Here is a 115,343-nt window from a genome sequence, read left to right on the forward strand (position 1 = left end):
CCCCATGTGGTCGATAATGAACGGCAGGCGGATCTTCTGTAGCACCGCGTCGTAGGTCAGGATATCCTGCGCGTCCAGATGCAACACGACATGCCAGCCAAAAGATTCAACCCGATCCAAAATAGAGAAGAAACGCGGTAATTCCGGCGCCCCGCCCAGATGCTGAACGAAATTAAAACGGATCCCGCGCACGCCGCCCTGATCCAAACGTTCCAGCTCTTCATCGCTTTCAGATCCGTCGATCATCGCCACGCCAAGATAACGCCCCTGGCTGCGGGCAATGGCGTCCAGCATGGCGCGGTTATCGGTGCCATGACAGCTGGCCTGCACAATCACGGCGCGGGTGATGCCCAGCCAGTTATGCAGTTCCATCAGCTTTTCAAACGGCGCATCTTCCGGCGTATATTTTCGGTTGGCGCCGTAGGGAAAGGTATGGCCCGGTCCGAATACATGGCAGTGCGCATCACAGGCGCCGATGGGGAGCGCCGCTTTAGGTTTGACCGGATGCGGATCGGGAGCTTTACAGGTTTTCATAAGATGTTCCTCGCGCTGATTATTGTTGTTAGTTATGCCAGTTCGTTCGCTACCTGCGGGAAGATGCGCTGATAGCCTTCCGCATATTTAATTTTCAGGTTGGAATTGCGTGATGCCTGTACGCCGCGCTGTAGAGCAACGCGGGTGTAGTATTCCCACAGATGCTCCTGTGCAGACATGCTTTCAAACGCCTGACGCTTGATTTCCCAGACATCGCTGATATCAAGCAGTACCTGGGGTTTCCACTCGCACTGTTCCGGCTGATGCGGCTCAAATAAAAATACCGGCGTATCCGGCTGGTGACCGTGCGCCTGCGCGATAATTCTGGCTTCCTGCGCAATATGCGTGGCGAGCGGATGGTCGAAGTTATAAGGATCTTTTAATGAGTGCGAGAGGACAAATTCCGGCCGTATTTCACGGTATAACGCCGCCAGCTCAAACAGCACGGCATCGTTGACCCGCATGGGGTAATCGCCCACATCCAGAAAGCGAATATTCCCCGCCCCCAGGATCTCCGCCGCCTGTCGCGCCTCCTGTTCGCGGGCCTGTTTCACGGTCGCCATATCCATGCCGGGCTGACGCCACAGTTTGGCGGATTCACCCCGTTCGCCAAAAGAGAGGCAAACAATATGAATGTCCCAGCCACGTTTCGCATAGAGCGCTATCGCGCCGCCCGAGCGCCAGACAAAATCGGCTGAATGCGCACTGATTACCAATGCCGTTTTACGTTGTTGGTTCATATCTTCTCCTGAAATCAGATAAATGGCCGTCTTACGCCATCTCGCTATGAATAAAAGACCTCGCCTTGCATCAGCAGACGCGCGGTTCGCATCAGCGCCGCCTGCACGACGTCCCCCTGTTCATTCAGCGTTAAATAAACGCTCAGTTCACCGGTTGGATGTTCAATCACCATCTGTTTTTCGCTACCGGCGACGGTTTGAGCCAACTCACTGGCCGCCGTTCCCGGCAACGCGGCGGCAGTGGCCACCGTAACCGCCCCCAGCACGCCAATCGCAGCGTGACAGGTATGGGGGATGAAAGTACGGGTACAGAGCGTGCCGCCCGATTTCGGGGGAGCAACCAGGCAAATTTTAGGCACCGTTTTACCGGCCACATTTTCAATGTTCATTAATGGCCCGGCGGCCAGGCGCAGCGCTTCAATTCGCGCCGCCAGCGCTTTATCGCCGTTCAGCTGTTCTTTGGTTTCATATCCGGAAATCCCCATATCTTGGGCGGCGACCATCAGCACAGGCATGCCGTTATCGATACAGGTCACGCGGACACCGGCAATAAGATCGCTGCGATTTCCTGTCGGAAACAGTGAGCCGCAAACCGATCCCGCCGTGTCGAGGAAATTCAGTAATACGGGAGCGGCCGTACCGGGAACCCCATCAATACGGGCCTCGCCGCTATAGCAGGGCTTACCGCCGGGGGTTTTCAACGTCACTTCGGCAATCATGCCGGTATTCAGCGTACGGATCCGCAGACGTGTCCGATCGGCGTCGGCGTGAATCAGTCCCGACTCCAGCGCGGCCGGTCCCGCCGCCGCCAGCATATTGCCGCAGTTCGGGGTGGTATCGACACGCGCTTCGTTAATCAGAACCTGTCCAAAAAGAAAATCGATATCGGCGTTGTCATCATGGGAAAGCGAAATAATCCCGATTTTACTGGTCAGCGAATCCGCGCCGCCGATGCCGTCAATCTGTCGGGGATCGGGCGATCCCATGACGGATAAAAGAATACGATCGCGTTCGGCGATATCGTCCGGTAAATCCTCTTTACGAAAAAATGGTCCTTTTGACGTCCCGCCACGCATAAACCAGCAGGGTATTTTTTTCATACCAACCTCTTCGTTTATTCAGCCTGGATAATAATGTCATTCCGTTCGCGTTTATTGATTAATCGCTAAACTAGCAAAGCCATAAATAATAAGAAGAGGATGTCGGTACTAGCTGATTTGCATGTTTTGCATAACGGGATTTAATTGTGATGAATATCACAACAGCGAGGAGTAGAGTATTAATTAAGGTTGTACCCCATGGAAATTATACCGCTTTGTAATATTTCGATGGTCTTTTTAGCCAGCGGCGTCAGCGTTCGCTGTGATGACGTTGCCAGGACAACCCGGTTCATTAATGCCGGCTCAATGGGAAGCGCCTTTAATCCATCCACCTGCCCCACCCCATTCAGGGCGTTCGCCGGTAAAATGGCATAGCCGAACCCTTTCTTCACCAGCAACAGCAGAGAGGGAATCGCATCAATTTCAATCACCACATTAGGAACAATGCCATGCCGGGTACATTCGATTTCGACCAGATGCCGAATCATGTGTCTGCCCCCCGGCATAATCAGCGGGTAATTAATAATTTCATGCAAAGCAATGGAATTAACGGTATTGTCAGAAAAATCGGAGGGCACGATCAGACATAACTTCTCTGTCCATAAAAGCTGATAATTAAGGTATGCGCTGGGTGCAGGGTTATATAATAATGCAATATCCAGCTCACCCAATATTAATCTTTTCTGTATCCAATAAGTCAGATTCTCCGCAATGGATAGTGAGCTATCCGGATATTCGGCAAAAAAAGCGGTGACCAGATCGACGGTCAGTAATTTCCCCAGCGTGGGCGTCATACCCACATTGACTTTACCTTTGTGAATACCGTCGATATTTTTCAGCGCCTGTTCCGCCACCTCAACCTGCCGCAAAATACCTTTACCATGATCCAGCAGACGGCGACCCGCCGCGGTCAACGTCACCCCGCGACCATTACGCTGCAATAACGTCTGCTGTAGTTCCACTTCCAGCTGCCGTACCTGCCGGCTAACCAGCGATTGCGACTGATCCAGAATCAGCGCGGCCTGAGTAAAACTGCCTGATTCAGCGACCCGGATAAAACAATGAAGCTTTTTCAGATCCATACGACATCCCCCCAACGCGACATTTTCCCTTAACGGGCTCGCCGATACTGCTTTTCCTCCCACATTCTGTGAATGTCTTCACCAACCCGCTTCACAATACCCGATAAATACTTTCCGGGATGAAAGGGGCAAAAAAAATGGCCGAAGTCAGATTTTACCTGCGGCCATTCAGAGAAAAACCCGGCCTGATGCCGCGAACGGCGCCAGACGCTGTCATCACGCTTACAGCGGTTGTGTTTGCGCTTCCACCACCGCCAGCGCCACCATATTGACGATACGGCGTACCGACGCGATCGGCGTCAGAATGTGTACCGGTTTGGCAACCCCCATCAGCACCGGCCCAACCGTTACCCCCTCGGAAGAAGAGACTCGCAGCAGGTTATAGCTGATACGCGCCGACTCCATGTTGGGCATGATCAGAATATTGGCCGAGCCTTTCAGCGGACTGTCAGGCATTTGCTCACGTCGGATCGCTTCAACCAGCGCGGAATCACCGTGCATTTCACCATCGATTTGCAGTTCCGGCGCCAGTTTATTGACCAGCGCCAGCGTGGCCCGCATTTTCTGCGCCGTCGGCGAATCAGACGTACCAAAACTGGAGTGGGACAGCAACGCCACTTTAGGCTCGATACCGAAACGACGCACGGTTTCCGCCGCCATCAGGGTGATTTCCGCCAGTTGTTCCGGCGTTGGATCTGCGTTGACATAGGTATCGGCGATAAAGGTATTGCCGCTCGGCAACATCAATGCATTCATGGCGCCGGCAACATGGACGCCTTCGCGATAGCCGAAGACTTTTTCCACCACGTCGAAATGCTCTTCATACGTCCCAATGGTGCCGCAAATCAATGCATCGGCTTCACCCCGCAACACCATGATAGAACCGATCAACGTCGGATTACCGATCACCGCACGCTGCGCCTGTTCCTGCGACACCCCGCGGCGTTTCACGATCTCGAAATACTCGCTCCAGTATTCCTTGAAGCGCGGATCGGATTCATTGTTGACCACCTCGAAGTCTTTACCGACGGTCAGTTGCAAGCCCAGTTTTTGTAAACGCATCTCGATGACGCTCGGACGGCCAATCAGAATCGGGAACGCCAGCCCCAGCGTGACCAGTTCCTGCGTCGCATGCAGCACGCGCGCATCCTCACCTTCGGCGAACACGACGCGTTTCGGCTGCTGACGCGCCTGAGAAAATATCGGCTTCATGAACAGATTGGTTTTGTAGACAAACTGCGTCAGTTTTTCGATATAGACATCGAAATTCTCAATCGGACGCGTCGCGACGCCAGATTCCATCGCCGCTTTCGCAACCGCCGGAGCAATCTTGATGATCAGGCGCGGATCGAACGGTTTCGGAATCAGATATTCCGGGCCAAACGACAGTTCCTGATCGCCATAGGCGGACGCCACCACTTCGCTTTGCTCCGCCAGCGCCAGATTGGCGATCGCGTGAACGCAGGCCAGTTTCATCTCCTCGTTAATGGTGGTCGCGCCGACATCCAATGCGCCACGGAAGATAAACGGAAAGCACAGCACGTTGTTCACCTGGTTCGGATAGTCGGAACGGCCGGTACAAATAATCGCGTCCGGGCGAACTTCTTTGACCAGCGGCGGCAGGATTTCCGGTTCCGGGTTCGCCAGCGCCAGAATCAACGGCCGCGGCGCCATGGTTTTCACCATATCCTGCGTCAATACGCCGGGACCGGAGCAGCCGAGGAAGATATCCGCATCGGGGATCACGTCCGCCAGCTTGCGCGCACCGTTATCGTCAATGGCATAAGCGGCTTTGGTTTCCGCCATATTTTCTTCACGGCCTTTGTAAATCACACCGCGAGAATCACAAACCACGATGTTGTGTGGCTTCATACCCAGCGCCACCAGCAGGTTCAGACAGGCGATCGACGCCGCTCCCGCCCCCGAGACCACCAGACGAACATCGGCGATATTCTTCTCAACCACCCGCAGTCCGTTAAGCACCGCCGCGGTACAGATGATGGCGGTGCCGTGTTGATCGTCATGGAATACCGGGATCTTCATGCGCTCGCGCAATTTTTTCTCAATGTAGAAACATTCCGGCGCTTTAATATCTTCCAGGTTAATACCGCCAAAGGTTGGCTCAAGTGCAGCAATGACATCGATCAGTTTGTCTGGATCCAGCTCATCCACCTCAATATCGAATACGTCAATACCGGAGAATTTTTTAAACAGGACGCCTTTGCCTTCCATCACCGGCTTGCCAGCCAGTGCGCCGATATTGCCGAGGCCGAGAACAGCGGTCCCATTAGAAATCACCGCGACCAGATTGCCTCGCGCGGTGTATTTGTAAGCAGCCAGCGGATCTTCAGCAATTTCCAGACATGGAGCCGCCACACCGGGAGAATAAGCCAGCGCCAGATCGCGCTGGGTCGCTAACGGTTTGGTGGGCGAAACCTGAATTTTCCCGGGAACCGGATACTGGTGAAAATCAAGCGCGCTTTGCTTTAGTTGTTCATCCATTTTTTAATCCTTTATCGGTTTTTGTTGTGACATGCATATAGGGTCAGGAATACCCAGTATAGTGTTTGCAAATTGTTAAACTATGAAGGACGGCAAAAACCGGAAGTGAATACCGATTAATATAGTTATTTTATTTGATGGTTTTTTGTTCGACAGATGTATCATTATTAAGACGCTATCGTTACGCGCATAACGATGCGCGCAGGCGGATCGCGCCGATCGTCAGCGTTGCTGGGTCAACATTATTACGCACTGATGCACAACCTGACTTTTGTTGAGACAGCAAAAATCAGGTCGGATAAAACATCACGCTGCGGGAAAGGGCTACTGCGTCATATTCAGAATGGTGCGGATATTACCCGCGCTGGTGGCGATAATATCAATCGCACCGGTGCGCAACGCGCCGAGGATTGCCAGCGCCTTGGTATTTTCGGCAGCAATGGCGATCACACAAGGAATTTTGTGCAGTTCTTCAATACTGACGCCGATCACCCGATCGTTCATGACCGTATCAACGTGCTGTCCCTGCGCATTAAAGAAATCATACCCGGCGATATCGCCAATGACGCCCTGATTGAGGCTCGCATCGATAATCTCATGCGGAGTGAACCAACCCAGCTTCACCATATAGCTGTTTTCATTCATATCACCAATGCCCACCAGCGCGATATCCGCTTTGCGCGCCCGATCCAGCGTTTCCTTGATGGTGCCATTCTGCATAAACGCGTCTTTCAGCGCCCGATTCTCGACATAGGCGGGAGCATAAAGCGTTTCGCTGCTGCCGCCGAACTTCTTCGCCAGACGGCGGCTAATATGGTCGGCGTTAATCGCATCGCCGGGGCGATGCGTCCCTCCGATGCCGCAGATAAAGCGGCAGTTACGCTCAACCACATTACTGACGTGATCGGCTACCGCCGCGACGTTGCGCCCCTGTCCGACAGCCACTACCGTGTCATCCTTGAGGGTCAGCGCCAGATGGCCGGAAACCAGCGCAGCAACCTGTCGCCGCTGTTCTTCTTCATCCTGATAATCCAGGGCGATCAAGGCGCGTTTTATCGGAAACCGCTCCAGCATTTGCTGTTCAAGGCGGGTACTGAATACCGGATGATAACGCACGGTAATTTCAACAATCCCTTCCTCCTTTGCCCGTTTAAGCAAACGACCAACCTTGATGCGTGAAAGACCAAACTTCTTTGCGATCTCTTCCTGAGTAATTTCGTCCTGATAATAAGCGACGGCAATTTCAGTCAGAAGTTCGTTTTCCTGAAATCCTGGTTGCTTTTCCATCTGGTAAAATTTTCCTTAAATAAGGTTATGCGGTCATAAAGCCATTTATACAGACGCTGTACCTACAGATAAAAACCGGTGGTGATAAGAGATTGTTACATGCCGGAGAACCCGGCTCAATCCCGGCACCGTGATACTGAGATAACGTAGTAAATGGTACAAATTATAATGCAACAGAGCCAGACCAACAGGCTGATTCTGACGATATGGAAAGCGATCACAAACCGGCCTGCAACAGCTTTCTGGTTGCTTACCGCCCTTTACAATCACAGTAATCAGAGAAAGCGCATGTTATTTTGACCGCGAGTGGTGCAGTGTGTTGCCCTGCGTTACTGGTTTTTATTTCGCTTGCTTCCCCTTTTCCTCTTCTATTCAAGGAGCTCAGCCATGAACCAATTAGAAGCCCTTAAACAGTTCACCGTCGTCGTCGCCGACAGCGGCGATATCGACTCCATTCGCCAGTTTGCGCCGCAGGACGCCACCACCAATCCGTCCCTGATCCTGAAAGCCGCCAGCCTGCCCCAGTATCAGCCGCTCTTCGATGACGCCCTCGCCTACGCCCGCCAACAAGGCGGCGGCAAAGAAACCCAACTCATCAATGCCGGCGACAGACTGGCGGTGAATATCGGGGCCGAAGTGCTGAAAAGCATTCCGGGCCGCATTTCCACCGAAGTGGACGCCCGACTCTCGTTCGATCGTGGAATGTGCGTGGCAAAAGCCCGTAAGCTCATCGGACTGTATCAGGAAAAAGATATTCCCCGCTCACGCATTCTGATCAAACTGGCCGCTACCTGGGAAGGTATTCGCGCCGCCAAAGAGCTGGAGCAAGAAGGCATCAACTGTAACCTGACGCTGCTGTTCTCCTTTGCCCAGGCCCGCGCCTGCGCTGAAGCGGGCGTATATCTGATTTCACCGTTTGTCGGCCGCATTTATGACTGGTATCAGGCCAAACAACCGGCCAGTGATTATCAGGTCGAGAACGATCCCGGCGTCCAGTCGGTGCGCAACATTTATGATTACTATAAGCGCTACCGCTACTCAACGGTGATAATGGGAGCCAGTTTCCGCAAAGTGGAACAGATTCTGGCGCTGGCAGGCTGCGATCGTCTGACCATTTCTCCGGCCCTGCTGGAACAGTTGAAAAACAGCAGCGCTCCCGTAGAACGCCAGCTGACACCTTCAACAGAAGCGTTTCATCAACCGTCGCCGTTATCCGAAGCGGAATTCCGCTGGGAACATCATCAGGACCCGATGGCCGTTGATAAACTGGCTGAAGGCATTCGTTTGTTCGCCGCTGACCAGCAGAAGCTGGAAGCGATGCTGGCGGCTAAACTGTAACCTCCAGAGTAAAGCATGTCCGCTCGTAAAGAACTTGCCAATGCCATCCGCGCGCTGAGCATGGATGGCATGCATTTATCGTCTTTCTGCTTCCTGAAATTTATGGAAGATACAGCATATTGAAAAATTTCGTTTTTTCACCCATCCCGCTTTTAACGACTATGCTTATACCCAATAGATTTTCAGGATGACATAGCAGATCCCCCCTCCGAGATTATGCGTTTTCGTCATGCCGGACCTGCTGCGTTATCACTGCATCGCCCCGAAAGGCCATTCTTCTTTTTTCTTTTGCACTGTGAGCTATCGACACCGGGAGAGCGGTTCACGGCACGCCATGACCGTAGCCGTCTTCCATGCTTTGCAACATTATCATTCACCAACACATCATCGAGGTAGATAGTATGAGCCACTTCATTTTCTCTTCACCAAGAAAATACGTTCAGGGCCGCGGCGTACTTGATGAACTGGGCGAACAACTCAAGCCGTTAGGAACCAAAGCGTTTCTCATGGCAGACAGCACCGTTTGGGACATCATCGGCCAACGCGTGGAAACCGCCTTAAAGCAGGCGGGCATCAGCCACCACTACGAGCGTTTTAACGGCGAAGCCTCCGGCAATGAGATCACCCGCCTTGCGGCGCTGGCTCGTCACGCCGGCACCGATATCATCGTCGGACTGGGCGGCGGCAAAACCCTGGATACCGCAAAAGCCATCGCGGACGAGTTGAAATGCAATGTAGCGATTGTACCCACCGTCGCGTCAACAGATGCGCCATGCAGCGCCCTGTCGGTGATTTATACCGATGACGGCGTCTTTGAATCTTATCGTTTTTACGACAAAAACCCCGATCTGGTTCTGGTCGACACCGCCGTGTGTGCTCAGGCTCCCGCACGCCTGTTCGCATCCGGTATCGCAGACGGCCTGGCAACCTTTATCGAGGCACAGGCCGTACTGCGCTCTCATTCACTCTCCATGCTGGGCGGCAAACCCACACTGGCGGGGATGGCGATTGCCGAAGTTTGTGAGAAAACCCTGCTGGCCTATGGTTATAGCGCCTATAAAGCGGTAGAAAAAGGTGTCGTGACACCGGCGGTGGAATCCGTGGTTGAAGCGAATACGCTGCTTTCCGGATTAGGTTTCGAGAATGGCGGTCTGGCCGGAGCCCATGCGATCCACAACGGTTTTACCGCCATAAAAGGCGATATACATCACCTCACTCACGGGGAAAAAGTCGCATACGGCACGCTCACCCACATGGTACTGGAGAAACGCGCCGATGAAGAGATTGCCCGCTATATCCGTTTCTATCGGGCGATCAAGATGCCAACCTTGCTGAAAGATCTGCATCTGGAAAATGAACCTTTTGAAAATTTGGTCAAGGTTGGCGAACTCGCGTGCAGTCAGGAAGACACGCTGAAAAATCTGGACAGCGCGATAACCGCAGAGGATGTTGCCCACGCCATTATCGCCGTCGATGCTTTCAGTAAAACGATCGATTAACAACATCGTCCGTTAATACGTCATGTCTCCCGGTCAAGCCGGGAGACATTGAACGAGAAGCCGTCCACGTCGGGGTCCGTTACTTCGCAAACCATCCCTGAATCTGCGCATGCTGTAATAGCATAATGGTCTTAGCGTCTTTAATCCGGCCATCGCTGATCATTTCCATTGCCTGCGTAAACGGCAGTTCCAGCACTTCAATATCTTCGTCGTCCACACCGCCACCCGCATTATCCCGCAAAGATTCGTCATACTCCGCCGCGAAGAAGTGCAGCCGTTCGGTGATGCCACCGGGTGACATATAGGCATCGAACAACTTTTCGACCTTGCCGATCGCATAGCCGGTCTCTTCGATCGCTTCATTACGGATACACTCTTCCGGCGAGTGATCGTCCAGCAATCCGGCGCAGGCTTCCAGCAACATGCCGCTTTCATTACCGTTGACATAGGTGGGAATCCGGAACTGGCGCGTCAGCACCACCGTGCCTTTCTCACGGTTATACAGCAGAATAGTCGCGCCATCGCCCCGGTCGTACACCTCACGGATCTGACGAACCACGCCGCCATTCTTTCTTTTTAAATCAAATACATATTTATTAAGAAGAAACCAATGGTCAGACAGTAGCTTCTTTTCAATGATAGTAATCGGCGACGACATAACTGAACCCCATTAAAGAAAGAATCAGTGCCTGATAATAAGACGACGCATGCCGGAATGCACGAGCCTTCACCACCCCAGAGCAGTGCTGATGAGCAGATAAAGATTGAGTGAAACAACGATGAAGACGATCGCTTTACCCGTGTTCTGTACCAGACGGCTATTCACCATATCTCCCATCAACGCCTTGTTGCCGGTAAAGGACAGCAGAGGAACCAGCGCCAGCGCAATACCGAAACTCAGCACCACCTGACTCAGGACCAGTACGCGGGTCGGTTCCATACCGGAGAGAATAACGATAAACGACGGCAGCATCGTGACCGTTCGCCGTACCCACAGCGGAATATGAAAGCGCACGAACCCCTGCATGACCACCTGTCCGGCCAGCGTGCCGACAACGGTTGAAGACAGCCCGGCCACGACCAGACTCAGCCCGAAAATAGTTGCCGCCGCTTGTCCTAACAAAGGTTCCAGCGTCAGATAAGCCCGATCGAGATCGGCGATATCCTGATTACCGCTGAAATGGAACGCCGCCGCCGCTGTCGCCATCATCGCCAGATTCACAAAACCGGCGATAGTCATGGCGATGGCGACATCGACTTTGGTGGCGGAATAACGTTCCGCACGGGTATGTCTGCCCTCATGCTGCGTCAGAGAAGAATGCAGGTATATCACGTGAGGCATGATCGTCGCCCCCAGCACACCGGCAGCCAGTAGCACGGCATCAGAGGTCGGCAGACTGGGAATCACCATCCCTTTTGTCAGGGCTGACAGTTCAGGGCGAGAGAACACCAGCTCGACAATGTAAGCCGCGGCGACAAACAGCAGCAGCCCGCCGATCACCATCTCCAGCGGTTTTTGTCCGCGCTTTTGCAACGTTAAAATCAGGAAAGTCGCAATGGCCGTCAGGGTCGCCCCTTCAAGCAGCGATACCCCCAACAGCAGTTTGAAACCGATCGCCGCGCCGATAAACTCCGCCAGATCGGTTGCCATGGCAATAATTTCGGCCTGAACCCAATAAGCCCAAACGGCAGGTCGGGGAAAACGCTCGCGGATCAGCTCGGCCAGATTGCTACCGGTCGCGATCCCGAGTTTGGCAGACAGCAGTTGGATCAGCATGGCCATGATATTGGCCCAAACCACCACCCACAGCAGCGTATAGCCATAGGCCGCGCCCGACTGGATATTGGTCGCGAAATTACCCGGGTCAATGTACCCGATCGCCGCAATAAACGCGGGCCCCATCAAAGAAAGTTTGATCTTCCTTGATGTACGGCTGACTGACCCGACGGTACGGCTATCCGGCATAGTATGCCCCTTCTAACCCTGCTGTTTTATCAACTCTCACATAAATGATAATGATTATCAAGTGCATCCAGAGCGGCAATACCAATTCTTCCAATAGCCAGAGATGATGATTTACCACGTGGATAAAAACATCTTTTTAACAAATAAAAACCAACAAAATATAAACAAAAAACCCCACGCCTGAGCATGGGGTTGACGCTGACGGCTGAGTCAACGAACGAAGCGGGCGAACAGGGTTATTCTTTCGCCTTGGAAACGGCCACCATCGCCGGGCGCAGCAGACGACCATTCAACGTATAGCCTTTCTGCATCACCATCATCACATAGTTAGGCTGATGATCGGCGGACTCCAGCATGGTCATCGCCTGATGCACTTCCGGATTAAACGGCACGTTCACCTCGCTGACCACTTCAATGCCAAACTTGTGCACGGCATCCAACAGGGATTTCAGCGTCAGTTCAACACCTTCAATCATTGACGCCAACGCTTCATTGGATTTGTCCGCCATATCCAATGCGCGCTCAAGATTATCGATCACCGGCAACATTTCGCTGGCGAATTTCTCCACCGCAAATTTATGCGCCTTCTCAACATCGATCTCCGCACGACGGCGAATATTATCGGCTTCAGCGCGGGCACGCAGTACACTATCGCGTTCGCGCTGCTGCAATTCACTCAGTTGCGCTTCCAGTTCGGCAATGCGCTCATCACGCGGGTCAGCTACGTCTGTCGTCTCTGGTACGGCTTCCGATTGACGCCCTTTTGCTGCATCCATTTGATCCAAGACTTGCTCGTCAGGCGTGTTCTGTTCTTTACTACTCATGAAATTCTCCGCGGTTTAGCATTAATCTCGCTAGTTGCTATTATGGGGATCAAAACCGGGGTTTCAAGGGAACCAGTCACATATACCCAATAGATTTCAAGTTGCAGGACGGCGGCAGCCGAAGGGGCAAGGCCCACGGATGGCCGGGTAGTGAGCGCAGCCAGCGCGCCTGCAACCTGAAAAAAGATGACGGGTATATTGGTTTTGCAGAACGTCGGCACACCACGCTGAGGACAATGACAGCAATGAATAAACCATTTAATTGTATTGGTATCGTCGGCCATCCGCGACACCCTACCGCGCTGGCCACCCATGAGATGCTTTATCATTGGCTGAGCGACAAAGGTTATTCGGTGCTTATTGAACAGCAGATTGCCCGCGAACTGAATCTGCAAGACGCGCCGACCGGCAGCCTGGCCGATATCGGGCAGTCGGCCGATCTGGCCGTGGTGGTCGGCGGCGATGGCAATATGCTCGGTGCCGCACGCGTCCTGTCCCGCTACGATATCAACGTCATTGGCGTTAACCGCGGCAACCTCGGTTTTCTAACCGACCTGGATCCGGATCATGCCCAGCAACAGCTTTCGGAAGTGCTCGACGGCCATTATCTGAGCGAGCGACGTTTTATGCTGGAAGCGCATATTTGCCGCGCCGAACAGCCAAACAGCATCAGCACCGCCATCAACGAAGTGGTACTCCACCCCGGAAAAGTCGCGCACATGATCGAATTTGAAGTCTATATTGACGACAAGTTTGCCTTTTCACAGCGTTCGGACGGCTTGATCATCTCCACGCCCACGGGCTCTACCGCTTATTCGCTCTCCGGCGGTGGCCCGATCCTCACCCCTTCGCTTGATGCCATTGCGCTGGTGCCGATGTTCCCCCACACGCTCTCGGCGCGTCCGCTGGTTATCAACAGCAGCAGCACGATTCGGTTGAAGTTTTCCCATATCACCAACGATCTGGAAATCAGCTGCGACAGCCAAATCTCACTGCCGGTACAGGAAGGGGAAGAAGTTTTCATCCGTCGCAGCGAACATTACCTTAATTTGATCCACCCGAAAGATTACAGTTATTTCAATACGTTAAGCACAAAACTCGGCTGGTCGAAAAAATTATTCTAAAATTTTCGCCAGCCACTTTACTGTATATAAAACCAGTTTATACTGTATGAAATCACACCTTGTTTTTACATACAGGAAAACTATCATGCTGGCGCAACTCACTATCAGTAACTTCGCCATCGTGCGCGAGTTAGAAATTGATTTTCAGGCAGGAATGAGCGTGATTACCGGCGAAACCGGCGCCGGGAAATCCATTGCCATTGACGCCCTCGGCCTTTGCCTGGGAAATCGCTCCGACGCCAGCATGGTCAGGCCGGGCGCTACCCGCGCCGATATTTGCGCCCGCTTTTCTCTGGTCGATACCCCCATCGCACACCGATGGCTTGAAGAAAATCAGTTGGATGACAGCAATGAATGCCTGCTGCGCCGGGTGATTGGCGCAGACGGTCGTTCGCGCGGTTTTATCAATGGAACCGCCGTGCCCTTGTCGCAGCTGCGTGAGCTCGGCCAATTGCTGATTCAGCTTCACGGTCAGCACGCCCACCAGCTACTGCTCAAACCAGAACATCAAAAATATCTGCTGGATGCGTATGCGGACGAACCCAAACTACTTGGGGCGATGCAGCAAATCTGGCAGCAATGGCATCAAAGCTGCCGTGAACTGGCGCAATTGCAGCAGGCGGCTATCGAACGGGAAGCACGCCGCGAACTTCTGCAATATCAATTGAAAGAACTGAATGAATTCGCCCCCCAGTCCGGTGAATACGAGCAAATCGATGCCGAATACAAACGGCTGGCGAACAGCGGTCAGCTGCTGGCTTTGAGTCAACAAACATTGCAATTGCTCAGCGAAAATGAAGAACAGAACATACTCAGCATGCTGCACAGCGTTAAACATCAGCTCGGTGAGTTGATCAGTATGGATGAAAAGCTGTCTGGCGTGCTCAGCATGCTGGAAGAAGCCGGTATTCAAATTAGTGAGGCCAGTGATGAACTGCGTCACTACGGCGATCAAATGGATCTCGATCCCATCCGGCTATACGAACTTGAGCAACGGCTATCTCGCCAGATGACGCTGGCCCGTAAGCATCATATCGCGCCAGAAGCCTTACCCGCTTATTATCAGCAACTACTGGAAGAGCAACGCTTGCTGGAACAGCAGGAAAGCGACCACGAAACGCTCAGCGCAACGGTCAGCGCCTACCACCAGCAGGCGCTGCACGTCGCGGAACAATTGCATGTTCGTCGACAGCATCACGCCAGTGAATTAGCCCAGCTTATCACTGCCAATATGCATGAGCTGGCCATGCCACATGGTCACTTCAACATTCAGGTGAAATTTACGCCCGAATACCTGACCGCCAGCGGTGCCGACAGCATTGAATTTTGTGTCACAACCAACCCCGGTCAACCACATCAACCACTGTCAAAAGTGGCATCTGGCGGGGAGCTGTCACGTATTGCACTGATTATTCAGGTCATCACCGCACGTAAAATGGATACGCCGGCGTTGATTTTTGATGAAGTGGATGTGGGTATCAGCGGCCCGACGGCGGCGATTGTGGGCAAAATGCTGCGCCAACTGGGGGAATCGACGCAGGTCATGTGCGTCACTCACCTGCCACAGGTCGCAGGTTGTGGTCATCAACATTTCTTTGTCAGCAAGCAAACCGACGGCGCAGAAACCGAAACGCTGATGCAGCCGCTGGACAAACGCGCACGGCTACAGGAACTCGCTCGTTTACTCGGCGGCAGCGCCGTAACCAAAAATACGCTGGCAAACGCCAAAGAGTTGCTGGCGGCATAAGACAGACGGAGCCAATGGTTTGAAACGCAAACGACCGTAAAAAAGCTCAACTTTTTTGCCTTCTTGAGGTCATACTGGGGTCTTGCCGGTTTTCAAGTCAGGCAAGGTCTATTATCATCGGCAACCTATGCCCTTAAGGAATGTAATCACTATGCGCTGTAAAACGCTGACTGTCGTCGCCGCGGTGGTTGTTGTTATGCTGACTGCCGGTTGTTCCACGTTAGAAAAAGTGGTCTATCGGCCGGACATCAATCAGGGAAACTATCTGGCACCGGGTGACGTCGCCAAAATTCATACCGGAATGACCAAGCAACAGGTCGCTTATACGCTGGGTACGCCCATGATGCAGGATCCGTTTGGCAGCGATACCTGGTTTTACGTATTCCGCCAGCAGCCTGGCCATGAATCCGTAACACAGCAAACGTTGACGCTGACCTTCAGTGCCGACGGTGTACTGACCAATATTGATAACAAACCGACGCTGAACTAATTCAGTCACGGTTTTGTTGAAGGTAACATCACGCTGACAGGGTGAAATATCCCGGGCGAGCAAGAAAGAATTTTACTGCTGGATTAAGTGGTGACAAAAAAATAAGGCACGCCGTGCCTTATTTTTTTGAGCGCTCGGCACGCTGACGACGTAACTCTTTGGGATCGGCAATCAAGGGACGGTAGATCTCAACCCGATCGCCATCACTCAGCACATCGGCAAGTTTTGCGGTCCGGCTGTATATGCCGACCTTATTGGTCTGCAAATCAATATCTCTTCGCAATTCAAGCAGACCCGATGCGACAATAGCCTGTTCCACCGTGCTGCCCTCCGCCAGAGTAAGCGTACGCAGATACTGTCGCTCCGGTAATGCGTACACCACATCCACACGAATATCAGGCACTGTAAACCTCTTTGGCGCGCTGCGTGAATGCCTGCACCATATTTCCCGCCAGTTCCTTGAAAACCTTGCCAAAAGCGAGTTCAATCAGAACATTGGTGAATTCGAAATCAAGATGCAGTTCCACTTTACAGGCATCCGGACTCAACGGCGTAAAATGCCAGTCGCCACTGAGTTGGCGGAAAGGGCCATCAACCAACTGCATATTGATATTTTGATTATTGGTCAGCGTATTACGCGTAGTGAATGTCTTACTGATACCCGCTTTGGCCACATCTACCGCCGCCGTCATTTCATCAGGCGTCGATGAAATAATCCGGCTGCCCGTACATCCCGGCAGAAAGGCAGGGTAAGAAGAAACATCATTGACCAATTGATACATCTGCTCAGCGCTGAACGGCACCAGAGCTGAACGACTTATTTTTGGCATACCATTTTCCGTGATTCCATAAAACGCGCAAAATAATAGCACTGATAAGCCAACAGATAAAAATTCTGCGCGCACTATCGCACAATATCATCAACAATGACCCAGACACACGGCGGGGATTTCATTCCCTTTTACATCCAGTATAATGACGGCACTATGACAAAGAAAAAAGCGTACAAACCCGGTTCCGCTACCATTGCGCAAAACAAGCGTGCCCGCCACGAATACTTCATTGAAGAGGAATTTGAGGCCGGTCTTTCGTTGCAAGGTTGGGAAGTAAAATCACTGCGTGCGGGCAAAGCCAATATCAGCGACAGCTATGTAACATTCAGAGACGGTGAAGCGTACCTGTTCGGCGCCACTATCACACCGCTTAACGTTGCATCTTCGCATGTTGTTTGTGACCCTACGCGTACACGTAAACTATTACTCAACAAGCGAGAATTAGATTCGCTGTTCGGGCGAGTCAGCCGTGAAGGCTATACCGTCGTCGCCTTATCCATGTACTGGAAAAATGCCTGGAGCAAAGTCAAAATCGGCGTGGCGAAAGGTAAGAAAGATCACGATAAACGTGATGACATCAAAGAACGTGAATGGAAATTAGACAAAGCGCGTATCATGAAGAACGCAAACCGCTAAGCCGCTGGCTTAGCAAAGGTAAGTTCTGGTATACTAACGAAAGTTCCTTGGGGCTGATTCTGGATTCGACGGGATTTGCAAAGCCCTAGGTGCATGCCGAGGGGCGGTTGGCCTCGTAAAAAGCCGCAAAAAAATAGTCGCAAACGACGAAAACTACGCTTTAGCAGCTTAATAACCTGCTTTGAGCCCTCTCTCCCTAGCCTCCGCTCTTAGGACGGGGATCAAGAGAGGTCAAACCTAAAAGAGATCGCGTGGATGCCCTGCCTGGGGTTGAAGCGTTAAATCCAATCAGGCTAGTTTGTTAGTGGCGTGTCTATCCGCAGCTGGCAGGCGAATGTAAAGATTAGACTAAGCATGTAGTACCAACGGTAGAGTAATTCCGGACGGGGGTTCAAATCCCCCCAGCTCCACCAAATTTTGTTCTATAGAACGCTAAAGAAGTCCACTAAGCCCGCATGGCACAAGCCCTGCGGGCTTTTTTACGTCTGCTGATTGCTGTGGCGATCTTGTGGCTTCCACAACTTTTAGGTACCTTCTTAGGTACCCGAAAGGCAGGTACCCATCCAGCGGGTACCTAAATGATGGAGGTACCTATGGCACGGTTAACAAAACCCCTCACCGATACGGAGATCAAAGCCGCCAAACCACAGGAGGCGGATTACACACTGCATGACGGCGACGGTCTGCAACTGCTAATCAAAAGCAGCGGCAGAAAAGTCTGGCAGATGCGCTACTACCGGCCTTTAACCAAAAAACGCGCAAAACTGACTTTTGGCCCTTATCCCGAAGTTACTCTGGCCGACGCACGGCAACGCCGTACAGCGGCCCGCGCCCTGCTGGTAAAAGATATTGACCCTTATGAACACCAGCTTTCATTGCGCAAGCAAGCGCTGGAAATCCAATCCAACACCTTTAAGGTCGTTGCCGAACGCTGGCTACAGTTAAAAAAGAGCAGCGTCACCGCCGACTATGCCTCCGATATCCGGCGCTCCCTCGAAAAGGATATCTTTCCCGCCATCGGCGATATCAGCATTACGGATATCAAAGCGCGCACGCTGGTACAGGCAATCCAGCCTGTACAGGCCAGAGGCGCGCTGGAAACGGTAAGGCGCTTATGCCAGCGGATTAACGAGGTGATGATCTATGCCATGAACGTTGGTCTGATCGATGCAGCGCCCAGCGTCAATATCAGCAAGGCATTCGAGAAACCGCAGAAAAAGCACATGCCCAGCATCCGCCCGGATCAACTGCCGCAACTGATGCAAACGATGCGGCTGGCAAATATCGAGTTGCCGACCCGCTGTCTGTTTATGTGGCAACTTCTCACCCTCACCCGCCCTGTCGAAGCCGCTGAGACGCGCTGGCAAGAGATCGATCTGGACGCTAAAGAATGGCGCATTCCGGCTGAACGCATGAAAATGAAGCGGGTACATATCGTTCCGCTGTCAGAACAGGCGTTGGCGATTCTGGAACTTATGAGACCTTTAAGCAGCCACCGGGAATATGTTTTCCCCAGCCGCATTAAGCCGTTACAGCCAATGAATAGCCAGACGGTCAACGCCGCGCTCAAACGCGCCGGATTAGGCGGCATTCTGGTATCCCACGGCATGCGCTCCATCGCCAGCACCGCGCTTAATGAACAAGGCTTTCCACCCGATGTCATCGAAGCCGCCCTCGCCCACGTAGATAAAAATGAAGTACGCCGGGCCTATAACCGCAGCGACTATCTGGAACAACGTCGCCCCATGATGCAATGGTGGGCCGACTTTGTGAAAGCGGCGGACAACGGCAGCGTGCTGGAAGGCGGGATCCGGGGACTTAAGGCGCTCGGGTGATTGTATGAAGCCATGTTTTCTCTCCCGCCTCACACCATAAACAAGTGATGGTGTGAGGCGGGAGACGCATTATTTTTCGCTCATCGTCAATGGACAAATCCTCAACCCCACGTCTTTAGTAACTCTTAAGATAAAGTCACTTAACGGATGCTAAAAAGGAAGAAATTAAAAATATGCCTTAGTCAGAACAAACGATTTCATCGCCTCTGACGGGCATCAACCTAGGTGACTTCGTATGATTGAACAAGACTGGCATCCGGCAGATATCATTGCTGGTTTAAGAAAGAAAGGCACAACGCTGGCTGCGGTTTCCAGAGACGCGGGACTCGCCTCTTCCACTTTGGCAAATACACTGACGCGCCATTGGCCTAAAGGAGAACGCTTAATCGCCGAAGCCTTGCATAAACGCCCCGAAGAGATCTGGCCTTCGCGTTATAACAGCGGACAGCATCAACAGTACCGAGATAGAACTTCGGATTAGCCACTAAAAATTTACAAAATTTTTTTTCATCCTGTTGGTGGATTTAGACGCTCCTTACTGGATTTCTATGGAATAGAAATCCAGTAAGGAGCCAACAAGCGCAGCGCGTTAGCCGCTTGATATACGGATTTTGGCGCAGTAAATTGTCAGTGCTATACCGCTGCTGCAAGCAGCACTCCCATGTTGCCACGACCTTCAAGGCAACGCGCAGGACCAGCCTGTGTGGTCGGCTCCCAACCCGCCCCGCTACCGTTTTGCGGGTGATCGCTGCGGCGATGGTAGCTCACTTATCCCAACGCCTTAGGGCTGCATCCCGTTTGTTCTTCGTGAAGCAACGGCTTTTCGCATACGCACTGATGCGTACAACAACCTTATAGCTGGCGCAACCGTCTGCGGCCTTTTGCTGCCTCAGCGAACGCATCCATGAGGCAGCGGCGTCACTTCACACGGCGCAAAGCCGTTGCAAGTGACGCCGCGAACGATCTCTGCGCCAGCCCTTGCGCCACAGCGCTTTCCGGCGCGACCTGTCATCTGACGCACATATTCTGCGCCAATTCTCATCAACCCACTTATCAGAGGAGAACTGAACCAATACCTGAGACAGGCTTTTAGCCTGAGGGGATCACCCTGCTGATGCAGGCGGCTGCACCGAGTGCATAACCGATATCCCCGCCATACCTCAACCGCTGCCGCTCCGGCGCGCAGGTATTGTTCAGTGCGGCACGGCAAATCCGTGTCGTAAATCGCCGTGCGCCGGAGAACAGAGGTTATTGAGGATGGGGGATAGCATATGTCACGATTAAACTGGGAAATGCTTACGCTGGCCCGACAGGCCGGCGGCAGCCATAAGACGGTGCATGACCGACTAAAAATTGCAGAGCGGCTTGCCAGTCATCTGCTATCTTTGAATATTCAGATCCGCACGGTGCAGCATCTGAAAGCAAAACATATCGAATGCTATATCGCCGAACGGTTAGAACAGGGAATTACTTTGCGCACGCTGCATAATGAAATGGCGGCAGTGCGTGTCATTCTACGAGCTGCCGGACGGAGCAAGCTGGCGGATGCAGAACGGCTGAGCAACAAGACGTTAGGGCTGGGCGGCGCCAGCCGGGACGGTACGCGAAAGGCGATTACGCCGGAGCGCTATCAGGCAGCGCTGGCAAACCTGCAACAGAAAGACGCCGGACTCGCGCTGACGTTGCAACTGGCTCGAATGATGGGCCTGCGCTCACAAGAAGCGGTGCAGTGTTCGCAATCGCTCAAGACGTGGGCCGCGGCATTGGAGCGAGGCGACGAACAACTGACGGTGGTATTCGGCACCAAAGGCGGACGGCCCCGGCAAACGCGGGTTCTGGAGCGGGAAGCGTTAACGCAGACAGTGAATCAGGCGCTGGCGATAGCCGCTACTCGCAACGGTCGGCTGATTGATAAACCGGATCTGAAAAGCGCCATTAACCGCTGGCGCTCGCAAACTGCTCTGGCAGGACTAAAGGGGCAATACTCCCCACACAGCCTGCGTTACGCATGGGCGCAAGATGCCATGTGCTACTACCAGCAGAAGGGGTTCAGCAGCCGGGAAGCCTACGCGCTGGTGTCGATGGATTTAGGACATGGGGATGGGCGTAGGCGGTATGTGGAACGGGTTTATGGCAAGGGAATAGCTCGATAATAATCAGGACTGTTAACGATATGTATCAGCAATATCTGTCACTTCCTCTTTAGAGGATTCCAATAATTGTTTATTCTAAATAAATCCTCAAAGCAACAGATCATTTACTAACATGATGTAACTATTTACTAACAACATTCTAAAATAGTTTTGCTATACAGCATTTGAAATGCAAAAAATCAGATTAGTTAAAGTGTGTAGTGGTATCATGAAAACGACTTAGCATAACATCCATATTACATATGTAATATTGTATAAAAGAATAGAGGGAATCCATGGATAAAGAGAATGAATTTCTAGGTGAATTTTTTATTGACAATAAAAAAACCTCATTTGGTAAACTTTCAATCGATGGAGAGAACACATTATTGACCCTGGCTTTAGGTAGGGAAACAATCAGCGAAGAGCTAGAAACAATAAATGGAATTTTAAGCCATAATAAAAAATCGACTTGTTTAAAATGCATTACGACCAGTAGTAGTTCCAATACTAACAACCAGGGTGTAAAAACCAATCAAGTTAGCATACTCCCTAATTTTGTCACCATAGGAAATAAATATTTAAATCCAAAAGACAAGAACATATCATCCATATCATTCACGACACAAGATATAGAAAAAATACTCCATAACACTAAAAGCTTTGGTCACATAATTGATTCAAGAGAATTCGTTGACCTTATAAACAAATCTTCAAAAATAAATATAAAACTTCATGACCATCCTGAATTTTTTTACTTCACTGGTAAATTTGAAATTATAAAAATTGATACTACCATTGGAGTAATTGAACTAACAAACAATCCTGTTTTTTTTGGCTCAGGGTCGAACGGAAAATTTCTAGAAAACACAATACGCATATCACTAGAGTTTCCATCTCCGTTAGATTTCAGCGAGTGCTTGTCAAATTTTTATTCCTTGAATAGGTATTTCAACCTTATAGCTGGAAGAGAGCAAGATGTTAAAAATATAAAAATACACACTTCGAATGACATATATAAAAGCGAAGATTTAGATTTATTTTTCTCAAACACCCCTGATATAAACCCTACTAAAGAAAACCCTCCTCATCCTGCAGATATACCTATCAACCCTATATCTCGTCAAGATGAGTTTAAAACTGTTACACGAAATTGGTTCAACATTGATGAAAAAAGAAAAGCAGCAAGAATAAGATATAACTTATGTTTAAATAAAGGAAATAGTTACAGTATAGATAGAATTGTAGCAGCTGCAAATATGTTCGACATCCTTCCAGATGAGACGTTCCCTGTTAAGAAAACAATTCCTCATGAATTAGAATTAGCAAAGGTAAAATGCCGAGAAATTTTCAAAAACCTTCCTTCATCTCCAGAAAGAGATAGCATTTTAGGTGCATTAGGACGAATCAATAAGCCATCGTTAACTAGTAAGGCGTTATGCAGAGAGAGAATAGTTTCTCATAAAATAGGAGCAATATTACCAGATTTAGATTTGGTCATAAAAATAGCGATAAAAGTAAGAAATTATTTTGTCCATGGATCTGATGGTATAAGATTCAACAAACTTGAACCAGCAATACCTTTTTTGACTGATGCTTTAGAATTTACTTTTGCCGCATCAGATCTGATCGAATGCGGTTGGCAGGCAGAAGAATGGGTGAAAGGACATTTCGGTTTTGGTCATAGTTTTACCAGATTTATTCATGAGTATAAAAATGAACTAGAGCGTTTAAAAATCACTTTAAAAGATTAAAATTAATTTATAGTAAGAATTAAAGTTATTATCTATCCTACAAAATGCAGAGCAATTAGTCTCCTGCACACTTCACATATAGATCTTCGTGCTCCCATAAGGGAGCATTTACCCCGAGCACTCTTGGCTTCACTGCACAAACATTACCAAAAAAATTTTTTAGGCCCATATTTAGGTCCTCTCATCAAAATAATATTTATAAATATCCCATCTAATCAAAATAATAGATAATAAATTCAACTCCCCCCAGCCCTTGGCGAAAGCAAGAGCTTTACCAGCCACGTTCGTAAAGCTCAATGTGTCACGTATCACGCAAGGTGATAACTCGTAACTACGTACTTAACTTAAACATCTACTGCCGCTTCAATAACTCTACCCATTGTGACGGCCTTGACTTTCATGTGTGAGCGTATAATTTACTGCTAACATTGTTTTATAAAGTAAAAATCATGGGATGGAAAATAAAAACAGCTTTATGTATTTTGGTGGTTGCTATTGCCGACTTTGGTTACGGATATTATCGTTGGTATACAGGACCTACATGCGATGAAGTCACCTACGAAGAAGCGATTGAAGCTGTAAGAAGCGATCTGGTTAGATATCGAATTCCACGATGGAAAGAACTCCAGGCAGATAAACTAGGCACCGATAAACCGGATATCAGCTTCAATAAAGGCGAATCATATATATCAGGAGATGTCTATAGTCTTTCTGTGACAGTATCTGGGCCACTGGAAGGACACCATACGGTTGCCATGTTTATTTGCAGACTAGGCGGCGTTGAATATTCAGTTGGAACCAGAATTTACTGAGTTCATCCGACAATGAAAAGCAGTCACGATTTTCGTGACTGCTTACTCTACTTAGAACAGACACTCATCTTTTTTCAATGATTCCCCATTCCGCCCATTTCGGTCAGTGTCAAGGTTGTTGTCATCCCCTGTTGATTTAGGCTGCCTGTTTTTCCCGCTCCGGATTGAGTGTTACGGTACTTATCGGTTGCCAGTTTCTTGTATCGCCTGACCAACGTTCTGGATGCGCCGCCCGCGCCGCTCGGTACAACTCATCCCGCCGCATCAGTATCTCTCGGTCTTCGCCCCGATGACGCTGCGTCGGCGTCACGTACCCTATACCGCTGTGATAGTGATTCTCGTTATACCAACTCGTAAAAATACCCACCCATTCACGCGCTGCCTCCAGCGAGCCGAATCCGGACGAAGGCCACAGCGGCACGTATTTCACCGTCCGGAAGCTTCTCGATTTGTTAAAACCTTTCCATATTGGTTTTTTCACTACCGATGATTGGGGCAGCTACGCACGAGAAATAGAGTCAGAAAAACACCTGACAGGTAAGATATATTCACACAGCGAATTGAGCGGCATAATCTTAATTTACGAATTCACATTAAGCGTCTGGCAAGGAAAACAACCTGCTTTTCCCGTTCATTTGAAATACATAAAAAGTCATCGGTACTTATATTGAAAAACACCACTACAACGCATTTGAGTCATGACCAAATAAGCAAAGAAATTTCAAATATAAATACGACCATTGCAAATAAAAAGTAAGGAGTTATTAAATATCCATATCTACCATAAAGGTAAAAGCAGAGTATTAGACTGAATTTCCGAGGGCAGGAAGCCCCAATGAAGATAAAAAGCCTTTGCTTCTTCGGATAGCGCATGAACTAAAAGCGCTTTTGTTCCAACTTGCTCCGCCACCTGCCGGGAACGTAATACCGCGTCTTTTAATAATCCTGCGCCAATTCCTTTTGCCTGATAGCGACCATCCACCGCCAAACGTCCCAATACTAAAACGGGCACTGGATCGGGCATATTACGTCTTATTGCACCCGGTGCGGACTGGCGCTGAACGCTTCCCGTCGCTAGTGCATAGAACCCAACGACATGTTGGTTATCCGCATCGCAGACCACAAACGTTCGTGATGCGCCACTCGTCTGGTTTTTGAGCGCCTTACGCTTTAACCACTCATCTAACGACGTCTCAGAACAAGAAAAATCCGTTGTAATATGCCGGGCTGATAGCAATTCTGGTGCGGTTATTCCCACGGCGACGTCCTGTCTAGCAGTGCTCGTAAACGTTCATTAGTAGCAACGGGCTTTTCCAAAGCAGCAATAAACGCATCGAATTGAGAATCATCGGCCAAAAATAGGCGTTGATCCAGCAACACTTCTTCAGCTTCCCGGCATGCGGCTTCAAGAATAAAGTCAGTCCGAGATTTTGATTGTAGTCTTGCAGCGACATCGATTAATTCGCGCTGTGATGCTTTTGCCCGAATGTTAATGGGCGTTTCTTTCACTTCTGTTCTCATGATTACCTCGTGTATAGCAATTTGCTATACACTAACTATAACTAAACGTATGGCAAATTGCTACACAACGTCATTTTATTAGCTGATAAATTTCTGGCTACTCACTTTGCAAAAAGCTTCCGCTGTCTAGGCTATAAGCAAGCAGCAAGCAGCAAGCAGCAAGCAGCAAGCAGCAAGCAGCAAGCAAAAAAATTTTAGGCCCAAACTTGGGCCCATAGAACAAAAATTGAATCAGGAATAAGCCATACAATCAAAATAATAGGCAACCTATTCAACTCCCCTCACCGAATTAAACCTCCCGGATGAGAATCGATGGGTCGACATTTTTCACATCGGCGGTGCCGGTCAGCACCATGCTTGACTCAAGCTCACCCTGGAAGCGTTTGAACAGCATCTCAACCCCTTTAACACCACCGCCGAGGCTGGCACGTAGCATTGGACGGCCGACTAATACGGCTTGAGCGCCACTAGCCAGCGCCTTGAGCACATCGCCACCATCACGCACACCACCGTCCACCAGAATTGGCATCTTGTAACCGCGATCGCGTACGGCTTTTACAATCGCGGGTAACACGTGCATAGTGGCCAGGGTCGAGCTCAGTACGCGACCACCGTGGTTAGACACCACAATCGCACCGCAACCGGCTTCGGCGCACATCAGGGCTTCTTCAACCGTCATCACCCCCTTCGCAATAAAGGGGATCTTGGCGTATTTAACGATTTCTTTAAGCTTTTTCAGATCCTTAGGCTCAACCGTGTTGCCGGGTAGCGCACGGGCGGCGCGACCAGCCGAATCGATGTCAATCGCAAAGAAAGGCGCGCCGGCATCCTGTACGAGATCGATACGTTCAAAGATTTCCTGTTGAGTACGAGGCTTGATTTGCGCAATCGCGCGACCTTTAAATTCTTTGACGACTTCTAAACGACGTTTGTAGGTATCGAGTGGATCTTCAATACCGTCCGCCGCCCAACCTAAACAGCCTGCGTTTGCCGCCCCTTCGATAATGCCGCGGGCGTATTTATCTTCGGTCATCACTTCGCCATCGAACGCTAATTTGTTGGCCGCGCCCATGTTGTAGGTTAGACCGCCGGTGACGCCGGTTAGGATGGGCATAGCTAATTTAACGCCGAGTAACTCAGTTTCCATTTTCGGCTTAGTCACATTGTTCAGGCTGCGCATATTGAGGCTCATGCCTTCAAAGGCTTCAATGTTGCGCACAAAACTTTGACGCATGCCGCCCATACCAGGAACCCCCTCTCCGCAGGGGCCTTTACCATTACAATGGCCTGCGCCGGCTACATCGCAAGCAGCGCAAGTGCTCATAATTCTACGGGAATTGCTGAGCACATCTTTTAAGTTTTTAGGCTCTTTAATGTAACCCGTAATGGCTTTCGGCACCTCCGCAGCTCCGGTGGTTGCCGCTGCGACAGCCGATGCGCCGGCGGCATGGACCGAAGATGAGGCCGACATGGCAAGCGTTCCTGCCGCAGCGGCGAGCATTGCTCCCTTGGTTAGAAATTCACGACGATTTTGGTCTAATCTATTATCCATCTTAGTGTCCCCTATGTTATTCAATTTTTTTTCAGGAGTTATTGACGCGTTTTGCTCACGATCTCAATTTACGTCGCGCGATTTCTTAGGGGGTAACACTCGAAGATAAAATTTGGCGATAGATCTCTTAACTTAAAAAACTTTGATCCTTGCATACCCAATTATGCATTTTTGCATAATGACGAAAACTTAGCCGTTCAAAATCAATTAATTATCTTTTTTTTAAATCAAATATAACCTGACCGTAAAATTAGCAAGCAAATTAAATGTGAAATCACCAGCAGAAAAGAGGCAACAGGCTGCCATTGTGGACTGACTGCGCTTATGGTTAAACCCAATCCAAAAAGGCCCGGATCGCTGATTTCGAGCCTATCCCAGTAGGCGTGATTGGCGCAGCCAGTTTGGACACGGACAGCGCTTCGATCCCGGAGCGTACACGTAGTACGTGAGGATTTCGAGCACTGCCCAGGGCCAAAATGGCAAGTGAAATAGCCCTAATGGGATGGGCTCTTAGCCTGGCACCGATTTTGGGAAGATATCAAGAAGGTGTGTATTCAGTGAGCTATTGGCGGTATTTACGGGGAATGATATTGGCGCTGAGTCTGATCTCGACTCAAGGATTGGCGCAGCAGGATCTGACGTTCAATGTCCATAGCAATACCCCGCCCTTTGAGTGGCAAAATGAGGCCGGTAAAGAGACAGGCTTTAACATTGAATTAGTCCGTCAAATTGCCCAAAAATTGCAATACGATTTAATCATCAACCGCCAAACCCTTGAGCAAACTCTGTATTCCGTGACCCATCAGACGCGCCAATTAGCCGTGATTGATTTGCCTGCGGGAGAGACGTTCGATCTCCATACCGCGCTGCCGTTGCTGCCCACCTATATCAGCGCCTATAATCGGCGCACCGAAGGCCAGGCGGACTCTTGGGCGGCGCTGCGTAAAAAACGCGTGGCCATCAAACAAGCCTCCTCGGTGGATATGTATCTTAAAGCCAATCCGCAGGATTTTATCCTCGTGCCCGTGGTCACCAATGAGCAGGGATTCGAGCTATTATCCGCCGGTAAAGTGGACTTTGTGCTGGCCGAATTCTACTGTGCCCGCCGCCTGCTGTCGCTGTTCCCAATGACCAAAACGGCAAGTAATCCATTATTTTTTAGTCAGTTTTATTTGGTCATGTCCGATAAGGACCCTTTGTTTTCCAAAGCCGTGAGTGACGTTCTGGAGCAGAATTACCACAGCGGTTATTTCGATGATTTGATTGATAAATGGGTCGGATTCGGCAAGGAAAAAATCGAGCTGGGACAAGTACGTAACAATTTGTTTCAAGGCGCGTTATTAGCCGCCATCGTCTCCAGCATTGGCCTGTTGATCACCCTCTATATCAGCCTGGTGCTCAGGCAAAAAACCAAATCCCTTAAACGGGAACTCAGCCAACGGCAAAAAGCCGAGGCGGAAATTAGCCGAGTATCGGCCCAATTCCACTCGGTATTAGATGGCCTGCCCTGCGGCATTATCCTCCTGGATCAACACCAGCAGATAATTTGGCAAAACGGTAAGTATCAATGGATGTTAGCGCCAGAGAAACTCAAACAGGCGTATCCAAAGGTGGCGCTAACGCAGCTTATCCAGTCAGGATTTAACGGTGAAAACTCGCAATTAATAGAGTTTTCTCTCGACAATAAACGCTGGAAACTTAACTTGTACCTGATCTCAAGCAATATGCTCGCCTTATTTATCGAAGACTACACCGAACCATTTGAGTTAAAACAGGCGAGCGAGCTATCCAGCCGCCTCGCTTCCCTTGGGGAGTTGACCACGGGCATAGCCCATGAAATTAATAATCCCGTAGGGCTTATTAATCAATCCATGAGTCTGATGCAGGATATTATCGACGATCTGCAACGTGCGCTGCCGTTGGCGGCCACGCAACCGCAGGCGCTGCAACAGGGGTTTGAGGAACTTAATTATACCAGCCAATCGGTGCAGGAATCGGCCGAGCGCATCGGCTGTATTATTCACGATCTCAAGCACTTCTCCCGCTACGGCCTCAACAATGTTAAGCCTGTCGCGCTAAACCACATTGTTGAAACCGCGCTGCGATTAACCCATAACAATGTCAAACGTTTGCAGTTGCAGCTCTCACTCTGCCCTAAACTTCCCGCTATTAAGGGGGACGAACTGCAACTCCAACTGGTGCTTATCAATCTGATCCAAAATGCCTGTCTGGCGATGGACAAAACCAATCCGCTGCTGACGATTGAAACCGGGGTCGAAGAGGGTCAGGTATACCTTAAGGTCATAGATAATGGTTGCGGTATGCAGCCTCACATACAGGCGCGTATTCGCGAACCCTTTTTCACCACCCGCCGCGAGCAAGGCGGCACCGGGCTTGGGCTCTCAACCACCAATAAAATTCTTGTCGAACACGGAGCCCAATGGCTTATCCATTCGCAGCCCAATATCGGTACCGAAATGAAAATCCTGTTAGGAATGTGCAATGAAACTTAGCCGCAATATTCTCGTCATCGATGATGAAACCCGCTGGTTACGCACCATCGATATGTTGCTCAATCGGCATATTCCAGAGGCCAAGACCTACACCTGCGAAAACAGCCGTCAGGCCCTGCAACTGATCAACGACTTGGATATCGCGCTAGTGTTACTCGATCTCAACATGCCGGCTCTCGACGGTCGGCAATTGCTTGGAGATATTCGCGAGCACGCCCCCTATGTTCGAGTGATCGTATTGACGGGACTCAGCGAAACCGCAATCGCGGTAGAGTGCATGAAGCAAGGCGCCTACGATTTTATTACCAAAACCAGTTCGACCGACCACTTGCTGCTATGTGTCCGGCGCGCCATGGAGATGATTGGGCTAGAACGGCGTTACCATCAAATTAAAGATGGTTTCTTTAACCGCATGAACCTGGAAGCATTCGATCAAATCCTTACCACGGACATCAAAATGCACGACTGCTTCAATTTCGCCGCCACCCTGCACGATAGCCGCGAGCCCATTTTAATCGAAGGGGAAATCGGCACAGGTAAGCACCTGTTTGCTGAGGCGCTGCAACGACTGGTTTGCCCGGAATCGCCATTGTTAGAGCTGTCACTGGCCGATGTATCCCCGCAGATATTGGCGCAAAAACTGTTTGGAATTGCCAATCAAGCGGGCTTACTCGATATGGCGGGCTCAGGCTTTTTGCTGCTCGATAATTTAGCGCTGGCAGGCGCGGAAACCCAAAGAATGCTCACTCAACTGTGCCAGCGCAAACGCTATTTTCCACAGGGCTCATTGCGGGAAACCGCCCTTAAATGCCGATTACTGTTTAGCTCGACGGTGCCGCTGGAACAACTCGAACAAAGGGCTTTTTCCCACGGGTTGCTCTACTGCTTGCAACCACAACGAATCAAACTGCCGCCGCTTAGGGAACGAGCCGCCGATATTGGCCTGTTATTACAGCATTTTAATGAGATGGCCTGCCAAGAGTTGGGCCGAGATTACCTCGCCCTGCCCCATGCTCTAGCGAGCCGATTAGAGAGGTACGCCTTCCCCGGAAATATTGCCGAATTAAAGTCGTTAACCTTTACCGCAGTTGGGATCAGTAACGGCCAAGAACTGGCCCTCGCGCCTTTTTTTAAGGTGCTGGAACAGACCCAACAGATGCCCCAAAGTGAACGGATTGTCTTTCCGGCGCGCTTACCCACCATTAGAGAAATCACGCAGCAGTTGATCCATGAGGCGCTCATTCGCACCAATAACAACCAGAGCGCCGCCGCCAAACTGCTCGGGATCACCCAAAGCGCCCTGAGTCGTCGTTTATGCAACACTAACATCAGCGGAAAAACAGCCGCCCAAAAACCAAAAGCCGGTGATAACACGTAATACGATTGGTTTAGATACTTGACTGTTGTAGAGTGGCCGCTGGGTTTTATAAAATATAAACAAAATCAAAGAATTGAGTTATCTCGTTCTCTTTTTTGCAGCTACCTGCTGACGCATGGCGACGCCACCAGCGTTGTATATGGTATATGTAACTACAAAAAGCAACTACACGATGTGATTTTTAGACATTCGCCACATACTTAATGGAATAGAGTTTCAGTGGGATAAAGATAAAGCTCACTTAAACTGGCATAAACACAATGTCGCTTTTGAATTCGCTTGTGAAATCTTTTTTGATTCCAGCGCGCTAAGCGTGCTTGATAACAGATTTGATTACGGAGAAAAGCGATACCAAACAATAGGAAAAGCAGGTGGACAAATTTTACTTCTGGTAGTGCATACGGACAGATTCGGTTCAATAAGGCTTATTTCTGCCCGTAAAGCAAACGCCAAAGAGAGAGCGAGATACGAGGATGAAGAATCGTAAACAACAAATCGATCGCCTTAACAACATGGCGGATAAAGATATCGATTACAGCGATGCGCCGGAATTGCCTGATGCGGTGTGGAACAATGCAGTGCGTGGTAAATTCTATAAACCGGTAAAAGTGCAGAAAACGGTACGTATTGATGCCGATGTGCTGAACTGGCTTGAAAGTGAAGGGCCAGGCTATCAGACACGGTTGAATAATATTCTGCGCCGGGAGATGGAAAAAGCATTGCGTTCCTGATTATGTACCTTCCCTTTTTGCAGCAATGTTAAAAATCGGTGGCTCCGATTATGCGGTCACCGTTACTCCCACGGTGATTTTCTATCTAATAGCGCCCGCAGCGATTCATTACTGGTGATTGGTTTTTTCAATTCGACAATGAACGCCGCAAACTGTGCGCCATCAACAACAAAGAGTCGTTTGTTTGATCTTGCCGTGATCTCTCAGCCTCAACATTAATGGCCTTTGGTTTATCCTCTGCTCTCATCGCTACTGTGCCAGAGCGGCGAGCACCGCCATGTCATATCGCATTCGCTTTGCCTTTAATCCGCATATATATATGCGATACAGGATTTAAGATTTATCGTTGGGTAGTGGCCAGAACGCATTGCCAGATGAATCTACTTTCGCACGGGATTTTATTTATTTCGTCAACAGATAATAATTTCGCACTTCGGCGTGAACACCAACTAGTCAAAATGTGATGGCGGGTATTGTATCAGCCGGCTAATACCGGAGTATTGGTCTCTGTCGGTTTTTTTAACGCAACCCGTAGGCAAACTTTGCAGAACTTCGTGATCATACAGATTTTCTGCATCAGACGTCATTCGATTCGAGGAATTGATGCAATGGTCATCCGGTTGTCGGTTTGCGATATTTGGCGATTGAACAGATTGTACAATCCGGACTGAGATCCCTGTGGGTGATCTACTATCTGAAACAATTAGTTAACGGAAGATCTCGCTATGGAATTTCGTGATATCAAATATGTGTTAATGGTCGCAGAAGAAAAAAGTTTTTCTAACGCAGCGCAAAGGCTCTTTATTACTCAGCCGTCGTTAAGCCAATCCATCGCCCGCATCGAAGAATCCCTGGGGGTAAGATTGTTCGATCGCAGCAGAAAGCCTTTAATGCTGACCTTCGCCGGGAAGCAATTCCTTGAAATGTCCTATCAGATTTTAAATTATGAAAAACAACTTCACAAGAAGATGAAGGACATAGCCGATTTGAAAAGTGGAAATATCACCGTTGGCATTTCTCAATTCCGGGGAAAGTACTTTTTCCCCAAAGTACTTCCGGTTTTCTATGATAAATATCCAGGCATTACAGTTTCAATTTATGAGAATAATGCATCAAAACTTGAAAGTGCTGTACTTACTGGTGATATAGATTTTTGCGTGGAAATTTTACCGGTTAAAAACAACGATCTGACCTATTCTCTTATCAATAAAGAAAGGCATTTAATCGTATTACCCCGCGATCATCCTGTTAACAATAAGTATAGAGTCAACGATTCTGTTGATTCATATCCCTCCATCAATCTGGTTGATTTACAAAATGAGTCCTTTATTTATCTTCTTCCTGATTCTCAATCCAGAATTCAGCTTACAAACTTCTTTAAAAAACAAAAATTTACACCCAAGGCGATCATTGAAGTCAGAAGTATGGAAACGGCCCATGCGTTAGCCGTCGCCGGCATAGGCGTTGCGTTCGTATCGGAAGTGATCATTCCTTACTGCAATCCCGAATTTCGCGGAAAGTATTATATATTAAACGGCTGTGTGCCTGATCAATTGCAAGTGGGATTTGTTTATAGAAAAAATGCTTATCTGTCTAAAGATGTATTTTCTTTTTTTTCAACGGTAAAAAATATTTACAGGTAATGCTGCTTTATCTGCCGTCGGGATTAATCCTGATTTTCAGCTCCCGCTACTCGTCCGTCCTGGCGCAATTCATCACTATATTAATAATTTTCCTGCGGTAACGGCCCCTGGAATTGGCAGAGTGACTCTTATTACATTAATGTAAACAAAACGATAAATGCCGCTATAACAGTTGGAATCATATTACGTTTGCTAATTTCTATAGGATTAACCCCCGCAATTTTTGCCAGAATAATTGCCGCCGGACATACCGGTGACATTGTGCGCCCTAAAGCGGCTCCGATTTGAACCATAGATCCCATTTCAATAATACCATAGCCGAAGGTCGGCGCGTGCGGTGTTACGGCTCCATTGAAGGCGAGCGCCGCCGCATTTCCCGTTCCTGATATTGCCGCGATAATAAAAGGACCAAACGCCGCCGAGAATTTTGCCAGTTGCTGCGAGCTCTTCATTATATCCAGTAACTCGTCAACCAGACCAATGGCCTGCATCCCCTGAATAAACATGGCGGCGGAAGCGATAATGCCGACGACATCGCAGAAACCATCGCCCATGCCACGGAAGAACTGCTTTGTCATCTCTTTTAAATGCTGTCGGGTAATAATAAACCCTAACGCTGTTCCCAGGATCATAGCCTGAGGCACTGTAAATTCAGGTATCAACTGTACCTGTTTACTACCTAAAACTAAAATAACAATAGGAACGACAGGTATAAAGGCAAATAAATAATTGACCTTGTTTTTTTCAATCTCCCCATCCTTACTATCTAAAGGGCTGCTTCCCACGCCCTCTTTTTTTATATAAGCAATCACCATTAAAATTAATGCGGCAGCAACGGCAGACACTAATACCTGCCTGGAAAATGTCGAGATAACGGTCATTACATCCACTCCGGCCATTTCAGCCACCTGAGGGTTAAACATCAGGCCCGGACTCATGACGCTCCCCCACGTTCCCAAAAACACAGCGCTGCCGGCCATTGCCGGACGAACACCGGCGGCCAGCAAAGTAGGAATTAAAAGTGTTCCTACGGCTGCTGCCACGCCAGCCGCGCTTGGTATAGCAATATTCAGGAAAAATGTGGCCAAAACAGCACCAGGAATAATAATTAACGGCACTTTCTTTAACAAATTCGTCATAAAAGTAACCAGATGTTTGCTGCAACCTGTATAATCCATTACGTAGCTGAACCCCATGACCGTACAGATTGTCGGCACCAGACCGGGATTGGTTAACTCTTTGACAAAGGCATTGACCGCGCTTACAACATTTCCACCGAGTAATGCCATAACTGCCCCGGAAATAATCAGCACTAATCTGGTTTCATAATTTTTTATGATAAAATAAAATGTTGTAATAATAATAAGAATACCAACCCATATCATAATTTTATTCCCCTTAATAGAGCTGCATTGGTTTTTATTGTTAGTTTTACCTGGTTGTGCAAAGCGACGGATTATTAGACGCCACACAACCCCGGCAACTCCGGGCCGTTTCTATGCGGTCACTTTTATTACTATTACACTGGAGTCAAGCAGTATGAGTATCCGTCATATTACTTTATTTTTAGATAACCTTATTTTATATCGCATTTATCAAAATCCCATTCCCAGTCACAATAAGGAGCCGTTTCTCTAACGTCATCTCGCAACTCAACGCCAAGTCCCGGACCTTCCGGCACCATTAAATAGCCATTCTCAATTTTAAACGGCGTGGTTATCTCTTTTTGAATCCTCTCCCATTCACTGGTGATAGGACACATTTCCATTACTTCAAAATTAGGTATTGCGGCTGCCAGATGCAGGCTACCGGCGAGGTTAATGCTGCCGGTGGCAATATGCGGAATGACGTTGACATAATGACTTTCCGCAATTGCCGCGGCTTTTTTACAACCGGTAATACCCGCCATAACGCAAATGTCCGGCCGTATAAAGCTAACGCTTTCCTCCCGAAGCAGCATATCCACATCCTGAATACAAAAACTGCGTTCTCCGGCACTGATCGGTGTTTTAGTTTTACGCGTTATTTCTTTCAGCGATAAATAATTTTCATAATTAATCGGGTCCTCGAAGAAAAGAAGATTGCAGTCTTCTACCATCCTCAGAAGAGTAATGCTTTCATGCGGCTGTAACGCGCGATGAATTTCGCAACCCAGATCCATATCCAGACCAACAGCTTCACGTACTGCATGAATCATATCGCTCATTGCTTTCATCTGGCGGGCGTAAGTACCGGTGGCCTCCCTGATATTGGTTGGATTTAATCGAATACAGGTATACCCTTCCGCCTGTAGTTTTATCGCTGACTCAACGCTCTCCTCAATGGTTTTGCCATTCACAACGCCCCATAAACGAATTTTCTTGCGGACGGCGCCGCCTAACAACTCATAAATAGGGGCGTTATAATACTTACCCTTGATATCCCACAAAGCAATGTCAATAGCGGAAATCGCGCTGCCGACAACCGTGCCGCCGAATTTAAACCGGTTATATAACTCGCTCCCGATATACTCTATCCGCCTCGGGTCCTGACCAATCAACGGTTTTTCCATGCGGGCAACCGCGCCAGCCACCGCTTCCCTGAACCCCCAGTTTCCGCCTTCGCCTGTGCCGATAATACCTTCGTCAGTGTACACTTTTACGAATAAGCGGCGAGAGCCTGTCAAAATAGATTCAACTTTTGTGATCTTCATTATTCATTTTTCCTTTGTGAGAATATTATCGCAATATATAGCACTTCACATATTCGAGCGTAACTCGGGATTTGTTGTTAATGATAAATAGTGAGATAACAGCCAATAACTCTGCCGTAAATATCCACAAAATTTGCCTCACCGGCTATTTATTTTGACTATCGCACTCTACAAACAATAATTCAAATTGGAAATTACATATAATATTATAGGTTTTGGTTATACTTCATTTTAAATAGCTGTTCCTGATTTCAATCTCAATAGGAAGTGTCATGTAATAAACAATTTTTTATTGAGTGATATAAGTAAAGCAATTGCAGGATCGGTATCAGGCGGCGACGCCTACTGGCTGCCAAAATATGAGTTGCGAGGCAGACGCCGGCAATGAAACAACCGGCTCCGGTCGGTTTTTTTACGTCAAAATGCCTTAAAAGGTGATGAGTAACTCGTCATCTATTCGCCCCCCCCCCCTTTTCATCATTGGTATACGTTTCGGTATACCAACAAGATCTGAATTCAAACTTAAATCATTAATATCATAGTATTACGAGGAATATTCAGATTCCCTCAGGGACGATTTTAGCGAAACGGTGGGTGCTGTGCGTAACACCGTGCTCTCGTAACCCCTTCACCGCGCTCTGTTCAAAACATAATAACCATTGCGTTGCCGCTTTTTTCGTTATACTTTTCTGTAACGTTGCACTAAAACGTTGCAGAAAATATCCCCCCGGAGAGATTCCTTCCGTGCATGTATCAATACTCGGCGGTAATCCACATCTATCTCCCTGTTTAGAGAGGATTTGCATGTTTCATGAGCTAAAAGGCAGACGTGTTTTAATTACCGGTTCGACTACAGGTATTGGGCTGGCGACAGCCAGACTGTTTCTAACATATGGTGCCTGTGTCGGTATTAATGGTCGTAGCACTATTACCGCGCCCCACACTCTGGATTCACTGAATACGCTACCTGGTCAGTACTCTCAGTTTGCGGCGGATCTAAGTCATTCGGCTAATTGTCAGCGGTTAGTGGATGATTTTGTCGCTCACTTCGGAGGAATCGACGTGCTGATCAACAATGCGGGCGGACTGGGCGGCAGGAGTATGCTGGAAAATATGGATGATGCGTTCTTCGATCGGGTTATGGATCTCAACGTGCGCTCGGTATTGATGATGACCAAATACGCCATTCCCCACCTGCGTCAATCAGCCAAAGAGAGCGGACTGAGCAGCGCAGTGATTAGTACGGGATCAATTGCAGGTCGCGACGGCGGTGGAATTGGCGCGGGCGTTTACGGTAGCGCCAAGGCCTGGATACACAACATGCACCGCAATTGGGTAAAAGAGTTCACCCAGGATAATATACGCTTTAATGTGGTCTCACCGGGAAGCATAGATACCGCGTTTCATCACGGCAAAAGTGATGAAACAGTGCAAAAGATGCGCGACGCCATTCCGATGGGGCGCTTCGGCCGTAGCGAGGAGGTGGCGCCAACTTATCTATTCCTGGCGACTCACGCATTAAGCGGATACATTTCCGGGCAAATTATTGACGTTAACGGTGGTCAGATGGCGCCTTAGTTGCCATTAAAAAATGTGTTCCCGGATAAAAAACTTATAATCAGGCAATAAAAACAGATGTAAGGAAAGTATGGCAAACATTCGTGATGTTGCGAAACACGCTGGCGTCTCCCTTAGCACCGTATCAAATGTGCTGAACGGGCGCACCGACCAAATGCGTCAGGAAACCCTGGAGCGTATTGAGCAGGCCATGCGCGATCTGGACTACCATCCAAACAGGATCGCTCAGCAACTCAAGACGGGTCAGGCGAAAATGTTCGGTCTGCTGGTCCCTTCGATCATTAACCCGAGCTTTGCTGCTCTGGCACGGGAAGTGGATCTGGCAGCGAAAACGCATCAGTATCGCGTACTGTTGGGAAACACCTATCGTCAGGTGGATGAAGAACACGCTTTCCTTGAAGATATGTTCGCTCACGGCGTTCGCGGCATCATTGTTGCAGCGAGTGATATGGAAAAGCCCCATTTTTCACGGGCCGCGGCTCAGGGCATGATTATGATCGCCTACGACAGCCGCCTGTCCAGCGGAATACAACCCGGTACGACGCCTTACGACAGCGTTTCAATGGATAACGTTGAAGCTGGCCGACTGGCTGCCGAACACCTGATCGCCAGAGGATGCCGCCATATTTCATTTGTTACCGAGGCAAGCCTTACCGCCAGCCGCTCTCACAAAATTGAGGGGTTCCTCAGCGCGGCCCGGGAACATGGGTTGCTAAGGGAAGAGATGATCATCGAGGGGAAAGCCCTTTCTGCCTACGGGGACACCGAAATGACTGAGCTGGGGCGTCTGTTGGCTAAAAAAATCTGCCAGCAGCCACGCTGGCCAGATGGTGTTGTCACCATCAACGATGCGCTTGGTATCGGACTGATGGCCGGTCTGCACGAAACGGGGGTGAACGTGCCACAAGAGATCTCCATTGTGGGGATCGATAATATTTCACTCTCCGGCCTGATTTACCCTGGCCTGACCTCGGTGATGCCACCACTGGCAGACATGGCCACAACCATGGTGGATCGTCTGCTTAGCCGGATAGATAACCCGGCGCTCCCTTCCAAAGAATTTCTTTTCAGGCCTGCGCTGGTCAGCCGGAAATCGGTCAGAGACAGTGAAGACCCGCATTCAGGACATACTCAGAAATAAGAGACATGCTTTGCTTTGTCGGTATCTGATGGCGCCGGACGTGGGCGCCATCACATGACACGATCAGGCGGCGGAAGAATGCTTCACCGGTCGGGAGCCGTATTTCCGTCAGAATACGATAGGACCCACGGTCAGCAATATATTGGCAAAGCGCCGGGTTTCACCAGAGGCTATCACAAGTAAAGTATCATCGCTTTTAACCAGCGAGTAGAAGCTATTTCTGTCAACGTAGGTTATGTCTACCGTATCCGTGAGTAGCTGCTTGTATTCTTTCTCAATGGTATTTTCAAAATCATCTGGATAAGCCATCAATGTTGCTTTTTCAACATTAATATAGCCAAGAATTTTATCCAGAATAGCCGTACTACTAATCATACCAGGTGTAAAGTTAAGATAGATTACTTGCGCATTGCGCGCTGAATTAGTAACAAAAGAGTAGTTTGCATCGGCAATTAAAATATTGGCTTTATGACCACATTGCGCCAATATCTTCAGCAATTCCGGGTGAATAATTTCTGATTTAATCATGAACTATATCTCAAAAAATGCGATGGAAAATAAATTCCATCGCATGCAATTTTTACATTCTGTAAATACCGCCATTGATATCAATGGTGGCGCCGGAAATAAAGCCATCATATTCAGAGGCAAGGAACTGAATAGCTTTGGCGACATCTTCCGGCGTTCCCGCTCTTCCCAGGGGAATAGCCTCAATAGTCTGGTCGGCTGATTCTTTGGTCGTATGTTGATTATGGAATCGCGTGCCTAAAATTAACCCCGGCGCAACAGCATTAACCCGAATCCCATGCTCACCCAGCTCTGCCGCCAGTGAACGCGTCCAGGTTAATATCGCGCCCTTGGTTGTTGAATATACCAGAGATCCGGAATGCCCGCCGGATCGTCCGGCCAGAGAGGCCAGATTGACGATACTCGCTCCGGCGCTGGCATTCTTTAAGTGCGGTAAGGCGCTTTGCGTCACATTAAGCATTGTCGTCATATTGACATCAATGACCGTTCGCCAAAATTTATTATCAATTTCACCCAGCCATTTTCTGGCAATAATACCGCCCACATTATTGATCAAGATATCAATACCGCCTAAGAACTCGACGGCCTGCGATACGCATTTAGCGGCATCCGTTTCATCTGTTAAATCAGCATAACCATAAGCGGCTCGCCTTCCCAGAGAATTCGCTATTTTGACCAGTTCTTTCGGCCCCTCCTCACCGCTAAAATAATGAATATAAATATCACATCCTGCTTCAAGCAATGCTTTCGCCGTTGCTTTACCAATTCCCTGCTCCGCGCCAGTGATCAGCACTTTTTTACCTGATAACGATCCCATTATTAACTCCTGTTTATTTCACATCTCTTACATCAACCGGAAAGTCGGCTTTAGATGTATGGATTAATTGATATGCGACGACGCCGTTATTTACGGCAAAAAAACGTAAATTGGCTTCCTCTTAACTATGCAAATATTCGTTTTGCAAACCGTATTCGATATTCCTCTTGTTACCCGGCAGCGAATTTTTCCGCGATGACCTGCCTGCAAGCATCAATCACCTGATCCAGCGGACGATTAATGTCGATATGGAAGACATCCGGTTCCGTGGTATCGGGTCTCTCCAGCGTGGCGAATTGGGAATCCAGCATTTGTGGGCTGAAGAAATGTCCCTTACGCTGCTTAAGTCGCTCTTCAATAACGGCGTACTCGCCATCCAGAAAAAGGAAAGAGAGGTGAGGATTTCCCTGACGTAAAATGGCGCGATAACGCTTCTTCAGTGCAGAACACACCAGCAGCGATCCCGAATTTGTGCGCAACATGGAGTAAGCGGCGTCATTCAGCGCCTGAAGCCACGGCGCACGATCGCTATCATTCAGGGCATGACCTTGCGCCATTTTGTCTACATTAGCGCGGGGATGTAAGAAATCGCCGTCAAGACACGCCAACCCCAGACGCTGGCTGAGCTTTTGCGCCACGACGGATTTTCCGCTGCCAGATACCCCCATAATGACGAAAAGATGCCGCCCCTTGTTTTCCGGCCGGTTGAACCGACATGCAAGCCCCTGTGCTACCGCCAGCCCGAACGCCTCCGGAAGAGAACGGGTTTTCTCTTCGCGCACCGGCGCTCCCCATACGGGGCCGGGAAAGTGGGCGTCGTCCGCATAGCGGGGAATGATCTGCCAGTGCAGATGCGGGAACGCCGCTCCCGGGCTTATCAGATCAATGTGTTGCGGCTGTAGCTGTTGATGAATGACAGATTCAACTTCACTGATAACCGAGAAAAGATGCTGACGTTCATCCTCGTTTAAATGGCTCAACCCGGTTTTGTGTTGATGCCATATTACCCGGCACCCGCCAGGAAATACCGCCTCATCCACCAGCACGACCCGGCAGTATTGATCCTGCCAGAGGATCGGTTGATCTGACGGATGACAGTAATCACACGCGTTATTACTCATTTTTCCAATCCTGTAAGGCCTGGCTGAAGTTATCTCCAATGCCAGGACGGCCCATACCTGAAGTCTGTTGTACCCGGACTCTTTTCAGCATCGGCGACACCAGTGCTGAAAAAACGTGTCCGGGCCTCTTCTCTTTCATCGCGGCTGCTTCATTAGTAACCGGCCAGCCCCGGTAACCAGGTCGTCAATGAGGGCATCAGCGCCACGAGGATGATCCCGACAAACACTACCGCCAGATATTTCGCCATTGGCCGAATCACATTTTTCATCTCCACGCCACAGATGGCGCAGGTGGTATACAGTCCCAGCCCGATCGGGGGAGCGAACAGTCCAAAGCCCATGGAGAGAATCATGATGATGCCGAAGTGCAGCGGGTTGAAACCCAGTTGAATGGCGATGGGCACCAGAATTGGAGCGAAGATAATCAGCGCGGGCGCGCCTTCCAGTACGGCGCCGAACACAATCAGAATGACGATGGTCAACAGCAGGAATAGCCAGGCCCCCTGATCCATACCAATCCCGACCAGAAGCTCCGCAATTTGCTGTGGGATCATCTGAATGGTTAGCGCATAAGAAAGGCTGGTGGCGCAGGCTACGATGAACAGCAGCACCCCGGACATCGCCGCGATATCAATGAACATTTTCACCGTGGCTTTCAGCGTTAGCTCACGGAAGGCCAGCCGTCCCACAACGATGGCGTAAATCACGGCAAAGGCGGAAATTTCTGTTGATGTGGCGATACCCATCATCACGCCGCGGCCAATCATGAAAATCATAACCAGACCAACAGCCGCCCCCAGATAGAGTTGAGCGCGTGGGCGTAATACCGGATAAGCTTCGCTGACGTTAATTCTGGCGCCAAACCGGTTGGCCGCGATGAGCAGCAGTACCAGCAGACAGGCGGCGGGCACCAGTCCGGCGATGAATAGCGCGCCAATAGAGATATTGGCGACAAAACCCATCACGATCAGGTTGACGCAGGGCGGAATGGTTTCCGCCATCACGGCGGATGCGGCAAAAACACCGGCGGCTTCTTCACTATCCTGCTTGGCGCGACGCACCGCAGGCATCAAAACGCCACCGACCGCAGCCACGTCGGCAAGTTTGGAGCCAGAGATACCGGAGAAGAAAGCCATCGACAGTACGGTGGTCATGTTCAGGCCGCCGCGAAAGCGCCCCATGCCGCGTACAATCAACTCGACCAGACGTGTCGACATGCCGTTGATTTCCATCGCGGCGCCGGCCAGCAGGAAGAACGGAATGGCAAGCAGCACAAAGTGGTCAACGCCCGCCGCTACTTGCTGTGAGAAAAAGACGAACGGCAGCGAAGGGTCGCAGATAAAAAAGACCATCGCCGACATCCCCAGGGTAAAGGCGATCGGCACGCCGGCAAGAATGCCAAGGACAAAGCAGATCAGCATCAGTCCGGCCGCGGCGGTGGCGGGATCGGCCATCATCGAAAGCTTCATATAGCCGAGCAGCATCAGCACCAGGATCCCCGCGCCGCTCAGCAGCACAATCCGGGTCTGCTCACGCAGGGCATGCTCCAGCGCGGCGACCATCATGACGACAGAGCCGATCAGCACCGGGATGACATAGATAATCTGCGGTAAGCCGGTCTCCGTTGTCTGCATCCGGGCGGCTTGCACCAGGTCATAGCTGGAAACCACCAGACCGACTGAAACCAGGAACAGAATCCAGCGGCTGGCGTGAATAACATAGGGACGAACCTGCTCCGGCAAAAAGCGCAGGAAGAGATCGACACCAATATGACCACCGCGGCCGGTCGAAGTCGCGACGCCGAAAAATACCAGCGCGATCATCATGGCCCGCGCCACTTCTTCCGCCCAGTGGATAGGCGAATGCAGCGCATAGCGCCAGATAACGGACGCAAACACCACTAAGACATTCGTGAGCAGGACCAATGCGCCGGCATAGGACGTCATGGTCGTCAGAAACCGGCTAAGCCGGCTCAGGAATACAACAGGCCTGGTTTCATTTTTGGCTGTCATGGATAGTTCTGCCATGTTGAACCTCTCAATACGGTTCCAGGTACATATCAGGATTTGGCATCAGGCTCACCGTCAGTACCGCGAGCCTGATGCCGCGAGGATTAATTACTGCGCATCAGATGTCGCCGTGGCGTTAATCTCGTCAACAACCGGCTTCAGCTGCGGATATTTGGCGAGAAATTCCGTCCAGACTGGCTGTACCTGCTGGTAGAAATATTCACGATCGATTTCGCGGAATGTGACGCCTTTCGCCTTCAGATCCTGAATAGCGCTCTGTTCCAGCTTGTTCGCTTGTTGACGTTCATATTCCGTCGCCTCTTTCGCCGCGGCCAGAACATCGGCGCGTAACGGCTCCGGTATTTGCTGGAAGCTGTTTTTATTCATGGCGATCATGATGGGGTTGTAAATATGCCGGGTCAGCGCGGCGTTCTTAACGATTTCATAATATTTACTGGAATAGACGGTTGCGGCGTCATGCTCAACGCCATCAATGACGCCCATCTGCAAACTGGAATAAACTTCACCGCCAGGCATGGGAATCGCTACGGCGCCCATATGATTCAATGTTGAAATAAAGTTAGGCACCGGCAATACGCGAATTTTCAGATTCTTCAAATCTTCAGGTTTTTCAATCGGCTTTTTAGTGTAAATATTGCGCGAGCCGAGGCTGTAGCCATAGCCCAGTACCATTACGCCGGCCTTTTTTGACATCAGATCGGAGAGTGTCGTACCGGCTTTACCATCAAGCGCTTTGCTGACCTGATCGTAATCTTTAAACAGATAGCCTAAATCCAGTACGCCTATTTCAGGCACCAGCGTTGCCCAGATAGAACTCCCGGAAATCATCATGTTAATAGCACCAATGCGTACCTGCTGGGTGGCATCGGCTTCTTTGCCCAACATGCCGTTGGGGAAGTAGCTCAGCTTGATTTGTCCGTTAAGTTTTTCGTTTTTGTTTAAATTTTCCTGGAATCGCTGGAACCAAATGTAATGAGAGGAGGTTTCATCGGCGGGCAGAGAAGAATAAACCCGCATATTGATGGCGGCCTGAGCAGCCGAAAATGCCGAGCATCCCGCCATTAAAGCGGCGCCCAGGCACGTTGAGACTATTACATGGCGTAACGTAAGGCGTTGAATAGTTTTCATAATGATTATCATCCTGCCGTAGGTTATATCTGGTATCTATCTTGTGCGGTTTAGCGGTGAAAATTACGCGAACGTCGCCGTATAAAATTACTGACAATGGTCACTAACCGCCTTCTGTAACGTTTTAGTGTAACGTTACAGAAAAACTATCGGCGCCATGTTGAAAAAGCAAGCGGCCTGAAGTCAATAAATCGACAAGATTGAATTTTTGTGCACAACGTCGCTAATTTTGGCGGACGTGTTACAAAGGGAAAAATTACAAAACAATGTTTAGTCACTGTTCAGTTAATCATTTTTAACACCCCCAAACCCATTACGCTGGCGTCCTCCGTACCGGAGTGCCTGCATAATGGATTGGAGGGAGAAGTGGATGAACCGTGTTTGCAAAATCTTCTGCTGGAGACTTGCACGATGAACGTCAGGAAATACTCTTATCGAATATTTTGATGAGGGGAAGGCCGTCGCCGCTACGTTAGCTGCTAATCCTGCCTAAAGCGCGATAGTCTGAGGATAACGCCGCTCACGCTCCCGTTGTGGTGAGGCCAGCGGCATCTCGCCCAACAAAGCAGGAACAAAAGAGATAAATCAGAGGCGAATGCTTATCTGTTCATTTTTCTGCTAACATCTCACGCAGGATAAAATCGGTATATATTCCTTTACACATCGGTTACTTCAAAAAAACAGTACAACGCTTCACTGGCAAAACTAAAACGCAGGAGAAATCATGAGTCTTCACCTCTGGCTGGCTTATACAGGGATAATCATCGCTCTTATTGCCATTCCGGGCCCTTCCGCCTTGATCAGCATGTCCCACGGTTTGCGTTATGGGTACTATCGCGCAACGGCAACCGTACTCGGCGGAGTCGCTGCGGCAATGGTATTGATGTCCTGCTCAGCATTAGGTCTGGGCGCCGTCCTTGCCGCGTCGACAACCGCGTTTATCGCATTAAAAATCATTGGCGCCGCTTATCTGGTCTGGTTAGGGATTGCGTCATGGCGCTCAGCAGAAATGGGAGCGACGGAGCAAGAAGTGCAGGATGCTTCAGCGCCAGGCTGGTTTTCTCTGTTCCGCAAAGGCTTTCTGGTTGGGATCAGCAACCCCAAAGATCTGCTGTTCTTTGCCGCCCTTTTCCCGAACTTTATTGATACCAGCGCCCCACACGCCCTACAGTTTGTCATTCTGGCTGCCACCTGGGTCATGTTGGATTTCAGCATCATGTTTATCTACGCCTGTACGGGTCGCCGTTTGTCAGCGGTGTTCTCCAACCCACGTCGGATAAAACTCTTTAACCGCTCCACCGGCGGCATTTTTATCTTGGCAGGCACCACGCTGGCCGCCTCCACTCGGTAATAATGTCACGCCGTGTCAGTCGGCAACCTGTTTAAGAACGCTTTCCCCGCAGCGGCCATCCGCTCAGCGCAGTTCGATCAACGTCAGCCGGCCGCCAAATACGGCGCCGGTATCAATGTAGAGCTGGTTAAAAAATATCAAGGGCTTGTGGAGCGGCGTGTGCCCGAAGATAAACAGATAAGCCCCGGAGATGCGGTTCCCCTCGCCCGCCATCGCCCGCGTGATACGGTTGCGCCCCCAGACCAGCTCATCCTCATCGACGGCTTTGCCGAAGGCATAATCGTCGGCGGGATAGTCGGCATGGGCAATCACATAGCGGCGGCCGCCGATATTGACGTCGATGACCAGCGGCAGGTTTGCCGTTTGGGCTATGCGCCTGCTCGCCAGCCGTTTATCGGCATCATCCAGGTTGGCATACCAGGTTCCGCCGTTACGCGCCCAAAGCCAGCCGTTATCTTCATTCAGCGCTTCCCGCGCCATCTGTTCATGATTGCCGCACACGGCGGTAAACCAGGGTTCATCCAGCAATGACAGGCAGGCCAGACTATCGGGGCCACGGTCAATCAGATCGCCGACCGAGATCAGCAGGTCGGTTTGACGATTGAATTTTCTGGCGGCCAGCGCATCCAGCAACGGCTGATAGCAACCGTGGATATCGCCGACCACAAATATTTTTTGATAATCCTCTGCGCTGATTCTGCGATACATGGATACCTCATCTGAAGCGCACTACCGTGCCTGAGTCTGGCCGGGAAAACGCCGACGCCCCCTGACGCGGCCAAACGTTCTCCTATTTTTACACGCTCAGATAAGTATGGCATTTAACACGCCGCAGTGAACGACTCTTCCGTCGGATGGCGCGGCGTTTCCAGAATGAGCTGGTAAAACACCAGATCCAGCCAACGTCCGAATTTGAAAGCCGCCTGGGATATGGTTCCCGCATGTTGAAAGCCCAGTTTTTCATGCAGAACGATGCTGGCGCCGTTTTCAGCATCAATTCCGGCCACCAGGGTATGTACGCCCTGCTCCTTGGCCGCCGCAATCACTTGCTGAAGCAATAGCTTACCCAGCCCTTTTCCCCGGTGATCCTTATGGACGTAGACCGAATGCTCCACGGAATATTTATAGGCCGGCCGGTCACGAAAAGCGCCATAGGTGGCGAATCCCAATAGTTCGCCCTGTTCGTTTTCATAGCCGATGATGGGGAAATTATGGGCCGATTTGCCGGCGAACCAGGGCGTCATGCTCTCCAGCGGCCGAGGTTTATACTCATATATCGCCGTTGAATTGATGATGGCATCGTTGAAAATATCTAAAATCTGCTGTGCATGACGCGCTTCCGTACAGTTAATTCGCTTCATTTCAGTTACCTTCCCCGCAAAAATTCAATATAGTAGAAATTATTCCACTAAAGTAATCAGCTGGGGATTCCCATGTCAATAGATAACGTGATAGCGACGCAGCTTTATCAATTACGCAGAGCCAAAAATATGAGCATTGAGCTGCTGGCGCAGCACTCAGGCGTCAGTAAGGCGATGATTTCCAAGATTGAACGCCAAGAAAGCAGCCCCAGCGCCACCATCCTCGGACGATTGGCGGCAGGATTGGGCATCCCCATCACTCAGCTATTGAGCGATGAAAATCAGCCGCGTCAAAGGCTACGCAGAAAAGCGGATCAGGAGATATGGCGCGATCCGGCGCAGCACTATCTGCGTCGGCAGGTTTCAGAACGGGAACCGGCCACCGGGCTGGAGATGATCGAAATTACCCTTCCTCCTTTCGCCAAGGTCAGCTATCCGCGTTGGAGCAGTCACCCCTATCAGCAGCGGCTATGGTTGATTGAAGGCGCATTGACCGTTGAGTATCACGCTGAGCGTTTTGATCTTATGGCGGGCGATTGCCTGAATTTTGACGTGGAGCATGCCGTCACGTTTCATAATTCCCACCCAAGCGAATGCCGTTATCTGTTGGTGATAACCAATGATTAGCGATAACCAATGACGATAACCAACGAATAGCAACGGATAAAGCGCCTCAACCGACCGCGCCTGAGAGAATGGCGCGAAATCCGGCATCTATTAATGGCGTTGGTCTGTCCGGCGGGGTCGGACAGGCATGGTTATTGCGTTCCCGTTGTCCCGCCGCCTGCACGGGAAAGCTCAGGAAAATGCTTGCGTAGCGCATTGGCCACGGCCTGTCGGTCGTACCCCAACCGTTGCAGGATGGTGGCGATTTGTCGGGCGGAAATGTCATCCTGATACACCGTGCACAGCACATCAGTAATCAACTCCGGCGTAATGATGGAAATCTGCGAGATGTCGCCGACACTTTCCCCAATAGCCTGAAGGATATGTTCGACAGCCTGTTCCGGGGTCATCCCCTGCTCCTGTAGCGATGCCAGCACAGCAACAAGCTTATCTTTTAATTCATTCGCCATCGTTCAGTTCCTTGATTAACGGGGCCTTTCCTCAGTTCCCGTCAACATAGCATTTACCAAATCCGGGCAACTTGTCCTGTCCCGGCACGCCACAACCTGAGATTGTGGCTACCACAAATAAAGAGTGTTTTTCCGATATATCTCAGATGGTTATAGTGAAACCAGCCCTTGTAATTCCCTCCGACAGCCGTACCGATACAAGGGAGGTATAGCCGTTTGGCAACGTCCAGCCCGTTTATCAGGTTGCATCAGCACCTCTTTCCCAGCATAGAACAGGAAAACGATATAACCAGAAAACAGCACGGGGATAAGGCATCCACCCTACAATAACAGGAAGATAACGTCATGAGCAGATTAAGAAAAAATAGCGCTATCGGTTGCTTTCTTTTCATCTTTAGCCTCTCTCTCAGCTACGCACAACACGCTACCGCGCAAGAGCGCAAAATAGAAACCGACGTCGTTGTCGTCGGCTTCGGCGGCGCCGGCGTGTCCGCCGCGGTGTCGGCGGCGGAATCCGGATTGAAAGTCATTGCGCTGGAAAAACAGGCGTTCGCCGGCGGCAGTTCCAACTTCGCCGAAGGGTTGTTCGGCGTCCAGACCGATCAAACCCGTAAAAACTCGATAACCATGACCCCGGAAGAGGCTTACCGGACCTCCATGGAGTTTAACCAGTCTTACCGGGTTAATCCCGCGCTGGTGAGACTGTATCTGAAGGAGTCCAACGCCACGATCCGCTGGCTGGAAAAGCACGGGGTCAGTTTCTACGTGACCCAGATATCCCCGCATGAACCGCGGGTGTGGCATATCGTGGAGGATTACGGCAACGCCCACCACGGATCGGCGCTCATCAAGCGCATGGTGGAGCGGGCCAACGAACTGGGCGTGACGGTCATGTATAAAACACCGGGGAAAAAGCTGATCTACCAGGATGGCGCCATCAGGGGCGTGGAAGCGGAAGATGCCGATGGCAACAAAATCACCATCACGGCGAAAGCGGTTATTCTGGCGACGGGAGGATTCCAGGACAGCAAGGAGAAAGTCAAAGCCTGGACCCCCTTCGATCCGGAAAAAGTCCAACCCTTCGCCTTCCTGAACAAAACCGGCGACGGCATTGATATGGCGATGGGCGTCGGCGCCGATACCACCGACTTCGGGCTGATGATGCATCCCGCGCTGACGGATAAAGGCATTCCGCTGGTGGGCGATTTACAGGGGATGGCCTGGGAACCCAATCTGTGGGTCAACAAATATGGCGATCGCTTTATTGATGAAACGGTCGTGCAAAGTTTTGTTATTGCCGGTAATGCGATTGAAGCGCAGCGCGACAACTTCGTCTGGTCCATTTTTGACGACAATACGGTGAAATATGTCGAAGAACAGGGAGCCAGAACCGGAATGGGGGTCATTATTCCGGTCATGAAGAAACTCACCAACGTAAAAAAAGAGATCAACGATGCCATCAGCGCAGGCAGCGACAAAGTGGTCATGGCCGGCTCGCTCAATGAACTGGCTAAAAAGATCGCGGTCGATCCCAAACGGCTGACAGCCTCCGTCACCCGCTATAACCAGATCAAAGAAAAGAATGTGGATGAGAATTTTGTCAGAGATCCGGCCACTATCATACCGGTTACCGGCCCGACCTATTACGCCCTGAAAGTCCAACCTCACTATTTCGCCACTATCGGCGGGGTACGCATCACGCCGGCGATGGAGGTAACGGATAAGCAGGATAACGTGATCAAAGGACTCTACGCTACCGGTCTTGATGCGGGCGGGCTATATGGCAGAACCTACACGCTGTGGGCATCGGGTTCCGCTTACTCCTTCTCAGTCACCTCAGGCCGTTTGTCCGGCGTCAACGCCGCCACCTATATCCGCGCGCTGAAATAACTCCCGCACGCTGTGATGGGGAGCCAGGGCTCCCCATCGTGCATCACATGCACTGGGGGAATAATGAATAATATCAATCAATTGATTAGCGTTACGCTGCTGACGGCAGCCGTCATGGCGGCGCCCGCGGTTTATGGCGTGGAAAACGTCACGCCGTTGCAACCGGGCGCCACCACCGGAAACGCGGCCGGCATGCTGCCGCCGGACGGGCTCTATTTTTCGTTTGCCAGCTCTTATGAAACCGGCTTCCTGCGGGATGAAAACGGCGATAAGGCCCAAACGCCCGGCGGCAACGTCAAACTCAAGGTTAACAGCTCTGCGGCCTCGCTACTGTGGGTGCCGGGTTGGGAAGTGATGGGCGCCCGTTACGGGCTCAGTGTCACCCAGCCGTATCGCACCATTCGCGTCAAAACCGATAACGGCATCTCGACAAGCACGGATAGCTATGATGGGTTACTCAACACCACGCTCACGCCGCTGATGTTGTCGTGGGATCTGGGCGGCGGCCTGTTCATGGGATTCGGCGCGGGGATCAGCCTGAAAAACGGCAAGTTTGAATATCAATACAGCGAAGCCGCCGGCAGAAACGTCATGCTGGGAAACTCCACCGCCAATAATTTTTATATTTTTCAGCCCAATCTCGCCTTCACCTACCTGCGGGATGACTGGGCGTTCACGCTGAATAACATCTTCAATATTAATACCCGCAACAAAACCACCGAGTATCAAACCGGACACATTTATTATCTGGATGCGACCGCCGCTAAAACGATGGATAACTGGACGCTGGGCGTGATTGGCAACTATACCCGGCAAATCAGTAATGATGAGATAAAAGGACAGAAAGTCGCCGGCACTCCGGGGCTCCACACCCAGGGGAAACGCACCGAATATGCCGCTCTCGGCCCGCTGGTCGGCTACAACTTCGGCTCGTTTGCCGTTTCCGGCCGCCTACAGTTCTCGCTGTTCGCCAAAAACGATGTGGATATGTCGATATTGCAGTTGGGCGTCACCATCCCGCTGCAATAACGTCGGGCCGCCATCGTCATAATCTGGCGATGGCATCTTCATCCCCCCTTGCGCACAGCAAAACTGTGCGCAATATCCCTTTTATCAATACGTGTTTTTTATTCCTATGATAGCTGTCATGTTCTGACATAAAAGGGCTGGTTACACTGTGCGCCAATCCTTGCACGATCTTCAATGATGGAAGCGATGGCACATGGATATCGGCACGCTGAAATATTTTGTTCAGGTGTATGAGGATCGCTGCCTGACTCGTTCCGCACAGAAATTGTTTATTACCCAGCAGGCGCTGAGCAGGCAGATCCTCAACCTGGAGACCGAACTGGGCGTCACCCTGTTTCGGCGTAATTCCCGCGGCATGTCTCCGACGGCAATGGGCGATGTTCTCTATGCCAAAGCCCTGACCGCCATCAACAGTATCGCCGATCTGGAAAATGATATGCGCGCCAGACAACAGCACGAACATCCGTGTTACCGTCTGGGCTTCTCTCCCGGTACGTTGCAGAGCCTGGGCGTGCAACGGGTGATGGAGTTTCTGGCTTCGTACACCGATGCTGACTGTGTACTGTCGGAGCACGCCGACATTGAATGTGAAGCTCGCGTGGATAACGGATCGCTGGATATGGCTATCACCGTCAAGCCGGCGGATAACCAGCGCCTGCGCTATATCAGCATCAAGCAGGAACGGATCGTGCTGGTTACCAATCAGGAACATCGTCTGGCGCGACAGGCAAAAACACGGCCCATTCGCCTGTCCGACATGGTCGATGTCTCCCTGATCATGCTGGATGAAACCTTCCGGCTGCAAGAGACCATCATGCATCATCTGTATCAGGCCAATATCTCGCCCCGTATCCATACCCGCATCAGTCACGATCTGCATGTCGCCTATGATCTGGTGATGCTGAACAAAGGCGTTTTTGTGTTTGTCGAAGGACTGGCCCGCCCGCTGCTGCGCGACGGCATGATGTGCATTCCCCTGCTGGATACCGGCATGACATGGGATATCGGCTTTATCCTCTGCCACGAATCCGCAACCCATTCACCGGTTCTGATCAATTTCGTCAACAGCTTTCAGCGTAAAATGAGCGAACCTCCGGAAACCACACGCCAGACCGATGCCATTGGCTGCCCGCTGTTTACCTGACATTCCCGGCTATTGATGAATAGATGCGGGAGGCGGCGTTTATTCCGCATCGGTGTATAATGGTTAGCATTAGATAAAAATAGTTTGAAACAACTCTGCGTAAATCGAGTCACCCTCTTCTTTCTTTGAGATGCGATAATCCACCGAATAAAAATCGTGTTTCATTTAGTGAGCAAAAAAGGCCAAGTCATGATCACCACCGACGGTAACAACGCAGTCGCCTCTGTCGCCTGGCGAACCAATGAGGTCATCGCCATCTATCCCATTACGCCAAGTTCCACCATGGCAGAACAGGCCGCGGCCTGGTCGAGCGACGGCGGCAAGAATATTTGGGGAGATACGCCGCATGTGGTTGAAATGCAATCTGAAGGCGGTGCGATAGCCACCGTTCATGGCGCGTTGCAAACCGGTTCCCTCGCGACCACCTTTACTTCATCGCAGGGCTTACTGTTGATGATCCCCTCGTTGTATAAACTGGCCGGTGAGCTGACGCCTTTTGTCCTGCACGTGGCGGCACGCACGGTGGCAACCCATGCGCTCTCGATTTTCTGCGATCACTCCGACGTCATGGCCGTCCGCCAGACCGGTTGCGCCATGCTGTGCGCCAGCAACGTGCAGGAAGCGCAGGATTTCGCGCTGATCGCGCAGATAGCCAGTCTGAACAGCCGCCTACCGTTTATCCATTTCTTTGATGGCTTTCGTACATCCCATGAAATCAACAAGATTGAGCCGCTGAGCGATGAGGTTATTCGCCAGCTGTTGCCCCGGCAGGCCATTGAGGCACACCGTGAGCGAGCGCTTACACCTGAACGGCCGGTGATTCGTGGAACGGCCTCCAACCCGGATACGTTTTTCCAGTCGCGGGAGGCCACCAACCCATGGTACAACGCCGCCTGCGGGCACGTCGAACAGGCAATGAATGCCTTTGCCAAAGCAACGGGGCGCCAGTATCGGCCATTTGAGTACTATGGCCACCCGGAAGCGACGAAAGTGGTTATTTTGATGGGTTCGGGCGTTGGTACGTGCGAAGAGGTCATTGATACCCTGTTGACCCGTGGAGAAAAGGTCGGTGTGGTTAAAGTCCGTCTCTATCGGCCTTTCTCCGCCCGTCATTTGCTGGCTGCCATTCCGCAAACGGCAAAAAGCATTGCCGTACTGGATCGCACCAAAGAGCCGGGCGCGGTGGCTGAACCGCTGTATCTGGATGTGATGACCTCACTGGCCGAAGCATTTTCCGCGAGTGAACGTTCATCAATGCCGCGGGTGATTGGCGGACGCTACGGTTTATCCTCGAAAGAATTCACGCCGCAGTGCGTCCAGGCGATTTTTAATGAGTTAGCACTTGCCAACCCGCGTCCCCGCTTCACCGTTGGCATTTATGATGATGTAACCCATCTTTCTCTGCCGTTGCCGGAACAGCGTCTGCCGACGACATCCTCACTGGAAGCCTTGTTCTATGGATTGGGCAGCGATGGCACCGTCTCGGCGACCAAGAACGCCATCAAGATCGTGGGTGAAACCACGCCGATGTTTGTACAGGGCTACTTCGTTTACGACTCCAAAAAAGCAGGCAGTTTGACCGTTTCCCACATGCGCGTGGGCCCGCATCCGATCAATTCCGCTTATCTTATCGATCAGGCGGATTTTGTCGCCTGTCACCAGTGGCAGTTCATTGATAAATACCGAATGGTGGAACGGCTGAAACCCGGCGGTATCTTCCTGATCAACTCGCCATATTCCAGTGACGATATCTGGCACCGTCTGCCACAGGAAGTACAGGCCGGTCTCAAGACGCGTAACGCACAGGTGTATTGCATCAACGCGGCGAAAATTGCCCGCGAATGTCAATTGGGAGCCCGCATCAACACGGTGATGCAAATGGCCTTCTTCCATCTGTCACAAATCCTGCCGGGCGATCTCGCGGTTGAAAAACTACGCGCCGCTATCGCCAAAAGCTACGGCAGCAAAGGCCAGGAACTGGTTGAACGCAACTGGCGCGCCCTGAGCGCCACATTAGAAGCCCTCTCCGCCGTCCCGCTGGAGGCGGTCAATCCGGATAGCCCGCAGCGCCCTCCCGTGGTCTCCGATGCGGCGCCGGATTTCGTGAAAACCGTTACCGCGGCCATGCTGGCGGGTTTGGGCGATACCTTGCCGGTTTCTGCGCTGCCCCCCGATGGCACCTGGCCGACGGGGACGACGAAGTGGGAGAAACGCAATATCGCGGAAGAAATTCCACGGTGGCAACCCCAGCTCTGTACCCAATGTAACCACTGCGTCGCCGCCTGTCCGCACTCCGCCATCCGCGCAAAAGTGGTGCCGGCCGATACCATGGCGTCTGCGCCGGCGTCATTGCAATCGCTGGATGTCAAAGCCCGCGATATGCGTGGTCAGAAATATGTTTTGCAGGTGGCGCCGGAAGACTGCACCGGCTGTAACCTTTGTGTGGAAGTCTGCCCGGCGAAAGATCGTCAGAATCCCGAGTTCAAAGCCATCAATATGGAATCTCGTCTGGACAACCTGAGCGTCGAAAAAGAGAACTTTGATTTCTTCCTGCAACTGCCGGAAATCGACAAATCCAGGCTGGAACGCATCGATATCCGTACTTCTCAGTTGATTTCACCGCTGTTCGAGTATTCCGGCGCCTGTTCCGGCTGTGGTGAAACGCCTTATATCAAACTGCTGACCCAGCTTTACGGCGATCGGCTGCTGGTGGCGAATGCCACGGGCTGTTCGTCCATTTATGGCGGCAACCTGCCGACCACCCCGTGGACCACCGATGCCAACGGGCGCGGACCGGCGTGGGCCAACTCCCTGTTTGAAGATAACGCCGAGTTCGGTCTGGGCTTCCGCCTGAGCGTCGACCAGCACCGCCAGCGCGCCGTGCGCCTGCTGCATGAGCTTGCGCCGCAGCTGCCGGATGATTTAGTCGCGGCGTTGCAGGAAGAGTCGATCGCGCCGGAGCTGCGTCGTCAGCAAATTGAACAGCTGCGTATGATCCTGGCCGATCTCAACAATGAGCAGGCCAAAGCCTTGTCCGCCGAAGCCGATCATCTGGTGGATAAATCCATCTGGCTGATTGGCGGCGACGGTTGGGCGTATGACATCGGCTATGGCGGTCTGGATCACGTCATGAGCCTGAGTGAAAACGTCAACGTGCTGGTGCTGGATACCCAGTGTTATTCCAACACCGGCGGACAGCAATCCAAAGCCACGCCGCTGGGCGCCGTGACCAAGTTTGGCGAAAAGGGCAAGCGTAAAGCGCGTAAAGATCTCGGCATCAACGTGATGATGTACGGCCATGTCTACGTTGCGCAGATATCGCTGGGCGCGCAGCTGAATCAGACGGTGAAAGCCATTCAGGAAGCGGAAGCCTGGCCGGGTCCGTCGCTGATTATCGCCTATAGCCCTTGTGAAGAGCACGGCTACGATCTGGCCTTCAGCCACGATCAGATGCGTCAGCTCACTACGACAGGCTTCTGGCCGCTTTATCGCTTCGATCCGCGCCGCATCGAAGAAGGCAAAGCCGCGCTGGTGACCGATTCTCGTCCACCGTCAAGCAGCCTGAGTGAAACTCTGCTGAAAGAACAGCGCTTTCGCCGTCTGAACAGCCAGATGCCGGAAGAAACGGCGCTGCTGTATGAAGAAGCCGAACTGGATCTGCGCCGCCGTTTTGATTTCCTGACCATGATGGCGGGTAAAACAGAGAAAAATCCGCAGGAGTAATCGAGGCGACATCACGCAAAAGGATAGCCATCGCGCTATCCTTTTATGCTTGCAGCAATAACCTAAAGGGCGTTAACGTCAACGCATCGCATCGTTGCGTCACCTGGCGTCAGGCACCCTTTCCGCCGTCCGCCATATCAGCCAGCAAGAGAGGGAACGGGGATGAAAGTCGCACTGGGACAATTCGCGGTCGACCGTGAATGGCAAAACAACGTCACGACAATATCGGCATTCATGTCGGCAGCGCAGAAAAACGACGCCGATTTACTGGTGTTGCCCGAAGGTGTCCTGGCCCGGGATATAACCAATCCCAATATGGTATTAACCTCGGCCCAACCGCTGGATGGCCCGTTTGTCACACAGTTGCTGGCTGCCAGCAAAGGCAGCGCCATGACAACGATGCTGTGCGTCCATATTCCCAACGGTGAGGGGAAAGTCTGGAATACGCTGCTGGCGATCCGCGACGGTGCTATCGTGGCCCAGTATCGCAAGCTACATCTGTACGACGCATTTTCCGTGCAGGAATCGGAAAATGTGTTGGCCGGTGAAGACATTCCGCCATTGCTGACCATCGCCGGGATGAACGTCGGCCTGATGACCTGCTACGACATCCGTTTTCCTGAAATGGCGCGGCGTTTAGTGCTGGACGGTGCGGACGTGCTCGTGCTGCCTTCCGCCTGGATTAAGGGCCCGCTGAAGGAATCCCACTGGGAACTGCTGGTTCGGGCCAGGGCGTTGGAAAACACGGTCTATCTTGTCGCCGTGGGAGAATGCGGCGTCAAGAATATCGGTAACAGTATGGTCGTCGATCCGTTAGGGGTTGTTATTGTCCAGGCGCCGGAAGTGCCCGCCCTGCTCTACGCCGATATCCAGCCGGAACGATTGGCCTATGCTCGTCAGGCGCTGCCGGTATTGGCTAATCGCCGTTTTAAGAAACCTCTTTTGGATGGAGAACGCGGCTCCCTGACCGGGGATTGAAAGAATTTTTCATTGTGATACCAAAAAATGTGATTCGTTGCACATCTTGTTTCCCTCAAAGACCGTTCTGCACATATAATGCGCATCCGGTCGTTATCGATCGGAAACCTGACCCATTACCGCTGGTATGGCATTTACCACTCAACAAAGACATGAAAATGAGTATTCGCGCGATCCTTACCCTAGTTCTGGCCGCCGCCGCATTTAGTCAGGCCGCCTTTGCCGTTGTCTATCCACTGCCTGCGGCCAACAGCCGTCTGGTGGGAGAGAATCTGGAAATTACTGTCCCGACAGACAGCACATTGCCGTTAGAAGCTTTCGCAGCCCAATACCAAATGGGGCTGAGCAACATGATGGAAGCGAACCCGGATGCGGATGTTTACCTGCCACAGCCCGGTAGCACGATGATTATTCCCCATCAGCTTATCCTGCCGGACGCGCCGCGCGAAGGTATTGTGATCAACAGTGCGGAAATGCGCCTGTATTACTACCCGAAAGGCACCAAAACCGTCATCGTTCTGCCGATCGGGATTGGTGAGTTAGGTAAAGATACCCCGATTAACTGGACGACCTCCGTTCAGCGCAAGAAAGCCGGTCCGACCTGGACGCCGACGGCCAAGATGCACGCCGAGTACGCCGCCCGCGGAGAAACGTTACCAAAAGTGTTCCCGGCCGGCCCCGATAACCCGATGGGGCTTTACGCGCTGTATATCGGTAATCTCTATGCCATCCACGGCACCAACGCCAACTTCGGCATCGGCCTGCGCGTGAGCCACGGTTGTGTGCGTTTGCGTGCCGATGACATTAAGTATTTGTTCGATCACGTCCCGGTGGGTACGCGCGTACAGTTCATTAATGAGCCGGTTAAAGCCACGGTGGAACCGGATGGATCACGCTATGTGGAAGTACACCATCCGCTGTCTCGTACGGTAGAAGAGTTCCATTCTGATTCTCCGGCGCCGATCAGTATCACCGCCAAAGTCAGCCAGGTGTTGGCCGATGCCAGCGTGAATACCAGCGAAGTGGATCATGCCATCAGAACGCGTTCCGGTATGCCGACCAAGATCAACGGTCTGATCGAGGCAGAAACGCCGGCGATTCCGGTTGAGTCTATTGCCGCGCCGATTACGCCGGAAACACCGGCGCAGGACGATTCCGTTCAGGCTCCGGTACAGGACGATCCGGCTGATGCAGCCGCGCCGGAAACTGAAGCGCAACCCGCACCAGAAACCAACGCCAACCATTCTTAATCCGATCTCTTCATAGAAAACGCGCATAAGGCGCGTTTTCTACTTTCCCGGTTTGTTCCCACGGCTTTCTATCCTTAATTCAGCCCCATTCTGCCCGGCGATAGCCACGGCGCTGAACTTGACGGGCGCGGATACGCTCACGCTTTTACTTCACTGGCTTTCTGGCGTAGAGAATTAATTGACATATCATTAGTTACATAGTTAATTAATGACACATCATTCAATTAATCTCCCGGTTATTTATGTCTCTATCAACCCCTTCTCCCCGTCGCCGCTTTGCGAGTCTGATGGGACACACGACACGGCTGTGGCGCCGCATCATCGACAGAGAATTACAGCCTTACGGATTGACGCAGGCCACCTGGCTACCGTTGTTACACATTGCCAGAGCCACCCATCCCATGAACCAGAAAGCACTGGCGGAGTCCATCGGCCTTGAGGCATCCGCCGTCGTCCGTTTGCTGGATAACCTGCAAAAGCAGGGACTGATTGAAAGACGGGAAGGGACAGATCGCCGGATTAAGGAGATCTACCTCACTGCACAAGGCACCGGGCAAGTTGAAAAAGTTGAGAACATCGCGAATCAGGTGCGTATCAAAGCGCTGAACGGATTGAGCGATACCGAAGTTGAGCAGATAAATCAGGCCGTTGAACAGGTTATTGCCAATCTTTCAGCCTGTGAACGGGGTAACGCATGAGCATGAAGGCTTTCCGTTCAGGGTTTCAACGCTTGAACCGCCGTCACCAGATCATGGTATTGTCCGGCGCGCTGATGTTAATGATCGTATTGATCTGGGTTACGCTGTGGCTGCACCAACGCATGACGCACATCAGCGAAAACGACGCTCACATCGTCGGTGAAGTGATTTCCCTGGCCAGCCGGGAAGGCGGATGGCTTACTGCGCGTCCGGTGATTGATGGCGATGTGATCAAGAAAAATCAGATACTGGCTCAACTCGACGATCGTGACGCCCGGTTGAGGCTGGCGGCGCTGGAAGGCAGTCTGGCGGCCGCGGACGCGCAGGTCAGTTACAGCCAGGCACAGCGGCAGACGCTGGATCTGACCACCAAAGCAGAACGGGATGAAGCGCAGGCGAACCTGGCGGCTACCGAATCCGCGCTCTCCAATGCGGGCTATCAGCTTAAACTCGCCCAGATCAACTTCAGCCGCGATGATCAACTGGTTAAAACCGGGTTGACGCCGAAAAAAACCTGGGATGAATCTCACACCATCCTACTGCAACGTCAAAGTGAACAACAGGAAGCACAGGCACAGCGGGTATCCCAGCAGGCGGCGCTCGCCAATGCGCAGGCACAGCGCAATAACCTGATGGTGCTGGATCGACAAATCGAGATGCAGCGCCAGCAGCGCGTTGCCTTACAGGCTCAGGTTGATCAACTGAAACAGGAAATTGCCGATCGCACGCTGCGATCTCCGGTAGATGGCGTGGTGGACAGAACAATCAGCAATGTCGGCGAATATATTCAGGTTGGCCAATGGGTCATGATGGTTCACGATCCCCTGAATCTTTGGGTCGAAGCCAACATCAAAGAAACCGCCATCGAAAATGTGAAAGTAGGACAACCGGTAGATATTATCGTCGATGCTTATCCGGGGGCTACGTTTCACGGGCATGTTATGCGCGTCGGCAATGCGGCGACCAACCAATTCGCTCTGCTGCCCAGCCCCAATCCTTCCGGTAATTTCACCAAGATCACCCAGCGGGTGCCGATACGCATCGCCCTCGATCAGCCGGATACCCGTTTGAAACCCGGTTTAATGGCGGAAGTGACCATCAATGTCGCCGATTGAAACGCAGGCGGCACGTTTTGGTGCTTCATACCGCTGGCTGGTCACTGTCACCATCATGCTGGGAACGATCTCGACAACCGCCACCGCGACCATTGTGAATGTCGCCATGCACGACATCATGGGGGCTTTCGGTATGGGGCAAGATCAGGTGCAGTGGCTTTCCACCGCCTTTCTCGCGTCAATGACGGCAACCATGCTCACCACGGCCTGGATGCTCGATCGCTTTGGCTACCGTAATACCTTTGTCGGATCGCTGGCGATCTTTGTGTTTGGCAGCATACTGGGCGCTATCAGCCAAAACGGGGCGGAGGTCATCCTGGCGCGAATACTGCAAGGCTGCGCGTCCGGTATTATTCAACCGCTGGCTATGGTGGTGATCTCCCAGGTATTTCCACCCTCACAGCGCGGCAAAGCCATGGGCATCTACGGTATCGGCATTGTGCTGGCGCCAGCGCTTGGCCCGACGGCAGGCGGTATGATGGTCGACCAACTGGACTGGCGCGCCGTTTTTATGGTGGTTGTGCCCTTTTGTCTCGCAGGCATTGCCGCCGCCATGTTTATCTTACCGGGTAAAATACCGCAAACGGATACGCCCCACCGCCAATTCGATATAGCCGGATTCATCCTGTTAATCATTGCCCTGGTAACATTGCTGAGCGGATTATCCAACGGTCAGCGCGAAGGGTGGGATGCGTTTCCGATTATCGGGTTATTAACCTGCTCGCTGTTTACCGGTATCGGTTTCATTCTTTATGAGCTGCGCACGCTTCACCCTTTATTGAACCTGCGGGTATTTGCCAACCCGGCCTTTAGCGCAGGCTGTATTGTGGCGTTCGCACTCGGCGCCGGCATTTACGCTTCAACCTATATTATCCCCTTGTTTGTACAGACCATTCAGGGATATACCCCCACCCGTTCCGGGCTGTTGCTGATGCCTGCGGGGTTGGCGCTGGGGCTGGTGTTTCCGATTGCCGGTCATATCAGCGACCGCGCCGCGCCGCACATTCCGATTATCATCGGACTGGCGTTATTCGGCCTTTCCTGCTGGTTATCCAGCGGGGCTGATACGGATACGCCATTCTGGACCATGGCCGGGTGGATCGTGTTGGGAAGAATTGGACTAGGCGTGATGCTGCCTGCCCTGAATGCCGGTTCATTACGCGCTCTCCCTCTGGATAAACTGGCGCAGGGCGCCGGCAGTCTGAACTTTATCCGCCAGCTCGGCGGAGCATTAGGGGTTAATCTGCTTTCCGTCTTTGTTGAGCGTCGCAGTTCTTTTCATGGCGAGATGCTGGCAGAATCACTGACGCAGGGTAATGCCATCAGCACCGATATCATCCGCCAGCTCGGCGGCTTCTATTCCCATTGGGGCAATCCGTTTGGTGAACGTCTCAGCGCCAGTATCAATCCCGGGGTAATGGAATTCATTGAACGCATTCTGCTGCCGAAAGCGCAGATGTTCGCTTATCAGGATGGTTTCTACATCGTCGCGATATTCTTCTTTGCCGCCATTATTCCCTCGCTGTTTATCCGTAATCGTGTCTCGACGCTTAATAATGGCGCGGGTGCAGGAACTTAAATAGCGATAATCCACAACAAAATTTATCACGACTGCAATCTCAATCAGCTCAACTCACCATTGGGCTGTTTTTTTCATCATGGCGCACTGAACGATAATAAAACACACCTGAAATCAGGCACAGCGTATAACCAAACAGTTCGGCGCTTTCTTCCGCCAGATTTTTCACGGTTCGAACATACCCCTCATCCATCAGCGTTAGCCACAGTTTATTCATGCCGATCAGGCGGGAAAAAACCAGAACCGACAGCAATCCGCATACCATGTAGCCATAGCTTGGATGCTGAAAAAAATGCGCTAATCCAGCGATCGTGCTTTTTATCGACATTAACGCGTAAACGATGCACCCGATAGCGCAAAGCATTGCGAAATAAAACCAGCTACCGTGGGCAAGGTAATCCAGAAAAAAATCTATTTCCCTGATAAACAAACAAAAAAAGAACCCGGCAATCAGCAGATATCCCCCACGGCATGCCGCCGATTTGCTGGCCATATTGAGAAATAGCCCTCCGGTTAACAGTAAAAACAACTCTTGGGCAAACTCGGTAACAGATATCTCCCCCACACTGTTTTTCAAAACCACTATATCAACAAATATCAGTAGTGATATCAGCCCGACCACGACAGCCAGCATCAGGGAAAAAATCAGACTATGAACAATAACGGCAACATCCTTACTCATGTTTTCAACACCCGAATAAACACGATAACTATGCTGATTTTATCAGTCGGTGAAAATTAACAATGGGCCGTTCATGCGACATTGCAAAGGAAGAGAGAGATATATTGGGCGACAGAGACGGCAGCGGGCGATCAAAATACCCGCCTGCCGATACGAAGAATTAAATCAGGGCCGCTTCTTTCAGTTCGCTTTTCAGATAAGCGTAGTAGATTGGCGCGGCAATAACGCCAGAAAGCCCAAAAGCGGCTTCAAATACCAGCATGGCCAGCAGGATTTCCCATGCATGCGCTTTAATTCTGGTTCCGACAATCTGGGCGTTGAGAAAATATTCAAACTTGTGAATCAACATCAGATAGACCAGCGCGACCAGAGCAATGGGCAGGGAAATGGAGAGCGCGGAAAGAAAGACGATAGAATTGGAGATCAAATTACCGATAACCGGCAGCAGGCCAAAGACAAAAGTCAGGACCACCAGCGTCTTGGAAAACGGCAGGTGAATACCGAAACACGGCAATGCCCCCAGAATAAAAATGGCGGAAAGCACCGTATTAACCGCAGAGATTTTGACCTGGGCAAAAACGATATTGCGAAATGATGAGGACAACAGGGCGACCCGGCGCAGAAGCTCCGCTTTAAGCAAGGGTTTTTCTTCATCATCATCAACATTGTATAAAGAAATGATCGCCCCCAGCACCATACCAATCAGCATCGTAACGAAACCATGCAGAAAACTTTTCCCCATATTCTGCAAAATAACAATGTGCTGCTGAATCCATCGCAGGAATTCATGCTGAAGCTCTTCGACACTCACCGGCAGATATCCCGGTAAATAGAGCATCATCTGCCGCTGGATATCATTGAGGATATAGGCAATACGCATGTTGAAAGCGGTGGTATCTTTCATTTCCTGCATCAGCAAGCCAACCAGACTGCCGAACAGCAGGCTCAACAGGCTGACAACCAACGTACTGATAATCGCCACGACCATCCAGCGCGCGCGTTTGCCGCTGATCACCCGTTGAAAATAAGGAGTCAACAAATTCACAATTTCATAAACGAGAAAACCGGCAATGAAACAAGCCAACAAACGCAACGGCAGCAAAATCAGCAGGCCACCCATAACAAAGAAAAAGCTCAGAAATCGGGCTTGTTTCAAATTCAGTAACTGCATAATGACGTCCTGTATTCGTAAAATAACGCTAAATAAGAATGTACTGCCCTTCCAGTCCGTAGCGTCCTGAATATCTGGTTCGGGTATAAAAGCGATTTTTTTTATGGCGGGCGTCCTGTCCGCCCCCCTCGGGCCGTCGCGAGCGACGTTGAAAATCGTTCCAGGCGATTTTTCGCCCCATCCAGACAACCAATGGACGGGTGAAGGAGTATTTTTAGCGTTTTACTACAGAAACACCAGCGGGTTTTAACGCGAGCTGATATCAATCCACCAGGCAAAGCGTTTTGTCACTTTGATGGGGAGCGTGCGAACCAGCGCTTCAAGCAGACGATCGCGCTCATGCAGCGGGAATACGCCGGAAATCCGTAACCCGGCTACCTGCTTGCTCACGTGGAAATAGCCATGATGATAACGGGACACTTCATCAATCAACTGTATCAGCGGCATGTTATCCGCCACCAGCACGCCCGAGCGCCAGCTCTGACGGAAATTATCGACAGGCACCGGGGCATCACACCGATCGCGCGTAAAGGCGACCTGCTGACCCGCCGTCACCCGCTGTGTCAGCGCAGTGGTGCGCAATACCGCTTCGCCGCTGAATACGGATAAAAAACTCTGTGCCGGGGTGTAGCGTAGCGCAATTTGGCACGGCTGCGGAGCATCGATCCGGCCATGTGCCGTCATCAGTCTGGTTGGCTGCGCCGTCCGGTTCTCCAGCATAAGCTCGCCCTGAACCAGTTTAAACGCCAATGACCCCATCCCGTTACCCTGCTGGTTCAGGGCCGAATCCGTATTCAGCCATACGGTCAGACCATTGGCGATCGCCAATTCGCGGGTTTCCCCCGTGCCGGTTCGGTAATCGGCGGCATAGCTTTCCCACGGCAGGCTGAAACCGACGCCGCCGGTGACGCCGGCGATCGCCAACAGCTTGAGTATGCGTCTGCGATCGGCGCCGCGCTTATTCAGTACCGAAGAAGCCAGCTGTTTATCGACCGCATGAAAGCGCGCGTGAATCTGTTCAACCTGTTGCCAGGCCTGACGGTGTGTTTCGTCACGCCCCAGCCACTGCCGCCAGGCCTGACGCTCAAATTCGGTGCACTCTTCATCATACAGAGTGGCATACCATTCTGCCGCAGCATGAAAAACGTCTTGGGGAATATCGGATTTGATAGCGGAGATCATAGGTCCCGACAAAGCAGACAGTTGAGCATCGCCTGCGCCATATATTTTTTCACCATTCGTTCAGAAACCGCCAGACGCCCGGCGACCTGCCTGTAAGTCAATCCATCAAGATGAACCCACAGAAACGCCTGACGAACCTTGGCGGGCAGCGTTGCCAACATACGATCAATCTCAAGCAGGGCGTCAATGGTCATCGCCTGCTGTTCGAGCGAAGGAACAACGGCAGGCGCCTGCTCGGATAATACCTGTAGATAAGCGTTTTCGATGTCTTTACGTCGCCAGTAATTCACAACCAGACCGTGCGCTACCGTAGTAAGCCAGGCGCGCGGTTCCCGGATCTGTGTCGCTTGATGCTGGCTGATAAGACGTAAAAAGGTATCCTGCGCCAAATCGGCCGCCTGTTGTGAACACCCCAGACGTCGACGCAACCACGCCTGCAACCAGGAATGGTGTTCATGATAAATCTGCTGAACCAGTAAAGATTCGGGCTGATTTACATCAGCAAACGCGGGATTATTCACGGGAACGGCTCAATATTATAACAATGAAATGATTTTCATTATCATTAATAATAAAGTCAATGAATATTCGCCGTGTATTCTGCCACGGCGGCATTGGTTAGCGATAAAAATAAGACTCCTGGCACAACCAGCGCGTCGTCAGCCCCTGCAAGACGTCACGCTGCTGTTTTGATGGCGGCCGATCGCTGACGATATAGTGGAAATCGGCAATAGTGCCGTTTTGGCACAGGGCCGGGCGGCCAAACTTGGTGCTGTCCACCACCAGCACCTTTACCGCCGCGCCAGCCAGCAACGCCTGGCGCGCCATCACCTCGTCATCATTGAAATCGTAGAGTTCTCCCGCTTCCCCCATGCCCCCGATTGACACCACGCCGATTGCCACCCGATAGCGGCCGAAAAACGTCAGCGCGTCGCCGCCGATGACATCCAGATCCCGTTTGCGCACCTGCCCGCCGGCCACGGTCAATTCGCAACCGGGCAAACGGCTGAGCGCTTGCGCCGCATGCAGGTTATTGGTGAACGCCGTCAGCCGGGTGTGGGCAGGCAAGGCGCGGGCCGCCATCTCAACCGTGGTGCCGGTTCCCAGAAAACAGCTTTGGTATTCGCCAAGCAGCGCGGCAACCTGTTGCCCAATCCAGCGTTTACCACTGACATTGACGATTTCCCGTTGCTGATAGCCAATATTTTCCCGCGCGAAAGGCGCCACCAGACCGTGCCGACGCAGCAGCAGCCCCTGCTCGGTCAGTTCCCGCACATCGCTGCGCACGGTTTGCAGCGATACGCCGAAATGTCCGGCCAGTTGCTCAATACTTTGTTCCCCCTGCTCCGTCACCATCGTGGTAATAGCGCGACGGCGTGATTCCGGCGTCATCATTCTCTCCTTGTATTGATGCTTTCCGGAAATACTACAACGAAAATGTTAAATTATTACTACGAAATTAACTGGTCATATTTTTGTCAGATTCCCCTGTTTTAATCATCAAAACGAAATCCAAGGGGAATAAATGACATGTGTAAAAGAATAACGCTTGCCGCTTTGATACTGACGATGTTCGGTACTTCAGCGATGGCGAAAACCACACTGATGCTCTACACCAGTCAGCCCAATGAAGACGCCCAGATGACCGTATCCGCCTTTGAACAGACGCATCCGGATATCAACGTTACCTGGATTCGCGACGGAACCACCAAACTCACCGCGCGCCTGCAAGCCGAACTGGCGGCTGGCGGCAGCTCGCCGGATGTGCTGTTGATCTCCGACAGCGTAACCATGGAGGCGCTCAGGCAGCAGGATCTGCTGGCGCCGTACAAATCGCCTGAAGCCGCCCGCTACGATCCCTCGCTCTATGACGCCGATGGCTATTACTACGGCACCAAGCTGATCACCACGGGCATCGCCTATCACCGTCAGGCGCCGGTCAAACCCGCTTCATGGCAGGATCTGCTTAAACCTGAACTGAAAAATATGTCCACCATGCCCAGCCCGCTCTATTCCGGCGCGGCGCTTATCCATCTGGCGACGTTGACGAATAACCCGCAGCTAGGCTGGGACTATTACCAGAAACTGAAAGAGAACGGCACCATGCCTCAGGGCGGCAATGGCGCGGTGCTGAGCGCCATTGCCTCCGGCAGCAAAGCCTATGGCGTACTGGTGGATTTCATGGCTATCCGTGAAAAAGCCAAAGGCGCCCCGATTGAATTTCTGTTTCCGCAGGAAGGCGTAAGCATCGTGACCGAACCGGTTGCAATGATGAAGAAAGCCAAAAACCCCGACGCCGCCAAAGCCTTTATTGATTTCGTCCTGTCGGAGCAGGGACAGCAGTTGGTTCTGAAGCAAGGCTATCTGCCGGCGCGCGCAGACCTGCCGGTGCCGGAAGGTTTTCCTCCGCGCGACCAAATCAAGCTGATGGCGTTCGACGCCAGCAAAGCATTGGCCGAGGCTGAACAGAACAAAACGCGCTTTGGTCAACTGTTCGGAACCCACTAAACCATGAGTAGTCTTGCCATGCGCTACCCTTCCAGCGGCAGCCCGCCAAGAGGATTACTCTGGCTGTTGCTCGGTCTGGTTTCGCTGCTCAGTCTGCTGCCCAGTCTGCGGCTGTTAATTTCGGCGCTGATTGACTGGCATCTGGGCAGCGACAGCAGCCTGTGGCGGGTGCTGTCCAGCCGGTCCACCTGGGTGGCGCTCTATAACAGTTTCTACACCAGCGGTCTGGGCACCTTGCTCTCCCTGCTGCTGGGCAGCCTTTTCGCCTTCTGTCTGGCGCTGACCGATATCCGCGCCAAACAGATCTGGGTATTCCTGTTTATGTTGCCGATGATGATCCCGCCTCAGGTCACCGCCCTAAGCTGGCTGCAACTGTTTGGGCCAAGCAGCATTTTGCTGAACAGCCTGAGCATGGCGCCCACCTTCGGCAGTTCCAACCCGCTTTACTCCGCTGAAGGGATAGCCCTGCTGCTCGGTATTCAGCATGCGCCGCTGGTGTTTCTGGCGCTGCGCACCCAGTTGCTCTGCCTGCCCAAAGAGCAGATTGAAGCCGCCCGCCTGAATGGGGCCTCGCTGTGGCGGGTGTTCTGCGATATTGTGCTGCCATTGTGCCGCACCGCGCTGTGGGCTGGCGGCGCCATCGCCTTCGTGTCGGCGCTGGGCAACTTCGGTATTCCCGCCATGCTGGGTATCCCCATTTCCTACTTTGTGCTGCCAACGCAGATTTACCAGACCATGGCCAGTTTCGGCCCCACGATGCTCAATCAGGTGGCGGCGCTGTCGGTACTGATGGGCGTGCTGGCGGTAGGGATCGTCATGTTGCAAGGGCGATTACAACAACGCCATGCGCTGCCGCTTATCGGTATGGCCGGTCGTGCGCTGGCGTTTCGCCTTGGTACATGGCGCTGGTTAACGGAGCTGATGCTGGCCGTTGTTCTGTTTATGATTCTGGTTGCGCCGCTGCTGGCATTAATCGCCACATCGCTGGTGCCCACGCTGGGCGTACCGTTGAACGGCGATACCCTGACCTTTGCCGCCTACGGCACCATGCTGGAAGGACAAAGCGCCACCTGGCGCGCGTTGACGAACAGTATGCTGCTGTCGGTTTCGGCGTCTTTCGTGCTGATGCTGCTGAGCCTGCCGCTAGCCTACCTGCTGGTACGTTACCCCAGCCGGCCGTTACGCTGGCTGCACAACGCCATCGATATTCCTTACACCCTGCCCGGCGTGGTGCTGGCGATCGCTTTCATTCTGCTGTTCGCCCGCCCGCTTCCCATCGTGGAGATCGCGCTGCACGGAACGCTGGCGATCATTTTTCTGGCTTATCTGGCGCGTTTCCTCACCGTCTGCCTCAAGCCGATCCACAGCGGCATGTTGCAGTTGGATCCGGCGATGGAAGAGGCGGCCAGTCTGGCAGGAGCCCACTTTTCGCAACGACTGCGCCATATCGTCCTGCCGTTGCTGGCGCCGGCAGCCTTTGCCGGGGCGCTGCTGGTATTTCTGACCGCGGTCAACGAACTGACCGTCTCGGCCCTGCTGTGGAGCGCCGGCAGTGAAACGCTCGGCGTGGTGATTTTCAATCTGGACGAGAGCGGCAATAAAGTGCTGGCCTCCGCGGTTTCCGTGATGGTGGTCGGACTGGTCGCGCTGGTGATGTTGCTGCTGAGCGGCCTGAGCCGCTATCTTCCCAAAGGAGTGATCCCGTGGCAGAACTGAAACTGGAGCAGATCAATAAATGGTTCGGCGAACAGGCCGTGGTGCGCGATCTGAGCCTGACGATTCCCCAGGGGGATTTCACCGCGTTGCTCGGCCCCAGCGGTTGCGGTAAGACCACGACCTTGCGCATTCTGGCCGGACTGGAACAACTCAGTCGGGGACGGGTATTGCTGGGCGACAGAATTCTGGCGGACCAACAGCGGCATCTGCCGCCTGAAGCGCGCAACATGGGGATGGTGTTCCAATCCTATGCCCTGTGGCCGCATATGACGGTGGCGGAAAACGTGGGTTACCCGCTGAGGCTGAAGAAGGTTAATGGCGCCGCCCGACAAAAACGCATCATGGAAGCGTTGGAGGTGGTCGAACTCGGTGCCTACGCCGACCGTTCCCCGCAGGATCTCAGCGGTGGTCAGCGCCAGCGTGTTGCGTTGGCGCGCTGTCTGGTGTCAGAACCGCAGGTGATGCTGCTGGATGAGCCCCTGGCCAATCTGGACCGGCACCTGCGCGCCACCATGGAGCAGACCTTCCGTGATTTTCACCGCCGTACTGGCGCCACTTTTATCTATGTCACCCACGATCAGGCCGAGGCGATGGCGTTAGCCAGCCATATCGCGGTAATGCATCAGGGGAAACTGATGCAGTGGGGATCTCCCCAGCAGCTGTATCAATATCCGCAAAACGCCTGGGTTGCGCGCTTCATTGGCAAAGGCAGCGTATTAACGTTGCCTGTGGCTGCCGACGCCGCCCGGCTGGATGGCGCGCAGTTGCATCGCGGGCTGGAACAGACTTCTGTCGCCCATTCACGTCAACCGATTCTGATTCGTCCTGAACATGTGGAGGTCGCCGCCAGCGGGTTGGCCGCTCAGGTGGAGAGCTGCATTTATCAGGGGGAGCGCTATCTGCTGCAACTGCGCCTGAGCGACGGCCAGCCGCTGACCGCTTATCATTATGCCCCGCTGAGCGAACAACAGTCCGTTGCGGTGCGCCTGCATCAAGGCTGGCGGCTGGAGGCGGCATAAGCGTCAGTATCGATAGTCTTAGCGGCCAGCGCTGGGATGCGACATCATCGATCGGCCAGCGATCAGGATGGGATCATGACGCCGGTCACCTTAAGTGACCGGCATTATCCTTTCACACGAAAACGGGTTACCAGCGATAGCTGATATTCGCGCTGACGTTGCGCCCTTCTCCGTAGTAACACCAGTAGTTACAGGCGCTGACGTACTCATGATTCGCCAGGTTGGTGGCATTGACCTGTAGCCGCCAGTCTTTGCTGAAATCGTAGGCGATCATGGCATCCCACAGCGTATAGGCAGGCACTTTCATACCGGCGGTATTCTCAATATCGCCGTAAGAACTGCCGACATAGCGAATCCCGCTGCCGACCGTTAACCCTTCCAGCGGTCCTTTAAAGGCATACGTTGCCCAACCGGAAACAATGTGTTCAGGCAATCCGGGCAAGCGTTTCCCCTTTTCCCCTACCGTACCGGATTTCGTGGTTTTCACTTCGTTGTAGGTGTAGTTGGCCGTCAGCGTCAGTCCGGAATACACTTCACCGCTGAATTCCAGTTCAACACCGCGGGAGCGCGCCTCACCAGCCTGAATGGTTCGGCTTGGATTTGCCGGATCGGTGGTCTTGACGTTTTTCTGTTCCAGATTGAACAAGGCAAGGGAAGCATATCCATTGAATCCTTCCGGCGTATATTTCACCCCGGCTTCTGTCTGCTGCCCTTCTTCCGGAACATAGGGGCGGTCATACCCATCGAGACCAGACACCGGCAGGAACGACTCGGAGTAACTCACATACGGTGAGAGTCCATTATCAAACAGATACATCACCCCGGCGGTTTTCGTAAATTTCGAGTCATCCGTGCGCGTATCCGCTCCTGACGTCAGATCGCGATCGCGGGATTTCGCCACATCGTAACGTCCTCCCAGCAGAAAGATGAGCCGCTCATTATATTTAATCTGGTTCTGAATGTAGTATCCCGTCTGATGACGTCCTGAACGGTGATCGAACAGATCATCGTCCCCCGGTGGCGTATAGTCGCCATATACGGGATTAAAAATATCGATTGGCGCACCGAAGGAATACAGATTCGCATCGCGGCTTTGGGTATTGGCGCGACGATAGTCCACACCTAATAACAGCGTGTTTTCAATGTCGTCGAACTGCCACTCCCCGACCAGACGGTTATCCGTAGCCCAGTTCTGCGCAAAGCCATCGCGGTATGTCAGGCCGCGGTTGGCAAGACGATCGCTGCCAGCGACCATCCCCAGCACGTAAGCGCCGCGCAGATCCATATTCAGATAGGTGTAATTCAGGTTCTGATGGAACGTCCAGGTATCATTGACATGGTGAGTCAATTCATAGCCAAGATTAAACTGACGGGTATTGTGATGATTGATACCGGGTTCACCCAGCGAGGTTTTATAGCCTACTTTGCCAAACGGGGTATTCTGTAACGTACCGTACGGCAGTTTGAAGCCGTTGGTCATACCGGACTGGGTATCCATATAGCTTGCCAGTACGGTAAGTTCGGTATCCTCTCCCAGGAAAGTCATGCTGGGAGCCAGATAGAAGCGTTTGCTGTCCGCAAAATCCACTTCGCCGGACGTGTCGCGCGCCAGCGCCACCACGCGATACAACACCGTACCGTCATCATTCAGCGGACCGGCGCTATCGACCGCCAGATGCCGATAGTCGTTAGAGCCGTATTCCACCTCAATCTGCCCTTGCGGTAAACGCGTCGGACGTTTGGTAATAACGTTGATCAACCCTCCCGGCGGGTTTTGTCCGTAAAGCACCGAGGCAGGACCTTTCAGCACTTCAATACGCTCAACGCCAAACGGCTCCAGCTGCTGTCCATAAAAACCGTCTTCATTCAGCGTCGCCAGACCATTTTGGAAACGGGACTGATCGCTAAACCCACGGATCGTGACCCATTCAGCCTTATTGTCCGGCCCGTAAGGCGTCGCCAGAATGCCGGCGCTATAGCGCAAAGCCTGATCAATCTTTTTCGCATCACGCTCCTGAATCTGCGTATCAGTCACCACGGAGACGGCCCGCGGCGTTTCCGATAGGGGAACATCCAGCTTCAGCGCCGTATTAGGCGGCGACGTTACGATAATTTGTTCGTTTTTAGGTGACGCGGCTACCGTCGCGGGAACAGACGCCTGAGCAGTCTGCGGCACCAGTGTTACGCTGCCGTCAGCACTGTATTGCGCGACCAGCCCGCTATCGCCGAGAATGTGCTGAAATCCCTGATCGACACGGTAGCTGCCTTGTAATCCCGTACTGCTTTTCCCCGCCGCCAATGCCGGATCATAAGCAAGCAACACACCCGCCTGTTGCGCGAACTGGTTTAATACCTGATTAAGCGGACCGGCCGGTACCGCATAGGATTGAACGGTTGCCACAGCGGCGGCGTGCACGGACATGACAGGCAGAGTCACACCGAAAGCCGCTCCTAACACCGCCACTCGTAAAGCGCGAGCCAACAAGTGAGTACGAAATCTTGCCATGCATTTATCCCCTTTATCCTGATGAATTATGGTTTTCAGAAGATATGCCAACTGAACGCACGTCAGGGGGAACCCAAAATCGAAAAATATCAGCAATATTTTCTCGATGCGACGATCCGTCCCATCAATCCAACGGTAAAAAAATAGTGAATTGATAGCAGGATGTAATAAAAACTTCTTAATAAACCAATAAATTAAGAAACATCAATCGCTATTCTGGGAAACAGTAAGAAGTCAGGCCCGCCAATGATTTTATTGACAGGCAATACCGTGAGACCGGGGATCGCCGCAATATATACAATCAGGCGAATAATGGGAAAAGCGGACAATCAAACAACACAATCTGAAGGTATAGCGATATGAAGATAATTATAAGTCATCTGGTCGGCGACCCAATCAATATAGCAGGAAGCGCCCGTGTGATATCAATACAAACGATTGCTGTTGAGCACCCTACACTGTTTTATCATAGTAACAATTTTACTTTTGACGATATTTTTCACTAACAGCGACGTTATATCCTCAATCGGTTGACCGCACCACCAGTAGTATTCAGGAGGCCAGATTTGTCGTAGGCTCCGGCGATTCCTGGTTCAGGATCAGCAATGACAAGACACGGTTTTCAACGTTCAATTTAGAAAAAGACAGCGTACTCAACTGGTTCTTGGCAAAACCGTCAGACAGCAGGTCAGATACGACGCGAGTGCTTAATACATCAGAATTCGTCATAAAGTCCTGATAGGCAAATTTAACATTAATTGGCAGTACATCATCAATGGAAACCTGCGTATTCATTTCAGAACGGAGTCCAAAGTGGGCATTAAATGCTGAATTGGCGCATACCACTTTGCACTTTTCATCAATGACGGCCACAGCACGCCGATCGTTCTCAACAGGTTGGCTTAGCATGCTGATGATCTCATTCCTGCCAAATATCAGACTCATTATTTCCTCTGCTTCATGCTATGTAGAAGGTATCGCTCAGCACTGCTGGTGCAACTATCGCCCACAGCAAGCAATCGATCGATAAGCATCAAACTCACCGGAGCTCGCAGGGCTCCGGCGCAGTGTAGTTATCTAAATTGTTTAGTTTTCAAAACCGGATCTTACTGAATTAAAACAAAAAAATAACAGTTAGCTTTTTCTTCTGTTCGACTGACGCAGTCATTTGTTTCAGCGGCTTGGTGAGCACCGATTTTGCTGCTCGTCCGCCTTTATAATTTGTGGATTATCTATAACTATTTACCCGGTGATAATCAGATAAGTCTATTTTTCAGGCCTACCGATACACAACGTAAAAACAAAAACGCAACATTTTAATTCATCCATTTAGGCAAATAGTCGAAACTGATAGAAATATACATCGAACAGTATTGCCACTATCGGCTGAATAAGAGGGATCTTTATGCCTTTTGATCGTATAGGGCGATCAAAAACTTAATAACAATAGACACAACCTATTGAAAACAATAAATTGATCGTTAGAGCCCTTATTGATAAACACTTTACGTCTTCCGTTTTCATATTGTGACGCGTATCACTTATCTCATTCAGCCCCTCACATAACAAATTGGCTATTTCATGAACAGTTTGGCTATCTTTTAGGTAATCCCTCTCTGCTTTTCCTCCGTTGCGTGATCCATCGCGCAAAAAAGAAACAAATATGATCGGTTAACCACACTTAACCATTTATTGACATATTATTAACATGTTTAAGGAGAAGCGTACATGACTCAACATAATAAACACTCTATCCCTACCGCAATTGCGGAAAATGCACTGATAAACGCCGACAAATATAAAAAAATGTATCAACATTCCGTTGACGATCCTGCGTCCTTCTGGGGCGAACAAGGGAAAATTGTCGATTGGATCAAGCCTTATCAGCAAGTCAAAAACACGTCATTCGATCCCGGGCACATCCGTATCCGTTGGTTCGAGGATGGTACATTAAATGTAGCGGCCAACTGTCTGGATCGCCATCTCGCCGAACATGGCGATCAAACGGCGATCATTTGGGAAGGCGATGACGCAAAAGAAAGCAAAAAGATCACCTACCGGGAATTGCACCGGTCCGTTTGCCGCTTCGCCAATGTCCTGAAGTCTCTGGGGGTCAAAAAAGGCGACGTGGTCGCCATCTACATGCCGATGGTGCCGGAAGCCGCCGTGGCGATGCTGGCCTGTGCGCGTATTGGCGCTATCCACTCTGTTATTTTTGGCGGTTTCTCACCCGAAGCGATCGCCGGGCGTATCATTGATTCCAGCGCCAGACTGGTGATCACAGCGGATGAAGGCATCCGTGCCGGGCGCGTTATCCCGCTCAAGAAAAATATTGATGAAGCGCTGAAAAACCCCGGCGTCAAAACCATCACCAACGTCATCGTTTTCCGTCGCACCGGCAAACAGGGAGAGTGGCAAACCGGGCGCGATCTCTGGTGGCACGATCTGATCGAACAGGCCGACGATCATTGCCCGCCGGAAGAGATGAATGCCGAGGATCCGCTGTTTATCCTTTACACCTCTGGCTCGACCGGCAAGCCCAAAGGAGTGCTGCATACCACCGGAGGCTATCTGGTTTATGCGGCGCTGACGTTCAAATACGTCTTTGATTACCATCCTGGCGATATTTACTGGTGTACGGCGGACGTCGGCTGGGTGACGGGTCACAGCTATCTGCTTTACGGCCCACTGGCCTGTGGCGCCATTACGCTGATGTTTGAAGGCGTTCCCAACTGGCCGGACGCACGTCGCATGGCGCAGGTCGTCGACAAACATCAGGTCAATATTCTCTATACCGCGCCGACGGCCATCCGCGCGCTGATGGCCGAAGGTGACAAGGCGATTGAAGGCACATCACGTGAATCCCTGAAGATCATGGGTTCCGTCGGCGAACCGATTAACCCGGAAGCCTGGGAGTGGTACTTCAACAAGATCGGCAATGGAAAATGTCCGATCGTTGATACCTGGTGGCAGACAGAAACAGGGGGCTTCATGATTACGCCCCTGCCCGGAGCAATCGAAGCCAAAGCCGGTTCCGCAACGCGTCCTTTTTTCGGCGTTCAACCCGCGCTGGTGGATAATCTCGGCAACCCGCAGGAGGGTGTCTGCGAAGGCAATCTGGTGATCATCGATTCCTGGCCCGGTCAGGCAAGAACGCTATTCGGCGATCACGACCGGTTCGAGCAAACCTATTTTTCCACCTTCAAGGGGATGTACTTCAGCGGCGATGGCGCTCGCCGTGACGAAGATGGCTACTACTGGATCACCGGCCGGGTTGACGATGTGCTCAACGTTTCCGGCCATCGCCTCGGTACGGCGGAAATCGAGTCGGCGTTGGTCGCTCACCCGAAAATCGCCGAAGCCGCGGTAGTCGGCATTCCTCACAATATGAAAGGCCAGGCTATCTATGCCTATATCACGCTGAACCACGGCGAAGAGCCTTCCAGTGAGCTATATACCGAAGTCCGTAACTGGGTTCGCAAAGAGATCGGTCCGATCGCGACACCAGACATTCTCCACTGGACAGACTCTTTGCCAAAAACGCGATCCGGCAAAATTATGCGTCGGATTCTACGCAAAATCGCGGCAGGCGACACCAGTAATCTGGGAGATACCTCCACACTGGCCGATCCTGGCGTCGTCGAAAAACTGCTGGAAGAAAAGCAGGCCATGAGCACGTCCGCCCAATGATCATTTGACTCAATGCGCTCTTCACACACCACCGAGCCTGATAGTGGTTCGATGGTGTGCGGCCGGCCTTAAGCCAAACCACCTGAGTGTGGCTGCGATCAATCAATAGTTTACTGGAGACTTACGATGAATGATGCCATTTATCAACGGATTGAAAGTAATCCTCTGTTTAGAGAACTGGTGAACAAACGACAGCGCTTTGCCACGATCCTTTCCCTGATCATGCTGGTGCTCTATGTCGGTTTTATTCTGCTGATCGCGTTTGCTCCTGACTGGCTGGGCACCCCGATCGGTCCGGGATCGAGCATAACCCGCGGAATCCCGATTGGCGTGGGTCTGATCGTGGCGTCCTTTGTATTAACGGGCATTTATGTCTATCGCGCCAATGGTGAATTTGATCGCCTGACCAGACAGTTATTGAGTGAGGTAAAGCAATGAAAACACGTTTCATGATGCTGCCCGGACTGCTCGCTTTATCTCCAGCGGCATTGGCTGCTGATGCCCTGACGGGCGACGTTCAGCGTCAACCGTTGAACATTCAGGCGATAGTGATGTTTCTGCTGTTTGTCGGCGCCACGCTCTATATCACCTATTGGGCCTCCAAACGGACGCGCTCACGCAGTGATTACTATACGGCGGGCGGTAACATCACCGGATTTCAGAACGGACTCGCTATCGCGGGCGACTATATGTCAGCCGCTTCCTTTCTGGGAATTTCGGCGCTGGTGTACACCTCTGGCTACGACGGACTGATCTACTCGCTCGGCTTCCTGGTGGGCTGGCCGATCATCCTGTTTCTGATCGCCGAACGTCTGCGCAACCTGGGCCGTTACACCTTTGCCGACGTGGCATCGTATCGTCTGCAACAGCGCCCGATTCGCAGCCTGTCGGCCTGTGGCTCACTGGTGGTGGTCGCGCTTTACCTCATCGCCCAGATGGTTGGGGCGGGCAAGCTCATCGAATTGCTGTTCGGTCTTAACTATCATGTCGCGGTCATTCTGGTCGGGATACTGATGGTCATGTACGTGATGTTTGGCGGTATGCTGGCCACCACCTGGGTACAGATTATCAAAGCGGTTCTGCTGCTGTTCGGCGCAACCTTTATGGCTGTTATGGTGATGAAATCCGTCAACTTCAGCTTCGACGCCTTGTTCAAACAGGCGATGGCGGTTCACCCGAAAGGCGCAGCCATCATGAGCCCCGGCGGTCTGGTTTCCGATCCGATCTCCGCTCTGTCGCTGGGGCTGGGATTAATGTTCGGTACGGCGGGTTTACCGCATATCCTGATGCGTTTCTTCACCGTCAGCGATGCGAAAGAGGCCCGGAAAAGTGTATTTTTCGCCACCGGATTTATGGGTTACTTCTATTTCCTGACCTTCATTATCGGCTTTGGCGCCATCCTGCTGGTTAGCGCCAATCCGTCGTTCAAAGACGCGACCGGCGCCTTGATCGGTGGTAACAACATGGCGGCCGTGCATCTGGCTGACGCGGTGGGCGGTAACTTCTTTCTGGGTTTCATCTCTGCCGTTGCCTTTGCGACCATTCTGGCGGTCGTTGCCGGGTTGACGCTGGCGGGCGCATCTGCGGTGTCCCATGATCTCTATTCCAATGTGCTCAAGAAAGGGAAAGCCACCGAGCGGGACGAACTGAAGGTATCGAAAATCACCGTACTGGTACTGGGAGTCGTGGCTATCGCACTGGGAATTCTGTTCGAGAATCAGAATATCGCCTTCATGGTGGGTCTGGCCTTTTCTATCGCGGCGAGCTGTAACTTCCCAATCATCATCATCTCCATGTACTGGTCGAAGCTCACCACACGGGGGGCGATGATCGGCGGCTGGGCGGGACTCCTGACGGCGGTGATACTGATGATTCTGGGGCCGACGGTATGGGTGACAATTCTCGGTCATGCGACGCCGGTTTATCCGTATGAATACCCGGCGCTATTCTCCATGCTGGTTGCTTTTATCGGCATCTGGCTGTTCTCGATTACGGACAACTCCGAAGCGGGTGCACAGGAACGCGCCCGTTTCCACTCACAGTTTGTCCGCTCACAGACAGGCGTGGGGGCGTCACGCAGCAGTTCTCACTGATTACCGCCTGGGGAACCTCAACCCCGCACGGGGATGAGGTTCCCGCAGGGACGCCTCGCCCCGGTATCCCGATCTTACCTCACGTTGCGGGGCATCGCCCCGTCACGTCTTTCAGCGTTAGATAACCATATTCAACAGCAAACAACCTACCAGCCCGCAAACCGCAATAATGGTTTCCAGCGCCGACCACGACTTCATGGTTTCAACGATGGTCAGATTAAAATACTCTTTGAACAACCAGAAGCCAGGATCGTTTACATGGGAGAAGATCACACTGCCGGAGCCAACGGCCAACACCATCAGTTCCGGGCTCACGCCGGTGATAGCCAGCATCGGCGCCACAATCCCGCCGGCCGTCATGGCTGCTACGGTTGCAGACCCCAATGCCAGACGCAACGCGGCGGCAATCGCCCATCCCATTAACAGCGGCGACAGCGTACTGTTCGCCATCAATGTCTCGATATATTTTGCCACGCCGCCATCAACCAGAATCTGTTTGAAGGCGCCGCCGCCGCCGATAATCATCAGCATCATGGCGATGATCTTGATCGAATCGCTGATGGTATCCATCACCTGTTCCATCGTGCGACCGCGGTTAAGACCGAAGGTGAAGATGGCGACTAATACGGCAATCAGGGTTGCCATGACCGGATCGCCCAGAAACTCTGCGTAAGACAACAACGCATGACCTTTGGGTAACGTCATTTCAGCAACGGCGCGCCCGGCCATCAGAATAACCGGAATCAGCGTGGTCGTTACGCTGATGCCAAAACCCGGCATTTCACTGTCGGTAAAGACTTTCGGGTTGTGCAATCCTTCTGGAATCGGCTTATCGATTCCCCGCAGGAAGCGGGCATAAACCGGGCCGGCCAGGATCACTGTCGGGATAGCGATCAACGTCCCGTACAACAAGGTTTTTCCCATATCAGCTTTAAAAATAATACTGATGGCGGTCGGGCCGGGGTGAGGCGGCAATAGCGCATGGGTTACCGATAACGCGGCAGCCATTGGCACGCCGATAAATAACAGCGGAATACGCGCCGCTGCCGCAATCGTAAAGACCAACGGCAATAACAGTACGAAACCGACTTCATAGAACAGGGCAAAACCGACAACAAATCCGGTCAGCACCACAGCCCACTGGATGTGTCCCTTACCAAATTTATCAATCAGCGTGGTGGCGATGCGCTGGGCGCCCCCGCAATCGGCCAGTAATTTGCCCAACATGGCGCCGAACCCCATGATCAGGGCCAGACTTCCCAGCGTGCCGCCGACGCCGTTCTTAATAGAGGCAATGACACCATTGACGTTGAAGGAACCCTGTGTGGTATAGCCAAGGGCAAGACCAACAGCCAGCGAAACCAGTATCAATGAAATGAAACCGTTCAACTTGCAACGGATCATCAGTAGCAGTAGTAGGGCCACGCCAATCGCTACAATGATTAATGGCATAATAATTCTCCGATATATGTATCGTACAAATCTGATTCGACTATTGTAGGCAGATATAAAAACCGGCTACTTTTCATAAATATAACGCCGTATTTTTCTATAGCGGGCTAGCTATTCCTGCCAACCGCCCGATGGGCCAACGCTACGTATTGTTAAATATTTCTTCCTGAAATTTTTTATGTTTTATCTGCAATAACCAATATGATTGTTTCCGTTTCTCTTTGTGATATTTATCACACCCTTGTTTGTTACCGGTATCATGATACCGGTAACGTGATAAAATAAGGAACTACAGAAAAGACTTAAATATTCATTTTGGGATAGAGATCAAACTTATGGCGGGACAAAGCATAATTATCATGGGTGTGTCTGGTTGCGGTAAATCCAGCGTGGGAGCGGCCATTGCCAACGCATTGGGCGCCAAATTTATCGATGGGGATGACCTGCATCCACGCGCCAATATTCAAAAAATGGCCAGCGGCCATCCATTGGATGACAACGATCGCGCACCGTGGCTCGAGCGTCTGAATGATGCGGCCTATAGTCTGCGGCACAAAAATGAAATCGGCCTGATCGTCTGCTCCGCGCTGAAGCGCCGCTATCGCGATCGCCTGCGCGAAGACAATCCGGACATGATTTTTCTGTATATGAAAGGAAGTTTTGAGGTGATTCTGGAGCGTCTGAAAGCACGCGCCGGCCATTTTATGCCAACAGACCTGCTGAAGAGCCAGTTTGAAGCACTGGAAGAACCGGCGGCGGACGAAACCGACGTCATCGCTATTGATATCGACGGCAGCTTCGATCAGGTTGTCGATCGGGGCATTAAAGCCTTACGCAACGCCGGCGTGGCATCCCGCCGGTAACGCGTTTAAATACTGCCGCCATGCAGGATGGTGAATCCCAAATCAAGCCGTTGGGGGGTAACCGTTTCTCCCCGCAAACGGGCAAGGAGCCGCTCAGCAGCAACTTGCCCCATTTTCTCCCGGGGAGTCAACACGCTGCTCAATTTAGGCGTCATCGACTGGCCGATATCGTGTCCATGAAAACCGGCAATGGCCATATCTTCAGGAATACGCAACCCCTGACGTTGGCACTCGAAAGCGGCGCCAATGGCAATATCGTCGTTGGTGCAGAACAGGCTGTCGGTATTCGGATAGCGCTGACGCGCTTCCTTCATCAATTCACCGCCCAGACTGTAGGAAGACGAACGATCCGTACTGACGCTATGGGGCGTTAAGCCGCAATCCCGCATGGCCTGCTCATATCCCTGCATTTTAATGATGGTGCGCTCATCCTGCCGGGCGCCAAGATAAACGGGATGAGTATGACCATACTCCAGCATGGTTTTAGTCATCTGATAAGCCGCATCAAAGTTATTGAACCCGACCGCCAGATCGATACACGGAGATTCGCTGTCCATAATTTCAATCACCGGAATGCCGGCCACCTCAATCATTTTCCGCGTCCGTTCGGTGTGGGAACGTTCAGAAAGAATCAATCCGTCGATATTGTAGGAAAGCAGCGACATCAGGCGCATCTCTTCACGCTCAACGTGATAGCCATAGTGGGCCAGCATGGTCTGATAGCCGTAAGAGTCGGTGACGCTTTCAATACCACGCAAAACTTCAGCAAACACCTGATTGGTCAATGAAGGCAGCAATACGCCAATCGCCCGGCTGGTCGCATTGGATAAAATTTCAGGAGCCCGGTTGGGAATATAGCCAAGTTCATCCAGCGCAACCGAGATCTTGCTACGCAAGGCCGCAGAAACCATGAGCGGATCGCGCAGATAACGACTGATCGTCATTTTCGTGACGCCCACTTGATTGGCCACATCTTGCAATCCAGGTCTTTTCTTCTTCATTTTCAATAAATTAAGCTGTCATTAACCGGTAACATAGTTTAACAAAGAAAACGCTCCCTGTCTGTCGTACTTGCCAACCAACATAGCGATCCGGAAAATCGCCGGGCGAAATAGTATATTCTTCGGCAACCGTGCCACTTTTTTTCATTGCGTTAACATTCATCAACCATTTTCTGCAAGCAACCGTTTTGCCTTTTTATAAACAGATTTCTCGTTTACTTTCACGGCCGAATGAACGTATTTTCCAATATCATGTAATAACAAGAATTTACTTTCTTATCGTCGCTTTATTTACATGTTTTCTATTTCACATCACTAATATTTCCTATCACGTTGCTCATCCTTGATATTAACAAAACAACACCAAAGCGAACGTCATTATCACAATGTGATATCCATCACAAAACCACTTAACCACTTGCTGAATCGAGTAAATCCAGCAATAAAAATGCGTTGTTACCGGTATCATTCCGGTATATAGTAAGATCGTTGCGTAAAAGCGTACCCCGATACGCAGTGTTAATCAGCTGAGGGCCATATTATGTCAATGAGCCAATAATAAGATAAAACCCGGCTTAGGCTTTAAATAAGCTGGCGTATTTCTCTATTCACCCGCTGAAGGTTTACCTACCGTTCGTCATTAGAACGATAACGCTGTTTATCTCAAAAAAATAAGAATACCGGTTTTTACCCGGCGATATGGCTATTTATTTTTGGCGCTATCAGCGTTTAACAATTTAAGTAATCAATCTTGAAGAAAATGGGGCAAAGTATGAATCCTACCGTTGCGCGCGTTACCCAGAATATCATCTCTCGTTCTCAGGCCGACAGAGCCAGGTATCTGACCAATATCGAGGCGGCGAAAAGCAAAACCGTACACCGTTCTCAGCTTGCCTGCGGCAATCTGGCTCACGGATTCGCCGCCTGTTCACCCGACGATAAATCCGGCCTGAAGAACATGGTAAAAAGCAATATCGGCATCATTACGTCCTATAACGATATGCTGTCCGCGCATCAGCCTTATGAACATTACCCGGCCCTGATTAAAGAGGCGTTGCATTCCGTTGGCGCCGTTGGTCAAGTGGCCGGGGGCGTGCCGGCCATGTGCGACGGCGTGACTCAGGGGCAGGACGGTATGGAGCTCTCTTTGCTCAGCCGCGATTTGATCGCCATGTCGGCAGCGGTAGGTCTGTCTCACAATATGTTTGATGGCGCCCTGTTTCTCGGGGTTTGCGACAAGATCGTTCCCGGTCTGTTTATCGCCGCTATGGCATTCGGCCACCTGCCCGCCGTTTTCGTGCCCGCGGGCCCAATGCGCACCGGTATCTCCAATAAAGAAAAAGTACGTATCCGCCAACTGTATGCCGAAGGCAAAGTCGGTCGCGACGCGTTACTGGAATCAGAAGCCAGCGCCTACCACTCGCCCGGCACCTGCACATTCTACGGCACCGCCAACTCCAACCAGATGGTGATGGAAGTCATGGGGTTGCACCTGCCCGGCTCGTCTTTTATCTATCCCGATATTCCGCTACGACACGCATTGACCGAAGCCGCCGCCCGTCAGGTCACCCGGATGACCGAAACCGGCGGCGACTATCTGCCGGTCGGGCGTCTGGTTGATGAGAAGGTGATCGTCAACGGTATCGTCGCATTGCTGGCGACCGGCGGTTCAACCAATCACACCATGCATCTGGTGGCAATGGCAAAGGCCGCTGGCATCACCATCACCTGGGATGATTTCTCTGACTTATCTGAAGTGGTGCCGCTGCTATGCCGTATTTATCCCAACGGTCCCGGCGATATCAACTATTTTCAGGCCGCCGGGGGCGTTTCGCTGTTGATCCGTGAACTACTGCAAGGCGGCCTGCTCCATGAGGACGTCCATACCGTCGCCGGCTTCGGCCTGCACCGCTATACTCAGGAACCTTTCCTTGAAGACGGTAAACTGGTGTATCGCGAGGGCCCGCACGCCTCGCTGGATACGGAGGTGATCGCCACGCTGGCCGCGCCTTTCGTCAAGCACGGCGGAACCAAAGTCTTATCCGGAAATCTGGGCCGGGCGGTAATGAAAACCTCCGCCGTACCGGAAGACCGTCAGATTATCAAAGCGCCCGCCGTCGTGTTTGAAAGCCAGTATGATATCGATGCCGCGTTCAACGCTGGAAAACTGGATCGCGATTGCGTGATCGTCGTGCGTTTTCAGGGACCGAAAGCTATCGGGATGCCGGAGCTGCATAAGCTGATGCCGCCGCTGGGCGTATTGATGGATCGTGGTTTTAACGTAGCGTTAGTCACTGATGGGCGACTGTCAGGCGCTTCCGGTAAAGTCCCCGCGGCGATCCACGTTACGCCGGAAGCCTATAGCGGCGGTCTGCTGGCCAAAGTTCAGGATGGCGATATGATTCAGATTGACGGCGTGCGTGGCGAAATCAGCCTGTTGGTGGAAGAGGCCGAACTGGCGCGCCGCACAGCGCTACAACCGGATCTATCCGCTTCACATGTGGGTATGGGACGTGAACTGTTCAGAGCGCTACGGGAAAATATCACCGGGGCGGAACAGGGCGCCAGCTGTATTTAATGCCTGAGGGTCAGACTGAGGTTGATGGTTCTGACTCCACTAACCCTCCCCTTCACCGGGGAGGAAATATCCAGCAGTCCTTCTTCCGTCAGCCCCTGCCGCATACCGCCTTTCAACCGCAGCAGACGCCTGGCTGGCGGCCTCAAAACGACGCCGCCGCAATAGGCGGCTACTCTTCACTACGCCGCTCCGTGCCGAATACGTGTTTGTACTGATAGCGAAAGGTGTCGCCCAACGTCAGCACTTCCGGCAACGGAGTCAGAAACGCTTTTTTTATCTGCACCGTGACCGACCAGACGGGCAGCGTATTCGACACGCCGCTGTCATCCTCATCGCTGGCGATCTCCAGCCCGCCAAGCTGGCTCAGGCCGTCGAAATGCAACACGCTGACGGTTAAATCATCCGCTTGCAGATAGCCGTATGCCGCATCGATCATCCGCGCTTTCAGATGCGTCTCCATCTCTGAGGCGCTGCCGGCGTTGAGATCGTCGAGACGAAATGTCTGTATCGCCTTATCCAGCGCCGCACTGCCCACGGCAATCACCAGCCCGATGCGCGCCAGTTCGAACAGCATCATCACGCCGACCAGAACCACCGGCGCCAGGAACGCCACTTCTGTGGCGATCACCCCGCGCGTACTGCGCCAATCCAGATCGTTGCGCCGAAACATCTTCATCATTCGGGATTACCAGGCTGTAAACGTTGACGGCTGGATAACATCAGCGTTTCTTTATCCTGCCGCATCCATCCCCCATACCTAAGCACATCGCCAACGCTTCCCGCGGTTTTCGCCGGTCGCTGACGCGCCTGACAGTACGGAGAGCTAACTTTCATTTCAACTTGCCTACCCCGGTGTGCGCCTCTTAAAAATTGCGACAGAATTAAAACAAGGGAAAAATCAGGACGTACATCGCGCCGAACGCAATAGCGATACCGTAGGGGATGCCTTGTGAAAGATCGCCCGGCAACGCAGGCGGCATGGGTAACCGGCTTTTAAACATCCGATTGGTGGTTTGAATCCCCATTGCCACTACGGCCGGTACGGTATTGAGCAACGGCAGGCCCAGCGCCAATACGCCCCCCGCCAGCGAGGTTATCATGACAAAAACGATCTGATGCCCATGCCCCACCCACAGACATAAAACGCTCATCAGTTTCACATCGCCTGCCCCAATCCTGCCGGTGAGGAAAAGCAAAAAACCGCCCACCAGAACGACAGCGGCGCCCGGCAACGCCCACAGCACCTGATACAGTTTCACCACATCAATCATACCGGACTGCAATACATCCAGTACGCTGAAAGCCAGCCAGCTTAATGCAAGGATCAGTACCGCCTGATTGGGGATCTTTCGTACCAACAGATCGGTACTGACACACCACAGCAGGCATCCCGCCAGTAACGCCGTTTGCAGCCAGTACGCGTAATACGCCACCACTGGATTTATTTCGCCATCTCTGACGTGGATCCGCTGGCGCCGATCGCCGTCACACCGCTTTCATCTCGCAGGAAAGCACGCAGTTTGGTTTTCATATTATTCACAGGAGGGTCTCTTATCCGCAGACAAAGGAACCATGACAAATACCGAACGCCATGACGCTAATAACAGCAATAATGAGACTTATTCTCATATACTACAAGATGCGGAACATTAATATTCGTTAATCTTTATAAATCAAGCAGTAATACATTCTGCGCCCCTGACATGATACGGATAAATATTCAGTTTTTTGCCGGGACATTCACATTCGTTTTAACCATTTGTCTTAACAATTTGTTTTAACAATTTGTCTTAACTACGGGGGTCAGGCACAAATAAACATGAAGCCCAGGGTGAGAGGATGTCAGACACAGCTTGCCACCGTGCAGATCGGCAATCGCCTGTACCAGTGACAAGCCGAGCCCATAGCCAGACTGCTGCCAGGTTTCCAACCGCTGAAAACGCTGTAGCGCTTTTTCATACTGGCCCATCGGAATACCCGGCCCGTGATCCGCCACGCTTAGCGCAATCCAGCCGCGGTAGAGCGTGACGCTCAGGGTGACGTATTTTCCCTGAGCTGCGTACTTCAGGGCGTTTTCCACCAGATTTGCCAATGCCTGAAACAACAAGGCCCGATCGCCGAACAGCTGGATCCCCGCCTTGATTTCCACCCTGATCTGACAGCCCCGTTCTTCCGCCAGCGGTTGGTAATATTCGGCGATCTCTTCCAGCAATTGTCGCGCTTCAATATTTTCAAACTGATGGATACAGCGCCCGCTTTCAATTTCACCAATGCGCATCACCGTGCGGAACAGACCGAGAATTTTATGAACCTCCTCAACGGCGAGATTCAACTCTTCACGAATGTCGCCATCCAGCCCGGCGCGTTCCGTCAGGTTGAACAGGCGGTTTTGCAAATGCGTCAACGGGGTTCGCAGTTCATGAGCGATATGGCTGGACGTGCTGCGAACCTGTTCCATCAGGCGTTCAATACGTTCCAGATTCTGGTTGATATCCTCACTCAGGCTGTCAAAGTCATCGCCATAAGGTGACAACGGCATGCGTACCTGCTGCTCGCCGGTGCTGTAGCGGTGCAGCGCGGAACGGATTTTCTCGACGCTACGCAGGCTTATCAAACTGAAGTGGCGACTGACAAACAGGCAAAACAGCAATACGATAAACAGTCCGGCCCCCGCCACCAGCGGGATCGTCCGCACTCGTTCAAGCATTGGCTTGATATTGTAGGCGGTAAACAACACCGCGCCATCGTCCAGCATGACGGACAGACCGATCAGATTGGTATCATTTTTACTCGACAGCAGCGCTTTCAGGCAGGTCACATCCATCTGGCAAGACGTGTTTTGCAAATCCTCCAGCGGATGGTTGTGATACAAAATAGCGCCATTTTTATCGGTAACCAGAAATATCGGCAGTTCATCGCTTTTAGCCCGATTGTCCTGCCGAAGTTGGGTAATCAGACTATTTGCATTGTTTAAACGAGACTGCATGGAGTAATCATAAATATTACCCAGAATAACTTCACGGACATGCGTTCTGATTAGCGTTTCACTTAATGAGCTGAAGCCGATGATACACATCAGCATCATCAGCAAAAATAAAAAAACAATGGTGATCGCCTGCCGAAAGTTTGAGGTACATAAAAAGCCCGGATATTGGCTTGCCCCGATTAATTGCCAGTGCTTTATTTTCATCTGCCAGCGACGGCTCAGCTTTTTTGTTTTTATTTTATTCAGCGTGGCTGCCAACATTCGCTCTATCCTTGTCGACCGATCCTAGCGCATAGCCCATTGCCCTTAGCGTTTTAATTAATGGCCGCGGGAATCCTTTGTCAATTTTCGAGCGCAATTTCGACATGTGTACGTCGATCAGATTGGTCTGGGGATCGAAATTGTAGCCCCATACCCGCTCCAGCAGCATGGTTCGGGTTATCGCCTGACCGGGGTTTTCCATCAGAATAATCAGCAACTTGATTTCCTTATCCGTCAAGTCGATACGCTGACCGCCGCGCCAGGCCACGCGCTGTAGACGATCAAGCTGCAGGTCCTCGAATGTCAGGAGAGAGGAATTATCCACATGGCGTTTACCACGCCGCGCCATAATATCCAGACGCAGTCTGAGTTCATTAAAATTAAAAGGTTTGCCAAGATAGTCTTCCGCACCGAGCTCCAATCCCATCACCCGATCGACATCCCGGTCTAATGCGGAAAGCAGCATAATTGGCGGATGGCGCGATCCCTGTAATTCACGCAATACGGTAAACCCATCCATAACCGGCAGCATTCTATCCAGCAGAACCACATCATAAACTTCATCTTTTATTGCTTTTAATGCGTGTTCGCCGTCATGAACCATACGGCATGAATGACCGTGCGAATGTAATTTAGAGCCCAGCCAATGGCACAGTACAGAATCATCATCAACCACCAGTACGCGCATAACGTTCCCCTACCAAGCGTGGCTACCCTAAATAATTCGAGTTGCAGGAAGGCGGCAAGCGTAAGTGATCCGGGCGACTGACAAATCTGCCGGGAGCAGATTTGAACGCTGCTTGCAGCGGCCCCACCGGAGCGAGGCTCATGGATGGGCCGGGTAATAAAGCCAACACACATGCAACTTAAAATATGACGGGTATATTCACATGTTTAATTTATGGTTAAGACTCAATTTATTATTTTCAGTCTGCCATAGCAGGCTGCTCCCATCGCGACATGACTCTGGCGCGACATGAGAGTAAGAAAAGTGTCATCTAAGGATTTTCGCATGGATAATAACAATCATTATCATTTAGTGACAAGCTATTTACAATCGGGAGAGGGGGTTTTGCGTGTAAGGATTTAGAAAAGATCCCCACCGCCTGAACGATGGGGAGTAACAGGAAAAGAAAAAGATCAATGAAATGCTGGCGTAAGGATACCGCGGTTTTACTCGTGTTCGATCAGTACCGCTTCCAGCAGATCCAGATCGCGCAGCATTTTTTGCAATGTTTCATTGCTGATTTGCTGGGTTGCACGCAGGTGATATAGCTCCGCGCGTTCGGAGTTCAACGCAGTCAGACGAAAACGCCGTTCAAGATTTTCAATCAGCAGGCTATTTTCCAGATTGTCTTTATCCGCGATCCGCCGCCGCAGGTTCCCGATGACGCGCGCGCTGACCTCTTTCAACACCTGCTCATCAATGTTTTCCTCGCTGTCCGCCGCCAGCCGCTCCTCCATTTTATACAGGCTTTTGATAGCCACTTCAGCCGCAGCAATACGCGCCATGCGCTCCTCTTTGACGTAAGCGGCTTTATCGGCCACCACCACGCCGCGTAACAAAAAGGGTAGCGCCAGTACGCCGCATAACAGAGAAAACAGGATGACGCCCGTCGCAATAAATACCAGTTGATAACGTGACGGGAAAGCGGTGCCGTCGGTCAATAACAACGGTATAGAGAGCACGCCCGCCAGCGTTATCGCGCCCCGGACACCCGCAAACGAGACAATCCATAGCTCACGAGTGGTAAATTGCCCGAACACCATGGGACGCTTTTTCTGGATATGCATGCTGTATCTTTTCATCATCCACAGCCAGCAGAAACGCAACAGCAGCAACGCGGCATAAATGATTGCGATGTCGGTAAACAACATCCAGGTTTCCACCGTTGGGTCCAGTTGCGCCTGCGTTATCGAGGTTTCCAGAATCCCGGGCAACTGTAGCCCCAGCATAATAAATACCGTGCCGTTAAACACAAATTCCAGCATCGACCAGACACCGTTTGCACGTAATCGCATATTCAGCGGCGCATTACGAATGACGCCGGATTGACCGATAGTCATCCCGGAGGCGACGGCAGCCAAAATACCCGATACGCCAATGTGTTCTGCAATCAGGTAAGAAGCGAACGGCAACAGCAGCAGCAGCACAATCTGCGTCGCGGCATCATCGCCACTCCAACGGCTAATGATGCGCAGGGATTTACTATATAGCCAGGTAACGGCGACACCCGCCAGCAGGCCGCCTACCGCAACCTGAAGGAACGCCAGCGTCGCGCCGGACACGCTGAAAACCATCGTCCCCATCGCAATCGCCACCGCAAACTTCAGCGATACCAGACCGGACGCGTCATTCATCAACGCCTCGCCCTGAAGAATGCCCATCAACTTCTTCGGAATACGGTCTTCACCCACAATGCCGGAAAGTGCGACCGCATCCGTCGGCGACAGTACGGCAGCCAACGCAAAGGCGGCAATCAGCGGCATTCCCGGCACCATCCAGTAGATGAAATAGCCGATACCCACCACGGTAATCAGAACCAGAACCAGCGCCAGACCAATAATTTCGCGGCCATGCTTCAGAAATTCGCGGGTCGGTGTTTTCCAGCCATCGGCAAACAACAGCGGCGGAATAAACAGCACCATGAACAATTCGGGATTGAAATCAACATGCAAACCGAACTGGGGCCAGGCCAGTATGGCGCCAACGGCAATCTGCATGAGCGGTAGAGGTATTTGAAAAGGTAAAATTCGTGTAACCACACCTGATAATGAAACCACCAAGATTAAAATAAGAATAGTAAAAAAGATTTCCATGCTTTCCTTAGACCATCTCCTGCATATTGAAAAATTGGCTATCGACCCGTCAGACCATGAAATACTCTTCCATATTTAACGCATTTATCAGGGCATGAAAATGAATTTCTTAGTGGAGGAGCAAGGTAATGGTTTTCCCTGATTATCGCATGCTCAACATCAACCAGATTCAAATGAAGTGACGCCTCGAAAGATGGCGATCGGGCTATCCTGTCCGCCATAAACAAGACGTGCAGATATAGGGAAAGCATGGCGTCGGACAAGCGCCCGGACGCATTAAATTAACAGGAAAAGATGAAGGAAATAGAAGAGAAAAAAAGACCTTCGGGACAGCGCCCCGAAGGTCCGCCAGATTACAGCGCCCAACCACCGGCATAGAAGATCACCAGTGCGATCGCAATAAGCACCGTACCAATGTTCAGTTTGCGCCATTCACCAGAGAAGATACGCCCCAGCACCAGCGACCCGAAGCCCAGCATAATACCGGTCACAATGTTACAGGTCAGTACGATGAACACCGCACACACCAGACCGGACATGGCATCAACGAAATCATCAAAGTTCAGTTTGGACACGTTGCCCAGCATCAGCAGACCAACATACATCAGCGCAGGCGCCGTCGCATAACCCGGAACCAGATAGGACAGCGGAGACAGGAACAGGATCAGCAGGAACAGCACGCCGACCACGGTGGCGGTCAACCCGGTTTTACCACCAGCCGCCGTACCCGCAGCCGATTCAATGTAAACCGCCGCTGGCGACGTCCCCACCAGACTGGAGAAAATGCTGCTGACGGAGTCAGCCGTCAACGCTTTACCGCCATTGATGATTTGTCCGTCTTTATCCAACAGGTTTGCCTGACCCGCCACCGCGCGGATCGTACCGGTCGCATCAAAAACGGCCGTCATGACCAATGCCAGTACGCTCGGCAATACCACCGGCTGCAACGCCCCCATAATATCCAGGCTGAAGATCAGAGAAGTACCATCCGCGCCAGTCAGGCTTGGCAGCGCAAAAAAGCCCTGATATTTCACATTCGGATCGAAAATCAGCCCCAGAACAGAAATGACAATAATAACCAGCAAGATCCCGCCGGGAACATGACGTTTTTCCAGACCGATAGTCGCCGCCAGACCCAGCAGCGCCATGATGACAGGGAACGACGTAAAATCCCCCAGCGCAACAGGCAGGCCATCGATTGGGTTCTTAATCACCAGACCAATTCCGTTGGCGGCAATAATCAACAGAAACAGACCGATACCAATACCCGTGCCGTGCGCGACCCCAAGCGGAAGATTGCGCAGGATCCAGGTACGGATCCCGGTGGCGGAGATGATGGTGAACAGCACGCCCATCAGGAAAATCGCCCCCAGCGCAACCGGTACGCTAATCTGCTGCCCCAGAACCAGACTGAAAGCAGTAAACGCCGTCAGGGAAATAGCGCAACCAATGGCCATTGGCAGATTGGCCCATAATCCCATCAGCAACGAGCCCAGACCGGCAACCAGACAGGTGGCGACAAACACCGCGCTCGGCGGAAAGCCCGCTTTACTCAGCATACCCGGAACAACGATAACCGAGTAAACCATGGCCAGAAATGTGGTTAGTCCAGCCAACACTTCCTGACGCACGTTACTTCCGCGCTGCGTGATTTTAAAAAATGCATCAAGCGCATTATGCGGGCGGGCCGCACTATTAGCCTGACGTGTCGTATTTGACATGGTGGTATCCCCTGAAATGTCATTATTTAATGGTAAATCGTAGGCGGTTCACCCAGCCTTGCACCGGGTGTGCATCAGCGATAACTGACACACCACGAACCTTATGGACATGCACGCAAACGATTACTTCGCTGAATGCAAAACCACAGAATTTTGCCGGGTTATCTGAAGCCAACGATTATCCTGCTTCATCCATATTTATTTCAACTGCTAATCGAGACTATTTACCTATACCTTTCATGTTGCCGTCCGGTTGCCGTCGTCTTGTCTCCCGATGTTGCTTTATCACCCCGCCCAACCTTCCCAGCTGTGGAGCTCAAACGGGCCATGACAGGAAAACACGACCAGGTAGAAGAAAGAGTGATAATGGACAATAGGCAGCAATCAAAACGCTGGTTTATTTCTAACAAACTTAATGTTCATTTTTTTGTGATTAGCTTCACAAAAAAGTTGACCTCATGTATCAGCGCGAGTATTCTTAAAAACGTGAACAGCGTCACAGAAAAACATCAACTCACGAGGATATCAAAATGAAACTGCTGAACAAAATCATCGCTATGTTTGAAAACATCAACGTCAACTTTGGTACTTTCAACAACTAATTCTCGAAAAGAAGAGGTGGGGATAAAAAGATGAGTGTTGTCCGTAAAATCAATCAAATACTAAAAGCGTTGGGCAAAACCTATCGCGGTGTTAACCCCCACGCTATCTTCCGTTAATCGTCCTGGTACGATAACGACGATTTAAATGGCTGCCATCAGGCAGCCATTTTTCTTTGTATTTTATAGAAAAAGTATTTTGTAGAAAAACCGCAGCGCTTCCCTACTCTTCTGCACGACTTATCTGAGACGGAGGCGGAGGCGGATAAGACGTGCAGATCAGCCTGAAATCATTCTCAGGCGTAGAGCGAAACTTCCCCTGTCGGACGCGTTTTGAAACGGCGATGCAGCCAAAGATATTGCTCTGGCGCCCGCATAATTTCGCGTTCGATGACCTTATTGATATAACACGCGGCTTCCTGCTCATCGTGATAAGGGTAATTCTGTAGTTCAGGCTGAATGACCAGCCGATAACCGGAAGCATCCGGGTTACGAATCAATACCGTGGTGATCATCGCGGGCTTAGCCAAACGAGCTATCGTATACGTACCGCTGGTTGTCGCGGCTTTCTTGACGGCAAAAAAGGGAGCGAACACGCTACCTCTGGGGCCGTAATCCTGATCGGGAGCAAACCATACCGCTTCACCGCGCCGCAACGCATGCACCATGCCGCGCAGATCCTTGCGATCAATCATAGCCTTATTAGATCGGGAACGTCCCCAGGTCTGCACCATCTCCATCACTTTATTGTTGTGCGGACGATACATCGCCATCATCGGCTGGCACAGCCCCATCGCCCTGCCGCCCAATTCGAGCGACATAAAGTGAATGCCAATGACCATGACGCCACGCTCTTTAGCACAGGCTTGCTGCAAGTGTTCCAGCCCCGACACATCAAACCAATGACGTACGCGGCGATCCGACCAGAACCAGGCCATACCGGTTTCAACCAACGCCATTCCCAGAGAGGCGAAATTGTTGACGATCATCGCTTCGCGTTCTTCAACGGAAATGGTGGGAAAACACAGTTCAAGATTACGTCTGGCGATAGAGACACGGCGTTTGAGAACAAGACGCGATAAACGCCCCGCATTTCTGCCAATTCTCATCAGCAGCGGATAAGGAAGCTGTACCAGCAGGAACAGGACGCCAAGGCCAAACCAGGTAAGCCAATAGCGAGGATGAAGTAATGACCTGGCAAATCGTTGTTTAATCTTCATGAGACTCATTTTTAAGTAGTCAACGTAGGTACCGCATAAAGAATCGCTCTCGCCGCGCTACATTTATACTGTGACACTTTCTAATCGTTATAGTTTCTGCGGTGTATGAAATTTACTCTAACCGCCACAATCATGGGGTTAACACCAGGGTGAAAACGCTAATATTTTTTATGAAGGGAACATGGGAAGTACTCGAACCAACCTGCCTGGAGGCCTAAGATGGCTTACATCATACTCGAATTCATGGAGGAAGGGAGTGATAAAAATGCAAATAATTAAGCCCCTCAGAATCTCTGAAGGGCTTAATACATAATCAGTTGTTTTTCGTGATGATCATTGGCAAAGGCAAGATGCCGGTTCAACGGTCATCAGCAAAAGACCATTAGATTACGGAAACATTCACCGCTGATGGGCCTTTCTGGCCGCTTTCAACACTGAATTCTACCTTCTGGCCTTCGTCCAGACTTTTGTAATCGTTACCCTGGCCTTGAATGGCAGAGAAGTGAACGAATACATCTTTGCTGCCGTCAGTCGGGGTGATGAAACCAAACCCTTTACCAGCGTCAAACCATTTTACCAATCCAGTCATTTTATTAGACATAGAGAATTTCCTTTATATATTTAGATAGCCACTATAGGGCGGAACGGGGACTGTTACAGTGATTACTTATGGGCACTTATAAGAAGGAAATTCGTCGGATAAGAGATTGGGTGCATCGCTTGAACTAGGAACCGCTTAATTACAATGTCTTTCATAAATAGGTCTGTATTACAGGCCGATGACGTTATTAACGCATGAATGGTTTTTTATAGCAAGCCTTTCTTTCAAAGAAATTCTGGCGACCGTATAAAACAGACAAAACCTCCTGAAGATTCCCTCCATGTTATCGACATGAAAAAGAAAATTTCCACTCTCATTATGATGATAACTATCATTTTATTTTTTCTTGTAACATTTTCATCCTCGTCAATCACCGGCATCATTTTCCATTATTATGCCTAAAAGATGTTATAATGTTTCACCAAACAATGCCGGAGAAAATCAATGAATATCCATAATTTAACCTGGTACCCGGCACAACGATCGCGTGTCGAGTCCATTATCGGCCTCGCTGTCGTGCAGGTTTGCGAACAGGGCCGACCGATAAATACCCGAACGTTACTTGATTTCATGTATGTGCAATTAGGTGAAATGAAAAAAAGCGATGACAGAGAAGGAATGATGACGGCCATTTCCATTCTTGAAAAAAATCAGGATACCTATGCTAAAGAATAACGAAATGATGCCAATATCCCGGCAAATAAAATTACCAGATATATTGATTAAATAAGTTCCCCGATAATACGATCAGGGAACAACAGAATTCACCATCGTGATAAAAAATACCCGTCAAGGTTATTTTTGGGTCGCCAGAATCACGCTGGATGCTTTAATCAACGCAATCACTTCTCGCCCATCAACAATCGCCATTTCATCAATACTTTCATTAGTCACGCTAGAGGTTAGTGATAACCCGCTGCGGGTCTCAATATGTACGGTAGAATTTACCGCGCCTTTGACGACTTTTTTCACCGTACCCACAAACTGATTACGCGCTGAAAAATTCAACCCACAGTCTGACGATGCCAAAATAACCCAGGGCGCCTTGATTAAGGCAATCGCCGTTTTACCCGGCGCCAAGCCCAGAGAATGACTGCTTGCCTTGGTAATCACCGTTGTCAGCTGTTCTCCACCGTCCAGTTTCAGGACGACTTCGTTATTCACCGCGCCTTCGATAATGCTGGCAACAACACCTGTTAATTGATTTCTTGCAGAAACTGACATAGTTACCCCTTTTAATTTTCAGATTAAGCGACATATTTCTGATTCAAACAGCAACCGAGATTTTTCCTCAAGATTCATTTATCTGATGAACAATCCGGGGCTGAAGAAACAATACTTCAGCCACGGGGAACAAACATCAGGACACCATCATGAAGCGTTCAAGCTGCCGTCGTAACTGCTCGTTTTCTCTCTTCAGCTCATCTATTTGATCCAGTAGCGTCAACGTCATGGCAACGCCAGGCCAGTCCAAATCCAGTTCTATCTGTAATCGCTGCGCCCGCCGGAGACAGCTTAACGCCCGGTCATCGAAGATCCAGTGCGATTCATCCGGCTCAAGAGGAACAATCACACCCAGTCCTACGACTTCGATCAATTCCTCCTGAGTGATATCCACGGAGCGGCACAGCTCCACCACAGTAAACGTCATTTCTTCCGCCATTATTTTGACTCCCATTCGCGACGAGGATTAAATGCCGCCTGTTCGGCCAACTGTTTCCACAGTGCAGCGGCTTTTTCATCCATCTTCGGTGGCATCACCACTTTCAGAATGGCATACAGATCACCAGTCCCCTTTTTACTTTCCAGCCCTTTTCCTTTTATCCGTAATCGTTTGCCGCTTTGACTGCCGGGCGGGATCGTCAGGGCTATTCTGCCGGTCAATGTAGGCACTTCGATACTGGCGCCCAATGCCGCTTCCCAGGGCGCCAGCGGCACGACGATAGTCAGATTATGACCATCAATATCAAACAGCGGGTGCGGAGCAATACGAATAGTCAGGAACAGATCGCCGTTCGGCCCGCCGCCCAAACCAGCGCTTCCCTGACCTTTCAGACGGATACGCTCGCCGTCTCCCACACCTGCCGGGATTTTTACATTCAGCGTTTTAGTCACTTCCCTGGTCTGACGTCCCAGCTCATCAAAAACCGGTAATGAGTAGGAAATCGACCGGCTTTGCCCAGTCAGCGTTTCTTCCAGAAACAGCGGAACTTCCATCTCAAGATCCTGACCGCGGGCAGCATAAGCGGCCCGTGCGGAGGCAGTACGCTGACCCTGAGATGCCTGATGGCCAAAAATAGACTCGAAAAAATCAGAAAAATCATGCGAACCACCGGCCGAACTGTGCCAGTGCGTCCCGCCACCGTCATAACCCGGCGGTGGTTCGGAGAAGCGGGGATCGTTGCGATGCTGCCTCAATTCGTCATATTCGGCACGTCGCTCACTGTCTTTCAACACCTCATAAGCTTCGGCAACGTCCTTGAATTTGTTTTCCGCATCCTGTTCTTTACTGACATCGGGGTGATATTTACGCGCCAGTCTGCGGTAAGCCGTTTTGATCGTTTTCAGATCGGCGGAAGGATCGACTTCCAACGCGGCATAGTAGTCTTTGAATTCCATGCGGTAATGCCCTTAAACATAATGGTTATACGATAAACAATCGCTTTTACCTTCCAGGCGGAGTGTTCGTTTTCTCGGTATCCGTTTCCAATCATACGCCTATATGCCATTGAGAAAACGGTTGCTCCATTAAAACCTTAGACGATAAATACCATCGCAGCCGTTTCACAGCAAAAGAGATCGTTTCGCTCTCCGGGACCCGGAGGTAAAAGCCATCACGGCGATTCGTCCCCAAATGCTACGCCAAACCGACTGATGCAGGGACAACACGGTTAGTACTCTCTGGCTGATACAGTTAACCCATGCTATCTTTTTAGCAGTCATCTGTTAGTTACTTACCATTAACTTCATATTAACCAGAGTATAAGGGGACCGGGTATGACACGAATGACTGCTAAAGACTTTTCGCCGGAGTTGCTCGAGCTTTACGATTACTACGCCCATGGGAAAATCACCAAACGCGAATTTATTTCCATGGCGACAAAGCTTGCCGTTGGCGGAATGACAGGCATGACGCTGCTAAGTCTGATGAGCCCGAATTACGCTCTGGCACAGCAAGTTGAATTCACCGATCCTTCTATTCTTCCTGAATACATTCAGTACCCATCGCCCAACGGACATGGTGAAGTGCGGGGATATTTCGTGCGCCCGGCAGAAGCCACCGGCAAATTGCCTGCGGTGGTTGTGGTTCATGAGAACCGGGGGTTGAATCCCTATATAGAAGACGTCGCGCGGCGGGTTGCCAAAGCGGGTTTCATCGCACTGGCGCCGGATGGGCTGAGCTCAGTCGGCGGCTATCCCGGCAATGACGATAAAGGCCGTGAACTCCAGCAGCAGGTCGACCCGACCAAACTGATGAATGACTTTTTTGCCGCTATCGATTTCCTGATGCACCACCCCGACACCACGGGCAAAGTCGGCATTACCGGTTTTTGTTATGGCGGCGGCGTCGCAAACGCTGCGGCCGTCGCATTCCCCGAACTGGGCGCGGCCGTACCGTTCTATGGTCGTCAGGCCGACGCGGCCGATGTTCCCGCGATCAAAGCCCCGTTGCTGATCCACTATGCCGAACTGGATACTCGTATCAACGAAGGCTGGCCAGCTTATGAGGCTGCGCTCAAAGCTGCGAATAAAACCTATGAGGCCTACATCTATCCCGGCGTGAACCACGGTTTCCATAATGATTCGACACCGCGCTACGATAAAGCCGCCGCCGATCTGGCATGGGATCGTACCATCAACTGGTTCAAGCGTTACCTGGCGTGAGCCAGTATCAAGATACTGGACATATCGACACCGTCTGCTCGTGCGTTTTCAGATAGAAGAACGGTTACCGAATAAAACGTTCCCCGGAGAATTCCGGGGAATATTGTCAGCTATTTATCCAGGCCGTAAGCGATCACATAATCACCACGATCGGGTGACTGACGCGCACCGCCGGCAGAGATCAGAATATACTGCTTACCTGTTTTCGGTGATATATAACTGATCGGGCCACCCTGGCTACCAACGGGTAGACGGGCTTTCCACACTTCTTTACCGGTCGAACTGTCAAAGGCTCTCAGGTAGTAATCCTGTGTCCCGGCAATAAACACCAGTCCGCCCTGCGTCGCTAGGGTTCCTCCCAGCGTTGGCATGCCGACAGGCATTTTCATACCCATTTTGATACCAAAGGGGCCAGTGTCCTGAACCGTTCCAACCGGCACCTGCCAGACGATTTTCTGCGTCTTCATATCGATTGCCGAGAGCGTACCAAAAGGCGGTGTCTGGCAGGGAATAGACAGTGGAGACATAAAACGGTTCTTATTCACAGAATAAGGCGCGCCCTTCATCGGTACAGCTCCCATTCCGGTATTCACCGCTTCCCCGCCGCTGTTCTGACCCGCCGACGGATTCGGATCCGCTTTCACGAGCTGCTGCCACAGACCAAGACGCATATCGTTGACAAAAATATAATGATTATTCGGATCTTCAGATAAACCGCCCCAGTTCATGCCTCCCAGCGATCCCGGAAAACTCAGGGAAACATCGGTGCCGGGTACAGTGTACAGACCGTCATAACGCATTGATTTGAAACTGATGCGACAGATGAGCTGGTCAAACGATGTTGCTCCCCACATATCTGACTCTTTCAACGTCTGAGCGCCAATCTGCGGCATGCCTACTGAACGGGGCTGAGTATCCGAGTACTGTTCATTAGGGATATCGCCGCGCTTCACCGGTACGTTGTCCACCTGTGTCAATGGCTGACCCGTACGACGATCCAGTACATAGATCTGTCCGGCCTTGGTGCCAAAGACGACTGCGGGTTTTTCACTGCCATCGGCGGCCGGAAAATTAATCAGACTGGGCTGCATGGGCACATCGAAATCCCACAAATCATTGTGGACGGTCTGATAGACCCATTTTTCTTCACCGGTAGTGGCATCCAGCGCCAGGACAGAAGCGCCATACTTGTGATCCAACTCGGTACGGTTAGCTCCCCAGATATCGACTGAAGAACTGCCCATTGGCAGAAAGACCGTGTTGGCGTCCGGATCATAAGACATGGACGCCCAGGAGTTAGGCGTGCTCCGCGTGTAGTGTTCGCCAGGTTGCAGAACGGCATTCGGATTAGGGTTGCCGGGATCGAAAGCCCAGCGCAGCGCGCCCGTGATCACGTCATAACCACGAATGACCCCACCAGGCATATCCGTGCTGACGTTATCCGCTACCCGTCCACCTACCACCACCGTAGTGCCGGCCAGCGTCGGCGCAGACGTCACCACATACTGGGGGTCCGGCGCGTCCCCCATTCCATCCAGCAGATTCACAACGCCCTTATTACCAAAATCTTGACAAAACTGACCGTCGTCGGCGTCCAGCGCAATCAGACGTCCATCAATCGTATTCATCAGAATGCGGCGCTGGCAGGCCGCATCGCTGGCAACGGATACCGCCGCGGGCGCATTGCTGCCCGGAACCGAAGGCTGTTTGACTGGCTGAGTGGCATCAAAATAAGCCAGGCCACGGCAGCGCATCCATACCGAGGATTGGGCATTAATCTCTGCTTTCCAGCGTTGTTCGCCGGAATCAGCGTCTACCGCAATGACATTATTGTGCGGAGTACACAGGAAAACCCGATCCCCAATCTGCAATGGCGTTTGCTGATCTTCCGCCCCATTACCGGTCGGGCTGAGCGGCGTATCGCCGGTACGGAATGTCCATACCGGTTTCAGTTCAGTCACGTTGTTGCGGTTGATTTGATCAAGAGCAACAAAGCGGCTGCCACCTGGAGTATTACCGTAGTTATCCCAGTTTTTTTGCTGCATCTCTTCTGCCACCGGAATCAGTGGTTTTTCCTGACCCGCAAACGGCACGGGCTCATGTGGTACGAACATGCCGGCAAACGCGGCAACAAATGCCAGAACAGACAGAGTACCCAGTGAATAGAAACCGGTGCTTAGCGGAGATTTTGTCTCATAACGACGCAGCGAAGGCAGCAGGAAGAAGGCGATGATCGCCAGCCCGCCAGGAAACATCAGGCGGGAAATCAATGGCCAGAAATTCAGCCCGGCATCCCATAACGCCCAAATCACCGTTCCTGCGGTAACGATCAGATAGAGCAGAGCACCTGAGGAACGGGTACGAAGCAGTAGATACCCACTGATCAGCATCAGAATGCCAGATATCAGGAAATACCAATCACCTCCCAGACTAACCAGTTTTCCACCCGCAATCACGAAAAAGAGAGCAGCCAGAATAAGGATGCTCCCCAGGGAAAAACTACAAACTTTTAGCCAAAGCGGCCTTTTTATTAATACTCCGTTCATGGTATTACAACACTAATGTAAATAATGGTAAGTTTATTTTAGACCAAAAAACGAAGACTGGATTGAATGGGCCTGGTGGACGTTGAGAGAGGGATAATTGGAGCGAGTGAAGGGAATCGAACCCTCGTATAGAGCTTGGGAAGCTCTCGTTCTACCATTGAACTACACTCGCAACGGGATAGCGCTTGGCATTATAGCGCTATCCCGTTGCCGGGCAAGCAAAAAACCCGGCAACGCTGTTTAGCTTTTGACCAGTTACACATTTGACGAGGCAAGTGCGGTTTCGGTGGCGGGAAAACAGGCGTTATATCATCAAACGCAAACGGCGCGGTTAAGCGCCGTTTGGTGACATCCTCTCCGCCAACGGGGAGTTATTACTTCTGCGGGCGCATCGCCGGGAACAGAATAACGTCGCGGATGGTGTGACTATTGGTAAACAGCATAATCATACGGTCAATGCCGATACCCAGACCTGCGGTTGGCGGCAAACCGTGTTCCAGCGCCGTCACGTAGTCCTCATCGTAGAACATCGCTTCGTCATCACCCGCATCTTTGGCGCTCACCTGCTGGGCGAAACGCTCAGCCTGATCTTCCGCATCATTCAGCTCGGAGAAGCCGTTGCCGATTTCACGTCCGCCGATGAAGAACTCGAAACGATCGGTAATTTCCGGGTTCAGATCATTACGGCGCGCCAGCGGCGACACTTCAGCCGGGTATTCGGTAATGAAGGTGGGCTGAATCAGATTGCTTTCCGCCGTTTCTTCAAAGATTTCAGTGACGATACGGCCCAGGCCCCAGCTTTTCTCGATCTTGATGCCCAAAGACTCGGCAATCGCCGTGGCTTTAGCCAGATCGTCCAGATCGGTAACGTTGGTTTCCGGGCGATATTTGCAGATCGCTTCGCGCATGGTCAGCTTTTCAAACGGCTTGCCGAAATCAAAAGTCTGATCGCCATATTCAACCGTCGTGGAACCCAGCACGTCCTGCGTCAACGTGCGGAACAGATTTTCCGTCAACACGATCAGATCTTTATAATCGGCATACGCCATATAAAGCTCCATCATGGTGAATTCCGGGTTATGGCGCGGGGAAACCCCTTCGTTACGGAAGTTGCGGTTGATTTCAAATACGCGTTCGAAACCGCCCACCACCAGACGTTTCAGATACAGTTCCGGCGCGATGCGCAGGTACATATCAATGTCCAGCGCATTATGGTGGGTCACAAACGGACGCGCCGCCGCGCCGCCGGGGATCACCTGCATCATCGGCGTTTCCACTTCCATAAATCCATTGTCGACCATGAAGCTACGGATAGCGGCCATCACTTTGGAACGGATACGGAAGGTATGACGGGATTCTTCGTTGGCGATCAGGTCCAGATAGCGCTGACGGTAGCGGGTTTCCTGATCGGCCAGGCCGTGGAATTTGTCCGGCAGCGGACGCAGGGCTTTGGTCAGCAAACGCAGTTCGGTACAGTGAACGGATAGTTCGCCCGTTTTAGTTTTGAACAGCTTGCCACGCGCGCCGAGGATATCGCCCAGATCCCATTTCTTGAACTGCTCGTTATATACGCCTTCCGCCAGATCGTCTCGGGAAACATACAGTTGAATACGACCACCGACGTCCTGCAACGTGACGAAAGACGCTTTCCCCATGATACGGCGGGTCATCATACGGCCGGCGACGGTTACTTCGATGTTCAGCGCTTCCAGCTCTTCGTTTTCTTTGTCGTCATAGGCGGTGTGCAGCAGATCGGACGTGCTGTCACGGCGGAAGTCATTCGGGAACGCAATGCCGTTTTCACGCAGCGCCGCCAGCTTCTCACGGCGCGCCTTCAGTTCGTTATTAAGATCCTGCGCCTGATCGGCACCCTGTGATTGTGAGTCAGCCATGTAAATTCCTTATAACCCCGCTTTTAAACTTGCTTCAATAAATTTATCCAGATCGCCATCCAGCACGGCCTGGGTGTTGCGTGTTTCCACCCCGGTACGTAAATCCTTGATGCGTGAATCATCCAGGACATAGGAACGAATCTGGCTTCCCCAGCCGATATCCGACTTGTTATCTTCCATCGCCTGTTTCTCAGCATTTTTCTTTTGCATCTCAAACTCATACAGCTTGGCTTTCAACTGCTTCATCGCCTGATCTTTGTTCTTATGCTGGGAACGGTCGTTCTGACACTGTGTGACGATATTGGTCGGAATGTGGGTGATACGCACCGCGGATTCCGTCCGGTTAACGTGCTGTCCGCCCGCACCAGAAGCGCGGTAAACGTCAATACGCAAATCGGCAGGATTGATTTCGATATCAATATCGTCGTCCACTTCAGGATAAACGAACGCGGAACTGAACGAAGTATGACGGCGACCGCCGGAATCGAACGGACTTTTACGCACCAGACGATGTACGCCGGTTTCGGTACGCAGCCAGCCAAACGCGTAGTCACCCATGATTTTGATGGTAGCGGATTTCGTTCCGGCAACTTCACCATCGGATTCTTCAATAATTTCGGTTTTAAATCCTTTGGCTTCCGCCCAGCGCAGGTACATACGCACCAGCATGCTGGCCCAGTCCTGAGCTTCGGTGCCGCCAGAACCCGCCTGAATATCCAGATAGCAATCCGCGCTGTCATACTCACCAGAGAACATACGGCGGAATTCGAGCTGGCCTAATTTGTTTTCCAACACGTCCAGCTCTGCGCTGGTTTCGTTGAAGGTATCTTCATCGTCTTCTTCTACCGCCAGTTCCAGCAAACCAGTGACGTCTTCCAGCCCCTGAGTCAGTTGGTCGATGGTATCAACGATGGCTTCCAGCGAGGAACGTTCTTTGCCCAGCGTCTGCGCCCGCTCTGGATCGTTCCAGACATCGGGCTGTTCCAGTTCGGCGTTTACTTCTTCGAGGCGTTCTTTCCTGGAATCGTAGTCAAAGATACCCCCTAAGAACGGCGGTACGTTCAGACAGATCCTGAATGCGGTTTTTTACCGGATTAATTTCAAACATGATTTTATGATCTTACGTTAAGTCGTAGATGATGGAATATATGTAAACCGCTTATTCTAGCGGATTCAGCGCGTGGTTTATAGGCTTTCATCCGTCAAGTTACCGCGGCCATAAATGCTGGATAAGCAGTTGGACCGAACGTTTACCACGAAACTCATTCACGTCCAGTTTGTACGCCAGTTCAGCTTCGCGCACGCTGCTGTCAGGCCATAGCAGCGTATCGACATTAAACGCGATGCCATCCAGCAGCGGGCCGCCGTCTACCGGTTCCACCATCACTTTCAGGTGACGTTCACCGACCAACTTTTGCTGTAGGATACGGAAACGGCCGTCAAACGTCGGCTCCGGGAACGACTGTCCCCATGGTCCCGCATTACGCAACATCTCCGCCGTGGATAAACATAGCTCCGGCAGCGCCAGTTCGCCGTCTGACCAAATCACGCCTTCCAGTTGGGAAGCATCCAGCCATTCGCCGACCAGTTCGCCAAAGCGCTGGCGGAAGGGTTCAAACTGATCTTCCATCAGCGATAATCCCGCCGCCATGGCGTGACCGCCGAATTTCAGCATCATTCCCGGATACAGCGTATCCAGACGCTCCAGCGCATCACGCAGATGCAGACCGGCGATGGAACGCCCCGATCCTTTCAACATGCCCTCACCCGCAGGCGCAAAGGCAATGACCGGACGGTGAAACCGTTCTTTAATACGTGACGCCAGAATACCGACCACACCCTGATGCCATTCCGGATGGTACATCGCCACGCCGTAAGGCAGTTCGTCACGGCTGTGCTCCAGCGTTTCGCACAGGCGCAGCGCCTCCACCTGCATACCCTGCTCAATCTCACGCCGGGTCTGATTCAACGCATCCAGATCGCTGGCCAGCATACGCGCCTGAGCGATATCATCGCTGAGCAGCAGCGCCACGCCGATCGACATATCATCCAGTCGTCCGGCAGCGTTTAACCGCGGACCGAGCGCAAAACCGAGATCGCTGGCAACCAGTTGACCGGCTTCGCGGTTCGCCACTTCCAGCAGCGCCCGGACCCCCGGACGACATTTTCCGGCCCGAATGCGGCCCAGCCCCTGCGCCACCAGAATACGGTTATTGGCATCCAGCGGCACCACATCCGCCACCGTCCCCAGCGCCACCAGATCCAACAGTTCGGCCAGATTCGGCTCCGCCAGCGTTTTCGCGGCAAACCAGCCGGTTTCACGCAGGCGCGCCCGCAAGGCCATCATCAGATAGAAGGCGACCCCCACGCCCGCCAGCGATTTCGACGGAAACGCGCAGTCGTGCAGGTTTGGGTTGATCATGGCGTCGGCCGCGGGCAACGTTTCGCCCGGCAAATGATGGTCAGTCACCAGCACCGCGATGCCGCGTCGGTGCGCATCATCCACGCCGGCGTGAGAAGAAATGCCGTTATCCACCGTGACGATAACCTCAGCCCCCAGCGACGACGCCTGCGCGACGACTTCCGGACTCAGCCCGTAGCCATCCTCAAAGCGATTCGGCACCAGATACTTAACGTTAACGCCGCCCATGCTACGCAGCGCCAATACCGTCAGCACGGTGCTGGTGGCGCCATCGGCATCAAAATCCCCGACGATCACGATACAGCGCTGATCGGCCAGCGCCCGTTGCAGAAAATCGACGGCCTTCTCGATACCGCTCAGCAGACGATAATCCAGCAGGCCGCGCAAACCACGCTCCAGTTCCTGCGCGTCTTTAATGCCGCGCTGAGCATACAAGCGACGCAACAAAGGCGGCACCGTTGTCGGTAAATCAATATCCTCCGCCAGCGGACGCCGGCGGAGTTGAGTTATCAGTTCCACGTTACATCAACCACCTGTTTTCAGCGACGCCTTGTGTGCATCCAGCATCGCCAACATCTCTTTCGGCCCCTGATAACCAGGCACCACCATGCCATCTTCCAATACAATGGCCGGCGTTCCCTGTACGCCAAACTGCACGCCAAGCTGGTAGTGAGCAGCGATATTGGTTTTGCAGGTCGCGGGAGAAATCTCTTCGCCTTTCAGCGCGGCATCAAACGCGCTGTTTCGATTCGCCATACACCAGATAGATTGCATGTCCTTTTCCGCCTGAGAGTTCAGCCCCTGACGCGGGAAAGCCAGATAACGCACGGTAATGCCCAGCGCGTTGTAATCTTTCATTTGCTCATGCAGTTTATGGCAATAGCCGCAGGTGATATCGGTAAACACGGTAATGACATGTTTTTCCTGCGCCGCTTTATAAACGATCATCTGATCCTGCAACGATTCCATTTTCCCTTTCAGGATCTGGTTCGTGACGTTGACCGGCGTTTTGCCGCTGACGTCATACAGCGGTCCCTGAATAAGGTGTTTACCGTCTTCACTGACATAGAACACGCCGCTGTCCGTCAACACCGTTTTCATTCCCGCGACCGGTGCCGGCTGGATTTCCGCCGCCTGCATCCCCAGACGAGTCAGCGTCTGTTTGATGGCCGAATCATCAGCGTGCGCAAAACCAGCCGCTGTTGCCGCCAGCAGAGAAAGCAGTAATAACCCTTTTTTCATTTCATCAAATCCCGTTCCGGTTTATCTGCCAATACGTCGTATTGATCCAGAAGTGACGAGCGATCCGCGCCGCCATATCAATATTTCATCACGCCCGAGGATGGTGCTGCTGGTGCAGCTGTTTCAGGCGCTCTGTCGCAACATGGGTATAAATCTGGGTGGTGGAAAGATCGCTGTGCCCCAGCAACATCTGCACCACCCGTAAATCCGCACCATGGTTCAATAAATGGGTAGCAAACGCATGCCGTAGCACATGCGGTGACAGCTTTTCACTGTCAATGGACGCCAGCATCGCATAGTGTTTGATGCGATGCCAGAACGTCTGACGCGTCATCTGCTGCGCACGATTGCTGGGGAAGAGCACATCCAGCGTTTGTCCATTGAGCAGCCATGGCCGACCATATTCCAGATATTGCTCAATCCAGTGCACCGCTTCTTCACCCAGCGGCACCAGCCGTTCTTTATTGCCTTTGCCGATCACCCGCACCACGCCCTGACGCAAACTGACATCGCTGATTGTCAGCCCTACCAGTTCAGAAACGCGCAAGCCCGTGGCATACAATACTTCAAGCATCGCTTTATCGCGTAATTCCAGCGGCAGATCAACGCTTGGCGCATTCAGTAAGGCATCGACCTGTGCTTCGCTCAGGTCTTTCGGTAAACGCTGCGGTAATTTAGGCGATGACAATACGGCGCTCGGATCATCGCTACGGATTTTTTCCCGGTAAAGATACTGAAACAATCGACGCATCGCGCTCAGCAAGCGGGCAGAGCTGGTCGCTTTATAGCCCCCTTCCACGCGCTCGGCCAGAAACGATTGCAGGTCAATAGCCTGCGCACGCAGCAAATCATTATCATGATGTTCCAGCCAGTCAGCCAAAGCACGTAAATCCAACCGATAAGAAGCCAGCGTATTTTCTGCCAGATTTCGCTCCAGCCATAACGCATCAAGAAATTGCTCGATGAATGCCTGATCCTGTGCTTGCATCACGGTGTCCTCCCGACTCATCTGTACCTAAATAGATTCCAATACACAGGAACCCAGGCGACCCCACGCCCCCACAGCCGCCGGGACAACCCAGCGACCGAAATTGATAAGGTCAACACACCTGCGAATGGTAAGGATGAAAGGGTATTATGCCTGAGCCACTCATCAGACGCGCATTATTCTGCGCGATCTCACATATTCCGCAATCATCAACATCGCCATAACATTCTCCGGCAAAAATGAAACCTTAGCACATTATATTTTCCGTATTGCCTATATGTCGGAACAGGCATCTCAACGCCCCTTCCCGGCACGGATTATCCCTACTCAATCGGCGTTGAAAAGCCTGTTTTTCTGTGCATAGAATGGTTGTTCGTGTTGTTAAAATAAAGAAACATTATGCAAGCCACCATCGCTCCAACTATCGACGCAGAGGTTGATGCCCCACCGGTAAATTCGCGCAGTAAGGTTATTATCGCCTCGCTGGTGGGCACCGCCATTGAATTCTTCGATTTCTATATCTACGCCACCGCCGCCGTGCTGGTATTTCCACATATTTTCTTCCCGCAGGGTGACCCAACCGCCGCCACGCTACAATCATTGGCAACCTTTGCCATTGCTTTTATCGCCCGTCCAATTGGCTCAGCGCTATTTGGTCATTTTGGCGATCGCGTCGGACGTAAAGTCACGTTGGTGGCCTCACTGTTGACGATGGGGATTTCAACGGTCCTGATCGGTCTGTTACCCAGCTACGAAACCATCGGTATTCTTGCGCCGATCCTGCTGGCACTGGCGCGTTTCGGTCAAGGCCTGGGGTTGGGCGGCGAATGGGGCGGCGCGGCGCTACTGGCGACCGAAAACGCGCCGGCCCGCAAACGCGCGCTGTACGGTTCGTTCCCGCAGCTTGGCGCCCCCATCGGCTTCTTCTTTGCAAACGGTACGTTCCTGCTGCTGTCCTGGCTGCTGACTGATGAACAGTTTATGTCATGGGGCTGGCGCGTGCCGTTTGTGGCTTCCGCCGTGCTGGTATTGATTGGTCTGTATGTTCGTATTTCTCTGCATGAAGCGCCGGTATTCACCAAAGCCGTCAAAGCCGGTAAACAGGTTCGCATTCCGATGGGCACATTGCTCAGCAAACACCTGAAAGCCACGATCCTCGGCACATTCATCATGCTGGCTACCTATACGCTGTTCTACATTATGACCGTTTATTCCATGACATACGGCACCAAACCGATTCCAGACGGCCTCGGCTTCTCACGGAACAGCTTCCTGTGGATGCTGATGGTGGCGGTTATCGGTTTTGGCCTGACGATCCCGATAGCGGGTTATCTGGCAGATGCATTTGGACGCCGTAAAACCATGATCGTCGTGACCTGCATCATGCTGCTGTTTTCCATGCTGTTCCCGTATCTGCTCGGTTCCGGCAATCAGGCGCTGGTCATGGGGTTCCTGGTACTCGGTCTGAGCCTGATGGGGCTGACGTTCGGTCCAATGGGCGCGCTGCTGCCTGAGCTGTTCCCGACGGAAGTCCGTTATACCGGCGCCTCGTTCTCTTATAATATGTCATCCATTCTGGGCGCGTCCGTCGCACCTTATATTGCCGCCTGGCTGACGGCCAACTACGGCCTGTTCTACGTGGGCGTTTATCTGGCCGCCATGGCGTCGCTGACGCTGATTGCGTTGCTGGCAACCAAAGAGACACGCCATCAGTCATTAGGCTAAATATCGGTTGTCGCGGTCTGGACGAGAAAAACGAGTCAAGACCGCATCACACAGAAAGCAAAAGGACCGCCAAGGCGGTCCTTTTATATCTCTTCTATATATCTTCGCGATCAACGGGCTTATTGGTCAACCGGGATCACCGCGCCTTTATATTTTTCCCGGATGAAGTCCTGAATTTCCTTAGAGTGCAGCACCTTCACCAGCGCAACAATTTCCGGCTTGGTTTCATCCCCTTTATGTACGGTAATGATATTGGCATACGGGTTATTCTCACCGCTTTCCACCGCAATCGGATCCTGAGTTGGGTTCAGACCGGCATCGATAGCATAGTTGGCGTTAATTACCACCGCGTCCCCTTCATCGTTGTTATACATCTGCGGCAACAGCGCGCCTTCGACGTTAGCAAGGAATTTCAGCTTTTTCGGGTTTTCCACCACATCGGAAATCCTGGCATCGACCTTGCTGACGCCCGGCTTCAGCTTGATGACGCCTTCACGCTCAAAAATCGACAGAATACGGCCTTCTTCCGCGACGGCGTCACGCATGATGATGCGGCCGTTTTCCGGCAGATCTTTCAGGCTCTTATGCTTTTTAGAATAGATACCAATCGGCTCAATATGAATCGCCCCTGCGCTGACAAAGTCATAGCTTTTATCGTTGGCGTGATCTTTCAGCACCGATTCAAGATAAGGCACATGCTGGAAGTAGTTGGCATCAATATCGCGGCTTGCCAGTGCGGTATTGGGCAGGATGTAATCCTGGAAACGTTTGATCTCCAGATCGATGCCTTCCTGTTTCAGGATCGGTTTTGCCTGTTCAAGAATTTCCGCGTGCGGAACGTTGGATGCCCCCACCACCAGCTTAGTTTCGGCGGCAGCGCCAAAAGAAGCTAACGCGGTTAACGAGGCAAACGCCATCATCATAATTTGTTTTTTCATCATCATTATTCCTGTTATTAACGTTTATCGAGTGTTGTGGTGATAACATCGCCGATGAACTGGATGACAAACACGATCAGCAGAATCGTCAATGTCGCGACCAGGGTCACATCGCCGTGGTTACGTTGAAAACCTTCCAGATAAGCCAGATTCCCCAGCCCGCCGGCGCCAATAACGCCCGCCATCGCGGTATAGCTGACCAGCGCAATCAGCGTAACCGTGATACCGGAAACCAGTGCGGGAGAGGATTCCGCCAACAGCACGCGGAAGATAAGCGTGTGCGTTTTCGCGCCCATTGAACGCGCCGCCTCAATCACGCCTTTATCCACTTCGCGCAGTCCGATCTCGACCAGACGGGCATAGAAAGGGGCGGCGCCGACAATCAGCGCCGGCAGCGCCGCATTCGCCCCCAGAATCGTTCCGACCAGCGCTTTGGTGAAGGGAATAAGCAGGACGATCAAAATAATAAACGGAATAGATCGGAACACGTTCACCAGCGCGGAAATCACTATGTATACCGGCCGGTTCTGTAATAACTGACCTTTAGACGTCAGAAACAGGATAACGCCCAGAATAATGCCCAGAATCAGCGTCGCCAGTCCGGCCACGCCGGTCATATACAGCGTTTCCCATGTAGCGTCCAACAGCTGATCGATTTTCAGGTGGGGGAATAGGGACTCAAGCATGTTTAATCACCTCGACCGTAATATCGCGTTCTTTCAGAAAATCCAGCACGCGAGCGGTTTGTTGGTCGTCGCCCTCAATGTGAATATACAGTTCGCCAAACGAACCGCTCAGCGTGTGGCTGATTTGACCATGCAGGATATTGATCGTCAGGTTATAGGTCTGAATCACTTCGGAAACGATCGCCTGATGCGTTTGTTGCCCGACAAACGTCAGTTTGAGCACGGCGCCCGACAGATGCTCGGTCAGCAGCGGGTTAAAGCTTTCTTCGGTTGCCTGATATTGGCCCACCTGTTTGACGAACTGGCGCGTAATGGGCAGCTGCGGCCGGATAAAGACATCAAGCACCGGCCCTTCCTCCACGATACGGCCGTTTTCCATCACCGCCACCCGGTGGCAGATTTTGCGTACCACGTGCATTTCATGCGTGATCAGCACGATAGTGAGATTCAGCTTGCGGTTGATATCCAGCAACAGTTCAAGAATGGCGTCCGTGGTTTGCGGATCCAGCGCCGATGTCGCTTCATCACACAGCAGAACGCTGGGATTGTTGGCCAATGCGCGGGCAATGCCGACACGCTGCTTCTGACCACCGCTTAACTGCGAGGGATACGCGTCTTCCCGGCCCTGTAACCCGACCAGGGAGATCAATTCGACGACACGCTGCCTGATCTGCGCCCTGGGCGCCCCGGCAATCTGCAAAGCGAATGCGATATTCTGGCTGACGGTTCGCGACCACAGCAGGTTAAAGTGCTGAAATATCATGCTGATTTTCAGCCGTGCGCGGCGCAGCTCATCGCTGCTGGCGCGGGCGATATCAAATCCGTTGACCACAATGCTCCCACTGGTCGGGGTTTCCAGTCCGTTCAGCAAGCGGATCAGCGTACTTTTCCCCGCCCCGCTGTAGCCGATAATGCCGTAAATCTGTCCCTGTTCCACCGTGAGATTCACGTCGTCCACCGCCACTATACGGCCGTGAGCACTGTCAAAAGTTTTGCCAACGTTCGAAAGAACGATCATAACGAAACGAATCCTTATTCTTATATCGCGCCTTCTGACCGGTAGCCTCTCCCGGCCAGGGATGATATCAGAGGCGGTCAGATGGCTATTTCATGAAAATAGTGTCTATCCTATCGGGAGTTGATATGGGCAGGAAGAATGTAAAATACATTACTTATTCATATTTAATATATAGGGCAAAGCGTGTGAAATATGACGAAAATCTGGCTATAGTGGTGCGCTGCCGACGTCATTCGTTTGTGGCTTTGACGACGCTTATTCGTTCAAGGCTATCACCTCCGGTGTGATAATGGCTTCAGGCGCCCTCATTCACATTGCTCTCAAAAGAATTCTTTATTGCCTATGAAAATTGGTCTGTTTTACGGCTCAAGCACCTGCTATACCGAAATGGCGGCGGAGAAGATCCGCGACATTTTAGGGGAAGATCTGGTGGATCTGCACAACGTCAAGGAGGTTGATCCACAGCGAATGGAAGATTACGGCATACTGATCCTCGGCATCCCGACCTGGGACTTCGGCGAAATCCAGGAAGACTGGGAGAATATCTGGGAGCAGCTCTCAACGCTAAATCTCAACGGCAAGATCGTGGCGCTTTATGGCATGGGCGACCAGCTGGGTTACGGCGAATGGTTCCTGGATGCGCTGGGCATGCTGCACGACCGGCTTTTACCACTGGGGGTGAAATTCATCGGCTACTGGCCGACGGCAGGCTACGAATTTACCAGCCCCAAACCGCTGACCGCCGATGGCGAACAGTTTGTCGGGCTGGCATTGGATGAGGTCAATCAATACGACCTGAGCGACGAACGAATTGAACAGTGGTGTGAGCAAATTCTACAGGAAATGGCGGTGTTGCTGTAATACCGCGAGCTAACCCGCGCACCGATCCGGGAGACTGACAATCTGCCCGGAACCGATTTGAACGCGGCTTGCAATGGCCCCACCGGGGGCGAGGCCACGGATGGGCCGGAAAGCCAACGCACGTTACCGCTTCTGCAACCATCTGGCGCGGGCGACGCCGTCAAAAAAGCTCCATGCAATAAAGCGGCTCTGTTTCTGCCCCTGCGCCATATTGATGGTTCTGACCTTTTCTGCCCCAACCTCTTCCAGCACACGATAAAGCTCAGGCAGGTTTTCCTTACGTGATACCAACGAAGTAAACCACAGACACTGCCGGGCAAAGCCGGCGCTTTCCCTAATCATCTGGCTGATAAAAGCGGTCTCGCCCCCTTCACACCAAAGCTCGTCCTGCTGGCCACCGAAGTTGAGCGGAGAATGTTTGTCCAGTCCCAAATTATGCAGCTTACGCTGTGATCCCTGACGCGCTTGCGCCGCGGAATCATGAAAAGGCGGATTACAAAGCACGGCATCAAAGGTTTCGTTCTTATGGATGATACCGTTCAGAATGGCCTTGCTGTTTCTCTGACGACGCAGGCGAATCGCACGACTCAGGCCGGGATTGGCCTCGATCGTGACATTGGCCGCCTGCATCGCCTGAGAATTGATTTCACTGCCGGTAAAGCGCCAGCCATATTCGCGGTGGCCAATCAGCGGATAAACGCAGTTGGCGCCACAGCCCACGTCCAGCACCGAGGCATCACGCGGTACAACGGCGCCATTATCTTCCGCCAACAGATCGGCAAGGTGGTGAATATAGTCAGCCCGGCCGGGAACCGGCGGGCAGAGAAAACCATCCGGGATGGTCCAGTGTTCGATCTGATAGAAATGGTGCAGCAGCGCCTGATTCAATACCTTCACCGCGACAGGATCCGCAAAATCCACCGACTCATCGCCATAGGGATTCACTTTCACAAATGGGATCAGCGCCGGATGGATTTGTTTTAACGCGGTAAAATCATAACGACCGCGATGGCGGTTACGCGGGTGCAGCACATTCTTTTGTGCCGCATGCTTATCAGAGGGGGTGGTCATCAGTGTATATCCAATAGATTTCAAGGTGTGGTCAGATAGCAACCAAAACGGCGCACCGGAACCTGAACATCAGGTAACCGGGACAAGTGAGGGAAGCCAATACCGTGGTAGTTCGAAAAAGCGCTTATCTTACCCAGCTTTTATGCTGTAACAACAATTGGCGTAAATGGCGCCATTCATCATTCCCCATGCTGTCCGATGCCAGCCACAATCGCTGCTGACCTTTCCCATTGGACGATCTCAGAGAGAGCAAAATGCCGTTCTTCAGCACCCAGGGGCGTTTAACAATCTGCCATTCCTGCTGCTGCCAGCGCAGATTCGTCTCGCTGTGCAGTAAAATTTCCCCTTGCCGGGATTTGATATTTCGCTGACTGCGGATAAAACCGAACACGACCAAGGTAACCAGCCCCAGCCACAGTACAGCATAACCGTCCGGCCAGGGAGCCAGCAGTATCAGCAACACCAATAACCCATGCACAATCAGTGAAAAAAGCTGCATGCGCCAGGAAACGCGAATATCACATTGCCACTGGGCCACGATCTTTATTTCGCGTCTGGATAAGGGAAACCATGCGTTTCAACGCCTGATCTTGCGGTTCGCCGTGGTTCATCAGCCAGTTAAACAGGTCGGGATCGTCGCATTGCAGCAGACGCACAAACGCTCGTTTGTCATCATCATTCAATGCATCATACTCATGCTCAAAGAAAGGCATAATAGAAATGTCCAGTTCACGCATGCCTCGGCGACATGCCCAGTGAATCCGTGACTTATTATCGATTTCCATGCTTTATATCCACCTTGTTAATCAATGCTTGCCACTAGTGTAACCCGATTTCAACAGCGGGTATTAAACTAATAGTAACACTTTGACATATTTTACCGCTGCATTGCGGCGCTATCACACCGGGACTGCGAGGACGCCCGCACAATAACCGCTTGCAAACCTTCGCCGCTATTTTACCATTAGGCCATTCGCATACCGCATCAACGCAGCAGGATGGTAATATGGCTAATCAATTTCCTTTTACATCACAGCGTCCGTTTGCTTCGGCCCAGCTCCCCGCAACGCTCATCTCTCTGGATGACTGGGCGCTGGTGACGCTAACCGGCCCGGATACCATCAAATACCTGCAAGGTCAGGTGACAGCCGATGTTGCCGCCCTGCCCGCCGACCAACATATCCTTTGCGCGCACTGTGACGCCAAAGGAAAAATGTGGAGCAACTTACGTCTTTTCCAACGCGACGACGGATTCGCATTTATTGAACGTCGTAACTTACGTGACACCCAGCTCAGCGAACTGAAAAAATACGCTGTTTTCTCTAAAACTACGATAGCAGCAGATGACAATGTTATTTTGCTGGGCGCCGCCGGCGCTAAAATTCGTGAGCGGCTGTCTTCCGTTTTCAGCCCCCTGCCAGACGCCGAACATCCGGTCGTGCAACATGAGGGGGCTACGCTGCTGCACTTCTCCCTTCCGGCAGAACGTTTCCTGCTGGTGCTGACTCCCGAACAATACGCTACGCTGAGCCAGCAACTTGAAGGAAAAACCGAGCTAAACGATAGCCGCCAATGGCTGGCTTTGGATATCGAAGCCG

Annotated in this window: 102 protein-coding genes, 1 tRNA gene, 1 other RNA gene and 3 pseudogenes (2 of these 107 cut by a window edge); 44 read left to right on the plus strand and 63 right to left on the minus strand. The window is 51.6% G+C overall.

What is annotated here, in order from left to right; translation table 11 throughout:
* The 6 genes from B4923_RS11605 to B4923_RS11630 all read right to left on the minus strand — a co-directional run.
* Positions 1–534 carry the 5' portion of an amidohydrolase family protein gene (locus B4923_RS11605; RefSeq protein ID WP_109054530.1) on the minus strand. The gene continues 348 nt to the left of window position 1, outside the view, so 534 of the gene's 882 nt are visible here — the first part of the coding sequence; it begins with the start codon at positions 532–534; the stop codon falls past the left edge of the window.
* A gap of 32 nt (positions 535–566) precedes the next feature.
* Positions 567–1,274, minus strand: a complete 708-nt coding sequence (locus B4923_RS11610) for a PIG-L deacetylase family protein (RefSeq protein ID WP_109054531.1) — start codon at positions 1,272–1,274, stop codon at positions 567–569.
* Between the two features lie 44 nt (positions 1,275–1,318).
* Positions 1,319–2,374, minus strand: coding sequence for a 4-oxalomesaconate tautomerase (locus B4923_RS11615; RefSeq protein ID WP_109054532.1), 1,056 nt, complete (start codon positions 2,372–2,374; stop codon positions 1,319–1,321).
* 179 nt (positions 2,375–2,553) lie between these two features.
* Positions 2,554–3,456, minus strand: coding sequence for a LysR family transcriptional regulator (locus B4923_RS11620; RefSeq protein ID WP_109054533.1), 903 nt, complete (start codon positions 3,454–3,456; stop codon positions 2,554–2,556).
* Positions 3,457–3,678: 222 nt separating this feature from the next.
* A complete protein-coding gene (gene maeB, locus B4923_RS11625; RefSeq protein WP_109054534.1) occupies positions 3,679–5,958 on the minus strand; it encodes an NADP-dependent oxaloacetate-decarboxylating malate dehydrogenase in 2,280 nt (759 codons plus the stop codon).
* Between the two features lie 324 nt (positions 5,959–6,282).
* The gene (locus tag B4923_RS11630; RefSeq protein ID WP_109054535.1) at positions 6,283–7,245 is read right to left on the minus strand and encodes a sugar-binding transcriptional regulator; all 963 of its coding nucleotides are present in this window, start codon (positions 7,243–7,245) and stop codon (positions 6,283–6,285) included.
* Between the two features lie 387 nt (positions 7,246–7,632).
* Here B4923_RS11630 and tal point away from each other — a divergent pair, with 387 nt between their 5' ends.
* Both tal and B4923_RS11640 read left to right on the plus strand, forming a co-directional pair.
* Complete coding sequence (gene tal, locus B4923_RS11635) at positions 7,633–8,583, plus strand: transaldolase (RefSeq protein WP_109054536.1); 951 nt, start codon at positions 7,633–7,635, stop codon at positions 8,581–8,583.
* A gap of 401 nt (positions 8,584–8,984) precedes the next feature.
* Entirely contained in the window at positions 8,985–10,082 is a 1,098-nt protein-coding gene (locus tag B4923_RS11640; protein ID WP_109054537.1) for a glycerol dehydrogenase, read from the plus strand.
* 79 nt (positions 10,083–10,161) lie between these two features.
* Here B4923_RS11640 and nudK read toward each other — a convergent pair whose 3' ends face one another.
* From nudK to grpE, 3 genes are all read right to left on the minus strand, one after another.
* Positions 10,162–10,740 (minus strand): GDP-mannose pyrophosphatase NudK, encoded by a 579-nt coding sequence (nudK, locus tag B4923_RS11645; protein WP_109054538.1) that lies wholly within the window; start codon positions 10,738–10,740, stop codon positions 10,162–10,164.
* Positions 10,741–10,809: 69 nt separating this feature from the next.
* Positions 10,810–12,048 (minus strand): Nramp family divalent metal transporter, encoded by a 1,239-nt coding sequence (locus B4923_RS11650; RefSeq protein ID WP_109054539.1) that lies wholly within the window; start codon positions 12,046–12,048, stop codon positions 10,810–10,812.
* Positions 12,049–12,284: 236 nt separating this feature from the next.
* The gene (gene grpE / locus B4923_RS11655; protein ID WP_109054540.1) at positions 12,285–12,872 is read right to left on the minus strand and encodes a nucleotide exchange factor GrpE; all 588 of its coding nucleotides are present in this window, start codon (positions 12,870–12,872) and stop codon (positions 12,285–12,287) included.
* Positions 12,873–13,117: 245 nt separating this feature from the next.
* Here grpE and nadK point away from each other — a divergent pair, with 245 nt between their 5' ends.
* The 3 genes from nadK to bamE all read left to right on the plus strand — a co-directional run bounded on the left by nadK (position 13,118) and on the right by bamE (position 16,233).
* Positions 13,118–13,996, plus strand: coding sequence for an NAD(+) kinase (nadK, locus tag B4923_RS11665; RefSeq protein WP_109054541.1), 879 nt, complete (start codon positions 13,118–13,120; stop codon positions 13,994–13,996).
* An 85-nt stretch (positions 13,997–14,081) separates the two neighbouring features.
* Positions 14,082–15,743, plus strand: coding sequence for a DNA repair protein RecN (gene recN / locus B4923_RS11670; protein WP_109054542.1), 1,662 nt, complete (start codon positions 14,082–14,084; stop codon positions 15,741–15,743).
* A gap of 151 nt (positions 15,744–15,894) precedes the next feature.
* Positions 15,895–16,233 (plus strand): outer membrane protein assembly factor BamE, encoded by a 339-nt coding sequence (gene bamE, locus B4923_RS11675; RefSeq protein WP_109054543.1) that lies wholly within the window; start codon positions 15,895–15,897, stop codon positions 16,231–16,233.
* Positions 16,234–16,351: 118 nt separating this feature from the next.
* Here the strand turns inward: bamE and B4923_RS11680 are convergent, their stop codons facing one another.
* A complete protein-coding gene (locus B4923_RS11680) occupies positions 16,352–16,636 on the minus strand; it encodes an RnfH family protein (RefSeq protein WP_109054544.1) in 285 nt (94 codons plus the stop codon).
* Positions 16,629–17,063, minus strand: a complete 435-nt coding sequence (locus B4923_RS11685; RefSeq protein WP_109054545.1) for a type II toxin-antitoxin system RatA family toxin — start codon at positions 17,061–17,063, stop codon at positions 16,629–16,631. The genes B4923_RS11680 and B4923_RS11685 overlap by 8 nt, the downstream gene beginning before the upstream one ends.
* A gap of 156 nt (positions 17,064–17,219) precedes the next feature.
* Between B4923_RS11685 and smpB the strand changes: the two genes are divergently transcribed.
* From smpB to B4923_RS11705, 4 genes are all read left to right on the plus strand, one after another.
* Entirely contained in the window at positions 17,220–17,702 is a 483-nt protein-coding gene (gene smpB, locus B4923_RS11690; protein ID WP_109054546.1) for an SsrA-binding protein SmpB, read from the plus strand.
* Between the two features lie 49 nt (positions 17,703–17,751).
* Positions 17,752–18,115, plus strand: a transfer-messenger RNA (tmRNA) gene (ssrA, locus tag B4923_RS11695).
* A gap of 180 nt (positions 18,116–18,295) precedes the next feature.
* Entirely contained in the window at positions 18,296–19,537 is a 1,242-nt protein-coding gene (locus tag B4923_RS11700) for an integrase domain-containing protein (RefSeq protein ID WP_109054547.1), read from the plus strand.
* 235 nt (positions 19,538–19,772) lie between these two features.
* Positions 19,773–20,018 (plus strand): helix-turn-helix domain-containing protein, encoded by a 246-nt coding sequence (locus B4923_RS11705; protein WP_109054548.1) that lies wholly within the window; start codon positions 19,773–19,775, stop codon positions 20,016–20,018.
* Positions 20,019–20,170: 152 nt separating this feature from the next.
* Here B4923_RS11705 and B4923_RS21215 read toward each other — a convergent pair whose 3' ends face one another.
* Positions 20,171–20,305, minus strand: coding sequence for a hypothetical protein (locus B4923_RS21215; RefSeq protein WP_281261839.1), 135 nt, complete (start codon positions 20,303–20,305; stop codon positions 20,171–20,173).
* A gap of 503 nt (positions 20,306–20,808) precedes the next feature.
* On the opposite strand from B4923_RS21215, the gene B4923_RS11710 reads away from it, so the two are divergent.
* The 3 genes from B4923_RS11710 (at position 20,809) to B4923_RS11720 (ending at position 24,235) form a co-directional block, all read left to right on the plus strand.
* Complete coding sequence (locus B4923_RS11710) at positions 20,809–21,690, plus strand: integrase domain-containing protein (protein WP_109054549.1); 882 nt, start codon at positions 20,809–20,811, stop codon at positions 21,688–21,690.
* A gap of 275 nt (positions 21,691–21,965) precedes the next feature.
* The gene (locus B4923_RS11715; protein WP_109054550.1) at positions 21,966–23,423 is read left to right on the plus strand and encodes an ApeA N-terminal domain 1-containing protein; all 1,458 of its coding nucleotides are present in this window, start codon (positions 21,966–21,968) and stop codon (positions 23,421–23,423) included.
* A gap of 449 nt (positions 23,424–23,872) precedes the next feature.
* Positions 23,873–24,235, plus strand: a complete 363-nt coding sequence (locus B4923_RS11720) for a YebF family protein (protein WP_109054551.1) — start codon at positions 23,873–23,875, stop codon at positions 24,233–24,235.
* 136 nt (positions 24,236–24,371) lie between these two features.
* On the opposite strand, the pseudogene B4923_RS11725 reads toward B4923_RS11720, so the two are convergent.
* Positions 24,372–24,674 (minus strand): annotated as a pseudogene (locus B4923_RS11725) (IS3 family transposase); the annotation flags it as partial.
* Here B4923_RS11725 and B4923_RS11730 point away from each other — a divergent pair.
* Positions 24,664–24,937: pseudogene (locus B4923_RS11730) on the plus strand (IS1 family transposase); the annotation flags it as partial. The pseudogenes B4923_RS11725 and B4923_RS11730 overlap by 11 nt on opposite strands.
* Positions 24,938–25,013: 76 nt before the next feature.
* On the opposite strand, the gene B4923_RS11735 reads toward B4923_RS11730, so the two are convergent.
* The 3 genes from B4923_RS11735 to B4923_RS11745 all read right to left on the minus strand — a co-directional run bounded on the left by B4923_RS11735 (position 25,014) and on the right by B4923_RS11745 (position 27,308).
* Complete coding sequence (locus B4923_RS11735) at positions 25,014–25,493, minus strand: GNAT family N-acetyltransferase (protein WP_109054552.1); 480 nt, start codon at positions 25,491–25,493, stop codon at positions 25,014–25,016.
* Positions 25,484–25,756, minus strand: a complete 273-nt coding sequence (locus tag B4923_RS11740; protein ID WP_109054553.1) for a type II toxin-antitoxin system TacA family antitoxin — start codon at positions 25,754–25,756, stop codon at positions 25,484–25,486. Before B4923_RS11740 ends, B4923_RS11735 begins: the two co-directional genes overlap by 10 nt.
* A 289-nt stretch (positions 25,757–26,045) precedes the next feature.
* Positions 26,046–27,308, minus strand: a complete 1,263-nt coding sequence (locus B4923_RS11745; RefSeq protein ID WP_109054554.1) for an alpha-hydroxy-acid oxidizing protein — start codon at positions 27,306–27,308, stop codon at positions 26,046–26,048.
* A 557-nt stretch (positions 27,309–27,865) separates the two neighbouring features.
* On the opposite strand from B4923_RS11745, the gene B4923_RS11750 reads away from it, so the two are divergent.
* From B4923_RS11750 to B4923_RS11770, 5 genes are all read left to right on the plus strand, one after another.
* Positions 27,866–29,821: an ATP-binding protein gene (locus tag B4923_RS11750; RefSeq protein ID WP_170116050.1), complete on the plus strand. Its 1,956-nt coding sequence runs from the start codon at positions 27,866–27,868 to the stop codon at positions 29,819–29,821.
* Positions 29,811–31,199 (plus strand): sigma-54-dependent transcriptional regulator, encoded by a 1,389-nt coding sequence (locus B4923_RS11755; protein WP_109054556.1) that lies wholly within the window; start codon positions 29,811–29,813, stop codon positions 31,197–31,199. Before B4923_RS11750 ends, B4923_RS11755 begins: the two co-directional genes overlap by 11 nt.
* Positions 31,200–31,407: 208 nt before the next feature.
* Positions 31,408–31,686 (plus strand): BrnT family toxin, encoded by a 279-nt coding sequence (locus tag B4923_RS11760; protein WP_109054557.1) that lies wholly within the window; start codon positions 31,408–31,410, stop codon positions 31,684–31,686.
* A complete protein-coding gene (locus B4923_RS11765; RefSeq protein ID WP_109054558.1) occupies positions 31,673–31,930 on the plus strand; it encodes a BrnA antitoxin family protein in 258 nt (85 codons plus the stop codon). Before B4923_RS11760 ends, B4923_RS11765 begins: the two co-directional genes overlap by 14 nt.
* Positions 31,931–32,655: 725 nt before the next feature.
* Entirely contained in the window at positions 32,656–33,573 is a 918-nt protein-coding gene (locus B4923_RS11770) for a LysR family transcriptional regulator (RefSeq protein WP_109054559.1), read from the plus strand.
* Positions 33,574–33,704: 131 nt separating this feature from the next.
* On the opposite strand, the gene dcuC is transcribed toward B4923_RS11770, so the two are convergent.
* On the minus strand, positions 33,705–34,958 hold the full coding sequence (gene dcuC, locus B4923_RS11775; RefSeq protein ID WP_109054560.1) for a C4-dicarboxylate transporter DcuC: 1,254 nt from the start codon (positions 34,956–34,958) through the stop codon (positions 33,705–33,707).
* A gap of 191 nt (positions 34,959–35,149) precedes the next feature.
* Complete coding sequence (locus B4923_RS11780) at positions 35,150–36,265, minus strand: mandelate racemase/muconate lactonizing enzyme family protein (RefSeq protein WP_109054561.1); 1,116 nt, start codon at positions 36,263–36,265, stop codon at positions 35,150–35,152.
* An 804-nt stretch (positions 36,266–37,069) separates the two neighbouring features.
* On the opposite strand from B4923_RS11780, the gene B4923_RS11785 reads away from it, so the two are divergent.
* The gene (locus B4923_RS11785) at positions 37,070–37,843 is read left to right on the plus strand and encodes an SDR family NAD(P)-dependent oxidoreductase (RefSeq protein ID WP_109054562.1); all 774 of its coding nucleotides are present in this window, start codon (positions 37,070–37,072) and stop codon (positions 37,841–37,843) included.
* Positions 37,844–37,913: 70 nt separating this feature from the next.
* Positions 37,914–38,984: a LacI family DNA-binding transcriptional regulator gene (locus tag B4923_RS11790; RefSeq protein WP_109054563.1), complete on the plus strand. Its 1,071-nt coding sequence runs from the start codon at positions 37,914–37,916 to the stop codon at positions 38,982–38,984.
* A 108-nt stretch (positions 38,985–39,092) separates the two neighbouring features.
* Here B4923_RS11790 and B4923_RS11795 read toward each other — a convergent pair whose 3' ends face one another.
* From B4923_RS11795 to B4923_RS11815, 7 genes and pseudogenes are all read right to left on the minus strand, one after another.
* A complete protein-coding gene (locus tag B4923_RS11795; RefSeq protein ID WP_109054564.1) occupies positions 39,093–39,512 on the minus strand; it encodes an RbsD/FucU family protein in 420 nt (139 codons plus the stop codon).
* A 52-nt stretch (positions 39,513–39,564) separates the two neighbouring features.
* On the minus strand, positions 39,565–40,329 hold the full coding sequence (locus B4923_RS11800; RefSeq protein WP_109054565.1) for an SDR family NAD(P)-dependent oxidoreductase: 765 nt from the start codon (positions 40,327–40,329) through the stop codon (positions 39,565–39,567).
* Positions 40,330–40,499: 170 nt separating this feature from the next.
* Complete coding sequence (locus B4923_RS21085; protein ID WP_245929575.1) at positions 40,500–40,997, minus strand: gluconokinase, GntK/IdnK-type; 498 nt, start codon at positions 40,995–40,997, stop codon at positions 40,500–40,502.
* A 165-nt stretch (positions 40,998–41,162) separates the two neighbouring features.
* A pseudogene (locus B4923_RS21090) lies at positions 41,163–41,450 on the minus strand (HIT family protein); the annotation flags it as partial.
* Positions 41,443–41,589, minus strand: coding sequence for a hypothetical protein (locus tag B4923_RS20910; RefSeq protein ID WP_170116051.1), 147 nt, complete (start codon positions 41,587–41,589; stop codon positions 41,443–41,445). The gene B4923_RS20910 and the pseudogene B4923_RS21090, both read right to left, overlap by 8 nt.
* 13 nt (positions 41,590–41,602) lie before the next feature.
* The gene (locus B4923_RS11810; protein ID WP_109054567.1) at positions 41,603–43,477 is read right to left on the minus strand and encodes a TRAP transporter large permease; all 1,875 of its coding nucleotides are present in this window, start codon (positions 43,475–43,477) and stop codon (positions 41,603–41,605) included.
* Positions 43,478–43,567: 90 nt separating this feature from the next.
* The gene (locus B4923_RS11815) at positions 43,568–44,608 is read right to left on the minus strand and encodes a TRAP transporter substrate-binding protein (protein WP_109054568.1); all 1,041 of its coding nucleotides are present in this window, start codon (positions 44,606–44,608) and stop codon (positions 43,568–43,570) included.
* A gap of 724 nt (positions 44,609–45,332) precedes the next feature.
* Between B4923_RS11815 and B4923_RS11820 the strand changes: the two genes are divergently transcribed.
* Positions 45,333–45,959 carry a LysE family translocator gene (locus tag B4923_RS11820; RefSeq protein WP_109054569.1) on the plus strand — a complete coding sequence of 209 codons (627 nt, stop codon included), beginning with the start codon at positions 45,333–45,335 and terminating at the stop codon, positions 45,957–45,959.
* A 63-nt stretch (positions 45,960–46,022) separates the two neighbouring features.
* Here the strand turns inward: B4923_RS11820 and B4923_RS11825 are convergent, their stop codons facing one another.
* Both B4923_RS11825 and B4923_RS11830 read right to left on the minus strand, forming a co-directional pair.
* On the minus strand, positions 46,023–46,667 hold the full coding sequence (locus B4923_RS11825; RefSeq protein ID WP_109054570.1) for a metallophosphoesterase: 645 nt from the start codon (positions 46,665–46,667) through the stop codon (positions 46,023–46,025).
* Positions 46,668–46,780: 113 nt separating this feature from the next.
* Entirely contained in the window at positions 46,781–47,320 is a 540-nt protein-coding gene (locus B4923_RS11830) for a GNAT family N-acetyltransferase (RefSeq protein ID WP_109054571.1), read from the minus strand.
* A gap of 72 nt (positions 47,321–47,392) precedes the next feature.
* Here B4923_RS11830 and B4923_RS11835 point away from each other — a divergent pair, with 72 nt between their 5' ends.
* Positions 47,393–47,947 (plus strand): helix-turn-helix domain-containing protein, encoded by a 555-nt coding sequence (locus B4923_RS11835; RefSeq protein ID WP_109054572.1) that lies wholly within the window; start codon positions 47,393–47,395, stop codon positions 47,945–47,947.
* A gap of 131 nt (positions 47,948–48,078) precedes the next feature.
* Here B4923_RS11835 and B4923_RS11840 read toward each other — a convergent pair whose 3' ends face one another.
* Complete coding sequence (locus B4923_RS11840) at positions 48,079–48,396, minus strand: hypothetical protein (protein ID WP_109054573.1); 318 nt, start codon at positions 48,394–48,396, stop codon at positions 48,079–48,081.
* 345 nt (positions 48,397–48,741) lie between these two features.
* Here B4923_RS11840 and B4923_RS11845 point away from each other — a divergent pair, with 345 nt between their 5' ends.
* The 9 genes from B4923_RS11845 to B4923_RS11885 all read left to right on the plus strand — a co-directional run bounded on the left by B4923_RS11845 (position 48,742) and on the right by B4923_RS11885 (position 61,802).
* On the plus strand, positions 48,742–50,286 hold the full coding sequence (locus B4923_RS11845) for an FAD-dependent oxidoreductase (RefSeq protein ID WP_109054574.1): 1,545 nt from the start codon (positions 48,742–48,744) through the stop codon (positions 50,284–50,286).
* A gap of 63 nt (positions 50,287–50,349) precedes the next feature.
* Complete coding sequence (locus B4923_RS11850; protein WP_170116052.1) at positions 50,350–51,315, plus strand: SphA family protein; 966 nt, start codon at positions 50,350–50,352, stop codon at positions 51,313–51,315.
* A gap of 193 nt (positions 51,316–51,508) precedes the next feature.
* Positions 51,509–52,459, plus strand: a complete 951-nt coding sequence (locus B4923_RS11855; protein WP_109054576.1) for a LysR family transcriptional regulator — start codon at positions 51,509–51,511, stop codon at positions 52,457–52,459.
* Between the two features lie 189 nt (positions 52,460–52,648).
* On the plus strand, positions 52,649–56,182 hold the full coding sequence (gene nifJ / locus B4923_RS11860) for a pyruvate:ferredoxin (flavodoxin) oxidoreductase (RefSeq protein WP_109054577.1): 3,534 nt from the start codon (positions 52,649–52,651) through the stop codon (positions 56,180–56,182).
* A gap of 162 nt (positions 56,183–56,344) precedes the next feature.
* Positions 56,345–57,160 carry a deaminated glutathione amidase gene (locus B4923_RS11865; protein ID WP_109054578.1) on the plus strand — a complete coding sequence of 272 codons (816 nt, stop codon included), beginning with the start codon at positions 56,345–56,347 and terminating at the stop codon, positions 57,158–57,160.
* Positions 57,161–57,318: 158 nt separating this feature from the next.
* Positions 57,319–58,410 (plus strand): L,D-transpeptidase family protein, encoded by a 1,092-nt coding sequence (locus B4923_RS11870; protein WP_109054683.1) that lies wholly within the window; start codon positions 57,319–57,321, stop codon positions 58,408–58,410.
* A gap of 242 nt (positions 58,411–58,652) precedes the next feature.
* The gene (locus tag B4923_RS11875) at positions 58,653–59,108 is read left to right on the plus strand and encodes a MarR family winged helix-turn-helix transcriptional regulator (RefSeq protein WP_109054579.1); all 456 of its coding nucleotides are present in this window, start codon (positions 58,653–58,655) and stop codon (positions 59,106–59,108) included.
* The gene (locus B4923_RS11880; protein ID WP_109054580.1) at positions 59,105–60,223 is read left to right on the plus strand and encodes an HlyD family secretion protein; all 1,119 of its coding nucleotides are present in this window, start codon (positions 59,105–59,107) and stop codon (positions 60,221–60,223) included. The genes B4923_RS11875 and B4923_RS11880 overlap by 4 nt, the downstream gene beginning before the upstream one ends.
* On the plus strand, positions 60,210–61,802 hold the full coding sequence (locus B4923_RS11885) for a DHA2 family efflux MFS transporter permease subunit (RefSeq protein ID WP_109054581.1): 1,593 nt from the start codon (positions 60,210–60,212) through the stop codon (positions 61,800–61,802). The genes B4923_RS11880 and B4923_RS11885 overlap by 14 nt, the downstream gene beginning before the upstream one ends.
* Positions 61,803–61,851: 49 nt before the next feature.
* Here the strand turns inward: B4923_RS11885 and B4923_RS11890 are convergent, their stop codons facing one another.
* The 5 genes from B4923_RS11890 to B4923_RS11910 form a co-directional block, all read right to left on the minus strand.
* Positions 61,852–62,484 carry a hypothetical protein gene (locus tag B4923_RS11890; RefSeq protein ID WP_109054582.1) on the minus strand — a complete coding sequence of 211 codons (633 nt, stop codon included), beginning with the start codon at positions 62,482–62,484 and terminating at the stop codon, positions 61,852–61,854.
* 160 nt (positions 62,485–62,644) lie between these two features.
* Positions 62,645–63,655 carry an AI-2E family transporter gene (locus tag B4923_RS11895; protein ID WP_109054583.1) on the minus strand — a complete coding sequence of 337 codons (1,011 nt, stop codon included), beginning with the start codon at positions 63,653–63,655 and terminating at the stop codon, positions 62,645–62,647.
* A 246-nt stretch (positions 63,656–63,901) separates the two neighbouring features.
* Complete coding sequence (locus B4923_RS11900) at positions 63,902–64,837, minus strand: DUF4880 domain-containing protein (protein WP_109054584.1); 936 nt, start codon at positions 64,835–64,837, stop codon at positions 63,902–63,904.
* Positions 64,834–65,358, minus strand: a complete 525-nt coding sequence (locus tag B4923_RS11905) for a sigma-70 family RNA polymerase sigma factor (RefSeq protein WP_109054585.1) — start codon at positions 65,356–65,358, stop codon at positions 64,834–64,836. The genes B4923_RS11900 and B4923_RS11905 overlap by 4 nt, the downstream gene beginning before the upstream one ends.
* A 97-nt stretch (positions 65,359–65,455) precedes the next feature.
* Positions 65,456–66,232, minus strand: a complete 777-nt coding sequence (locus B4923_RS11910; RefSeq protein ID WP_211313949.1) for a DeoR/GlpR family DNA-binding transcription regulator — start codon at positions 66,230–66,232, stop codon at positions 65,456–65,458.
* Positions 66,233–66,367: 135 nt separating this feature from the next.
* On the opposite strand from B4923_RS11910, the gene B4923_RS11915 reads away from it, so the two are divergent.
* Genes B4923_RS11915 through B4923_RS11925 form a run of 3 tightly spaced genes read left to right on the plus strand, consistent with a single transcriptional unit; the run spans position 66,368 to position 70,080 of the window.
* The gene (locus tag B4923_RS11915) at positions 66,368–67,345 is read left to right on the plus strand and encodes an ABC transporter substrate-binding protein (RefSeq protein ID WP_109054587.1); all 978 of its coding nucleotides are present in this window, start codon (positions 66,368–66,370) and stop codon (positions 67,343–67,345) included.
* A 3-nt stretch (positions 67,346–67,348) separates the two neighbouring features.
* Positions 67,349–69,061 (plus strand): ABC transporter permease, encoded by a 1,713-nt coding sequence (locus B4923_RS11920; RefSeq protein ID WP_109054588.1) that lies wholly within the window; start codon positions 67,349–67,351, stop codon positions 69,059–69,061.
* Positions 69,049–70,080: an ABC transporter ATP-binding protein gene (locus B4923_RS11925; RefSeq protein WP_109054589.1), complete on the plus strand. Its 1,032-nt coding sequence runs from the start codon at positions 69,049–69,051 to the stop codon at positions 70,078–70,080. Before B4923_RS11920 ends, B4923_RS11925 begins: the two co-directional genes overlap by 13 nt.
* A gap of 127 nt (positions 70,081–70,207) precedes the next feature.
* On the opposite strand, the gene B4923_RS11930 is transcribed toward B4923_RS11925, so the two are convergent.
* Complete coding sequence (locus B4923_RS11930; protein ID WP_109054684.1) at positions 70,208–72,586, minus strand: TonB-dependent siderophore receptor; 2,379 nt, start codon at positions 72,584–72,586, stop codon at positions 70,208–70,210.
* Between the two features lie 552 nt (positions 72,587–73,138).
* Positions 73,139–73,531 carry a transcriptional regulator gene (locus tag B4923_RS11935; RefSeq protein ID WP_109054590.1) on the minus strand — a complete coding sequence of 131 codons (393 nt, stop codon included), beginning with the start codon at positions 73,529–73,531 and terminating at the stop codon, positions 73,139–73,141.
* Positions 73,532–74,314: 783 nt separating this feature from the next.
* Between B4923_RS11935 and acs the strand changes: the two genes are divergently transcribed.
* The 3 genes from acs (at position 74,315) to actP (ending at position 78,369) form a co-directional block, all read left to right on the plus strand.
* A complete protein-coding gene (gene acs / locus B4923_RS11940) occupies positions 74,315–76,276 on the plus strand; it encodes an acetate--CoA ligase (RefSeq protein WP_109054591.1) in 1,962 nt (653 codons plus the stop codon).
* Between the two features lie 126 nt (positions 76,277–76,402).
* Positions 76,403–76,714, plus strand: coding sequence for a DUF485 domain-containing protein (locus tag B4923_RS11945; protein WP_109054592.1), 312 nt, complete (start codon positions 76,403–76,405; stop codon positions 76,712–76,714).
* Positions 76,711–78,369, plus strand: coding sequence for a cation/acetate symporter ActP (gene actP / locus B4923_RS11950; RefSeq protein WP_109054593.1), 1,659 nt, complete (start codon positions 76,711–76,713; stop codon positions 78,367–78,369). The genes B4923_RS11945 and actP overlap by 4 nt, the downstream gene beginning before the upstream one ends.
* A gap of 117 nt (positions 78,370–78,486) precedes the next feature.
* On the opposite strand, the gene gntT is transcribed toward actP, so the two are convergent.
* Positions 78,487–79,821, minus strand: coding sequence for a gluconate transporter (gntT, locus tag B4923_RS11955; RefSeq protein ID WP_109054594.1), 1,335 nt, complete (start codon positions 79,819–79,821; stop codon positions 78,487–78,489).
* Positions 79,822–80,156: 335 nt separating this feature from the next.
* Between gntT and B4923_RS11960 the strand changes: the two genes are divergently transcribed.
* Positions 80,157–80,684, plus strand: coding sequence for a gluconokinase (locus tag B4923_RS11960; RefSeq protein ID WP_109054595.1), 528 nt, complete (start codon positions 80,157–80,159; stop codon positions 80,682–80,684).
* 5 nt (positions 80,685–80,689) lie between these two features.
* On the opposite strand, the gene gntR is transcribed toward B4923_RS11960, so the two are convergent.
* Positions 80,690–81,685 (minus strand): gluconate operon transcriptional repressor GntR, encoded by a 996-nt coding sequence (gene gntR / locus B4923_RS11965; RefSeq protein WP_109054596.1) that lies wholly within the window; start codon positions 81,683–81,685, stop codon positions 80,690–80,692.
* A 772-nt stretch (positions 81,686–82,457) separates the two neighbouring features.
* Here gntR and edd point away from each other — a divergent pair.
* Entirely contained in the window at positions 82,458–84,263 is a 1,806-nt protein-coding gene (edd, locus tag B4923_RS11970) for a phosphogluconate dehydratase (protein WP_109054597.1), read from the plus strand.
* Positions 84,264–84,432: 169 nt separating this feature from the next.
* Here the strand turns inward: edd and B4923_RS11975 are convergent, their stop codons facing one another.
* From B4923_RS11975 to cspA, 10 genes are all read right to left on the minus strand, one after another.
* The gene (locus tag B4923_RS11975; protein WP_425428619.1) at positions 84,433–84,942 is read right to left on the minus strand and encodes a TadE/TadG family type IV pilus assembly protein; all 510 of its coding nucleotides are present in this window, start codon (positions 84,940–84,942) and stop codon (positions 84,433–84,435) included.
* The gene (locus B4923_RS20915) at positions 84,939–85,097 is read right to left on the minus strand and encodes a hypothetical protein (protein WP_170116053.1); all 159 of its coding nucleotides are present in this window, start codon (positions 85,095–85,097) and stop codon (positions 84,939–84,941) included. Before B4923_RS20915 ends, B4923_RS11975 begins: the two co-directional genes overlap by 4 nt.
* Before the next feature lie 47 nt (positions 85,098–85,144).
* Positions 85,145–85,696, minus strand: coding sequence for an A24 family peptidase (locus B4923_RS11980; protein ID WP_109054686.1), 552 nt, complete (start codon positions 85,694–85,696; stop codon positions 85,145–85,147).
* Between the two features lie 8 nt (positions 85,697–85,704).
* Positions 85,705–85,803 (minus strand): Flp family type IVb pilin, encoded by a 99-nt coding sequence (locus tag B4923_RS21315; protein ID WP_425428620.1) that lies wholly within the window; start codon positions 85,801–85,803, stop codon positions 85,705–85,707.
* Between the two features lie 237 nt (positions 85,804–86,040).
* Complete coding sequence (locus B4923_RS11990; RefSeq protein WP_109054598.1) at positions 86,041–87,510, minus strand: sensor histidine kinase; 1,470 nt, start codon at positions 87,508–87,510, stop codon at positions 86,041–86,043.
* The gene (locus B4923_RS11995; RefSeq protein WP_109054599.1) at positions 87,488–88,198 is read right to left on the minus strand and encodes a response regulator transcription factor; all 711 of its coding nucleotides are present in this window, start codon (positions 88,196–88,198) and stop codon (positions 87,488–87,490) included. Before B4923_RS11995 ends, B4923_RS11990 begins: the two co-directional genes overlap by 23 nt.
* Positions 88,199–88,683: 485 nt before the next feature.
* The gene (locus tag B4923_RS12000) at positions 88,684–90,330 is read right to left on the minus strand and encodes a Na+/H+ antiporter (RefSeq protein ID WP_109054600.1); all 1,647 of its coding nucleotides are present in this window, start codon (positions 90,328–90,330) and stop codon (positions 88,684–88,686) included.
* A gap of 353 nt (positions 90,331–90,683) precedes the next feature.
* Positions 90,684–92,051, minus strand: a complete 1,368-nt coding sequence (locus B4923_RS12005; protein WP_109054601.1) for an NCS2 family permease — start codon at positions 92,049–92,051, stop codon at positions 90,684–90,686.
* Between the two features lie 895 nt (positions 92,052–92,946).
* Positions 92,947–93,870 (minus strand): kdo(2)-lipid IV(A) palmitoleoyltransferase, encoded by a 924-nt coding sequence (gene lpxP, locus B4923_RS12015; RefSeq protein ID WP_109054602.1) that lies wholly within the window; start codon positions 93,868–93,870, stop codon positions 92,947–92,949.
* Between the two features lie 382 nt (positions 93,871–94,252).
* A complete protein-coding gene (cspA, locus tag B4923_RS12020) occupies positions 94,253–94,471 on the minus strand; it encodes an RNA chaperone/antiterminator CspA (RefSeq protein WP_009114380.1) in 219 nt (72 codons plus the stop codon).
* Positions 94,472–94,915: 444 nt separating this feature from the next.
* On the opposite strand from cspA, the gene B4923_RS12025 reads away from it, so the two are divergent.
* Entirely contained in the window at positions 94,916–95,146 is a 231-nt protein-coding gene (locus B4923_RS12025) for a hypothetical protein (RefSeq protein ID WP_109054603.1), read from the plus strand.
* Positions 95,147–95,266: 120 nt separating this feature from the next.
* Here B4923_RS12025 and B4923_RS12030 read toward each other — a convergent pair whose 3' ends face one another.
* The 3 genes from B4923_RS12030 to cbpA all read right to left on the minus strand — a co-directional run bounded on the left by B4923_RS12030 (position 95,267) and on the right by cbpA (position 97,090).
* Positions 95,267–95,695, minus strand: a complete 429-nt coding sequence (locus B4923_RS12030; RefSeq protein ID WP_109054604.1) for a TOBE domain-containing protein — start codon at positions 95,693–95,695, stop codon at positions 95,267–95,269.
* A gap of 136 nt (positions 95,696–95,831) precedes the next feature.
* Positions 95,832–96,134, minus strand: coding sequence for a chaperone modulator CbpM (locus B4923_RS12035; RefSeq protein WP_109054605.1), 303 nt, complete (start codon positions 96,132–96,134; stop codon positions 95,832–95,834).
* On the minus strand, positions 96,134–97,090 hold the full coding sequence (cbpA, locus tag B4923_RS12040) for a curved DNA-binding protein (RefSeq protein WP_109054606.1): 957 nt from the start codon (positions 97,088–97,090) through the stop codon (positions 96,134–96,136). The genes B4923_RS12035 and cbpA overlap by 1 nt, the downstream gene beginning before the upstream one ends.
* A 378-nt stretch (positions 97,091–97,468) precedes the next feature.
* Here cbpA and yghX point away from each other — a divergent pair, with 378 nt between their 5' ends.
* Positions 97,469–98,356 (plus strand): YghX family hydrolase, encoded by an 888-nt coding sequence (gene yghX, locus B4923_RS12045; protein WP_109054607.1) that lies wholly within the window; start codon positions 97,469–97,471, stop codon positions 98,354–98,356.
* Positions 98,357–98,466: 110 nt separating this feature from the next.
* Here yghX and B4923_RS12050 read toward each other — a convergent pair whose 3' ends face one another.
* From B4923_RS12050 to xerD, 7 genes are all read right to left on the minus strand, one after another.
* Entirely contained in the window at positions 98,467–100,902 is a 2,436-nt protein-coding gene (locus B4923_RS12050; protein ID WP_109054608.1) for a glucose/quinate/shikimate family membrane-bound PQQ-dependent dehydrogenase, read from the minus strand.
* A gap of 98 nt (positions 100,903–101,000) precedes the next feature.
* A tRNA-Gly gene (locus B4923_RS12055) sits at positions 101,001–101,074 on the minus strand.
* A 202-nt stretch (positions 101,075–101,276) separates the two neighbouring features.
* Entirely contained in the window at positions 101,277–102,794 is a 1,518-nt protein-coding gene (gene lysS / locus B4923_RS12060) for a lysine--tRNA ligase (RefSeq protein ID WP_109054609.1), read from the minus strand.
* A 9-nt stretch (positions 102,795–102,803) separates the two neighbouring features.
* Positions 102,804–103,902, minus strand: a protein-coding gene (gene prfB / locus B4923_RS12065; protein ID WP_109054610.1) for a peptide chain release factor 2 whose coding sequence is annotated in 2 segments (ribosomal slippage) — positions 102,804–103,826 and positions 103,828–103,902 — 1,098 coding nt in all. Because the reading frame shifts where the segments join, the coding sequence is not laid out codon by codon here.
* Between the two features lie 99 nt (positions 103,903–104,001).
* On the minus strand, positions 104,002–105,735 hold the full coding sequence (gene recJ / locus B4923_RS12070) for a single-stranded-DNA-specific exonuclease RecJ (protein ID WP_109054611.1): 1,734 nt from the start codon (positions 105,733–105,735) through the stop codon (positions 104,002–104,004).
* A 6-nt stretch (positions 105,736–105,741) separates the two neighbouring features.
* Positions 105,742–106,458, minus strand: coding sequence for a bifunctional protein-disulfide isomerase/oxidoreductase DsbC (dsbC, locus tag B4923_RS12075; RefSeq protein WP_109054612.1), 717 nt, complete (start codon positions 106,456–106,458; stop codon positions 105,742–105,744).
* An 88-nt stretch (positions 106,459–106,546) separates the two neighbouring features.
* Positions 106,547–107,446 carry a site-specific tyrosine recombinase XerD gene (gene xerD / locus B4923_RS12080; RefSeq protein WP_109054613.1) on the minus strand — a complete coding sequence of 300 codons (900 nt, stop codon included), beginning with the start codon at positions 107,444–107,446 and terminating at the stop codon, positions 106,547–106,549.
* 399 nt (positions 107,447–107,845) lie between these two features.
* Here xerD and B4923_RS12085 point away from each other — a divergent pair, with 399 nt between their 5' ends.
* The gene (locus B4923_RS12085; protein ID WP_109054614.1) at positions 107,846–109,171 is read left to right on the plus strand and encodes an MFS transporter; all 1,326 of its coding nucleotides are present in this window, start codon (positions 107,846–107,848) and stop codon (positions 109,169–109,171) included.
* 119 nt (positions 109,172–109,290) lie between these two features.
* Here B4923_RS12085 and B4923_RS12090 read toward each other — a convergent pair whose 3' ends face one another.
* The 3 genes from B4923_RS12090 to B4923_RS12100 are packed head-to-tail and all read right to left on the minus strand — an operon-like array spanning position 109,291 to position 111,813.
* Entirely contained in the window at positions 109,291–110,112 is an 822-nt protein-coding gene (locus B4923_RS12090; protein WP_425428621.1) for a MetQ/NlpA family ABC transporter substrate-binding protein, read from the minus strand.
* Positions 110,113–110,126: 14 nt separating this feature from the next.
* A complete protein-coding gene (locus tag B4923_RS12095) occupies positions 110,127–110,795 on the minus strand; it encodes a methionine ABC transporter permease (RefSeq protein WP_109054615.1) in 669 nt (222 codons plus the stop codon).
* Entirely contained in the window at positions 110,788–111,813 is a 1,026-nt protein-coding gene (locus tag B4923_RS12100) for a methionine ABC transporter ATP-binding protein (protein ID WP_109054616.1), read from the minus strand. The genes B4923_RS12095 and B4923_RS12100 overlap by 8 nt, the downstream gene beginning before the upstream one ends.
* 342 nt (positions 111,814–112,155) lie before the next feature.
* On the opposite strand from B4923_RS12100, the gene fldB reads away from it, so the two are divergent.
* Entirely contained in the window at positions 112,156–112,674 is a 519-nt protein-coding gene (gene fldB, locus B4923_RS12105) for a flavodoxin FldB (RefSeq protein WP_109054617.1), read from the plus strand.
* 123 nt (positions 112,675–112,797) lie between these two features.
* Here the strand turns inward: fldB and rlmF are convergent, their stop codons facing one another.
* The 3 genes from rlmF to sdhE form a co-directional block, all read right to left on the minus strand.
* Entirely contained in the window at positions 112,798–113,745 is a 948-nt protein-coding gene (gene rlmF / locus B4923_RS12110) for a 23S rRNA (adenine(1618)-N(6))-methyltransferase RlmF (RefSeq protein ID WP_109054618.1), read from the minus strand.
* A gap of 124 nt (positions 113,746–113,869) precedes the next feature.
* On the minus strand, positions 113,870–114,283 hold the full coding sequence (locus B4923_RS12115) for a protein YgfX (RefSeq protein ID WP_109054619.1): 414 nt from the start codon (positions 114,281–114,283) through the stop codon (positions 113,870–113,872).
* Positions 114,264–114,530 carry an FAD assembly factor SdhE gene (sdhE, locus tag B4923_RS12120; RefSeq protein ID WP_109054620.1) on the minus strand — a complete coding sequence of 89 codons (267 nt, stop codon included), beginning with the start codon at positions 114,528–114,530 and terminating at the stop codon, positions 114,264–114,266. Before sdhE ends, B4923_RS12115 begins: the two co-directional genes overlap by 20 nt.
* 221 nt (positions 114,531–114,751) lie before the next feature.
* Between sdhE and ygfZ the strand changes: the two genes are divergently transcribed.
* Positions 114,752–115,343: the 5' portion of a tRNA-modifying protein YgfZ gene (ygfZ, locus tag B4923_RS12125; protein ID WP_109054621.1), read on the plus strand. 395 nt of this gene lie beyond the right edge of the window; 592 of the gene's 987 nt are visible here — the first part of the coding sequence; it begins with the start codon at positions 114,752–114,754; its stop codon lies off the right edge, out of view.

This window comes from Brenneria roseae subsp. americana (genome assembly GCF_003115815.1).
Classification (GTDB): Bacteria; Pseudomonadota; Gammaproteobacteria; order Enterobacterales; family Enterobacteriaceae; genus Brenneria; species Brenneria roseae.

Coding starts and splice junctions, on each gene's coding strand:
- B4923_RS11610 (WP_109054531.1), bottom strand. CDS start 1,274: ATGAACCAACAACGTAAAACGGCATTGGTAATCAGTGCGCATTCAGCC.
- B4923_RS11620 (WP_109054533.1), bottom strand. CDS start 3,456: ATGGATCTGAAAAAGCTTCATTGTTTTATCCGGGTCGCTGAATCAGGC.
- B4923_RS11930 (WP_109054684.1), bottom strand. CDS start 72,586: ATGGCAAGATTTCGTACTCACTTGTTGGCTCGCGCTTTACGAGTGGCG.
- B4923_RS11850 (WP_170116052.1), top strand. CDS start 50,350: ATGAATAATATCAATCAATTGATTAGCGTTACGCTGCTGACGGCAGCC.
- grpE (WP_109054540.1), bottom strand. CDS start 12,872: ATGAGTAGTAAAGAACAGAACACGCCTGACGAGCAAGTCTTGGATCAA.
- yghX (WP_109054607.1), top strand. CDS start 97,469: ATGACACGAATGACTGCTAAAGACTTTTCGCCGGAGTTGCTCGAGCTT.
- gntR (WP_109054596.1), bottom strand. CDS start 81,685: ATGAAGAAGAAAAGACCTGGATTGCAAGATGTGGCCAATCAAGTGGGC.
- B4923_RS12090 (WP_425428621.1), bottom strand. CDS start 110,112: ATGATGAAAAAACAAATTATGATGATGGCGTTTGCCTCGTTAACCGCG.
- B4923_RS11890 (WP_109054582.1), bottom strand. CDS start 62,484: ATGAGTAAGGATGTTGCCGTTATTGTTCATAGTCTGATTTTTTCCCTG.
- gntT (WP_109054594.1), bottom strand. CDS start 79,821: ATGCCATTAATCATTGTAGCGATTGGCGTGGCCCTACTACTGCTACTG.
- B4923_RS12035 (WP_109054605.1), bottom strand. CDS start 96,134: ATGGCGGAAGAAATGACGTTTACTGTGGTGGAGCTGTGCCGCTCCGTG.
- rlmF (WP_109054618.1), bottom strand. CDS start 113,745: ATGACCACCCCCTCTGATAAGCATGCGGCACAAAAGAATGTGCTGCAC.
- B4923_RS11945 (WP_109054592.1), top strand. CDS start 76,403: ATGAATGATGCCATTTATCAACGGATTGAAAGTAATCCTCTGTTTAGA.
- B4923_RS12000 (WP_109054600.1), bottom strand. CDS start 90,330: ATGGAAATCTTTTTTACTATTCTTATTTTAATCTTGGTGGTTTCATTA.
- B4923_RS12050 (WP_109054608.1), bottom strand. CDS start 100,902: ATGAACGGAGTATTAATAAAAAGGCCGCTTTGGCTAAAAGTTTGTAGT.
- B4923_RS11785 (WP_109054562.1), top strand. CDS start 37,070: ATGTTTCATGAGCTAAAAGGCAGACGTGTTTTAATTACCGGTTCGACT.
- B4923_RS11795 (WP_109054564.1), bottom strand. CDS start 39,512: ATGATTAAATCAGAAATTATTCACCCGGAATTGCTGAAGATATTGGCG.
- B4923_RS11915 (WP_109054587.1), top strand. CDS start 66,368: ATGTGTAAAAGAATAACGCTTGCCGCTTTGATACTGACGATGTTCGGT.
- tal (WP_109054536.1), top strand. CDS start 7,633: ATGAACCAATTAGAAGCCCTTAAACAGTTCACCGTCGTCGTCGCCGAC.
- B4923_RS11615 (WP_109054532.1), bottom strand. CDS start 2,374: ATGAAAAAAATACCCTGCTGGTTTATGCGTGGCGGGACGTCAAAAGGA.
- B4923_RS12100 (WP_109054616.1), bottom strand. CDS start 111,813: ATGATCGTTCTTTCGAACGTTGGCAAAACTTTTGACAGTGCTCACGGC.
- B4923_RS11685 (WP_109054545.1), bottom strand. CDS start 17,063: ATGCCAAAAATAAGTCGTTCAGCTCTGGTGCCGTTCAGCGCTGAGCAG.
- B4923_RS11740 (WP_109054553.1), bottom strand. CDS start 25,756: ATGAGAACAGAAGTGAAAGAAACGCCCATTAACATTCGGGCAAAAGCA.
- dsbC (WP_109054612.1), bottom strand. CDS start 106,458: ATGAAAAAAGGGTTATTACTGCTTTCTCTGCTGGCGGCAACAGCGGCT.
- B4923_RS11745 (WP_109054554.1), bottom strand. CDS start 27,308: ATGGATAATAGATTAGACCAAAATCGTCGTGAATTTCTAACCAAGGGA.
- B4923_RS21085 (WP_245929575.1), bottom strand. CDS start 40,997: ATGGGGGTATCTGGCAGCGGAAAATCCGTCGTGGCGCAAAAGCTCAGC.
- B4923_RS11835 (WP_109054572.1), top strand. CDS start 47,393: ATGTCAATAGATAACGTGATAGCGACGCAGCTTTATCAATTACGCAGA.
- acs (WP_109054591.1), top strand. CDS start 74,315: ATGACTCAACATAATAAACACTCTATCCCTACCGCAATTGCGGAAAAT.
- nudK (WP_109054538.1), bottom strand. CDS start 10,740: ATGTCGTCGCCGATTACTATCATTGAAAAGAAGCTACTGTCTGACCAT.
- B4923_RS11630 (WP_109054535.1), bottom strand. CDS start 7,245: ATGGAAAAGCAACCAGGATTTCAGGAAAACGAACTTCTGACTGAAATT.
- B4923_RS11790 (WP_109054563.1), top strand. CDS start 37,914: ATGGCAAACATTCGTGATGTTGCGAAACACGCTGGCGTCTCCCTTAGC.
- B4923_RS11900 (WP_109054584.1), bottom strand. CDS start 64,837: ATGATCTCCGCTATCAAATCCGATATTCCCCAAGACGTTTTTCATGCT.
- B4923_RS11815 (WP_109054568.1), bottom strand. CDS start 44,608: ATGAAAACTATTCAACGCCTTACGTTACGCCATGTAATAGTCTCAACG.
- B4923_RS12085 (WP_109054614.1), top strand. CDS start 107,846: ATGCAAGCCACCATCGCTCCAACTATCGACGCAGAGGTTGATGCCCCA.
- nifJ (WP_109054577.1), top strand. CDS start 52,649: ATGATCACCACCGACGGTAACAACGCAGTCGCCTCTGTCGCCTGGCGA.
- B4923_RS11865 (WP_109054578.1), top strand. CDS start 56,345: ATGAAAGTCGCACTGGGACAATTCGCGGTCGACCGTGAATGGCAAAAC.
- actP (WP_109054593.1), top strand. CDS start 76,711: ATGAAAACACGTTTCATGATGCTGCCCGGACTGCTCGCTTTATCTCCA.
- maeB (WP_109054534.1), bottom strand. CDS start 5,958: ATGGATGAACAACTAAAGCAAAGCGCGCTTGATTTTCACCAGTATCCG.
- B4923_RS12025 (WP_109054603.1), top strand. CDS start 94,916: ATGAATATCCATAATTTAACCTGGTACCCGGCACAACGATCGCGTGTC.
- B4923_RS11820 (WP_109054569.1), top strand. CDS start 45,333: ATGAGTCTTCACCTCTGGCTGGCTTATACAGGGATAATCATCGCTCTT.
- B4923_RS11810 (WP_109054567.1), bottom strand. CDS start 43,477: ATGGCAGAACTATCCATGACAGCCAAAAATGAAACCAGGCCTGTTGTA.
- B4923_RS11710 (WP_109054549.1), top strand. CDS start 20,809: ATGTCACGATTAAACTGGGAAATGCTTACGCTGGCCCGACAGGCCGGC.
- B4923_RS11640 (WP_109054537.1), top strand. CDS start 8,985: ATGAGCCACTTCATTTTCTCTTCACCAAGAAAATACGTTCAGGGCCGC.
- B4923_RS11870 (WP_109054683.1), top strand. CDS start 57,319: ATGAGTATTCGCGCGATCCTTACCCTAGTTCTGGCCGCCGCCGCATTT.
- B4923_RS12030 (WP_109054604.1), bottom strand. CDS start 95,695: ATGTCAGTTTCTGCAAGAAATCAATTAACAGGTGTTGTTGCCAGCATT.
- B4923_RS11720 (WP_109054551.1), top strand. CDS start 23,873: ATGGGATGGAAAATAAAAACAGCTTTATGTATTTTGGTGGTTGCTATT.
- B4923_RS11975 (WP_425428619.1), bottom strand. CDS start 84,942: ATGATGAAGATGTTTCGGCGCAACGATCTGGATTGGCGCAGTACGCGC.
- B4923_RS11875 (WP_109054579.1), top strand. CDS start 58,653: ATGTCTCTATCAACCCCTTCTCCCCGTCGCCGCTTTGCGAGTCTGATG.
- B4923_RS12095 (WP_109054615.1), bottom strand. CDS start 110,795: ATGCTTGAGTCCCTATTCCCCCACCTGAAAATCGATCAGCTGTTGGAC.
- smpB (WP_109054546.1), top strand. CDS start 17,220: ATGACAAAGAAAAAAGCGTACAAACCCGGTTCCGCTACCATTGCGCAA.
- edd (WP_109054597.1), top strand. CDS start 82,458: ATGAATCCTACCGTTGCGCGCGTTACCCAGAATATCATCTCTCGTTCT.
- B4923_RS11855 (WP_109054576.1), top strand. CDS start 51,509: ATGGATATCGGCACGCTGAAATATTTTGTTCAGGTGTATGAGGATCGC.
- cbpA (WP_109054606.1), bottom strand. CDS start 97,090: ATGGAATTCAAAGACTACTATGCCGCGTTGGAAGTCGATCCTTCCGCC.
- nadK (WP_109054541.1), top strand. CDS start 13,118: ATGAATAAACCATTTAATTGTATTGGTATCGTCGGCCATCCGCGACAC.
- B4923_RS20915 (WP_170116053.1), bottom strand. CDS start 85,097: ATGAAAGTTAGCTCTCCGTACTGTCAGGCGCGTCAGCGACCGGCGAAA.
- B4923_RS11910 (WP_211313949.1), bottom strand. CDS start 66,232: ATGATGACGCCGGAATCACGCCGTCGCGCTATTACCACGATGGTGACG.
- B4923_RS12005 (WP_109054601.1), bottom strand. CDS start 92,051: ATGTCAAATACGACACGTCAGGCTAATAGTGCGGCCCGCCCGCATAAT.
- B4923_RS11770 (WP_109054559.1), top strand. CDS start 32,656: ATGGAATTTCGTGATATCAAATATGTGTTAATGGTCGCAGAAGAAAAA.
- B4923_RS11800 (WP_109054565.1), bottom strand. CDS start 40,329: ATGGGATCGTTATCAGGTAAAAAAGTGCTGATCACTGGCGCGGAGCAG.
- B4923_RS11880 (WP_109054580.1), top strand. CDS start 59,105: ATGAGCATGAAGGCTTTCCGTTCAGGGTTTCAACGCTTGAACCGCCGT.
- sdhE (WP_109054620.1), bottom strand. CDS start 114,530: ATGGAAATCGATAATAAGTCACGGATTCACTGGGCATGTCGCCGAGGC.
- B4923_RS11825 (WP_109054570.1), bottom strand. CDS start 46,667: ATGTATCGCAGAATCAGCGCAGAGGATTATCAAAAAATATTTGTGGTC.
- B4923_RS11920 (WP_109054588.1), top strand. CDS start 67,349: ATGAGTAGTCTTGCCATGCGCTACCCTTCCAGCGGCAGCCCGCCAAGA.
- xerD (WP_109054613.1), bottom strand. CDS start 107,446: ATGCAAGCACAGGATCAGGCATTCATCGAGCAATTTCTTGATGCGTTA.
- B4923_RS11990 (WP_109054598.1), bottom strand. CDS start 87,510: ATGTTGGCAGCCACGCTGAATAAAATAAAAACAAAAAAGCTGAGCCGT.
- B4923_RS11700 (WP_109054547.1), top strand. CDS start 18,296: ATGGCACGGTTAACAAAACCCCTCACCGATACGGAGATCAAAGCCGCC.
- B4923_RS11830 (WP_109054571.1), bottom strand. CDS start 47,320: ATGAAGCGAATTAACTGTACGGAAGCGCGTCATGCACAGCAGATTTTA.
- lpxP (WP_109054602.1), bottom strand. CDS start 93,870: ATGAAGATTAAACAACGATTTGCCAGGTCATTACTTCATCCTCGCTAT.
- B4923_RS11650 (WP_109054539.1), bottom strand. CDS start 12,048: ATGCCGGATAGCCGTACCGTCGGGTCAGTCAGCCGTACATCAAGGAAG.
- fldB (WP_109054617.1), top strand. CDS start 112,156: ATGAAAATTGGTCTGTTTTACGGCTCAAGCACCTGCTATACCGAAATG.
- recN (WP_109054542.1), top strand. CDS start 14,082: ATGCTGGCGCAACTCACTATCAGTAACTTCGCCATCGTGCGCGAGTTA.
- B4923_RS11705 (WP_109054548.1), top strand. CDS start 19,773: ATGATTGAACAAGACTGGCATCCGGCAGATATCATTGCTGGTTTAAGA.
- B4923_RS11995 (WP_109054599.1), bottom strand. CDS start 88,198: ATGCGCGTACTGGTGGTTGATGATGATTCTGTACTGTGCCATTGGCTG.
- B4923_RS11715 (WP_109054550.1), top strand. CDS start 21,966: ATGGATAAAGAGAATGAATTTCTAGGTGAATTTTTTATTGACAATAAA.
- B4923_RS11765 (WP_109054558.1), top strand. CDS start 31,673: ATGAAGAATCGTAAACAACAAATCGATCGCCTTAACAACATGGCGGAT.
- bamE (WP_109054543.1), top strand. CDS start 15,895: ATGCGCTGTAAAACGCTGACTGTCGTCGCCGCGGTGGTTGTTGTTATG.
- lysS (WP_109054609.1), bottom strand. CDS start 102,794: ATGGCTGACTCACAATCACAGGGTGCCGATCAGGCGCAGGATCTTAAT.
- B4923_RS11780 (WP_109054561.1), bottom strand. CDS start 36,265: ATGAAGATCACAAAAGTTGAATCTATTTTGACAGGCTCTCGCCGCTTA.
- B4923_RS11935 (WP_109054590.1), bottom strand. CDS start 73,531: ATGAGTCTGATATTTGGCAGGAATGAGATCATCAGCATGCTAAGCCAA.
- B4923_RS11840 (WP_109054573.1), bottom strand. CDS start 48,396: ATGGCGAATGAATTAAAAGATAAGCTTGTTGCTGTGCTGGCATCGCTA.
- B4923_RS11885 (WP_109054581.1), top strand. CDS start 60,210: ATGTCGCCGATTGAAACGCAGGCGGCACGTTTTGGTGCTTCATACCGC.
- B4923_RS11895 (WP_109054583.1), bottom strand. CDS start 63,655: ATGCAGTTACTGAATTTGAAACAAGCCCGATTTCTGAGCTTTTTCTTT.
- cspA (WP_009114380.1), bottom strand. CDS start 94,471: ATGTCTAATAAAATGACTGGATTGGTAAAATGGTTTGACGCTGGTAAA.
- B4923_RS11960 (WP_109054595.1), top strand. CDS start 80,157: ATGGCGGGACAAAGCATAATTATCATGGGTGTGTCTGGTTGCGGTAAA.
- B4923_RS20910 (WP_170116051.1), bottom strand. CDS start 41,589: ATGAAAGAGAAGAGGCCCGGACACGTTTTTTCAGCACTGGTGTCGCCG.
- dcuC (WP_109054560.1), bottom strand. CDS start 34,958: ATGATATGGGTTGGTATTCTTATTATTATTACAACATTTTATTTTATC.
- B4923_RS11845 (WP_109054574.1), top strand. CDS start 48,742: ATGAGCAGATTAAGAAAAAATAGCGCTATCGGTTGCTTTCTTTTCATC.
- B4923_RS11755 (WP_109054556.1), top strand. CDS start 29,811: ATGAAACTTAGCCGCAATATTCTCGTCATCGATGATGAAACCCGCTGG.